The organism is Paraflavitalea pollutisoli, from assembly GCF_029360705.1.
Classification (GTDB): Bacteria; Bacteroidota; Bacteroidia; order Chitinophagales; family Chitinophagaceae; genus Paraflavitalea; species Paraflavitalea pollutisoli.
In genome coordinates this window covers 288,358-403,700 of record NZ_JARKMX010000002.1, presented here as the reverse complement: position 1 = coordinate 403,700, position 115,343 = coordinate 288,358, and the positions used below count along the sequence as shown (strand labels likewise).

The window sequence follows — 115,343 nt, the reverse complement described above, 5'->3', positions numbered from 1 at the left end:
TTTTTGTTGACCTGGAACGAATACCTGTGAAAATAACACAACAAGCAATTTTACAATATTATAGATGGAAGGGTATAAGGAGCACTTCGAAAGAAGGCTTACTTATACCCTTTTCTCATTAAGGTAAGGCTGAGCATAGTTTATATAATTTATAATCAGTCAGTTATGGATTATTTCTGTGACTGAGGTGGCGAAGCTCTGCTTTTTTGCTGAAAGTCAAAATATCCTGGAAATTGGGATTTACTGCACATCATACGGCTGTGATCGATGCTGGTTGCGTCATTGGCGAGGGTACCCAAATTTGGCATTTTTCTCATATTATGCCAGGTTGTGTGATCGGAAAAGGGTGCAAACTTGGTCAAAATGTGGTGGTTATGCCGGATGTGGTTTTGGGTAATAACGTAAAAGTGCAGAATAATGTTTCCCTCTATACGGGTGTTGTGTGTGAAGACGACGTGTTTCTTGGCCCTTCCATGGTTTTTACCAATGTGATCAATCCGAGAAGTGCGATCGTGCGCAAGCATGAGTATCGCCAGACGCTTGTAAAGCGAGGTGCTTCTATCGGCGCCAATGCTACTATTATATGCGGCAATACGATTGGTGAATACGCGTTAATAGGCGCTGGTAGCGTGGTTACAAAGGATGTAAAGCCTTATGCGCTGGTGGTTGGCAACCCTGCCCGCCAGGTGGGTTGGGTGGGTGAGTATGGGAACCAATTGGAATTTGATGAATCGGGAAAGGCTGTTTGCCAGGAAAGTAAGCAGGTCTATAGATTGGAGAACGAGCAGGTAAGCAAAGATGCCGATCAACGGTAATACGCGGAAATGGTACGCTGTGTACACGAAGCCCCGGTGGGAGAAGAAGGTGCATGCCTTGCTGGTGGAGAAGGGCATGGAGTGTTATTGCCCTTTGAATAAGGTGCATCGTAAATGGAGTGACCGGATCAAGATCGTGGAGGAGCCACTTTTCAAATCATATGTTTTTGTGCGGGTGAGTGAGGAGGAAAAGACGCCGGTGCGTACAGTGAATGGGGTGGTGAATTTTGTTTACTGGCAAGGTAAGCCGGCGATCATCAAAGACAAGGAGATCCTGGTGATCCGCAAGTTTCTAAATGAGTATGAGGATGTGGAGGTTCGACAGCTGGATATTGCACCCGATGATACCGTTGTGGTGAACCAGGGTGTGCTGATGGGCAAGAAGGGTACGGTAAAACGTGTTTTGCGCAAAAAAGTGGAAGTGCTGATCGAGAGTATAGGTTTTACACTTACCGCTTATATCGATAAGACGAAAGTTGCGGTGATCGAGAAATAGTAGATTTGATCATTATCATAAAATAATTTTCATGCAACGCCTTACTGGCTTTCTATTGGTTGTTTTCATTATTGTTTTGGGTTGTTCCTGTGGTAACGTAAAGAACCTGCAATATGTGCAGGGTGCTTTTGATACTGTGGCTTTGAGTAAGGTGCAGTTTGTAGAGCCGGTCATTCAGAAAGGTGATCTACTAAGTATTGCTTTGTTCAGTGACAATCCCGTGGCTACTTCGGCAGTGATCAGGCAGCAAGGCGCTACTCCGAGTGTCAGTACGGGTGACAATGGTCCAATTGGTTCCTCCTCATTAGGCAGTGCTACCACATTGCCTACGTACCTGGTTAGTCAAACCGGTGAGATCCAATTGTTCAAGCTGGGCACGATCAAAGTGGAAGGCTGGAGCAAGGACCAATTGGCTGATACCCTGGAGGCGATGTATGCAAAAGCGGACCTGCTGAAAAATCCTTATGTGGAAGTACGACTGATGAATTACAAGATCACGCTGATTGGCGAGGTGACGAGACCCGGTACTTACAGTATACCTACCGAAAAAGTGAACATTTTTGAAGCACTCGGCCTGGCTGGCGATATTACCGTATATGGCAAACGTAACAATGTGATGGTGGTACGTGAATCTAAGGGCAAACGTGAATTTCAGCAGCTGGATCTGAGCAAGCCGGAAGTCTTTGGCTCTCCCTATTACTACCTACAGCCGAACGATATGGTAATTGTAGACGTCGCCAAGAACAAGGGGGCTGTCAACGATCAGATTACCGTGCGTAATATTACGGTGGCGGCCAGCGTCTTGTCAACCATTGCTATCTTTATTAATATATTTAGCAGATAAGTCATATTTAGTATGTCAGAAGAAACTTTTGAGAAAAAACAGTCTAAGCTGCCCATCTCTCCCCGGGAGATCGTGTTCAAGTATATCCGGTACCTACCGTGGATATTGGTGTCCTTGCTATTGATGTTTACGTTGGCTTATATCAAGCTAAGGTATTCTCCGGCTGTGTATAATACTTCGGGAAAATTACTAGTTGCTACGCAATCTGCTGTAGGTGGTGGCGGGGAGAAGTTCGATGACATCTTTATGATGCAACGGGCAGACAAGATCAATGACGAGATGGAAATCATCCGGTCGCGTTATATGGCTGCTAGGGTGGTGCGCAGCCTGAACCTGCAAACGCAGGTATTTAATAAAGGGAAGATCCGGTCGACCATTGTGCATCCCCGGGATATGCCTTTTGTATTTGAAATCTTATCGATTGCTGATTCTACACAGGGTGCTGGTGTTCAGGTAACATTGGAAAACGATCACTATAAAATCAATGAGGATCCGCAAAAGCGTATCTATAACGAGCCTGTCAATGCCGGAGGTATGAAATTCCGTCTTACCCGAAACAACAGCAACCTCAAGATGTTTTCAAGCAATATTTTTGGCGTTTCGTGGTCTCCGCTGGAAGGTGTTGCTGCTGCTTTAACGGGAGGAATCAACGTGATCCGGGTGAATGATAATACCAGCGTATTGGCGCTTTCGTACAAAAGCGAGAACATAAAGCAAGGTATTGACATTGTCAATCAATACATGAAGGAGTATCAACAGGGAAGTCTTGAGGATAAGAAAGAGATTGCTGCGAAGACGCTGGAATTTATCGATGAGCAGCTTGATACTGTATTTCGCGAGTTGGGTGGGGTTGAGAGAAATCTTCAACGGTTTCGGGAGACCAATCAGATCTATGATGCGGAGGCTCAAACCAAGCTTTTCTTCGATCAGTTGTCTGAAAGTAACAAGCAAGTTGTCGAGCAGGAGTTGAGGTTGCGTGCGATGGATCATCTGATCAAGCACCTGTCGGATAAAGCCAATCAATATATGATGATCTCTTTCACAATGGGGATCGAGGAGCCTGCTTTGTTGCAGCAAGTGACGGGTTTTAACCGGCTTCAGCTTGAGCGTCAGACGGCGCTGCAAACAACACCCGCCAGTAATCCACGGATCATTGAAATGGATGCGGCCATCGAGCAATTGAGGCTGGATATGTTGCAAACCGTTCGCAACCTGCGGCAGACGCTCGATTTGTCGTTGAATCAGATGAACACACGGGGTAGGGAGTCGGACAGGTTAATTAGTCAACTGCCTTCCAAAGAAAAGCAGTTACGTGAGGTAACCCGACAGCAAGGTATTTTGCAGGAGTTATCGGCCTATTTGCTGCAGAAAAAACTCGAAACAGCCATTGCTTCGGCTTCTACTATTTCAAGCATCAAAGTGATGGAGCCTGCGATGGCGTCCGGTATTCCCGTCAGTCCCAACAGGAAGCTGACCTATATTATCGCATTTGTCATTGGGCTTGCTATACCAACGGCTATTATCCTGGTGCGTGACTATATGAATGACCGGGTGCGTAGTAAGCAGGAGATCGAACAAATCACCGATACCCCAATCCTTGGTGAAGTGGGGCATGCCGATCAGGCTACAGCATTGGTGGTGACCAGCAATAGTCGTAAGTTCCTGGCGGAGCAATTTCGTATCATTCGCTCAAACCTTCAATATATATTGCCCAAGGTAGAGAAGCCAATCATATTGGTTACTTCTTCCTTTAGTGGAGAAGGTAAATCTTTTGTAAGTACCAATCTTGGATCGGTACTGGCCTTGTCGGGTAAAAAGACAGCGATCCTTGAATTTGATATCCGTAAACCTAAGATCATGAAGGGGCTGGGTTTGCAGGAGCGTAAAGGGATTACCAACTATATAGTCAGTGACATCAAGTTGAGTGATATCGTTTATCCCGTTCCCGAGGTGCAGAATCTATTTGTGGTACCCTGTGGACCGGTGCCGCCGAACCCGTCTGAGATGTTGCTGAATGAGCGCATTAATGAGCTGTTTGCGGAATTGTTGCGGATGTTCGATACGGTGATCATTGATACCGCTCCGGTGGGATTGGTCAGCGATGCCATTACGTTGGGTAAGCATGCTCATGCGGCTGTTTATATCGTTCGCCATAATTATACGTTCAAGAAGCAGATCCAATTGATTGATGATATTCACCGGAATGAAAAGTTGCCGCATCTTTCTATCATCGTGAATGACATCAATAAGAGTGCGGGCTATGGTGGCTACTATGGCTACGGAGGCTACGGTTATGGCTATGGCTATGGCTATGGTAATAATAATGGTAATGGCGGCTATTTTGAAGGCGGGGATAAGAAGAAAAGGTGGTTTAATCGTTCCAAAAAATAGGCGGCGGGCAGTTGCGTTCATTAGTCAAATTTCTACTGGTTAAATTTGGGGTATTATATGCAGGATGAACTGATCATTGAGCCGGGTAAAGCAGAGAAAAATTACTGGGCCGATTTATGGCGTTTCCGGGAGCTTTTTTACATTCTTAGCTGGCGGGATATCAAGGTGCGTTATAAGCAAACGGTAGTGGGTGCTGCCTGGGGGCTGGTGAGGCCCTTGCTCACTATGCTGATATTTACTTTTGTGTTTGGGAAGGTGGCGAACTTGGAGGTGAAGGGTGGAGCCCCATATCCTATTATCGTGTTTGCAGGATTGCTTCCCTGGCAGTTTTTTTCGGCGGCCCTGACGGAGGCCAGTAATAGTTTGATCGGTAATACCAATCTGATCACCAAGATCTATTTCCCACGACTGATCATCCCTGCCAGTGCGATCATTGTGAGTCTGGTTGATTTTGCTATCTCTTTCGGACTGCTGTTGGCGGTCATGATATTTTACCAATACCTGCCTCCAATACAAATATTGATGTTGCCGGTGTTCATCGTACTGGCCTTTCTGGTTGCATTTGGTGCGGGTTTATATATTACGGCCTTGAATGTCAAGTACCGTGATTTCCGGTATATCATTCCTTTCATTGTTCAGTTTGGTCTGTATGTGACGCCAGTTGGTTATAGCAGTACGGTAATTGCTGAGAAGTATGGTGAGCAGGCGCGGTTTTGGTATTCGATGAACCCTGTTGTGGGTGTTATCGATGGATTCCGGTGGTGTATTACTGGTGAGCCCATTTATGTGCCGGGTCTGTTGCTTTCGATCGTTGTTTGTTTTATTTTTTTATGGTTAGGCATCTGGTACTTCCGTAAAACGGAAAAGTCGTTTGCTGATAATATTTAATATTCATGGCCGCTCCCGTAATAAGTGTTGAACAGGTATCTAAAAAGTTTCTGATTTCTCATGAGGCTCCCGAGCGTTACAAGTCGCTACGGGATGTCATTGCCAATAATGCTAAAAAATTGGTGGGCAAAAGCAATCGCAATGGTCATTTGTCCCGAGAGGAGTTCTTTGCGTTGCAGGACGTCAGCTTCGATATACACCAAGGAGACCGTGTTGGCATTATTGGCCGGAATGGGGCCGGAAAAAGCACCCTATTAAAGATATTGAGCCGGATCACGGAGCCTTCGCAAGGGCGTATCCGTATTCGTGGCCGGGTTGCCAGTTTGCTGGAAGTAGGTACTGGATTTCATCCTGAGCTCACGGGGCGTGAAAATATTTTTCTGAATGGAGCTATCCTTGGCATGAGCCGGGTTGAGATTCGCAAGAAGTTTGATGAGATTGTAGCTTTTGCTGAGGTGGAGAAGTTTCTTGATACGCCGGTAAAGCGTTACAGCAGTGGTATGTATGTGCGCCTTGCCTTTGCAGTGGCTGCCCACCTGGAGCCGGAGATATTGGTCGTAGATGAAGTGCTGGCGGTAGGTGATGCACAATTTCAGAAAAAGTGTCTTGGGAAGATGGAAGATGTGAGTAAGAATGAAGGGCGCACTGTGCTGTTTGTAAGCCACAATATGGGAGTGATAGCGCAGTTGTGTAATAAAGGTGTGATGCTTAGTAAAGGAAAGGTGGAGTATGAGGGAAATATTAAAAATGCAATCGACAAGTATATCTTCTCTGCTTTGGAGGCTGAGGTGTATCAGCCAAAGCCATCTAACAAATCAAACTATTTCTCTAAAATTTATACCACTTCTGAAAATGGAGAGATAGTTAGTGACTTTCCATTTGACGAACATATTGTATTGAATTTTGAGTTCAACCTGCAACAGCAGGTGAATGATCTTGTTGTTGGAATAGGTTTAAATGACAAGTATAACAACAGAGTTTTTACAGTTTTTCAAGATGTGTCCTACTTTTCTCAGGGAAATGGTAGCTTTCTTGGAAAGCTTACCTTGCCGAAACAGCTCATTGCTCCTAATATGTATAGCTGGGATTGTGCAATATGGGTTCCCGGATCAGATATCTATGATATGCCGAGAGGTATATGTCCGATTAAAATCCATGACAACGGCACCGACCTGGCGAGGTTTGAAGGGACAGATTACGGAAATATTATATTACAACCGACATGGTCAAGAGGTTAATTCAATATCTCGCATATCAGGTATATAGTGTTGGTAGGATAGAGTTTGAAAAAAGGGACTATCTAAAAATGCGGCAGTCGCTTTTGGGAAAAGTAATATTTACCGAATCGACAGATTTGAAGGAAGCCACAGTTCACTATAATCAGGAGGCTGAGAATAAAATTAAAATTGGCCGGGACACAATAATCAGAGGGGAGTTACTCGTATTTAGGCATGGTGGAGAGATTGGAATTGGGGACCATTGTATTGTTGGGCATGGTTCCCGAATCTGGTCATCGAAAAGTATAAATATTGGTGACCGTGTTTTGATTGCGCACAACGTGAATATTCATGATAATGTGTCGCATCCACTCGATTCTAAGGAACGTCATGAGGATTTTGTTCATATTGTAAAGCACGGCCTTCAGAATAATGTGAATTTGAAGGAACAAGAAATTGTCATTGAAGATGATGTTTGGATCGGGTTTAACGCCACTATTATGAAGGGCGTTACAATCGGGAAAGGTGCCATTATTGGTGCCAACACTGTTATTACAAAAGATATTCCTCCATATGCTGTCGTTGTCGGAAATCCGGCACGAATAATAAAACAAACTACTTAAAAAGTATTGGATGATCAGCCGAATAAAGAAGTTCCTTAAGAGAAATAGTGCTTATATCAACCGTATACCTGAGATTGAAAAGCATTTGAACTCGCATTTCAAAAGTCATAAGGTAAATCTGGGCCAGATTCAATCCCAATTGAATAATCAAAAAGAGAAGATAAATAATCTTGAAGAGGTTGAATTTCAAGTCTTTTCGCAATGGGGGGATGATGGGATCATTCAATATCTTGTAAATAAACTTGACATACCTAATAAAACATTTATTGAGTTTGGTGTGGAAGACTACCGCGAGTCAAATACTCGGTTTTTGTTGTATAATAATAGCTGGACTGGCTATGTTATCGACGGCGATCCCGCAAATGTTGACCAAATTGTAAAAGATCCTATCTCGTGGGCCTGTGAATTGTATGCTGAATGTTCTTTCATCACAAAGGAGAATATCAATGATCTGATCGGAAAGGTTGGTTTTGAAAAGGAAGTGGGTATTCTTAGCGTTGACATTGATGGCAATGATTATTGGGTCTGGAAGGAGATTGACGTTATTAATCCCGTGATCGTCATAGCCGAGTACAATAGTATTTTTGGAGTAAACACTTCCTGGACATTGCCTTATAACCCGTCTTTTGTTCGGACCAGAGATCATAAGATCATCTACTATGGAGCCTCTTTAAGGGCATTGTGTTCAATAGCAACTGAAAAGGGGTACACCTTTGTAGGATGCAATTCCAAAGGAAACAATGCTTATTTCATCAGGAACGATAAGATGAAACCTTGTATTTCTGCCAAGACACCTCAGGAGGGTTACGTGAGGTCAAAATTCAGAGAAGCCCAATTGAATGGAAGTTGGGTTACAGGCGCGGATAGAATTAAGATCATGGAGGGGCTTGATATTTATGATGTGGAAAGTGGGATAATTAAAAAGATTGATCCGTCTATTGTAAAATATGTCTGATACCCTAAATCCTCAGATTTGAGAATACTAGTATTAGGTTCTGAAGGTTTTATCGGAAAACATGTTATCCGCTTCTATCAACATTTGGGGTGGAATATCTGGGGCGCAGACTTGTTCGAAGCAGCTTCGGCAGATTATCCTTATGTAAAACTTTCCAGATTGTCGCCAGAACTCGATGATCTGCTGGAACAGCAATCATTCGATTACTGCATCAATGCTGCCGGTAGTGGTAATGTGTCTTACTCGGTCAGCCACCCGCTGATTGATTTCGAAGCCAACGCACTCGACGTGATCCGACTGCTGGATGCTATCCGGAAACTACAGCCTCAGTGCCGCTATGTACAAATGTCCAGCGCAGCTGTCTATGGTAATCCCACAGTACTGCCCATCCGGGAAGATGCCCCCTGTATTCCCGTTTCTCCTTACGGTCATCATAAATGGATTGCCGAGATCATCTGTCGCGAATACGCTACCATTTACAAACTGGGGATCGTCATTGTTCGCCCATTTTCTGTATATGGTCCCGGTCTTAAGAAGCAATTGTTCTGGGATCTTTACAGGCGCTATCTCGACAACCCAGCAGTACTGGATGTATGGGGCACCGGCCAGGAAAGCCGTGACTTCGTCTTTGTTGAAGACCTGGTAGCAGCTATTCACACTATCATTCTTAAGGATAATTTCAACTGTGGTGTGTACAATATTGCATCCGGTCATGAAACGACCATTGCGGAAGCTGTTTCAGGATTATTTGGCCATGTCAATAGTAATACGTCCATCCAGTTCAACAACAAAACCCGGGCGGGCGATCCGCTGAACTGGCGGGCAGATATCAGCCAGCTACTTTCGTTAGGCTACCAGCCTTCTTTTGATTTTGCTGCAGGAATTGAAAAACTCGCCCAGTGGTACAAAAGCCTGAATTAATCGCATTTGCTCAATATAGATTGGGTGGTGTCCAGAATTTCTACTTCAATATTCTAAGGCACCTGGATCCCGACCAATTCGATCTGTTGTGGATCTTCGACGATTCATCGAACAAAGACAATGCACGTCTGCCTCAGCCCTACGGCATTTGCCAGGAGATTGTGTTTGAAAGCGATCATCCCCGTTTCGAAACGGCTTATGATAAATTTAAAGGGTTGGCGAAGCATATCTCTAACCGGCCGGGATTGGTGCTGACCAACTTCTTTCTCGAACTGAGTACGTTGCACACCAATCCCCGTAGCAATAAGACGATCTATTTTATATGTCATGATGAACTTTACCTGAACCAGGCGAAGGAATATGGATTCCTGATCGATGTGTTCATTGCCCATAACCCGGTATTCTACCGGTCGTTGATCGAACTGTTTCCCGACCGTAAAGAAAACATCTTTTACTTACCTTATGGGGTGAGCCTTCCTTCATTTCAGCGAAAGCCGACTCCCGAAGGGCCTCTACGCTTGATCTATGCTGCACGCCATGTGAAAGAAAAAGGCGTGGATGATCTTCCGGAGATCATCGAATTGGTTGAAAAAGGATCAGCGGATGTTTATTGGACGATCCTCGGCGATGGTCCCTGTTCGGGTGAATTGAAAGAAAAACTTGCTTCCCGCAAGAATGTACGCTTCCTCAATCCGAAAGGAAATGATGAGGTACGCAATATTATGGCAGAGCAAGATGTTTTTATCCTGCCTTCTTACCTGGATGGTCTTCCGGTAGCCATGCTGGAAGCCATGAGTGTTGGCTGTGTGCCTGTATTGTATCAATTCAACAGCGGCATCGTTGAAATCATCGATCCCGGTACCGGGTTTGTGACTGCGTCTGGTGACAAAAAAGCTTTTGCTGCTGCCATTTTGCAACTTTCAAAGGATGCTACACTGCTGGAAACCATGAGTTTGGCATGTCGGCAAAAGGTAGCAAACGAATACCGGATCGAGGATTGCGTAAAACGATACGCTGAACTGTTTTCCCGGTATGCAGCATTGAAGCGTCCGACAGGGAAAAAATTTATTGCTTATGGCGGTTTGCTGGAGCATCCGATGGTGCCTTCTTTTATCCGTAAGCAGGTCAGAAAAATTAAGACAAGATTTAAATAGCGCTATTGCATGAAGATTCCGGGCCTGGGCCGGCTGGCTAAGTGGTATTCCAGAAAAATTGGTACCCATAATTTTTCGGGGTTTAAAAAAAATATTGACAAGCTGATCAAAGGAATTCCTGCGGATGCAGTTTCTCTGCCCGTCGATATCGTTTCCTTTTCAGGCTCTAAAACACTGATCGAGCAATGTTACTCTACCTTGTCGTTTTACTATAATGTAGGAAGGCCGCAGTCGTGGACCATATACTCCGATAAAAGCCACTCTCAACTGGAGATCGATTTTTTACAACAGATACCAGGCGTGCAGGTGAAAGCCTGGGATAGTTCTTTGGAGGTACGCATCGAGGCACTTTTTGAGTTTGGTAAATTTAGTATTTGGGGCAACAGGCTGCATGCCTATCTTAATCATCCCATCCAGCGTACAACTATCTTCACCGACTCGGACATGCTTTTTTTTCCTAGTTTTCGGAATTTTTTGCCAGTCATCGGGTCCGGTAGTTGGTTTATGCCAGATTCTTATCCGCACCTGGATGCCTATTATTTCAAGCAGTTTGGGGAAAGCCAAGGGCCATTTGTGAATGCTGGTTTTCTGATCTTCAATAAGCGCCCATCCTGGGAAGTGGCAGTTGATTATATCATTAACCGGCCAGACCGGACGAGTTGGGAACATTTTACCGAGCAGGCCGCAATTCACCATATGTTCAAAACCGATGGTCATTATCACCTCCTGGATGAAAACAGCTTTATTCTGAAGGGGTCGGATAGTTTTAAGTTCGGTACCGATTATAAGTCAGAAGACATTGCCGTAAGACATTATGTTTCGACAGTACGGCATAAGATGTGGCAGATGGACTGGAGAAAAACATTGACCGGGCTATGAGGATACTGCATTGCCTGGATCATTATATGCCCATGCACATGGCAGGGACGGAAATCTATGTGCACACACTTGCGCAGGGGCAACAGCAAGCTGGTCATGAAGTGGCCGTTCTGATCCCTCATTTCGAATTTTACCATCCGGGCGTTTTTAGGCACAGCTACGAATATGATGGAATTACCGTACACCAATACCAGGAGTACGGTGATCCCCGTAACCGGGCGTTGCAATCTGGAAAACGGGACGAAGCGAGCCTCAGGCCTTTTCGTGAAGTGCTGGAATCGGTGAAGCCGGATATTATCCATTTTCACGAATTCACACGTAGTATCGGACTAAGCGTACATCACCTGCGTGTGGCCAAATCGACCGGTGCCAAAGTTTTTTTCACGATGCACTTATCTGGCTATACCTGCAATACGAACAACCTGATCCGGGGCAAGGAACTTTGCAACGGAAAGATCCAGGAATATGGTTGCAGTGTGTGTAGCCTGAAGACTTTTTTCAACTTTCCCGGCGTACTGGCTACACCAATTGCAGGTGCAGGCATGTTGTTACGATCAATGGGATTGACGGGAAAAATGCCGGCTGGTAAACTAACTACCCTACTCTCCATGCCGGCTGCTATTGCGCGCATTAGCCGGGAGTTGATCGCCGTGTCGGCAGTGACCGATAAAATGATCACGCTCAGTGAATGGTATAAACAAATGCTGATTGAAAATGGCGTGCCGGCTGATAAAATAGCTGTCGTACCACAGGCGTTATCCATTACCGGAGCCGCCAGGCCAGCCACCAGGAATTTATTACCGGTAAAGCCGTTGCGCATTGTTTTTGTGGGCCGTGTACAACATCAAAAAGGTGTACATCTGCTTGTGGAGGCCATGAAAGCTTTTACAACCGACCAGGTGACACTCGATATATATGGCAAGGAGGAGGATACCGACTATTACCGTCAATGCAGGTCGCAAAGTCAGGATATGACATCAATTGCCTGGAAAGGGCCTATTGCCCGCGATCAGGTGTTGACCATGCTTGGCCAATACCATCTGCTATGCCTTCCTTCCGCGTTCTCCGAAATGTCGCCCCTGGTTGTGCAGGAGGCTTTTGCAGCCGGGATACCTGTATTGGCCAGCCGTGTATATGGGAATGCCGAGCAAGTGAAGCATGGATTCAACGGCTTGCTGTTCGATTTCAATTCGTCGGCCAGTTTGCGCCAACGGATCGCCCAGGTAGTCGGGCATCCCGAACAACTGGAACAACTTAGAAACAATATTATACCTCCCCGTACTTTTGATTGGGTAAGCGCCGCTTACCTGCAGTTGTACAACTAAGACTTTTCCTGCTGATGAAAGTGCTTATTATTATGGATCCAGGTATTCCTGTTCCGCCTAAAGAATACGGTGGTCATGAACGCCTGGTGTATATGTTTGCCATGGAATATCACCGCATGGGACATGAGGTGACGTTGCTGGTAGGCGAGGGATCACATTTTGAGCATGGTAAAGTGATCACCTTCGGAAAAATTGGCTATCCCAAGCCCAAGATCGAGGGTGTCAAAGATATCTTCCGATGCTGGCGTAAGTTGCTGCCCATTTATAAGCAATTTGACCTCATTCATAATTTTGGCCGGCTGGCTTATCTGCTGCCGATTCTCAACCATCCGGTTAAAAAGATCATGACCTATGGTCGGGAGATCAGCGGGGGCAATATCAAACGTATTACCCGGCTGCCTCATAAGAACCTGGTATTTACAGGTTGCAGTACAGACCTGATCAGCCGGGGAGGGATTGCCGGCAGATGGGAAACCGTTTACAATGCCATCGAATTCAATAAATATGGTTTGCAGGAACAGGTGTCTGACAATGCGCCTTTTATGTTCCTCGGCCGGCTGGAGCGGGTGAAAGGCATCCACCATGCTATTACTGTGGCCAAAAAAACAGGTAACCGGTTGTTGATTGCCGGTAATATTTCAGCTCTTCCTGAAGAAAAGGCTTACTATGAGCAGGAGATACTTCCGCATGTCGACGGTCAGCAAATAAGGTATCTCGGTGCGCTCAATGACGAGCAAAAGAACGAATACCTGGGCACTTGCAAAGCCCTGTTGTTTCCCATTGACTGGAATGAACCATTTGGTATGGTGATGGTGGAAGCGATGGCCTGCGGTACGCCGGTGGTTGCTTTCAGTAAAGGTTCTGTTCCTGAGGTGGTAGATGATGGAATCACCGGTTACAAGGTCAATACTGTCGAGGAGATGATCGACGTATTGCCCAAGTTGTCCCGTATCGACAGGAAACGTTGCCGGCAACAAGCAGCCGATCGCTTCGATGTTAATATTGTTGCCGCTCACTATTTAAACTTATTTTGATGATCAGCTCGATAAGATACCTCCTGCAATCACCCTACAACAAGCAGCACTTTGGATTTGCCATGTATCGTTTCTTCCTGTGGAAATTTATCCGTGCTTTCAAAGTGAAGGATTACCAGCTTTCTATCTGGAACGACAAAAAAGTGAAGATCCATTACGATTCCGTACAATCAATGTGGTTGATGTACAATTACTGGGTTGACTGGGAAGAATTTCATCTGATCAAGGACGTATTGAAACCGGATGACACGGTATTCGATATCGGCTCCAATATTGGGTTGTATACGCTATGGATCTCGAAGTACGTTAAAACGGGAAAGATCCATTCCTTCGAACCAGATACCAACAATCATAGCCGGTTTGAAAAGAACGTAGCACTCAATGGTGTTCAGAATGTGGTTGTGATCAATAAAGTTGGCGTATCAAATAATACGGGGACTATTTACCTGACCCAGGATCGGGATGTACAGAATCACGTAGTGTATGAGAAGACTGCCAACTCCGTAGAGATCAATACCATTACCCTCGATGAATACTGCAGTAAGAACAGGGTAGAGCACATCAAATACCTCAAGATCGATATCGAAGGATTTGAAATGCTGGCTTTCAAGGGGGCTGAAAAACTGCTGAAAGAAGGTAGGATTGACATTATTCAGCTGGAGATCAACAATGCGCTGGCCAACTCGGGCGTTACTGAGCAGGAGCTCATCACTTATCTGAAGTCGTTCGGCTACTACCTGGCCAGGTATGATATCGAGCAAAAGAAGCTGGAAAGGATTGAATTCACGCCGGAGCGTGAGAACTATTTTGCAGTACGGGAAGCCATGACGATTAAATAAGCTGTTATCAAAAAGAAGATCGTCATCGTTACTTCCGGCCAGCCATCGGCCAATCCCCGCGTGGTAAAAGAGGCGACAGCATTGAATGATGCTGGCTATGCCGTCACCGTGGTGTATGTGCCTTTATCGCCCTGGGCAGATGCTTTTGATAAGGAGCTATTTGCCAACAAGCCCAGCATCAACTGGGTCAGAGCGGCGAAACATCCAATAGAGCATCCCTTTCATTATAAATATATACGCCTTCGAAGAAAAGGCAACGAGTGGTGGTCGCGTTATATGCCTTTAGGGGATAGACACTATGAAAAGGTGTATGTATTGTATTCGCAGGAACTGGTAAAGGTTGCGCGAAGTATTCAAGCTGATCTTTATATCGGCCATAATCTGGGAGCTTTGCCAGCCGCTGTCCAGGCTGCCCGGAAGTGGAAGGCAAAAGTAGCTTTCGATGCTGAAGACTACCACCGTGGTGAGTCTGCCCCGGGATCCCTGCATTACAATATGGCGGTTGCTATAGAAGACAGCTATATCCCTGCCCTCGATTATCTTTCAGCTGCAAGCCCACTGATTGCCCAAAAATATCAATCCCACTATCCGGATAAAAAGACTATTGTTCTGAACAATGTATTCGGAAAGCAGTTTTTGCAGTCTCCTGCGACGGCTGATGGAGAGGCTGTAGGGCTTTTCTGGTTCTCTCAAACAGCAGGAACCAACCGTGGTCTGGAAACGGTAGTCGAGGCTTTAAACCTATTGCCGCAATTCAACTGGTCGCTGACCATCCTGGGGCAATGTTCGGATGGTTTCAGACAGCAACTACTGGGGCTTTCCTCCATGCCTGATAGAATTGTTTTTCATTCTCCGGTTGCTCTGGGGGAGATCTTCCCCATAGCAAGCTGTTTTGATATTGGGCTGGCTACCGAGGTTCCTTATTGCGAAAACAGACGGATCTGCCTGACCAATAAATTGTTTACTTATTTGTTAGCCGCGAATTGTATTGTGGCGTCGGATACCGAAGCTCAACAGCAATTTTTGCACACTTACGCTGGTGTGGGACTTCTATACAAACATGATCATATTCAGGATCTGGCCGATAAGCTGACACTGTTGATGCAAGACAAGCATTTATTACGTTCGTGCCGGCAGCGAGCCTATGAATTGGCTGACGGGCAGCTGAACTGGGAAGTAGAATCCATTAAACTTTTGGATACCGTCCGTTCTGTGCTTTTGTGACATGAAGAGAGTGTTGATCATATCGCCTCATTTCCCTCCGGTTAACAGCGCCGATATGCACCGGGTGCGGCAGAGCCTGCCATATTTTCGTGAGTTTGGTTGGGAGGCTGTTGTGATCACGGTCAAGGAGGAATTCGTCGAGGCGTATAGCTTGGATCCCTTGCTATTGAAGACTATTCCGGAGGATATTGTTGTACACCGGGTGAGTGCGTTTGAAGCACAAAAGACGAGAAAAGTTGGGTTGGGTAGTCTTTCCATGCGATCATTTTTTCAAATGAGAAAGAAGGGAGATGAATTGTTGAGCAGCCAGTCTTTCGATCTTGTTTTTTTTTCTACGACTGCATTTCATGTGATGGCCCTGGGCCCGCGTTGGAAACGCAAGTTCAAGGTGCCATTTATCCTGGATATTCAAGATCCCTGGAGGAGCGATTTTTACCTGGACAAACCCAAATCTGAGCGTCCTCCGAAGTTCCTGATTTCCTATAATATCGATAAGTTTTTAGAAAGGCGTACAGTTCCCTATGCCGATGGCATCATCAGTGTGTCGGAAGGATATTGTGATACTTTTATAGAACGGTATCCCGGCATGACCCGAGAGCAGATGGAAGTCATCACATTCGGAGCTTCCGATCATGATTTTCAGATTGCCCGGCAACACATCCATTATTCGGATAAAGTTTCATTACCGACTGATAAGATCAACATTGTTTATATCGGAAGGGGGGGGCATGATATGCAGTTTGCTTTGCATATCATTTTTGGCGCAATACAAAAAGGCCTGCAAGAAAATCCTGCATTGTTTGCCAAGCTTCATTGTTGGTTCATAGGTACCAGTTATGCACCTGCCGGCCAGGGCGCCAGGACTATTCTGCCTGTAGCACAGTCATTCGGTGTAGGTGAAATGGTGACCGAAATCCCTGACAGGATACCTTACTTTGAGACGCTTTACCTGCTGCAGCAAGCCAATTTGCTGCTCGTACCCGGATCTACAGATACTGCTTATACCGCCTCAAAAATTTATCCTTATTTATTAGCAGAAAAGCCGCTGTTGGCCGTTTTCTACCAGGGAAGTAGTGTCGTGAAAGTGCTGCATGATACGGGGGTAGGAGTTGCCGTGATATTTGATCACGAAAGCCGCGCCGCCTCCAGTTATGTGGATACTTGTTATGCTGCTTTGTGCAACTTAATACTGAGTCAGACAGTTCCATCAAAACCCGACCAGGCCGTCATGGACCAGTTTATGGCACGTACTAAAACCCGTCAGTTGGTGGATTTTTTTAATAGGATAACTAATTCGTAGATGTTCAATATCCAATATCCAGCTAATGCACCAGTTGCCCGAGAGATACGGTCGATTGAGCTATTACGGGGGCTGGCTTCCCTAATGGTGTGCGTATTTCACCTGAGCAACGGGAATACCGCTTTTTTGCCCGATAGCAGTCCGATCAAACGGATCGGCGAATTTGGGTGGGTAGGTGTAGAGATCTTTTTTGTGATATCGGGTTTTGTGATTCCCTACGCAATGTATACCAAACGGTACCAGATGAGTAGTTTCTGGACCTTCCTGAAGAAAAGGGTGATACGTATCGAACCACCCTATCTCGTTTCTATCGTTCTGGTACTTATTCTTGGATTTGTCAGTACGTTATCGCCTTACTACAAGGGTGCCCCTTTTGTCGTCGATTGGGCCAATGTATTTAGTCATCTTGGCTACCTGAATATTTTTACCGGTGAGGCCTGGCTGAACCCCGTATACTGGTCGCTGGCGATTGAATTTCAGTATTACCTGTTGATCGCTCTTGTTTTTGGTTTGATCATATCACCCAACGTTGCGGTCCGGGTCGCTTTCTTTACCGTATTTGCGGCGCTTTCCTTCCTGCCCGTTGGTCCCAATAAATTCATCTTTACTTATACGCCCTATTTTATTGCTGGCATTCTCCTGTTTCAATATTTCTGCCAGGTGATCGGCAGCCGGGAGTTTCTGGTGATGGTTATTCTAAATAGTCTATTGTTGCTGTACAGCCAGGGTATCGGTCTGACAATGGTCGTGTTGGCGACGCTGGCAGCTATCCAATACGTAAAGCAGGTGCCTCGTTTGCTGCGTAACCTGGGCCTCATCTCCTATTCGTTGTATCTTATCCATGTGCCCATTGGGGGCCGGATCATCAATATCAGTGCGACGCTCATCACCAATCCTTTGGTACGGGAATGTATGGTGTTCGTTGCGATCGTCATATCCTTACTCTTCAGTATAGGGTTTTACCGATTCGTTGAAAGAAGATTTAAACAGCTATCTGCCAGCATCAGCTATTACCAAACTGGTAAACAGTTGGAAGTAGTGAGCCCGGTTAAAGAAAGCCTGTGAGCAAGATGAGCCTGGCCATTCAGAAAATCGTCGCCTGGATAAAAATAGGTCCTATGAAAAGAACAGGTAGTACAAGCACATTGAAAGCAGCCCATTGAACTTTGATGAAAAGATTAGCCATCGTTAGTTCTCATCCTATCCAGTATAATGCACCCTGGTTCAGGCTCCTGGCGAACGAGCCTGGGATTGTATTGAAAGTTTTTTATACCTGGGAGCAGGCGGCTGCCGGATCAACAATGGATAAAGGTTTTGGGCGGATGATTACGTGGGATATACCGCTCCTGGAAGGATATGAACATGTTTTTGTGAAAAATGTGTCTGCCGATCCCGGCGTTCATCATTTCAAAGGTATCGTGAATCCCGGATTGATCAGCGAGATTGAATCCTGGGGCGCTGACCTGTTGCTGGTGATTGGCTGGAGCTTTCACAGTCACTTGCGTTGCCTCCGGCATTTTCACAAAAAAATTCCCGTTTTGTTCCGGGGCGACTCGACGCTGCTCGATGAGGTGCCAGGTGTCAAAATGTGGTTAAGGAGAATCTTTCTGACCTGGGTATACAGGCATGTGGATCATGCTTTGTACGTGGGCACCAATAATAAGGCTTACTTTAGAAAGCATGGCATGAAGGAAAAGCAACTACTACTTGCTCCCCATGCAATCGATAATACGCGTTTTGCCGGAGTAGGTAATGAATATGACGAAGCTGCAATAGTATGGCGAAAGGAGTTGAATATACCAGACGATGCCCTGGTATTGTTATTTGCCGGTAAGCTGGAGCGAAAGAAGAATCCATTTTTTTTACTAGATATAGCTGCGAAGGTCAATGACGAACGACTCTGGATTATTTTTGTAGGAAATGGCGAATGGGAAACTTCCTTAAAAGAGGCAGCCAATGGCCTACAGCGTGTGGTGTTCATTGATTTTCAGAATCAGCAGAAAATGCCCGTGGTATACAGGCTGGGAGACGTTTTTATATTACCCTCGGTTGGCCCCGGTGAAACTTGGGGCCTAGCGGGTAACGAAGCGATGGCTAGTCATTCCCCGGTCATGATGTCCGGTAAATGCGGTGGAGCAGTAGATCTGATCATTGAAGGGAAAAATGGAATGGTGTTCGAACAAGGTGACGTCGAAAAATGCAGCTTATTTATCAGTTCATTAATAAACGATCGAAAGCTGGTGCGACAAATGGGAAAAATGTCAGCTAATCATGTCGAAAATTTTTCGTTTACCAAAATTATCCACCCATTGATCCAACTTTCTGCTAAAAACTAGTACAACATGAGAGGCCTCGAACTTTTACATTTAGTAAAGTATTTTTTTAAGGTGGATGCTCCCAACACCCAGACATCCAAAAACGAACGGGCGGCTATCGAACGCTATGCCAAGGATGCCAATCTCGCTATTGAAATAGGCGTTTTCGAAGGAGTGAATACCGTGGTGATCGGTCAGCATATCAAGCCAGCGGGTAAGTTGTATGGCATCGATCCCTTCTTCAAGGGAAAACTTGGGGTGTGCTTTCATAAGTATGTAGCGAAGCTGAATTTGAAGCGTCATAAGGTCAACAAGAAGGTGGTGCTGATCGAAAAGCTCAGCGGTGACGCCATTTCAGATGTGCCAGCCAGCTGCGATTTTATTTTCATTGACGGTGATCACTCCTATGATGGGATCAAAAAAGATTGGGAGCAATATTCCCTCAAAGTACGGCCCGGGGGCATCATCGCGCTGCATGATACAACTGTTCCGGAATTTGATCCGGGTCGTGTAGCGCTCGGCTCGATTGCTTTTTTTAAGGATGTCATCGTTCACGACAAATCTTTTGAAAAGGTGGAGACCATCGATTCATTGAATATCATGAGACGAATAAGTTAACACGCATGCCGAGAAAGATCTTGTTTTTTGTTGGAGGTTCCTATGTGTCGGGTGTTGAGATTATTACCCTCCACCTTATCAGCGAGCTTAAAAAGAATGGCAATCAGGTACATTGTATCATAAGTGGGTGGAATGACGGCGTGTTCAAAGCTAAGTTGAAGGAGCTAGGCGTTGGTTATGATGAGGTAAAACTCGGATGGATCTATATTACCAGGCCCCAATGGACCTGGGACACAATACGGCACTATCCCTCTGCGGTAACCACTTGTCGAAAGGTAATGCGTGATTTCAATCCGGATGTTTGTCATTTCTGTTATTACGGTGTGATCGTTATGTTATATCCTTTTTTAAAGGAGAACTGTGTATTTGGTTTACACGACCCGGATCAGCCTACCTTTAAGAATAGATTTTTTTACGGAATTATTAAAAGGAAGGCGAGCATTCTTACAGGCGTATCGCGGTATATAGTTGGGTCATTAAAGAACCTGTCGATACCAGAAGAAAAGATCCGGCTTATTTATAACGGCGTGCCACCCAAGTCAAACCAGGCTCCTGCTGCCATTGGCAGCAAGCTTTCGTTTGGCATCATTGGGCAAGTGGTTCCGTGGAAGGGGCATGAAAACCTGATTGAAGCGGTTGGGTTGCTGGTTCGTGAAGGGCATTCCGGATTTGAAGTGTCGATCTTTGGGAATGATAAAAACGAATATTCCGTTAAGTTGCGTCAACTGATCGCCGAAAAAGGCCTTGATAGCTATTTTATCTGGAAAGGTTTCGAGGTAGACCAGGAGAAAATTTATAAGGCTGTAGATGTGGTGGTGGTACCCAGCCTATCACAGGAGCCCTGTTCGCTGTCGATCATTGAGTCGATGATGTCGGCCAAAGCGGTGATCGTTTCGGACCGGGGTGGCAATATAGAACTGGTGGAGCATGATCAAACAGGTCTTATATTTCCGGCTACCAATCCGGTGTCGTTAAAGCAACAGATGGAATTGTTGCTGCTTGATCGTGGGCAAATTACCCGGCTGGCCGCGGCTGCCTATCGTAAGGCTTCATCGGAGTTGACGGTGTCCAGAATGACGAAGGAGTACGAGTTGGTGTATGATGAAGTTATTAAAACCGTTTTGAATTGACTGGTAATCCGCTTTCTCCCAAGGTATTGACAGGCCCTACCGTTTTTTCGTTGCTAATATTGGCAGCGGCACTGGCTTTATTCACAAGAAATGGGCTATATACCGGTCTATGCGTGGCAACTATTGTTGCTATTTTGGCCATTTTATGGAAATCCAACAGGCCCGGAATTTTCATCTTTGCTTTCTTGTTCCAATGGCTGCAGGTGATTACCTACGTTTTTTGGGTGAATGGCTACAATAAGGATATTTCTGGATTTTCTGCCAATGGACCAATGGCTGTGCTGGCAGGTTGTGTCGGACTATTGTTCATGGCAGTGATCATACATTTTACGATCAACAATATACCCATACCTACGCTGGCTCAGCTAAGGGTCGAAGCTGAAAAGATCAACAGCAAGCGGTTGCTTGTCGTTTATATTGTCGCGACGGTTTTTCTTACTTCGATTCGTTTCTTCTTTGGTGATGCTGGCGGAGCCGACCAGGTGCTGGTGACTATTTCATCCTTGAAATGGGTCTTTTTCATGATGTATGGCTTTATGGTATGGCTTACAAAGAAGAATAGAGTGGTCTTTGTTGTCATCATCTTGTATGAGTTCGCCTCCTCTCTTACATCCTATTTCTCGAATTTCAAGGAGGTGCTGCTTTTTGCGATCATCATTTCGTTGACGTTCGTTAACAATATCAGACCCAAGCAATTGATTTACGGACTGCTGGCTGGTGCCTTGTTGATCTCTTTGCTGCTTACCTGGGCAGCTATCAAGAACGACTATCGCCAGTTTGTAAATAAAGGACGTAGGGAACAGGTAGTCGCCGTTGAGCGTTCCGAAGCAATCTCGAAAATGCAGAGTCAGGTCGCTGACCTGAGCTGGAAGCACTATAAGATGGCCATCGATCTCTCTTTATACCGCGTTCAATACCTGCATAACCTAAGTCTTTCTATGGATCGGGTGCCCTACCTTATACCGTATCAGAACGGCGCTGTGTGGGGCAAGAATATTTCCTTTGTTATTTCTCCCCGGATCATTTTTCCCGATAAAGGGATATACAATGCGTCGGAGAAAGCACGTATGTATTCCGGCCTTAAGTATACTGGCCTTAAAGAAGGCTCTTCCTTCAGTCTTGGTTATTTTGCCGATAGTTATGTCGATTTTGGTTACGTGGGCATGTATTTGCCGCTTGGTTTGTTGGCCCTTTTTGTTGGTTTGATCTACCGGACCTTTTACAGCATGAAGGCGTTAAATTTGCTTTTCCGCTTTGGTATTATCAATATCACCTTGTATAATTTCATTTCTTTCGAGGCCGATGGGTTATTCCTGTTTGGTCGTTTACTGACCAATTATATTGTCTATACTGTTTTGTGTCTAACGTTTTTCCCCCGCTTACAGCGTTGGATATATAAAAAGGCCTGATGAAAGTTTGTTTTGTTTTCCGGAAGCCTCAGGCTGGTTATTTCAGCATTGAAAAGATCTTTCAGCAAATCGCTGAATTGCTGGGTAAGACTGTGCAGACCGAACAGCAGTTTGTGCCCGGTTCGCGGGTCACACCAAGGGATATGATCCGTAACTGGCGGTTTGCACTTCAATTAGAAGCTGATGTGTATCACGTTACGGGCGATGTACATTATTTGGTGTTGGGTTTGCCCGGCAAAAAGACAATCCTGACCATTCATGATTGTGTTTTTCTTCATACAACGAGTGGCATCAAAAGAAGCGTTTTGAAATGGCTGTTTCTGGACTTACCGGTTCGGCATTGTCGCACCATTACCACCATTTCGGAGAAGTCACGGCAGGAGATCATTCGTTTTTCCGGCTGTTCACCGGAGAAAGTCGTAGTGATCCCGAATCCGGTTAGTGCAAATTTTATTCGGGCAGACAAGGTGTTTAATAGTGATCAACCTGCTATTTTATTCATTGGTTCAACGCCCAATAAGAATTTGATAAGAGTGATTGAAGCTTTAAAGGGTATTCATTGTCTGCTGACCATCATCGGAAAGGTTGATGCGGATAAGGCGGCACAATTAAAAGCAGCCGGTATTCCGTATAGATCTCTTACTGGTATTTCTGAGCAGGAGTTGGCCAACGAATATGCGGCTTGTGACCTGGTTTTGTTTCCATCTACCTATGAGGGATTTGGCCTGCCCATCATTGAGGCACAGCAGTCTGGCCGTGCTGTTATTACGAGTGCTATCAGTCCGATGAAAGAGGTGGCTGGAGACGGAGCTTGCCTGGTTGATCCATTCGATGTGACCGCAATCAGGCATGGCGTTCAGAAGGTCATTGACGATGCGGGCTATCGTAGAACATTGATCGAAAAAGGGCTAGGTAATGTTAAACAATATGAAATAAGTTCTGTGGCGGATAAATATTTGAGTGTATATCAGAACGTTGTACGATGAATGGTGTCTTATTTAATATGTTTTTAATTCCGGCTGCACAGTCATCCCTTCGATTTTGTGTAATATGCGCCCGATACCCATTCACTTTTTTTGTATTGCGCTACAAGTTCTCTTGTTTACTCTATAAGATAATCTTGAAAAGTGCCGGTGTATTCCTCCTAAATCCGATACCGACTTGGAATTCTAAAGTTAGAATGTCGTTATCTTATGAGCTTATTTCGTCGCATTATCTCAGGAACAAAGGTTTTCGCCGCAAGGAGAGGGAAATATGTTTTAATGTTTCTCAACGGATTTTTGCTGGCTTCCCTTTTTTATTTCTTTACTGAAAAGCAATACGAAAAGAAGGTATTCACTTCTCTCGCTCAATACGTTTATGCGCAAATGCCCGAAGGTTCTTCGTCGGCCATACAAGAAGATAGTTTACTGATCAATAGCGTTCATCTTATACATCGACTCGGTGTCGACCGCCTGGCTATCTTTGGCGATCGGCCTGTGAAAGGTGTTAAAGCCGAAATCATCCAGCCTGTGGGTGTAGATCTGATGACTGCGCAGGGAGCTTGTGGAAGTCACGCGTATATGCTGGCGAGGCTGCTACAGGAAATGAATGTGGATGTAAGGATCCCGCAGATGACGGTTGATGGTCAAAGTGCCGGTCATATCATCGTGGAGGCCAAAACATCACACGGTTGGGTAGTGCTTGATGGGTTAAGCAATGCTTACTTTAAAAAGCCGGATGGAATGCTGGCTGGTTTTGCAGATGTGCAGCAGAACTGGGCATCTTACCAGCAGCAGGTGTCAGCAGATTATAACATGGCTTACCGGTATGAAAGTGCGCGGTATACGAATTGGGACAAAATCCCTGTGATCATGCCCCTGATTAAAAATGTAATGTATTGGACGATGGGGCGTGAAGAAACAGATAGCTACTCTATCAGGAGCCTGGGATTAAATAAGTACGGTGTATTCTTTAACATAACGTTGTGCGCATACCTGCTGGTGATCCTTTTTTCTGTCAATGTTATCATTAAGCAGCGGCACAGGAGGCAGGATTCCACTGCCGCCATAAAGCCCGAAGAGCCAGTACATGCTTCGGTATCGGCATGATTAAATAACGTTTCCTCTCTTTTCGGTACTACTTAATCAATTTTATCGTTGTTAACGTTTACCCGGAACCCGGTTCCGAGCTACGTATTGCGGCTATATTCATTTAACCTTTTACGACTATGTGCGGCATAGCCGGTATACTTCATTTCAAACAACCAGCGGCCGACCGGTCGCTGATCAAAAAGATGACGGATGCGATGGCACATCGTGGTCCCGATGCTCATAATGATTTTGTGGAAGATGGGGTGATGCTGGGGCATCGACGACTTTCGATCATCGATCTTTCTACAGCTGCCAACCAGCCTTTTGCCGATCATTCAGGGCGTTACGTCATCGTATTCAACGGGGAGATATACAATTTCCTGGAGATCAGGCAACAGCTTACGGAGTATCCTTTTTCTACAAATGGCGATACGGAGGTCTTGTTGGCTGCGTACCTCAAATGGGGAGCTGACTGTCTTCCTTTGTTGAAGGGTATGTTTGCTTTTGCCATTTGGGATCGCAGGGACAAGGTATTGTTCGTTGCGCGTGACAGGATGGGCGTTAAGCCGTTATATTATTTTGTAAGCGATCACCATTTTCTTTTTGCGTCAGAGGTGAGGGGTGTACTTGCAAGTGGGTTGGTGCCCAATAGTATCAACAAAGCAGCAGTCAGGGAATTCCTGAGCTTTCAGTCGATTGGATTTCCCTTGTCGATCGTTGATCACATCGTTCAGCTGGATGCAGGCTCCTGTATTACGATTCAAGATAAAAGGATCACGGCGAAGAAATACTGGGATATAACCCAAACACCCGTCGCTGCTAACTATGGCGATCGTCAGGAAGTTTTGCAGCATATCCGTCGGTTAATGCGCAACTCAGTGGAACGGCGCCTGATAAGTGATGTGCCGATTGGCGCGTTCCTTTCTGGGGGTATCGACTCAAGTGCTGTGGTGGGCCTCATGGCGGAGATAAGCAGTTCCCGTCCCAATACGTTTACCATCGGTTTTCACGAGAAAGAATTTGATGAATCGGATTATGCTGAACAGATAGCCCGAAAATTCAATACAAACCATAGCCAGGTATTGCTTCATCCTTCTGTTTTCCTGGATGAACTTACCAATGCTCTTGATGCAATGGATATGCCCAGCGGCGATGGTGTCAATACTTACGTGGTATCTAAAGCCATTCGGCAGAATGGACTGACCGTAGCATTATCAGGTGTTGGTGGTGATGAATTGTTTGCTGGCTATCCCTTCTTTAAACAATACTTGCAGCTTAGGAAGCTGCGGTCTCTGTGGAATATAAGTGGCCCAGTGCGATCGGCAGCAGCTGGCATATTGAGGCTTAAGGCTTCCAGCAAAGCTGACAGGATGCAGCAATTGCTGAAAGCGCCTGACTGCTCTATTGCTTCTTTCTATCCTGAGTTTCGGCGCATCCTGTCGTCAGGGCTGATGTCCCGGCTCACCCATCTCGACTCGTCCACAACAGCCCTACAGCAAAATCTGTCGGAATTGAGGGGAAATTTTGAAAGATTTCCCGACCTGGGGCAGGTTTCCATTGCCGAATACCTTGGCTATACCCAACATACCTTATTGAAGGATACCGATCAGATGAGCATGGCAGTATCGCTGGAGGTTCGTGAGCCATTCTTTGATCATGATCTTATCTCATATGTGCTTGGCATACCCGATGAGCTGAAGTTTCCCCATACGCCCAAAAGCCTTCTGGTGGATGCTCTGCAGGGATTGCTGCCGCAGGAAACCGTGCATCGCCGTAAACAGGGCTTTTTGTTTCCCTGGGCCGTGTGGATGAAGAACGAGTTGTTTGAGTTCTGTGATCAGCGATTGAAACGTATCGGCGAACGCGATTTTATCAAAGGCAAAGAAATACTCGCCTACTGGAAAAGATTCCAGCAAGGCGACCCCAGCGTCCGGTGGATGGAGCTGTGGCTTTTTGTGGTGTTGGAGTACTGGATGGAGAAAAATAGCAGTAATTAATTGCCCTGTATGAACGATCTGCGTAGATCTATTTTGGTTTTTATCGATTGGTTCGATCCGGGGTATAAGGCTGGCGGACCGATACGATCAGCGGTGAATTTTGTCAAGCACATGCAGTCTGATTATGACGTGTATGTTTTTACGGCCGACCGTGACCTTGGCGCAACCGAGCCTTATGAAGGCATAAAGGCGAATGAATGGATCAATTATGATCAGCGGGTATCGGTTTTCTATTGTTCACCCGATCGGTTGAGCATGAACACGGTAAAAGGGGTACTCGACGAGGTAAACCCTTCTGTGATCTATCTCAACAGCATGTTCTCCAGGTTCTTTACCATCTATCCATTACTTGCAAGTCGTCAGAAAGGCTGGCCTGCCAGGGTTGTACTGGCCCCTCGTGGCATGCTCAGATCCAGTGCGCTGCAATTCAAATCGCTGAAAAAGAAGATCTACCTGTCATTATTCCGGGTGTTGGGCTTGAGCCGACATATCAGCTTTCAGGCTACTGACGACACCGAGTTTAAAGATATTAAAAAGACTTTTGGTCAAGAGACCGAAACGGTTTTGGCGCCCAACTGGCCCGGTTATATTCCTCCCTATCCAGGTAGTTTGCCCAAGCTGCCTGGTCAGCTGAATGTATTGTTTGTCGGCAGGTTGCATCCGATCAAAAACCTGGATGTGCTGCTCACCTGCCTGCAGCCCGTGCAGGGCAATATTGTATTGACGATCATAGGCAATGAGGAAGACAAGGGCTTTGCTACACGCTGCCGGGATATCGCTGAAGGTCTTTCAGCCGGTATCCGGGTCGATTTCCGGGGAGAGATACCCAACCATAAATTACCAGCAATCCTTGCAGAACACCATATTTTTGGCCTTCCTACGCAGGGAGAGAACTTCGGGCATGCAATTTTTGAGGCGTTGGCGGCCGGAAAGCCAGCCCTGATCAGTGATCAGACGCCCTGGCGCCAACTGTCGGCTGCCTATGCGGGTTGGGATCTTTCGCTGGCCCACCAACAACAATTTACCGCGGCTTTGCAACAGGCAACTGCATTTGGGCAGGAAGAATACGACAAGTGGTCGAAAGGTGCCTGGCTGTTTGTTCAGCAAAAAGTTAATATTCAGGAACTCAACATAATTTATCAAAAGCTATTTAATTAAAGATGTACATACTTGGCATTAATGCTTACCACGCCGATTCATCTGCTGCAATATTCAAGGACGGTGTAATGATCGCCGCAACCGAAGAGGAACGATTCCGGCGGGTAAAGCACTGGGCTGGTTTTCCTTCCATGGCGATCCAGTTTTGCCTGCAGGAAGCAGGTATCACGCTGCAGGAGGTTGATCATATTGCCATTGGACGTGATCCACGGGCCAAACTACGGAATAAGATCATGTTCCTGCTGAAGAACCCTGGTGGCGGATGGAACGCCGTATTGGACAGGTTGAAGAATGCACGTAAAGTGTCTTCGCTCGAGGATGAGTTCTACCAGTTGGATCCCGGTGTGGACAAAGCGGCTATCAAAGCCAAGATCCACCAGGTGGAGCACCACCGCAGTCACCTGGCGTCTGCCTTTTTCGCCTCCCCTTTTGAAGAAGCCGCTTTGCTGTCTATTGACGGATCGGGTGATTTTACCACGACCATGATCGGCCGTGGCAAAGGCAACAAGATCGAAGTGATCGACTCTGTTGATTTCCCGCATTCGGTAGGTATTTTCTATTCTGCCTTTACCCAATTGCTGGGTTTTCCTCACTATGGTGACGAATACAAAGTGATGGGCCTGGCTCCATATGGGGAAGCCAAATATGTAGATAAATTGCGGGATGTATTGGTAATTGACAAAAGCAATGGCCTGTTTACCCTCAACCTCAAGTACTTCCGTTCTGCCAAACAGGGTATCGTTACCTACGGGGAAGATCATATCCCGGTAGTGGCGTCGCTGTACACCCCCTTGATGGAAGAGAAGTTTGGAGCCGTCCGTAAGAAAGACGAGCCGCTTACTCAGTACCACAAGGACCTGGCTGCCTCTGTACAGCGATTTACCGAGGAGCTGATCTTTCACATCCTGGAGCATCTGAAGAAAACAACGGGACTGTCGAAGGTTTGTATTGCAGGTGGCGTTGCCCAGAATTCCGTGGCCAATGGGAAGATCACGCGTAACACAGGTTTTCAGGAAGTTTATATCCCTTCTGCCGGTCATGACGCTGGCATTTCTATGGGGGCTGCCCTGTATGTATACAACCAGGTGCTAAACCAGCCACGAAAGGCTCCTATCTGGACCGCTTATACTGGAAGCCGGTTTACCAACGAGGTGATTGAAGCCTACCTAAAGTCGAGAAATATTGAATATACCCGTTATTCGGATGAAGAACTGTACGAGAAAGTGGCCAATCGCCTGATCGATGCTGGTGTTGTGGGATGGTTCAACGGCCGGGCCGAGTTTGGCCCCCGGGCGCTGGGGGCCCGTTCCATTTTGGCTGATCCCAGAAGGCTGGATGCCAAAGAGTTGTTGAATTCAAAAATCAAGAGGCGGGAAAGCTTCCGGCCTTTTGCTCCTTCCATCCTGAAGGAATATGTATCCGAGTATTTTGAGGTAAACGACAATGTACCTTTTATGGAGAAGGTATTCCCCATCAAAGCTGAAAAACATGCATCCATCCCTGCCGTTACACACGTGGACGGTACCGGGCGCCTGCAAACCGTGGACAAGGAGCTAACTCCGCGTTATTATCAGTTGATCGAAACATTCCGGCAGAAAACAGGTGTACCTATATTATTAAATACCTCCTTCAACGAAAACGAGCCCATCGTGAATTCGCCCGAAAATGCATTGGAATGCTTTCTAAGGACAAATATGGACATGCTTGTTCTGGAAAATTGCGTGATCACCAGGAACGGGTAATCGCCTCAAATCCATGAAAATATCTATCATCACGGCTACCTTCAACAGTGCCGAAACGGTTCAGGATACCCTTAACAGCGTGGCGCAACAACAGGACGTTGCCATCGAGCATATTATTGTAGACGGGCTTTCACGCGATAATACACTCGATATTGTAAAATCGTTTCCCCACGTAACCAAAGTGGTCAGTGAAAAGGACAATGGCATTTATGACGCTATGAACAAAGGGATTGGGCTGGCCACCGGCGATGTAGTCGGAATTCTGAATTCTGATGACTTCTATGACAACCCGGCAGTTCTGGCGCAAGTAATGACGCTATTCAAAGATCCTTCTATAGATGTTGTATACGGTGATCTACAATATGTTAAAAAAAATGACGTTTACGTAGTCACCCGACATTGGCGAAGCGGCCGGTACAAACGGAAATACTTTTATTATGGGTGGATGCCACCGCATCCGACTTTCTTTGTGCGCCGCAAGATATACGACGAGGTAGGAATTTTCAACACCGATTTACGATCTGCTGCCGATTATGAAATGATGCTGCGCATTTTGGTTCGACATAATGCACGGGCAGGTTATATCCCCCGGGTATTGGTGAAGATGAGGGCAGGAGGAATGAGCAATGCCAGCTTAAAGAACAGGCTCAGGGCCAACCAGGAAGACAGGCGAGCCTGGGCGCTGAATGATCTGAAACCATTTTTTTTTACGATTTGGCTCAAGCCAATACGTAAAATATTTCAATTTATAACCAGATAAACACTATGGCCAAAGTTGCTTTAATTACCGGCGTTACCGGTCAGGATGGTGCTTACTTAACTGACCTGCTTTTGAAGAAAGGGTACATCGTACATGGCGTTAAGCGTAGAAGTTCGCTCTTCAATACCGAACGTATCGACCACCTGTACCAGGATCCCCATGAGAAAAATGTGCAACTGAAACTGCACTATGGCGATCTTACCGATTCGACCAACCTGATCAGGATCATTCAGGAAACTCAACCAGATGAGATCTACAACCTCGCTGCGATGAGCCATGTGGCCGTGAGCTTTGAAACGCCGGAGTACACCGCCAATGCTGACGGAATTGGTACGTTGCGTATCCTGGAGGCTGTTCGCCTGCTGGGATTGACAAAAAAAACCAAGATTTACCAGGCTTCTACTTCCGAACTGTATGGTAAAGTACAGGAGATCCCTCAATCGGAAAGAACGCCTTTCTATCCTCGCTCTCCTTATGCAGTCGCGAAAATGTATGCTTACTGGATCACAGTAAATTACCGCGAAGCTTATGATATGTATGCCGTAAACGGTATCCTCTTTAACCACGAATCACCCCTGCGTGGAGAAACATTCGTAACCCGGAAAATTACCCGTGGTGTAGCGAAGATCGCTCTTGGCCTCCAGGAAAAGATCTATCTGGGCAACCTCGATGCCAAGCGTGATTGGGGACATGCCAAGGATTATGTTGAGGCCATGTACCTGATACTCCAGCAGCCTAAGCCGGAAGACTATGTGATCGCAACCGGTGTAACTACACCTGTACGCGAGTTTGTTCGCATGGCTTTTGCCGAAGTAGGTGTTACAGTAGAGTTTAAAGGTAAAGATGAGAAAGAAGTGGGGGTAGTTACTGCCACCAGCAATCCTGACTACAAGGTCGCTATCGGTAAAGAAGTTGTGGCCGTTGACGCGCGCTACTATCGTCCAACAGAGGTCGATCTGCTGATCGGTGACCCGACCAAATCACAGACGCAATTGGGCTGGAAACCTAAATATGACCTGGCCGGCCTGGTTAAAGAAATGGTTGCCAATGATGTAGAGCTGTTCAAGAAAGAGGTGTTACTGAAAGGTGAAGGTTACTATGTACGCAACCAGTTTGAATAGTATTTGACCTAATTTTGTAAGTTATTTCAAGTAGTACAACCATGAATAAGTCTGATAAGATATATGTGGCAGGCCATAGAGGGATGGTGGGATCTGCCATTGTGCGGCGGTTGCAGGCAGAGGGATATAACAACCTGGTTTTGAGAACTTCCAAAGAATTGGACCTGCGCAACCAGCAGGCCGTAGAGGATTTCTTTGCAGCCGAAAAGCCAGACTATGTTATACTCGCAGCTGCCCGGGTGGGTGGTATTCAGGCCAACAACGTCTACCGTGCTGATTTCATCTACGAGAACCTGATGATACAGAACAATGTCATTCATGCTGCTTACCTGGAAAAGGTGAAGAAGCTGATGTTCCTCGGTTCATCTTGTATCTACCCTAAATTGGCACCCCAGCCCTTGAAGGAAGACTACCTGTTGACGGGGTTGCTGGAGCCCACCAATGAACCCTATGCAATTGCAAAAATTGCGGGGATCAAAATGTGTGACGCTTACCGCGCTCAGTATGGTTGTAACTTCATATCGGTAATGCCTACCAACCTATACGGCCCCAACGATAATTATGACCTCAATAATTCTCACGTACTGCCGGCATTGATCCGCAAGATCCACGAGGCCAAGCTGAAAAATGATCCCGCTGTGGTAATGTGGGGTACAGGTAGCCCTCGTCGAGAGTTTTTGCATGCAGATGACCTGGCTGATGCCTGTTTTTACCTGATGCAGCATTACAACGAAGAGGGCCTGGTCAACATCGGTACCGGCGAAGATGTGACGATCAAAGATCTGGCCCTGTTGATCAAAGATGTAGTGGGTTATCAAGGCGAGATCCAGCACGATCTGACAAAGCCCGACGGTACTCCGCGTAAACTGATGGATGTGTCAAAACTCCACAGTATGGGGTGGAAACACAAGATCGAATTACCGGAAGGAGTGGCAAAAGTGTATAAAGAATTCGCAAAGGCTGAAGCTGTGGCACAATAGCGACGGCACGGAAATTGACAATCAGTTAGCATGTTCTCTATTTTTAAAAAGAAGCATGTTGCTAAAGTTAACCTGAGTGTATTAGGTACGGACATGCATTCGCACCTGATACCAGGTATAGATGACGGTAGCCCGGATGAGGCAACTTCCCTGATGTTGATCAAGGGGCTGCAGCAATTGGGCTACCGTCAGTTTATTGCTACACCTCATATCATGTGGGATGTGCACAAGAATACTGCAACATCCATAGGAGCCGCACATAACAAGTTGGAGACTGCGATCCAACAGGAGGGGATTGCAGCGCCTGTCAAAGCCGCGGCAGAATACTATCTAGACGATCATTTTGATAGTTTGCTGCAACAGAATATTCCCTTATTACCGATCAAAGACAATCTGGTATTGGTTGAATTCTCCTTCATTGCCCCCCCCCGCAACCTCAAGGATATGCTCTTCGAGCTGCAGATCAAAGGGTATAAACCAATTCTCGCTCATCCGGAGCGGTACAATTATTTGGTATCGCAGAAAGAATGGTTCGATGAGTTGAAAGAAGCGGGCTGTTATTTTCAGCTGAATTTATTATCGCTGACCGGATATTATGGCAAAATAACCCATGAACTGGCACAGTACCTTGTCAAAAAGAAATACATAGACTTGTTGGGTACTGATTTGCACCATGAACGTCACCTGGAGGCGTTGACCACCTCAACCACGCTCATGAATAGCGTTAATACGATTCTCGACTCCGGTAAGATTATGAATACTTCTCTATAAAGCCGGATCGTTCTCCACTGTGTCATAAGTTTCCCAACTTCTTAACAACGAGACAGCCGCCTTGTGCGTGATCGCTTTAGCAGCAATCGCACAAGGCGGCTGTTTTTATTGTATTAGTTTGTTACAGGATTTCCTGTAGACTGTCCTTTGCTGCCTTTATGGTGGCATCAAGGTCTTCTTTTGTAAGCGCATTGTTCAGGAACCAGCTTTCAAATGCCGATGGTGGAAGGTATACCCCCCTGTTGAGCATGGCGTGGAAGAACTTGTTGAACAACTGGTTGTTGGCGGCCGCTGCTGAAGTAAAGTCTGTGACAGGGGTGGCACTGAAGTGCACACTGATCATAGATCCCAGTTGATTGATGACATAGGGTGTTCCCGTTGCCGCCAATACTTTGTCAAGTCCGTCTTTCAGGTACAGTGTTTTTTCTTCTATTTGTTGCAGCAGCTGTGGTTGCTCGTTGAGGACGGAAAGCAGGGTGTAACCGGCAATCATGGCGATCGGGTTACCACTCAGCGTGCCTGCCTGGTACACGCTTCCCAGCGGAGATACTACTTCCATATATTGGCGTTTACCTCCAAAAGCACCTACGGGCATACCTGCACCAATCACTTTGCCGTAGGTCACGAGGTCCGCGTCGATGCCCAGGCGTTCCTGTGCACCCCCTTTGGCAAGTCGGAAGCCTGTCATCACTTCATCGAAAATGAAGAGGATGCCTTCAGACGTACAGATCTTACGAAGGGCCTCAAGGAAACCGGGATTGGGCAAAATGCAGCCCATGTTACCGGCAACGGGTTCGATAATAATGGCAGCTATTTCACCCTTGTGTGCAGCAACGAGTTGCTCCACGGCGGCGAGGTCGTTGTAGGCGCAGGTGAGGGTATCATTGGCCACGCCGGCAGTAACGCCAGGCACCGTCTGTATATTAAAAGTCGCTACACCGCTGCCAGCTTTCACCAGGAAAGAATCAGCATGCCCATGGTAGCAACCTTCAAATTTGATGATCTTATTGCGACCGGTATAACCACGGGCTACGCGAATGGCACTCATACAAGCTTCCGTACCGCTGCTCACCATGCGTATCAGGTCAACATTGGGTACCATGCTTTTGATCAGTTCAGCCATTTTTATCTCCAGCTCGGTGGGTGCTCCGTACGATGTGGAATCCACGGCCTGCTCCTGTATGGCTTTGATCACGGGACCATAAGCATGTCCGAGGATCATGGGGCCCCAGGAAGCGATATAGTCGGTATATTGATTGCCATCGGCATCATACAGATATGCCCCTTTGGCTTTCGAAATAAACAAGGGGTTGCCTCCTACGCTCTTAAAGGCACGTACGGGAGAATTAACGCCTCCCGGAATCGATTGCTGGGCACGTTGAAACAGTGATTCGCTCTTTTGTATGTTCATATGTGTGAGATGAAGATCAGGTTTGAATTGAAGCAGCAGCTATTGTGCTTTTAAGAGATAAGCCGTACTGCATCTTTTGCGAAATAGGTAGCGATCAGGTCGGCTCCAGCGCGCTTAATGGCAGTCAAGGTTTCCAGGATAGCCTTGTCTTCATTGAGCCACCCCATTTTCGCGGCCGCTTTGATCATTGCATACTCACCGCTTATATTGTAAGCACTGACGGGAACATCTACATTATCCTTCACTTCCCGAATGATATCGAGGTAGGCGAGCGCTGGCTTTACCATTACGATGTCTGCCCCTTCTTCTATATCCATCAATGTTTCCCTGATGGCTTCCCTACGGTTGGCATAATCCATTTGGTAGGTCTTCTTGTCACCAAATCCAGGTGCAGAATCCAGAGCGTCGCGGAAGGGGCCGTAGAAGCTGGAGGCGTATTTGGCGCTGTAGCTCATAATGCCAGTTTTAGTGAAATTATTCCCTTCCAGCGCTGCACGGATAGCACCAATGCGGCCATCCATCATATCACTGGGCGCTACGAAATCGGCACCGGCTTCTGCATGGCTTACACTCATTTGAGCCAATACTTCCACGGTAGCGTCGTTTACAATCTCCGAACCTTCTACAATGCCATCGTGGCCGTAAGAAGAGAAGGGGTCGAGGGCTACATCGGTCATCACCAGCATGTCGGGCCATGCATCCTTGATAGCTCGGATGCTGCGCTGCATCAGTCCTTGAGGGTTCAACGCTTCTGTCCCTTTATTATCTTTCAGCTCATCCTTGCATTTAATAAAGAGTAGTACACTCTTCAATCCCATATTCCACAATTCCTTTACTTCTTTGACGGTATTATCCAGGCTCATGCGATAAATGCCAGGCATTGAAGGGATCTCCGTTTTTATACCTGATCCCTCGTCGATAAACAATGGCACAATGAAATTGCTGGGTGTCAGGATAGTTTCTGCTACCATTGCCCGGATAGCCGGAGATTGCCTGAGTATCCTGTTTCTTCTTTGCAAATACATACGGTATATTTTAGGCCTGCAGACCCAATGTAGTCTTCAGGCTGTTTAGATGCTTGGTATGATCTCTCAGTTAGCTGGTTCCTGTCATTATACCCAATCCTTTGGTTGCAGGCAGGCCTGCAACAGTTTGTCTTCTTCAGAACCGGGTACGGGTTGGTAGTTGTAATCAAAACGAACGGTAGGAGGCAGGCTCATCAGGATGCTTTCAATGCGCCCATTCGTCTTGAGACCAAAGATAGTACCCCGGTCGTGTACGAGGTTGAATTCTGTATACCGGCCACGACGTATTTCCTGCCAGTATTTGTTTTCAGGAGTGAAGGGCAGGTCTTTACGCTTTTCTACAATAGGTAGGTACGCGGTTAAGAAGGCATTCCCACAGGCCTTTCCAAAATTCATCCAGTAATCCTCATCCTGACCGGCTGCAGGGCGTTGGTAGTCATAAAAGATGCCCCCGATCCCGCGTCGCTCATGGTTGCGGTGTTTGTTGACGAAATAGTTGTCACATTCCTTCTTGAACTTTTGAAAGAAAGAACCGTCAAACCGGTCGCACACCTCCTTATAAGTGCCGTGAAAGTGCATCGCATCTTCTTCGAAAATATAGTAAGGAGTAAGGTCCGTGCCGCCACCAAACCAGCGATCGATCACCTCCTGTTTTTCATTGTACAATTCAAACATGCGGTAATTACAATGCACCGTGGGTACAAATGGGTTGTTGGGGTGCAGTACCAGCGAAAGACCACAGGCAAACCAGTTGTCTCCATTGATCTTCAATTGTGTACGCATAAGATCTGTGACTGGCCCGAATACCACAGAAGTATTCACTCCCCCCTTCTCAAACACATTTCCGCCGGAGATTACCCGGGTTCTTCCACCACCACCTTCTGCACGTTCCCATTTGTCTTCCTGAAAAGTTGCCTGTCCATCGATGGTTTCGAGGGCATTACAAATACGGTCTTGCAGATCATGGATATAGTTCATCCACTGTTCCTTAAGCGTTTGGAGGGCTATGGGTGTCGTGCTCATGATTGTAGGAATGCTATCAGTGGTTGAATGAAACGATCGAATGCTTCTATATGGGGCAGATGGCCTACATTGTCGAGTTCTACAAGTTGTGAGCCTTTGATCCGGTCGCGTGTTTGTTTACCAAGTGCCGGATAGTTGCCAAGCGTTTTGCGTACGTCTTCCGGTGCATTGGCTTTACCCAGCGCAGTGCGGTCACGCTGGCCAATGATCAGCAACGTTGGTGCTTTGATCTGGTCAAACTCATACACTACCGGTTGCGTAAAGATCATGTCGTACGTCAGTGCGGCATTCCAGGCTATCCGGCTGTATTCGGGACTCAACGTCCAGCCGGCCAGCAGGTTCACCCACTCGTCGTATTCCGGCTTCCATTGGCCACCATAGTAATTGTCGAGCTGGTATTTTTTGATGGCGTTATAATCTTGCTTCAGTTCATTGGCATACCAGGATTCGATCGGCTGGTAAGGAACCTTCAGTTTCCAATCTTCAAGGCCGATAGGGTTTTCAAGTATGAACTTGTCCAACAACTCTGGATACATCAAGGTGAAGCGCGTAGCCACCATACCACCCATGGAGTGGCCTAGTATCGAAACCTTTCCTATCTGCAGGGTATCCAATATGGCTTTGGTGTTGCGGGCCAGCAATTGGAAGGTATATTGAATGGATGTAGGCTTGGACGATTTTCCAAAGCCTATCTGGTCAGGAATGATTACGCGAAAGCCCTTATCCGAAAGTGCCTTTGCGGTGGTCTGCCAGTAGGCTCCGTTGAAATTTTTCCCGTGCAGTAACAACACTACTTTCCCATTACCATGGGCAGGTTTTACATCCATGTAAGCCATCTTAAGCGGCTGTTGCTGAATGCTGAGGGTGATGTACTGCACCGGAAATGGATAATCATAGTTTTCCAGGCACAGCCCTAGAGCTTTGGACGCTTGCGCAGTTACTGCACTCGCACTAACAGCGATCATGCTTACAGCCACCAGGATATGTCGAAGTAGTGATTTCATAACGGAGATTTTAATTAGCCTTTGTGTTGGTAATTCTTTACCGTATTGACAAAGGCCTTGGCGTGGTCTACCGGTACATTTGGTAAAATACCATGCCCCAGATTAGCGATATGACCTTTCGGCCCAAAGGCCTGCAGCATAGCTGTTACTTCCTGTTCGATAACCGGAATAGGCGACAACAATTTGGCCGGATCAAAATTACCTTGCAATACGATGTTGTCTCCTGCCATCTGGCGGGCGAGTTGTGGCTTGATGCACCAGTCGATACCAAGGCCATGGGCACCGGTAGCTGCCATGCCATCGAGCGAATGCCAGGCGCCTTTTGCGAAGATGATGGTCAATACTTCTTCTTTCAGGGCCGCTACGATCTGACGGATATAGCGCAGGGAAATATTTTCAAAATCAGCCGGGCTCAGCAGGCCACCCCAGCTGTCGAAGATCTGGATCATATCTACACCCGCTTTAACCTGTTGCTTCAGGTAGGCGATAGTCGTATCGGTGATCATTTGAAGCAAGCGGTGGGCTGTTTCAGGTTGTGTATAGCAAAATGCCTTGGCCTCATCGAAGGTTTTTGAACCTTTGCCTTGTACCATATAACAGAGAATGGTCCAGGGGGCACCGGCAAATCCGATTAACGGTACACGGCCATTGAGTTCTTTTTTAGTGAGACGCAGGGCGTCGAACACATAACCGAGCTTTTCTTCTACATCTGGAATATAGATACGGTTGAGGTCGCTGGCTTGTTTGATGGGATCGGGCAGAAAGGGACCTTTGCCCTCGAGCAGCTGCACTTCCAACCCCATAGCTTTAGGTACCACCAGGATATCGGAGAAGATGATCGCCGCGTCAACACCTACCTGGTCAATGGGCTGCAGGGTGATCTCCGTAGCCAGCTCGGGCGTTTCGCAACGCTCGAAGAAGGAATATTTTTCACGCAGCTTGATATAATCGGGCAGGTAACGACCAGCCTGACGCATCATCCAAACAGGGGTGCGTTCTGTTGGCTCACCACGCAGGGTGCGTAGTATAAGGTCATTCTGCAGGGGAGTGCCGCTAGTAGTCGTTGCTGTTTGCTGTGTGGATGATGTCATTGTTATTGAGTTGCTATTTGTATGAATCAATTTGTTGCAGGTAATCGGTTACGCTTTCGGCCATAGAGAGCTGAGTGGCCACTGCGCTGATGATGATCCTGTTGGTGATGTAGTTGCTCAAAATGCCGGCTGTCGTTGCGCCAATGGCAATACATACGGCTGCGGGTGGCAACGAGTTGACCGAGAAAAAGCTCTTCACGCCACTAGGACTAAAGAACAAAACGGCACTGAACGAATTCGTTTCTATGGGGGATGGGGTATCTGTTGTGTTGTATACGACGATCTCTTTTACACCAATACCGCCTGCCTTCAGTGCATCCGGTACTGTGTCGAGTCGTTGGTTACCACAAAAGAATACGACTTCTTTGAAGTCTCCGTAGGCAATGATCTTTGCTGCTAACTCAGTGGCATTGGGAGCCGTTGCAACAATATGCAGCGCGGAGAATACCTCGGTTACCTTGTCCTTGGTGGCACCGTCCAGGCAGAATATCTCCCAGTTGTCGGGAATATATACCGCATCGCCGCCACTCAGGTGTTTGCCGATGGCTTCCACAGCATGTTTGCTTGTAAAGACGATGGCCTGATCAGCTTTCACATTTAGTACCGGCCAGATCTCTTTGTATTTGCTGTAATTGACGATCGGTTGAACGTCGATGAAGGGTTGCTCTACCAAATGAATGCCATTCGCTTCCAGCTGATTCCGTATGCCCGGTTCCAGCTTCTTAGTGCTTAATATGGTGTGTTGGCTTGCCATGTGTTTATACTTTGGCGGCCGTCTGTTGAATACTGTTGGCGATCGGCTGTCCGCCATTGGCCAGCAATGTTTGTGCGAGCTCGTTGCCGGCACCAGTAGCTGCCGCACGGCTGATCACTTGATCGATGGACGCAATCTGCTGTCCATCTACAGACAAGATATTACCTTGAAAGTGTATCTGACCGTCCTTTATCTCCGCCAGTGCACTAATCGGGGTAGAACAACCTCCCAGCAATGCACGTAGAAAGTCACGCTCCATTTGGGTACAGATGGCAGTGTCTTCGTCATTAAATGCCTGGCAAATATCGAGTAAGTCTTTATCAGCTTCCCGGCAAACCACCATGATGGCGCCCTGTGCAGGTGCTGGTAACATCCAATCGAGTTCAATGGAGTTTTCGGGTCGAAGGGAGATACGTTCGAGGCCGGCAGCGGCAAATATGGCACCACTCCAGGTACTCTCGGCTACCTTGGTCATGCGGGTATTGACATTTCCGCGCAGGTTCTCGAGCTGGTGCTGTGGATAGCGATGTAACCATTGAGCTTTACGGCGAATGCTGCTGGTGGCAATCGTCAGCCGTGACCGGGTAAAGCTGGCGTTTTTTTCGGTTGGTAGCCAGGTGCCATTTTCAATGCCAAGGTCGGTGGAAAGGGAAGGCAGATCGCCTTTGTATACCAAAAGGTCTTTCCAACTGGCACGTTTCAGTGCGGCGGCTGGTACGATGCCTTTGGGCAGCTGTGTGGGCACATCCTTCATCGAGTGCACAGCGATATCGATGCGATTGCTGAGCAGGGCTATGTCGAGGCTACGCGTAAAAATCCCCTGTACGCCCATTTCGTAAAGAGGTGTCTGGAGATCGATGTCTCCTTCGCTTTTGATATAAACCAGTTCTGCCGGAATGCCCTGTGCGGCCAGCAGTTCTTTTACCTGCATAGCCTGCCACACGGCCAGTTGACTTTCCCTGGTTCCGATGCGGATTGCTTGTTTCATGCAACAAAATTAGTTAGAACCCGTGGCAATAAACTCGTTAATGGCTTCAATGTAATAACAGCCACGTTGGTTTTCGCGGCGCATCTTGGTAGCCATGCCATTGATCACACGCTGAATTTTCGCGTCAGCCTCTATCGTAGTGCAGGTTGTAGAAACGGGAGAAAGGCCTTTCAGGTAGAGGGGATAGGTTTGTATTTCCTGTAATTTGGTTTTTACAGCTTTCAGAACCGGTACATGCTTGCGCATTTCGAACCATTCCATGAATTCTGTCATGTGTTCGTCTATGATCAGCCTGACTTTAGGAACTTCCGCTTCACGTTTCTGCAAGGTCTCATCCTTCAGTTTCGACAGCTCGTCGACATTCACCAAATGTACATTGGGCAGCTCTTGTGCTGCTATCTCTACGTTATAGGGAATGGACAAGTCAATGATCAGTTTGTCTGACTTGCCTTCGAGGTGCGATTTCAATATAGTTGGCTGGGCCGCATTGGTCGCCACCAGAATGATATCTGATTGGTCGATGTGGTACGCCAGCTCTTCGATAGGGGCATACTGTAAGCCCAGTTCACCAGCCAGCTCCATCGCTTTTTCAGCGGTACGGTTGATGAGGGTAATATCGGTGGTTTCGAGGTAGTCGACCAGGTTTTTGCAGGTATTGCGCCCGATCTTACCAACTCCGACCAATAGAATCTTTTTGCCTTTCAGGTGGGCAAATTGTTTCCGGATATATTGTACAGCAGCGAAAGAAACCGAAACGGTGCCATCGCTGATGGCAGTGCGCGTCTTAACAGCCTTGGAAGATTGCAATACACTACCGACCATACGGTCGAGGTAGGTGCCCACATAATTGTGCTCCCGGGCAAATTTCACAGCCAGTTTTAACTGCCCTACAATCTCGTAATCTCCCAGGATCTGCGAGTCGAGACCAGCACCTACTGTGAAAAGATGCTCCATGGCGTCAACACCATTCTTGATATAGGCCATGCGTGCAAAATCTTCGGTATTACCCTCGGATTGTGTACAGAGCAAGCTGATCAGTTGACCGGCATGTTCAGCGAAACCATAAATTTCTGTGCGATTGCAAGTGGAGAGAATAAACAGCTCATGCAAACCATACGAAGGAGCGAGTGTGAGCAGGGTGGCATATTGGTCGTTGTTGATCGCAAATTGACCCCTGATCGCTGCATCAGTTTTCTTATAGTTGATCCCCGCTATAAAAAACTTAGATATGTCCTTGCTACTGTGTCCTTGCATGAGGTATATGGTTCAGAGAATTGACTGTGCAAAAATACCTTCGCAAGCGCCAACCACCTAATCTGTCTGTCATTCTACTGTCATTTTACCCGCTGATCTCTGTCACATATTGGGGTGATCCACATCAGCCTTTTGCAGAGGCGGTCGCGACGGAAACAGCCATGGTGAAGGGTTTGAAGACAGACAGGGATTGTCGTGAAACAGGCATGTTTGCTTAGAAAATGAACCATGCGAACAGTCGTTTGTCACATATTCGGGTGATGTCCCAATATTGTGTTACGCAAAAAATAATTGTTGGGGCTGGTTACTGAACTAAATTTGCGAACTATTTCAATCATATGAGCGCGACAAAGAGAGGCATAGTTTTGATGAATCTGGGTTCGCCCGATTCTACCGAAGTCAAGGACGTACGGAAGTACCTGGATGAATTTCTGATGGATGGGAGGGTGATCGACACCCCGTTATTGTGGCGGGCTTTGCTGGTAAAAGGAATTATCGTTCCCTTCCGCGCGCCGAAATCAGCGGCCGCTTACAAGTCCATCTGGACCAAAGACGGCTCCCCGCTGATCGTGATCAGCAAACAGTTACAGGAAGCCCTGCAGGCTGAGGTAGGCGAACCGGTGGCGCTGGCCATGCGGTACGGAACTCCTGCCCCCTGGACGGCCTTCGACGAGTTGCTGGCGAAGCAACCCGACCTCGATGAGGTGGTGCTGGTACCCTTGTATCCACATTATGCTATGTCTAGCTACGAAACGGCGGTTGAATATGCCAAGAAGGCGCATAAGAAAGGCAACTACAAATTTAAGCTCACCGTCGTGCCGCCTTTCTACGATGATGCAGATTACCTAGAAGCGCTGGCGGATAGTATCAAACCATATCTGCACCAGGAATACGACAAAATTATTTTCAGTTATCACGGTATTCCCGAACGCCATATTCTGAAAGGTGATCCTACCGGAACGCATTGTCTAAAGAATGCTGATTGTTGTTCGGTTGATTCCGAAGCGCATAAAACCTGCTACCGGCATCAGTGTATTGAAACAACCAATTTGATCGCAAAGGCATTGAATATTCCCGCCTCGAAAGTCGAGTTCTCTTTTCAGTCCCGCCTGGGGCGTGATGAGTGGTTGAAGCCTTATACGGCAGTGCGATTGGCTGAATGGCCCAGGGAAGGAGTGAAGAAGATCCTGCTGCTTTGTCCGGCTTTTGTAAGTGACTGTCTCGAGACGCTGGAAGAAATGGGAGAAGAAGGCCGCGAGATCTTCCTGCATGCGGGTGGAGAAGAGTTTACCCTGATCCCCTGTCTCAACGTACATCCCTTATGGATCAAGGCGGTGAAAGCGTTGGTAGACAAAACTGCCTAACGCATCCTCGAATCGATCAATAGCAATATGTTTCTATACATCAAAGCACTCCATATTATCTTTATCGTTACCTGGTTTGCAGGTATGTTTTATATGCCGCGACTGTTCATTTACAATACAGAAGCGGCTGATAAACCAGACATCGTAAAGTCAGCACTACGTGAACAATTTGCGGTGATGATGAAGCGCTTGTGGTACGGAATCACCTGGCCTTCGGCGGTATTGACATTGGTATTCGGACTTACCACCTGGCATTTGCTGGGGGTAACGCCGCAATGGCTGGTCATCAAGCTTGGTTTCGTAGTTGGCCTGTATATTTACTTCTTTTCCCTGCACAGGATTTTCAAACAACAAGTGCAGGGTGTTTTTAAATACTCCTCGCAACAGTTGCGGATTTGGAATGAGGTTGCTACCATCTTCCTGGTTGCCATTGTGATGCTGGTTGTCGTTAAGCAAAGTCTCAGCTTTCTTTGGGGCATTATTGGACTGCTGTTGTTTGTCGTGCTGCTGATGAGCGCAATCAGGATATACAAAGTATTGCGCAAAAAAAGGAATTAACCACTCATCAGGGTTATCACGCTGCCTGTAATTTGTAAGCGATTTGATGGCGCTATCAAATGCCCGGTGGGGTGCGTTTATACCTGTAGGAAGTCAAAAAGCCAGACCCAATCGCACTCTTGAAATAATTCACGCAGGGACATCTAATAAATTGCAAGGCAGATAATAAGGTATTGCAAGAAACGTAAGCTCGTGCCTCCAAGAATTAGGGTATAAACAGGCGGCCAATTGAAGCTGTTCCAATGGAAGAAACCACGTTTTTGGGATTAAGTGGCAGATACCCACCAATATATAGACAAAGAAAAGCAATAAGCTACTCCTGCTAAATACCAAGGCAACCAGGAAAGAAAAAAGGAGACTGATTTACAAGGGCTTGAAGATAAGCGTACAGGGAGGTATATAAATGAGAAAAACCTTTCCAACGCCATTAGAGTTTTAAAAGGAAAGGGGAGCAGGAATACTCCCCTTTTTAACCCCTAAACCCTAAACCGTAGAAAAGGTTTTTCATGTAAACTTTTATGAATATATATCAAATATCTAAATTACACGCAGTAAACTTACTTAGAATATGTTGCAAATTCCTTGCCGTATTTTCACTTGATCCGAACCACACATTCATTTGCATTTACCACGTCATCAGTAACGTTGAATATATTTCCATAAATTATGCCAAACGTGCCGAAACGTTAAAAACAATTAAGAATCTTTTGAATTGTTAAGCCATTTAATCTCATTTTAACGAATCTATATAACAGAGCATTATTTATGTTGCCTTATTGATGTTGTAGCATCAGAGTGTCTAACATTACTTCAAGAAATGTCAAACACAAGTACCCGTCTTACGTCAATTCATATTGTCCATTTTTTTTCCCATTCCACAAATAAGTGGGGCATTTTTAATCAACCTCACTACCCATTCGCATGATTGACATCCGTGCAACGCTTAACCGAAAATGTATAATACCACTAACAGGGTATATCTAAACATTGTATTCGGTCATTGCAGTGAGCGCCTATGGTTATTCTATCAGATGTCATCTATTACCTGCATGCTTACCTGCCTATCGCCTCCTACATAAAGATGATGCAGTCGATTGACTGCGATCGTAAAATTACTACCCACAAAAGTACATGTGTTGATGCCTGAGGGTATGGTTGGAACTTAATACAGGGGGCTTGTCCGCGACCGACACCGACCCACACCTGATATCGCCGTTATATATATTAATAGTACAGCCGAAGTTGAAGAAGTGTAACCAGGATATATCTGCTATATAGGCGACTTCATGCCATCTACATGGTAGATGCCTGGTAATGCCCATGGATATGATCTAAATATGACCCATAAAATAGCCGCTGATGGTAAGTTGTTTTTTCCTGACTAAGTTCACTGTGTAGGGCTGGTTGGGCCTCAATGGTTCCCCGGCTTCCGTAGACCAACAGCGGACCTATACCGAACCTATCGAAGACCTAAAGCACGGCACCAGCTCGGCAGTGGCTCGGCACCACCTCGGCAGTAGCTCGGCAGTGCGACCATGCGTCCGCGCGATAAAACTTGCGTGAAGGGATAATATATATTGATTGTCAACTCTTTGAGGTGCCCGTTGTACAGTTTTTGCTGTACAACGCGACCTGTTGGCGGTGATAAAATACACCCTACGTCAACTTCAGAAGCGTTTGTGTAATGTTTACTTTGTCAGGCAGAAACGGATACTCTCCTTCTATCCATTGAGCCCCCAATAGGACCTGGATAGCTACAGGGCTATATTTCCTCTGCCCAATTTCCCTAATTGATTGATAAACAACAGTATCTCGTAATATTTTATCTAATCGGGGTCTCTGCAACGGATCGCCGCCTATATAGCTATATTTCTGTAACTTTGCACACTTTTTAAATACAATTTTTTACCGGCTTAGGTTTTAATCATTATGTCGTCGAAATACAGAGAATTCTCGCACTTGAATTTACCTGCAATGGAGCAGGAAATACTGGCTTTATGGAATGAGCAAGAGGCTTTCGAAAAAAGTATGTCCGTTCGGGAAGGGGCTGCACACTTCGTTTTTTACGAAGGTCCGCCCAGTGCCAACGGTATGCCCGGCATTCACCACGTGATCAGCCGTACTTTGAAGGATCTTGTATGCCGTTATAAAACCATGCAGGGTTTCCAGGTAAAGCGCAAAGGCGGTTGGGATACGCATGGCCTACCCATCGAATTGGGTGTGGAGAAAGAACTGGGGATCACCAAAGAAGACATCGGTAAGAAAATTTCCGTAGAAGAATACAACCAGAAATGTCGCGAAGCGGTATTGCGCTACAAAGACAAATGGGACGATATCACCCGTAAAATGGGGTATTGGGTCGATCTGAAAGATCCCTATATCACATTCGACAACAAATATGTAGAAACCCTTTGGTACCTGCTGAGTCAGTTGTACAAAAAGGGCCTCCTCTACGAAAGTGTGAGCATTCAGCCCTACTCGCCCGCGGCAGGTACTGGTCTCAGTTCACACGAATTGAACCAACCCGGTACCTACAAAATGGTGAAGGACACATCAGCCGTGGCAATGTTCAAAGCTTTAAAGGATGCAAAAACTGCATTCCTGTTTGAAGCAGCCGGCAATCAATCATCTGCGACGGATAGTCCCGATGTATACTTCCTGGCTTGGACGACCACTCCCTGGACACTCCCATCCAACCTGGGTCTTACCATGGGGGGCAACATCAATTATGTTCTGGTAAAAACGTTCAATCCATATACGCACCTGCCGGTGAATGTAGTATTGGCAAAAGACCTGCTCGGCAAATACTTCAAACCCGAAGGTGAAACAGCTGATTTTGCAGCCTACAAGGAAGGCGACAAATTGTTGCCCTGGAAAATACTGACAGAATTCAAAGGTGCTAAGATTGAAGGTGCCCATTACGAACAATTACTGCCATTCGACGCCAATTCTCCCGACTCGATCAGCTATAGTCTGCCAGATGCGAAGCCCTTCCAGGTCATGGTGGGCGATTTTGTAACGACAGAAGACGGTACCGGTATCGTACATACTGCGCCCGACTTCGGTGCAGATGACTATCGCGTTGGTACAAAATACGGCATTGGTTATTTCACGTATGTCAATGAATACGGCAAACGCGAGAAGCTCGTATTGGTCGATAAGCAGGGTAAATTTGTAGCCGGATTGGGCGAATTCAGTAACCGCTTTGTCAAAAACTACAAAGACGATCCCGCTTATGTAGACGTGAACGTCGACATCAGTGTAAAGCTGAAGAAAGAGAACCGCGCCTTCAAGGTCGAGAAATATGAACACAACTACCCGCATTGCTGGCGCACCGACAAGCCGGTATTGTATTATCCGCTGGATGCCTGGTTCATCAAAACCACGGCGATCAAAGACCAGATGGTAGCGCTCAACAAGACCATCAACTGGAAACCAAAATCTACCGGCGAGGGACGCTTCGGCAACTGGCTCGAGAATATGGTAGACTGGAACCTCAGCCGTAGCCGTTTCTGGGGTACGCCGTTGCCCGTTTGGAAAACAGAAGATGGCCAGGAAGAAGTTTGCATCGGTACCATTGGCGAGCTCAATGAAGCCATCAGAAAAGCCAATGAGGTGCTGGGAGGCGATGTAAACAAGCACTACCTCCATGAAGGTATCCTCGATCTCCACAAGCCTTATGTGGACGAGATCGTCCTTGTTAGTCCATCGGGTAAACCAATGAAACGGGTGCCCGACCTGATCGACGTTTGGTTCGACAGCGGTGCTATGCCTTATGCGCAGTGGGGACTCGACTACGATAAGCTGGCTGCCGGAGATCCGCGTCCATTCAAAGCACCTTTTGACAAGAACTATCCGGCCGATTTTATCGCAGAAGGCGTTGACCAAACCCGTGGGTGGTTTTATACCCTTCACGCCATCTCTTCGCTGTTGTATGGCAGCGTTGCCTATAAAACAGTGGTTTCTAATGGATTGGTGCTCGATAAGAACGGCAATAAAATGAGCAAGCGCCTCGGTAACGTGGTAGATCCTTTCAAAACCATAGAGCAGTTTGGCGCCGATGCTACCCGTTGGTATTTGATTACCAATGCATCACCCTGGGATAATTTGAAATTTGACCTGGAGGGTATCAAAGAAGTACAGCGTAAGTTCTTCGGTACATTATATAATACATATCAGTTTTTTGCCCTGTATTCCAATGTGGACGGCTTTTCCTTTAAAGAGGCTTATGTACCACTGGAGCAGCGCCCGGAAATCGATCGCTGGATACTTTCTTCGCTCAACACCCTGATCAAAAAGGTAGAGGAGTACATGAACGACTACGAGCCTACCCAGGCTGGTCGTTTGATCGAAGAGTTTGTAGATGAGCATCTTAGCAATTGGTACGTACGTTTGTGCCGTCGCCGGTTCTGGAAGGGTGAGTACGAGCTGGACAAGATCTGTGCCTATCAAACCCTGTACGAATGCCTGGAGACCGTGGCCAAGTTGATGGCGCCCATTTCGCCGTTTTTTAGCGACATGTTGTTTAGGAATCTAAACGCCGTGACTGGCCGCAACCTTGAACAATCTATCCATCATGCCCTGTTCCCGAAGTCCAATGAAGCGGCCATCGATGTTGCTTTAGAAGAGAGAATGCAGCTGGCGCAGGACATTTCGTCACTCGTTTTATCACTTCGGAAGACCTCAAAATACAAGGTTCGCCAACCGTTGCAAAAGGTACTGATCCCCGTGTTCAACCCTTCCATGAAAGAGCAGATAGGCCGGGTAGAAGACCTGATCAAGAGCGAAGTAAACGTGAAAGAGATTCAATATCTCACAGAAGATCTTGGGTTTATTAAAAAGAAGATCAAGCCCAATTATATTGCCCTGGGTAAGAAGCTGGGGGGCAAAATGAAGGCCGTAGCTGCCGCTTTGGCCGGTTTTGCACAGGAAGACATCCAGGTGTTAGAAAAAGAAGGGTCTATTTCATTGTTTATTGATAACGAACCCTTAATATTACAGGTTAATGAAGTAGAGATCACCAGCGAGGATATCCCAGGCTGGATGGTCGCCAATAAGGACTCTCTGACTGTAGCACTGGATGTAACCGTAACCCCTGAGTTGATCAACGAGGGCAATGCCCGCGAACTCGTTAATCGTATCCAGAAAATCCGAAAAGACAACGGCTATGAATTGACCGACAGGATAGCAGTGCAGTTGACCGAAAACCCGGATCTCAAGCAATCTATAGCCCAGTTTAATAATTATATTTGCGCCGAAATTTTGGCAGATACGCTGGAATTGGTATCCGAATTGCCCAATGGCACCGAAATTGAGGTAAACGATATTTCACTAAAAGTGTTCGTTACAAAAAAAGCCTAACAGTATGGCAACCAAGAAGAAAGCAGCTAAGCCAGCTAAAAAGTCGATTGCTCCCAAGAAGGCTGCAGTGGCGGCAAAAAAGCCCGCTGCCAAATCTGCTGGTAAAGTCAGTAAGCCCGCACCGAAAGCAGCTCCCAAGCCTGCTGTCAAGCCGGCGGCGCCCAAATCGGCCAAGCCAAATGGCACAAAGGCTGTTGCTGAAAAGAAGCCTGTTGCCAAGGTTGCTGCTGTGGCTGCCAAGCCGGTGGCGAAAGCGCCTGCAAAGCCCGAACCCAAACCATTGGTGAAAAAACCTGTCCCTGAACCCGTTAAAGTGGAAAAGAAACCCGAGCCGCCGAAGGAAGAAGTAAAAAAGCCGGAGCCTGTTGCGCCGCCACCACCGCCCAAAAAGCCAGTAGTGCCCGCTAAACCGGTCAAGGTGGTAATACCCGAGATCAAAACTAAAACGGTTCGTAAATACGAGCCGGAGTTCACGAAATCCGTATTGGATCAACCAGAAAACATTCAAACAGGACCAACCATGCGTTACAGCGATGCCGAATTACAGGAATTCAGAGAACTGATTCAAAAGAAACTGGACCAGGCTAAGAAGGAACTTTCTTATCTGCAGGGCTTGATCACCCGTAAAGATGAAATGGGAGGAGACGAAAACGAAAATCGTTACATGACCATGGAAGATGGTTCCATGAGCATGGAGCGTGAACAACTTGCCCAGATGGCCAGCCGCCAGATCAATTATATTGATCACCTGGAGAAGGCGATGATGCGTATTGAGAATAAAACGTATGGTATTTGTCGGGTGACCGGAAAGCTCATCGACAAGGCCCGGTTGAGGGCGGTGCCACATGCTACGTTAAGCATCGAGGCCAAGCAGATGATGAACAAGTAATAGTAATTTAACACTATTAGCCTATAAAACAGGTTGCAGCAATGCGACCTTTTTTCGTTTTTATACGACATGATGTAATGAGAAAGGGAGCGATAGCCGTGATTACCCGCTGGCTTATTTTGACCTTGACACCTTGCGATATCTGTTGAAAGGTTGTACTTTCTCCCAATGGTATCCATGAAACCACTTTCCTCAAACTTGTTGGGCCGTTATGCCGTAATGGTCGCCTGTGTCATTCTTTTCGTAAGCCTCACAAATTACCTGCATTGGCAGTTTTACATTTTACGCGGATTCGCGGCGGCTGTCAGCTTTCTTTTCCCCGATGAGATATTCAGGCGCCTTCGGATGCTCATCTTCCACAACCTTCCCGGTTCGATACGCGCATTGGGGCTCTTCCCGATATTTTCTGTACTGCTGTCGGTGTTGTTGATGGTGGGCGCGAAGCGATTGCGGCAGCAGCATAAGATATGGTTATTGACTGGCTGCTACTACGTTTTAATATTGTCAACCATATCCGCCATTCCCGACCTCGCTAATGCTTACCGGTATACATTGGAGCAATACACGCAATACCAGTCGCAATCCCTTACCAAAACGGGTATTTTGGGCCTGATCGATGCCTTTGCGTACACGGAAAAGCCGTTTTTGCCAGGGTATATCCTGAAAGGATTGATACTGATTGGTTATGCAGGCTGGAGTGCCTGGCAAATTATGCTGCTCAATAAGCTGCGAAAGAACCAGTAGCGCTCGGCGGTAGCACTCTAAAGAATACCAATACTTGAATGGGGGAGAATCGTTCAGTTTGGGATGCCTGCAAAATGCTACCTCCTACCTTCCAGCCAGCTGCGGAAATCGTTTACACGTTCCCGGCTAATGATCACGTCAGCGCCCGCATCCGGTAGAAGTTGTAAGATGAGCCGGCTATTATAATAGGTGAGTATCTTTTTGATCGCGTCGATGTGCACTATGAATTGCCGGTTGATGCGGAAAAAATGATGACGGTCCAGCAATTTCTCGATCTGGTCCAGTGAGTAGTCTAGTGGAAGCTTCTGCCCTTGCGTGGTGGTGGCATAGGTAACTCCCTTCACGAATTGTAACCAGGCAATATCCTTGGCCTTTACATAGATCAACTGGTTGTTGAGGCGCCCAATAAACCGGGTACTGTCGCGCTTCAGAAACTCTTCCGCAATAGAGGCGATGTCGATAGCAGGCCGGTCAACGGGTTTGAACTGCTGAAACTTGTCCAGCGCCTGTTGCAGCTCCTTCAGATCGATGGGCTTCATGAGGTAGTCGATGCTGTTGACCTTGAATGCCTGCAACGCGAAATTGTCGTAGGCAGTGGTAAAGATAATAGGGGTCTTCACATTCGTTTGCCGGAAGATCTCGAAACAATTGCCATCCGATAGTTGAATATCCATCAACATGAGGTCTACACCAGGCGACTGTTCCATCCAGCGAATCCCTTCGGCCACAGAATCGATCACGGCCACCACCTCCATAGGCTCACGGCACTTCTTCAGCAGTTGCATCAGCCGTTCCGAATTATGAACTTCGTCTTCAAAGATGGCTACTTTCATGTTGGTATATGATTGGGATCTTTACGGTAAAGGTTTCATGCGACTGTGTCACTTCGATGCTCTGTCCGCTCGATAATTCATACCGCTTCCGGATGTTTTCCAGTCCGATGCCGGAAGGCGATTCGGAGCGCAGCTTGAAGCGGATAGGGTTGGTGATCCATAAATAACCACCTTCGCTGATGATGGTAATATCAAGCGGCTCACTGGCAGAAAAACGGTTGTGTTTGATGGCGTTCTCGATCAGCATTTGTAAGGTGGCAGGTGGTATCATGCCTTTGGTGCGAGCCTGCTCGTTGATACGGGCATGGAAGCGAATCCCTTGCTGGTGGCGGATGCCGATCAGGAACAAATACGATTCCAGAAAGTCGAGCTCTGTCTGAATGGTCACCAGGTTCTCAAATTTCTTGTCCAGTATATAACGGTATATCTTGGCCAACTGCGTAATATAATCCGCCGACAGGTCGGCGCTTTTGTAGACCAGGTTGGTCAGCACACTTAGCGAGTTGAAGAAGAAATGAGGATCTATCTGGTTGCGAAGGGCGTCGTATTTGGCCTGGATATTCTCGCGCATCAACCGCTCCGTTTGAACCTGGTACTCCTTCCACCCCTTGTAATAAAAGATGATACCATTGAAGGCGAGGATCATCATGTAAAACAGAAAAGTACCCGCCAGCATATTGTAGCTGAGCCGCGCGAAGCTTTCCCAGGCCTCGTTGCGGTGAAAGAATATACGATCACTGATGCCGTATACGAACCCAAAGGCCAGTGCAGCAACAATGCCAAAGGCAATGAGCATACCGGTCAGGATCAGTATACGGCCTGTGGCCCGGATATGATTGATGCGCTTTTCGATCCAGCGGGTAAGCCGCACAGCACCTTCCCACACAAGCAGCCCTAGTAGAATATAATACAGGCTGAATACCTGCGAACGAAAATTGAAGTTACCGATGTCGTGTATGAAAGACAGGTCGAAGGATTTGAAGATGACACTGAATACATACAGGATGGCAATACGAAACAGGTACCGGAACAGCCGGCTGTTGAATAGTTGTTCCCTGCGTTGATAATCGGTGTTATTGCTCATGTACGCGATTGCTCAATAAATGTAGTGATTTGCCCGAAACCAGTTCAATGCCTTTGATAAGGCGATCTCCATGGGAGTATAATTTACCCGTAAATCGATCCCCGCTTTTTCTCCCGAATAGTAATTGCCCATGCACAACAGGTAGGCGGCCGACCAGGTGAGTTTACCCGGTTTACCAGTCAGGATACCTTTCAGGGAGCCCATCAATCCAGCAGTTTTCAACACCCAGGCCGGAATCCTGAACATGAATGGGCGTTGCTCGGCCAGGCGGTTGAGTAGCTGAAAGAATTCCTTGTACGTATGGTTGTGACCAGCCAGCAGGTAACAATTGCCGGGCTCACCCAAGTGAATGGCATTGATGATGCCCTGGCACACATCGTCCACATATACGAAGTTCTTGCCGCCGGGCGGATACAACAATAACCGCTTGCGGAGGCCATGCAGCAACAATTTGCCCGAACTGGGTTTGTAGTCGCGGGGGCCGATGATGAAAGTAGGGTTGATGATAATAGCCGGTAAGGCCCTTGCCTGTACCTGCTCCTGCACATATTGCTGAGCGAGGTACTTGGAATTGATATAGCCCGAGTCGGCTTGAAAGAGTGAAAAGCCATTGAGCTCTGTTCCGGGTTGATGTCTGGTGCCGGGGCCAATGGTATTCGCGGTGCTCACATGGATCAGTTTCTCTATCTGATGTTCCAGGCAGGCTGCCACGATATGCCGGGTACCTTTAAAATTGACCCGTTCGTAGTCTTCGAATCCAATACCCCATTGATCGGTGATGGAAGCTGCATGTACCACATATTGGCAGCCTGACACGGCTGCGCTTACCTGCTCTGCATGGTCGATCCGGCCATAGATAACCTGAGCTGGCATACCGGCGAGACCGCGAAGATCGGCGCCAGGTCTTACAAACAGGTGTACCTGGTAGCCCAAACGGTAAAGGTGCCAGGCCAGATTGGTGCCAAGGAGCCCATTGGCGCCGGTGATCAGTATTTTTTTCATGGCTATATGTTAGGCGGCCTGATATTGTATTTCTTTTTTTACGGCACGTGATACGATCCTGAGTTTCCAGTTGAGCGGCATCAGCTTCATCAGCAGATGGTTGATCCTGTTCATGGCTCCAGGTATGATGACGGGCGCACCCGATAATGTTTTCTTCAGCGCAACCCGCGCAATGGTAGCGGTGGGCAATAGCCCCATTTTCCCTTTTAGGCCCTGCCGAATAACGCGTAGCGCCGTGTTGGAGTTGGTAAGAATAGGGCCGGGATACACCACGCTGATGGTGAGTCCGGTACCCTGTAGTTCTTCGCGCAGTCCGTGCGAGAAAGAAGAAATAAAGGCTTTGGAGGCCGGATACACCGTCTTGTAAGCGATCGGGGTAAAGGCCGCCATACTGGAAATATTCATGATATAACTGCGCTCGTGTTTCAACAGGTGCGGGATCAGTTGATGGGTGATCATCACGGTACTGCGTATGTTGAGCTGCAGGATCTGGTCGATCTTTTCAGGTGATGTATCCTGTATAGCAGCGGTGCCGCCTGTTCCGGCATTGTTGATCAGGAAATTGATACGGTAGTGGCTGGTAATATGGGCCAGGTGTTGCTGTAACAGTACCGGGTCGGTAAGGTCAAACTCAAAAACCTGCACATCGATGCCAAATAGCTTCGTCAGATTGTGGGCAAGAATATCTGTAAGGCCGCCAGGCAGGGCTATGAGTATCAGGTGTTTGCCTTCACGGGCACAGTGGATGGCGAACTCCCGGCCGAGGCCGGCACTGGCGCCTGTGATCAATGTGTAAGTCAGGTGTCGCATAATAGTGTCCATTAAATGACTACAAAAATGCGCTGGCCTGGCCGGTAGGTCATGGATCGTTCCTTGAGTTGTAGGATTACAGGGCTGAGTTGTGGGGGAAGCACAATGAGCAGAATCACCCCGCCATAGAGCCGTAAGAGGGGAGGTAAATAAATAAAAAACGGAGGCACAAGGCCTCCGTTTTCAATGATATTGCAGGTAGTTTAAAATGCTCTGCGGCCACCCGCTCCTTCGGTATTCAGGAACTGCGCCGGCATGGGTTTGCCCAGCAGGTTTTTGTACCAGAATGCATAGGCTTCGTTGCGGTTGTGCAGTGCCTTTTTCGCGTTGTTGCCACCGATGCCATGCCTTTCGCCGGGATACACCATGAATTCGAAGTTTTTGCCATTGTTCTGCATCACATCGATCAGCGTAAGGCTGTTTTGCATATGCACGTTGTCATCGGAAGTGCCATGTACAATGCGCAGCAATCCTTTATACTGGGGAACATAGGTCATGGCTGCTGTATTCTTATATCCTTCCGGATTTTCCTGGGGACTATCCATGAAACGCTCAGTATAATGCGAGTCATAGAAATGCCAATCGGTAACGGAAGCATTGGCTACCCCGTAGTTGAATACACTGGCGCCATACGTAAGGGCCATACAGGTCATATAGCCGCCAAAGCTGCCGCCGGTCATAGCAATCTTGTTCGAATCAACCCAGGATTGCTGACGTAGCCATTTACCACAGCTCATATAGTCCTCGATCTCCCATTTGCCGAGTTGGCGATGGATATAGTTAAGACCTTTCTTGCCGAAGTGTCCGCTGCTGCGGTTGTCGAATGCCACCTGGATAAGGCCTTCCTGCGCCCACCACTGGGTGGCGCCGCCAACGGGCTTCCAACGGTCATATACAGTGCCGGCATTGGGACCACCATAGATGCTCACCAATACAGGGTATTTCTTATTGGGATCAAAGTTGGTAGGGTAAGTAATGGTAACAGGCAGATCGAATACGCCGTCACCGGATTTCACCCGCACCAGCTCCGTTTTGGGGATCTCGTAAGCATCAAAATCGGCACCCTTGCTATCGCCCAGTGTACGGATCACCTTGCCTTTTGCATCTACCAAAGCCATGGTGCTGGGGGTAGATACATTGGAGTAAGTCGTGATAAAGTATTTACCGGTAGGCGACAGGTTAACCTGGTCGTGCGAGAAATCGCCGAAGCTGAGGCGTGTCAGGTTCTTGCCATCTAGCCCCACTTTATAAAAATCGAAACGGGCAGAGTTTTCCTTGCGTGCGCGGTAATAAACAGTCTTTGTCTTTTCGTCTACCCGCACAATAGATGTACCCCAATTGGTACCGGTAGTGATCTGGTTGAGTTGTTTGCCCGCCTTGTCGTGGTAGTACAGGTTTTCCCAACCATCCTTATCGCTTTTCAGGATAAAGCCTTTGCCAGCGGAAAGGAATTCGAAGCGGCTGTATTCGTCCAGGTCGATCCAGGTCTTTTGTTCTTCTTTGTAAATTTCACTTTTGCTACCATTGGCCAGGTCGATGTTGTAAACGATCAGTTTGTCCTGGCCACGGTTCATCCATTGTGCCCAGAATTGCCCATCGGGTGTCCATAAGGGAGGACCAAAATACTGGTCGTCCTGCGCATTGAAATCAGCCCATACGGTATTCCCAGTTTCGACGGTAGCTATACCAATCTTTACTTCCGGATTCTTTTCGCCGGATTTGGGGTAATGGGTGTTTTCGAGGTAGCCATCCTGGCCATCCAGTACATAGATGGGGAATACAGGAACCTTGCTATCGTCAAAGCGCATATAGCTTAGGTGTTTGCTATCAGGACTCCACCAGAAAGCTTTGTAGCGGCTGGCACGGCCCAGGATCTCTTCAAAATATACCCAGGAAGCATAACCGTTGAGGATGGATTCGGAACCGTCTTTGGAAAATTGTGTTACCTTTTTGCTGGCCAGTTCCATCACGTACAGGTTATTGTCCTTACGGGTGTAAGCGACAAACTTCCCGTCGGGGGATGCCGTGATATTACGGGCGTCGGCAATGCCGATCGAAGGAGTAGGTTGCTGACGTGCTTCGTTGGGAACGGCACCCGTATAAGGGGTGGTTTTACCTGATTTAACGTCTACCGAAACAAAGGCAGGATTGCCATCGGCACCTTTCTGCATCTCGATATAGTGTTCATCGTCGATCCAGCCACGGATAGAAGGCAATGGCTTGGACGTGTTGGGGGCAGCATTCTTAAACAGCTGGTCATAGGTAAATGAATTCTTTTGTGCTGTCGCTGAGTAAGTTCCAGCCAGTAACAGGAGACCGGCAGAACCGAATAGCAATATTTTTCTCATGTAATGAAAATGTTGAAGCGGTGAATGTACGAAAATGACCCAATTGAAGAGGTCTAACGCTATTTTTTTGATAAGTGGCGGAGTCTATTTCACCTCCTGCATTTCGACCAGTTTGCGGTACAAGCCTTGCTGCTCAAGTAGCTGGTCATGCGTACCTCGTTGTACGATCTTGCCTTTTTGTAATACGATGATCTCATCCGCGTGGCGAATGGTGCTGAGGCGGTGGGCGATCACGATGCTGGTACGGTTGGCCATCATTTTGTTGATAGCATCCTGCACCAGGCGTTCGCTTTCGGTATCGAGCGAAGAAGTGGCTTCGTCGAGAATGAGGATCGGTGGGTTCTTGAGTACGGCGCGGGCAATGGTCACACGTTGGCGCTCGCCGCCGCTGAGTTTGCTGCCCCGGTCGCCGATATTAGTCTGATAGTTTTCTTCTTTCTGCATGATGAAGTCGTGGGCATTAGCGATGCGTGCTGCCTGTTCAATTTCATCGATGGAGGCTACCGGATTGCCAAGGGAGATATTGTTGGCGATTGTATCGTTGAAGAGGATGGGCTCTTGCGTTACGATGCCCATCTGATCGCGTAAAGACAGCAGGGAGTATTCCTTGATGTTGATGCCATCGATGAGCAGCTCTCCACCGCTAACGTCATGGAAGCGGGGTACCAAATCGGCCAGTGTTGACTTACCTGCACCGGAGGAGCCAACGAGTGCTACCGTTTTTCCTTTCGATATGGTAAGGTTGATGTCATCCAGGATGGTAACGTCGTCGTATTTGAAAGTGACATTGCGAAACTCGATCTTATCATTGAAGCCGGTAAGTGTTTTCGGGTTGGCGACTTCGTCCACAACTATGGGGGCCGACAGTACTTCTTCAATCCGCTGAATAGCCGCACTACCACGTTGCGCATTGTAGAAGGCGGTAGAGAGCGATTTGGCCGGGTTGATGATCTGCGTGAACAGCAGGATATAAGTGATAAATCCACTTGCGTTGAGTCCAAGGCTTTGTTCATTGCCATCCAGTACCATGCTACCGCCAAACCACAAAATAGAACACAATGCCACAACTCCTAAAAATTCAGACATGGGTGATGCCAGATCGCGGCGGAAGTTCATCTTGTTTCGGATATGATTGAGCTCATGGTTGTTGTTGATGAACTTGTTTTGCAGGATTTTCTCGGCATTGAAGGCTTTGATCACACGCAGGCCGGTAAGGGTTTCATCCAGAATGGACATCAGTACACCCAATTTCTCTTGCGATTGTCCGGATTGCTTTTTAAGCGAACGGCTTAGGCGGCCAATGACGAAGCCCATAATGGGCAACAATACAAATACAAATAAGGTTAATAGCGGGCTAAGAAAGACGAGACAGAAAAGGATGATCAGTATGGTGAGCGGCTCACGGATAAGACCTTCCAACGTACTCATCACACTCCATTCTACTTCATTGGCGTCGTTGCTCATACGGCTGATGATGTCGCCTTTGCGCTGCTCTGTGAAATAGCCAATAGGCAGCTCCAGTATCTTTACGTACAGGTCACTACGCAGCCGGGTCATTACGTAATTGCGCATGGGAGCAAGTACGCGGAATGACAGGTAGGTAAATAAATTCTTAAAAAAGATAGATACCAATACAAGAATACAGATAAAAACCAGGGCGTATACCTTATTGTGTTCTTCAATGAGCGATTGCAAAATATACTGAACATGCTGTAAAACGCTGGTGGCTGAAAACTCAACACCTTCCGGGCGGGCAATTCTTTCGGGGTTTTTGTCAAACAGCAATTTCAGAAAGGGGCTGAGCATACCCAGCGAAACGATCGAGAAAACAATCGAGAGCAGATTGAATACGAAATAAAGGCCAATTTGTCCCTTTCTATCCTTCAGGTACTTTAAAATCGTCGAAAAACGCTTCATGTATGTTAAAATGGTTCAAATATTAGGCATCCATTCCTGCATCCCACCAGTCTTCCCGACCGTATATTAGGGCAAATCGTAGCCTGAAATGGTGATAAACAGCGCAAAGTAACTAATTTTACCACGATTAAATCGTTAATGATATGCAAGAAGGGAAGCGTCAAAAGCAAGTGGCCGGCCTGTTAAACGAAGAATTGAACGGGATATTTCAGCGGCTGGGCCTCACCATGGTCAACGGCGGTATGGTATCGATCGTGTCCGTAAAAATGACGCCCGATCTGCTGGAGTGCCGTATTTACCTGAGCCTCTTCCAGGTAGGCGACGCCAAGGCAGCCCTGGCGAAGATCGAGGAGCGGGCCTGGGAGATCAAGAAAGAACTGACCACCAAAGTAGGCAAGCAACTTCGTCGTATGCCCGAACTCAGGTTTTACATAGATGATACCCTCGATCATGTGTTCAAAATGGAAGACGTGTTCAAAAAGATCAACGAGGAGAAAAAGGGTGAAGAAGGTGCCGGATAAACCTGGAACCGCCTGATCTACCCCCAACCATTATTCCTCCTAAATGCTATCTCCGACATGAATTTCCTGTTTGCCTGGCGCTACTTTAAAGCAAAGAAGTCTACCAATGCGATCAATATCATCTCCTGGATCAGTATGGTGGCGATTATGTGTATCACGTTTGCCTTTATCGTCGTGCTGAGTGTATTCAATGGGTTCGAAGGACTCGTAAAATCACTGTACTCCTCCTTCTATCCGAATATTCTGATCTCCCCCCAGCAGGGTAGCAAATCGATCACGCTCACTCCTGAGCAATTGAAACAGATTGGTGGCATCAAGGATGTTGTCGGATATGCCCGGGTGATCGAAGAAAAGACCCTGCTGCTCAACGACGATATTCAGTATCCCGTGGTGCTGAAGGGCGTCGATGAGGGGTATGCAAAAGTGACTGGCGTATCGGAAAACATGGTCCGCGGCGAATACAATATCGGCACGGGCGACCGGCCATTCATTGTGCTGGGGAATGGCGTAGAGGGAGGTTTGGGAGTCGCATCTGACAGAAACCTGTACCCGTTGCTGGCCTATATTTTCAGAGGCGGAGAGTCGACCAGTGCTACCGATCTCTACCAGTCGGTAGCGGCAGAGAATATTAATACAGCTGGTGCATTTCTCATCCAGGCAGATATCGACAATAAGTACGCGATCACCAACATCGACTTCATGCGGCGTATGCTGTCGCTACAGCCCAATCAATATAGCCAGGTAGAAGTGGCACTCACCGACGAAGACAAGGCCGATGCTGCCGCCAAACAGATCCGGCAATTGCTCGGTAAAGACTATGTCGTAGCGACGCGGTACGAACAAAATAAAAGCCTGTATAGCGTAATGACCCTCGAGAAATGGGCGATCTATGGCATCCTGACCCTCATGCTCATCGTAGCAGCTTTTACCATGATCGGCGGACTGACGATGCTGGTATTGGAAAAGCAAAAGGATATCCAGGTACTGAAAGCCATGGGCGCCAACCGGGGGCTCATTCAAAAGATATTTCTCAGTGAAGGACTCCTACTGGCCGGACTGGGAGCGGTTACGGGCATATTGTTGGCCGTTGGCTTTTGCTGGGCCCAGGTGCAGTTTCACCTGATACCCCTGGAAGGAGGCACCTTCCTGATCAACTATTATCCGGTTCAACTGGTGCCTGGTGATTTCCTGTTGACCATCTGTACCGTCATGCTGATCGCTTTCCTGGCCTCCTGGTTCCCTTCGCGTAAAGCAGCCTTCCAGCCGATCGAACTGAAGAGCTAACCGGGAATGGTCCATCCGACATCGATAAATCTTCAACTATGCAGCCTGTCGAAATTCGCTTTGCCACCCTCGATGACCTGGAAGCCATCCGGGCTTTGTACCACGCCGTAACCCTAAAGGGGAGTGGCATTGCCCGCAAAACGGCTGAGGTAACTGATAGCTACGTGCGATCTTTCATCAAGAAAAGCACGGATCATGGTATCCTCCTGGTAGCCCAGGAGTCCGTAAATGGGTTGCTCGTGGCGGAGATACATGCAGCTCGTATGGAGCCAGCCGTATTCGGCCATGTGTTGACTGAACTGACGGTGGTCGTACATCCCGCTTTTCAGCAAGAAGGCATTGGTCGCCATCTTTTTCAGGCCTTTTTGCAGGAAGTAGAGACCCGACATCCCGGTATTTTGCGGGTTGAGCTGGTGGCCAAGGAAAGCAACGATCGCGCCATTCGCTTTTACGAGCAGCTGGGATTTATCCGGGAAGGGAGATTGGAGCGTAGGATAGCGAGCGATAGCGGCGGCTTCGAGGCAGATATACCCATGGCATGGTTTAACCCCGGATTTCGGGAGTAAGGATCCGCTGGAATCAAAAAAATTGGCTATGGTGTCTCAAAAAGTTGAGACGTCGATAAATAGAAAAGCCGGAACGAGTGACCACTCATTCCGGCTTTTTGTATGATTTTGTCGATCGATTAATAGTCGCCGAGTGTTTCGGGCAATTGTGCCAGCGCTTTGGCCAGTTGCTCGTCGTTAGGGGCGATACCATGCCACTCGTGTGAACCTTGCATGAAATCAACACCAGCGCCCATGGCAGTGGTCATCAGGATAACGATGGGTTTTCCTTTGCCTACGAATGTCTTCGCTTTTTCAAGCGTAGCCGCAACTTCGTCGGGATCGTTGCCTTTTTCCAGGCGGATGATCTCCCAGCCGAAAGCTTCGAACTTGGCGCCAAGGTCCAGCAGGTTCATAACTTTCTTGGTTGGTCCATCGATCTGCTGTCCATTCCAATCCACAGTAGAAATGAGATTGTCCACCTTGTGGTGAGCAGCAAACATGATGGCTTCCCAGTTTTGGCCTTCGTCCAGCTCTCCATCTCCGTGTAAAGAGTACACGACAGTGTTCTCTCCATTCAGCTTTTTGGTAAGGGCTGCACCAATGGCAACGCTCATTCCCTGACCCAGCGAGCCGCTGGCCATACGGATACCAGGCAGGTGCTCATGCGTGGCGGGGTGGCCCTGCAGCCTGGAATTCAGCTTACGGAAAGTAGCCAGTTCTTTGATATCAAAATAACCTGCGCGGGCCAGGGTAGAGTAGTATACGGGAGAGATATGTCCGTTGGATAAAACGAAAACGTCTTCGTTCGTAGCATCCATGTTGAACTGCGGATTGTGCTTCATTACTTTAAAGTACAGGGCAGTAAAGTAATCTGTACATCCTAGTGAACCACCTGGGTGGCCGCTGGCTGCGCCATGAACCATCCGAACTATATCACGCCTGATCTGAGAGGCAATGTCTTTTAATGGGGGCATAAGCTAACTTTAAATGTGGAAGCAAAACTACATGAATTTGCTTTTGACCCATAAACAGGGCTAATTTTTTTATTGTTTTTGGCAACTAAACGTTACGATTAACAATAAAGTACTTATTAGAGAAGTTGTTATTTGGGAAATAGGCCGTAGTTTTGCTGCCGGCACCAAATTTGCCCCAACGGCCCTGATTAGCAGCACGTAGATAAATTTGGTCACCAAAACCAGGCTAATGTTTGATGTATTACTATCAATAGCTATTTCTTTTACTATTACATTTTTGGCCATCCCGGTTATTATAACTGTAGCGGAAAGAAAGAAGCTGTTTGATTTACCGAACGAAAGAAAGATCCATCAGAATCCAATTCCATCCCTGGGTGGGTTGGGGATATTTGCAGGCTTTGTAATGGCCTGTTTGATCGCTATTCAATTTCACACATCTCCCGAATTTCAATATTTCCTCGCAGCCAGTTTCGTGATCTTCTTCCTGGGACTCAAGGATGATATCCTCGTTATATCGCCCATCAAGAAGTTCATCGGGCAGGTATTGGCAGCATTCCTGATCATCTACAAGGGTAACGTCCAGATCAGGAGCATGCACGGGTTTATGGGGATCCATGAACTGCCGGAATCGTTCAGCTTGTTGCTGACCTATTTCACCGTGATCGTGATCATCAATTCCTTCAACCTCATCGATGGTATCGACGGGTTGGCAGGTAGCCTCGGTTTAATGGCTTCGACTGTTTTTGGTTTCTATTTCCTGCAGATCAATATGCCGGCTTATTCCATCCTGGCCTTCGCACTGGCGGGTAGCCTGGCAGCATTCCTGATATTTAACTTTCACCCTGCCAAGATCTTTATGGGGGATACGGGGTCGCTCATGATCGGGTTGATCAATTCGATATTGGTCGTCAAGTTCATCGAGGTCGCCAACGCAGTTAGCGTACCATACCCCATCGCTGCTTCTCCCGCCATTGGATTCGCCATCCTAATGATTCCTTTGCTGGATACATTACGGGTATTTGCCATCCGTATCGTAAGCCGCCGATCGCCTTTCAGCCCGGACCGTAACCATGTGCACCACCTGTTGCTCGATAAAGGACTTTCACACCGAACCATTACACTGACGCTGGTAACCATCAATTTGCTGGCGATCGTCGTGTCTTATGCGCTGCGGGATGCCGGTTGCACCTGGATCATCCTGGCCATTCTGTTGATTTTCTTCAGTGGCATTGCGGCATTGTATTATACCCGCCCACGTCCGCGCCTGTTTGTAGCAAGAACTGTCAAGCCGGATAATAGCAATAATTCACGCATCGTTCCGCTGACCAAGGATACCATCCTGGAGCAGAAAAACTAGCCAATTTCATCCCTTTTGAAGTAAATAACATGATTTTCAGTGATGAAGACACTGGACAGATGTTCTGAATGTGTGTAGATAGATCGTATTCTGGTGGGTAAATTCTGTATTCTTCCTACATTTGCAGCGCATCAACAATCAATAAATTATGTCAGACGAGTTAAATATTATTGAAGCACATGCGCAGGAAGCCATGGACAAAGCCATCAGTCACCTGGAATCAGAACTGGTAAAGGTGCGTGCGGGTAAAGCCACCCCCACCATTATTGATGGTATTGTAGTCGATTATTATGGAACTCCCACCCCAATCAACCAGGTAGGTAATATCACCGTTGCCGATGCCCGCACCCTGAGCATTCAGCCCTGGGAGCGCAATATGCTGCAACCCATCGAGCGCGCCATCATCAATTCAAATATTGGGATCAACCCACAAAACGACGGCATAGTCATCAGGTTGTTCATGCCTCCCTTAACAGAGGAGCGGCGCCGCGACCTGGTAAAGCGCGCCCAGAATGAAGGCGAGCAATCCAAGGTGGCCATCAGGAACATTCGCCGGGATGCTATGGAGCAGATCAAGAAACTCCAGAAAGATGGCCTGAGCGAAGATGCGGCCAAAGATGCTGAAAAAGATATGCAGACGCTAACTGATAAGTTTATCGCACTGGTCGACAAGCACCTGGCTGCGAAAGAAAAAGACATCATGACCGTATAGTCCCTGGCATCCGGTTTGAATATAGTAGCCACTTCCCCGCGAAGTGGCTTTTTTTTGCAGGCAAACCCCGGGCATCTATAGCTTTGCCGGACGCGTAAAATAGAATACCTTAATTGTATCAAACCATTGACTATGGGCAGGATCAAACTCGCAGACATTTCCACAAGAGCACCGAAAGAATTTGACAAGGAAGCGACCAAGCTTAAAACGCAAGGTGTCCTGCAAGAGCTCGATGAACTGCAAAACCTGCTGTATGCGGAGTCGAAACATGCGATTCTGGTGATCCTGCAAGGGCCCGATGCCAGTGGAAAGGACGGTGTAGTGCGCAATGTGTTTACGTCGATGAATCCACAGGGCGTTACGGTAAAGTCATTCAAAACACCAACGGCAGCCGAGTTGAGCCATGATTTCTTGTGGAGGGTGCACGAGTCGGCGCCGGCCAGAGGGATGATCCAGGTGTTCAATCGGTCGCAGTATGAAGATATCCTTATTACACGGGTACACAAATGGATCGACGACGATATGGCGAAGAAGCGGATGAAAGCCATCAATGATTTTGAGCAATTGCTGGAAGAACACAACAATACCAGGATCCTGAAATTTTACCTGCATGTGTCTGCCGAAGAGCAACAGGAACGACTACAGGAAAGGATCCAGGACCGCACGAAGCAATGGAAATACAACGAAAGTGATTTTAAGGAAGCAAAATTGCTGAAGGAATACCGCGAGGCCTATGAAGATTGCTTCGAATATTGTAATGATGTACCGTGGACGATCGTACCAGCCGATCAGAATTGGTACAAAGAATACCTGATTTCATCGACGTTATTAAATACGCTGAAAAAGCTGGACATGCAATATCCCGGTTTGAAGAAATCCAACCCTGCATTTTAAGTTGATCGCTTAATATTCAAGCTGGCATTGTTGCTATTTGATGCGACTTCCCAAAGTTGAGAAACCTCCTGAGTAGAGTTACTGGATGCTTGCACAACAAGCTGGCCTGTTTTTTATAATATGTGCCGGCTGTTGGTATTTATTGATTGGATTACTTAAACAATATTGTCCCATATTATTATAGATCAATAGAGCCGACGGAATTATTTCGTAATGGGTAAATGATTGCCATTGCCATGTCTTATGTATTATTTAATTTACTATAGATTTTATCCTTCACTTTAAAACGTATCAATATGGGCATGATGAAAGAATTCAAGGAGTTTGCCATGAAAGGCAATGTCGTAGACCTGGCTGTCGGTGTAATTATTGGAGCTGCTTTTGGAAAGATCGTCAGTTCATTGGTTGAAGATGTGATTACTCCCCTTATCCTCAAACCCGCTTTGGAAGCCGCTCACTTAAGTAAGCTGGACGATTTTGTAGTATTCGGTACCGTTAAGATCGGTCTGTTTATATCTGCGATTCTCAATTTCCTGATCGTGGCCTTTGCTTTGTTCCTCCTGATCAAATTTATGAACCGGGTGAAAAGGAAAGAAGAAGCCGCCCCCGCAGCTCCCCCAGCTCCAACTCCAACCGAGAAATTACTAGTCGAGATTCGCGACGAACTCAAGAAAAAAGGATAGTCTTTTCATTGCAGCTTACTGATCAGGTAAGCGGTCTTTACCATAATCAAATCATACTTTATGAGAAAGTTCATTTTACTCATACTCCTGGCCATGCCCTGTATCGTATCACACGCACAGGACGCTAGCGTAAAAGACATGAAAGCACAGTCTGAAAAAAAGCTCGCACAGGATACTTCCCATAAATCAGGTTGGAAGAAAGGTGGAATGTTTTCCCTGAACGTAGGGCAGGGCGGTAGTAAGAACTGGGCAGCAGGTGCCGAAAAGTTCTCCTTCACCACAGCTGCCTACCTCAGCGTATATGCCAACTACAAGAAAGGCAAATTCTATTGGGACAATAACCTTGATCTCGGATACGCCATGGTAAACACAACCTCACAAGGCGTTCGCAAAACCGATGACAAGATAGACTTGTATAGCAAGGCTGGCCATCAGCTCAACAAAACCCTAAGTGTGGCCGGTGTAGTCAACTTCCGAAGTCAGTTCTCGGATGGTTTTGATTACGACTATCGTAGCAAAGGGTACAAACGCAGGATATCCGGCCTGTTTGCCCCCGCTTACCTCGTCATCGCACCCGGTTTTGACTGGCATCCGACCAGCTATTTCAGCGTGTTCTTTTCCCCTATCTCTACTCGTTTCGTATTCGTGACCAATGACCCCAAAAGTTACTATTACCCCAACGGCGATCCCGGACCGGATGGTGGCGGCTTCGAAGCGCCCCTGTCTACCTTTTACGGAGTAGATCCGGCCCGGAAGGTAAAGTGCGAAGCAGGCGCCTATGCCTCCGTCAATTTTGAAAAAGAGATCTTCAAAAACGTGACCTACAAAAGCCGCCTGGACCTGTATTCCAACTACCTGAAAACATATCGGTTTACGCCCACTGGTCCCGATCAATTGGACATCGAGGAAATTGGCTCCAAACCACAAAACATCGACGTATTCTGGACCAACGCCATCGTCATGAAAGTGAATAAATTTCTGAGTGTTACTTATAACCTGGATCTTATATATGACGATGATGTGCGCCAGTTTGGTCCCGACAATAAGTCTCCCGGAACACAGATCAGGTCACTGCTGGCTGTGGGTTTTTCTGCCAAATTCTAACCGGGGATTTGCTTACATTTGTCCGCTCGGCCCAGCCGCCAGCGGTGAACAATAAACTCCCCGCAGGAGTGGGTCCGATAGCAACAGGTTGATGATCTGTGCTTTCGGACTTTCTTTTTAGGTCCCGGGTTATCTAACAATAAACAAGCACGCGTGAATCAATCCAGTTACCAGATCAAGTTGCCGCAGTTTGAAGGCCCGTTTGACCTCCTGTTATTCTTCATCGAACGGGATGAGCTGGATATTTATAATATTCCCATCACGAAGATCATCAAAGACTTCATGGAGTATATCCACAGCGGGGAAAGACTGAACATCGAGTTATCGAGCGAGTTCATCCTGTTCGTTTCCACCCTCATGCGTATCAAGGCCAAAATGCTGCTGCCACGTAAAGAGTTGGATGCCCAGGGTAACGAAATCGATCCCCGTCAGGAACTGGTTGATAAGATCCTGGAATACAAGCGCTTCAAAGAGGCATCAGTTAAGATGGCCGAAATGGAGTCCATTCGGATGATGATGGTAAGACGGGGTAACCTCCAGAAAGACCTGTCCACCATCGGAGAAGAATCTGGCGAGGGTACAGAGATCCAGACGATCACGCTCTTCAAACTGATGAAGACCTTCGAAAAGGTCATGAAGAAACTGGAAGCGCGTACCCGTACCAAACCCGTCCATACCGTGGTGCAATACAACTACACCATGGATAACAGCCGGGAGTACGTATTGACCCAGGTGAAGAAGGAGAAAGTAATGTCGTTTGATAAAGTCTTCAATATCTGCGAAGACCGCATACATGCCATCTTCCTTTTCCTCTCCATGCTCGAATTGGTGCAGATGCGCTATATGTCGCTGATGGTAGGAGAAGGCCGCAATAATTTCATTCTCGAATTCAACGAACACCGCGAAGAAGATCCTGTATTCGATGCGCGAACCCTGGGAATGGAGCCTCCTAAGGCAGAAATACCGCTGGAAGGCCTGTTTGCTCCAGGTACCAGTGTGCACGATTCTGCCGATAATGACCTGTTCAACCAGGACGAAGACGACAACCTGTTTAACCAGGCCTCCAAAAATGAGATGGATAGCGAGAAGGAGGGTGATGAGCCGGAGGAAGGCAGCGAAGAGCACGAGTCCAAGGCACAGGAAGACCTCGATACCGACCTGGGCGACGATCAGGCCGAGGAGACCGATGCAGCGGATAATCCTGAAAAAGAATAAAGCACCCACCACTATTTTTGGAGCATAAACCACGTATCGGTCCCCTACCGCTACGGCGGCGCATCCATGCCGCTCCCATAGCGCTCCCGTACCGCTCCCGTATTAAAGGCGCATTTTCATAAGTGTTTTACTTGATATAGTCATGGTTGACAACCTGTTATCAACAACTCCAGGTTCCCAACCCTTAATGCGTTTTACGTGCCTGACTAATCGGCGTAAAACTTGTCTACCGCCTGTCTATAAGGCGTATAAATGCCGTATTTACTGCCAGATGGCAAAGGGTATGATAATTGACGTTTAAACGCTAATCTATTTTTTTACGGGTTCTTAAATGTAAAGGAGTTGTTTTATGACTACCAGAACAGTAGCGCAGATCACAGATTCGACCAATACCTCCGTCGGTCCTTTTAAGATCAGGGATGTATTGCCTACCCGTACCCTAAAACAGGTAGATCCTTTTCTGTTGATTCACCACGTGAAACCAAATGTAGTTACACCAGGCGCAGAGCTGAGAATACCTCCGCATCCGCATGCTGGTTTTGAAGTAGTGACCTACCTGCTGGACGGAGAGTTTTTTCACCGCGACAGCAAAGGGCACGACCAGGTGGCCCATGGCGGCGATATCAATTGGATGACGTCCGGCAACGGGGTGGTACACTCCGAAGGCCCTACGGATGCCTTTTTGCGAAAAGGCGGAACAGTGCAGTTGATACAACTGTGGATCAACCTGCCAGCCGATAAGAAAACCCTGGATGCCTCATTCCGCCACTATGCTTCGGCAACCCTGCCTGTGCAGGAGGCCGATGGTGTATGGGTCAAAACGTTGATAGGCTCCTACAATGGACAAACTTCCCCCATCAGCACCCATACACCCATGTTTCTGCACCATATTAAAGTAAAAGCTGGTAAGCTATTTTCGCTTCCCGTTGACCCCTCGCATACCGCCGCCGTCTATGTGCTGGATGGAAAATTGAGGTTGCTGGGGCAGGAAGTAAAAGCTGGTCAACTGACCGATTTTCATATCGATGGCGACCAGCTGGTGTTATCAGCAGTCGAGGATGTAAGCTTTATCGTATTTGGCGGTGAGCCCATCAAGGAAAAGGTCGTTCAATATGGTCCTTTCGTGATGAACAGTTTCGAAGAAATACAGAAAGCTATTCGCAAATACGAAATCGGGAAAATGGGTGTATTGAGTTATTAAGACCTGACCTATTCAAAGATCCATAATAGTACTGGCCGTGACGATCCGTCGATCGTTGCGGCCAGTTTTTGTAAGAAATAGGGAGCCACCGTAGGGCATCCTTCACTGCGGCAGATGGGATACGGATCTACTTCGCTGGCGGGCACGCAGTCATGCGAATGCAATACCACAAACCGTTTGAAGGCGTTGCTGTTGGTTTGGTCGAGCCCGTGTAGCTTATAGGCCAATCCGAATTTTCCCTGGTAAGCACTACCGATCTTATATTTACCGAGAGAGGTACAACCGCAGCCTACTTCGTTGCCAAACCGGTTTCCTTTGCTACAACTGCCTTCTGTTACCAATCCCGCATCGAGAAGGGAGTCCTTGACGAGATTATATACAAATATCCGGTTGCTGCCGGAGGGTATACTCATATCGATGAGAAAGCAAACAGTGGTATTGTATTTCTTCAGGGCTGCAAATTGCCTGGCTTGCCGGGCACGGGAGGATAGTTTAACCAATAAGCCCGCATCGCTATTCAGTGCAGCCAGCCGACCTGGCGTGTTGGCTGGTGGAGACTTCATCTTATAGTAATACCAGCCGCCGGCTATCAGTAGTAGTAAGAGGAGAAAGGCAATAGAGCGTACAACAATCCGTTTCATGAAGAAGGGGTTATGGCATCTGTTCAGATGCCATAACAACGCGTCTCCATAAAATAGTTGTAAGAATAACTTGTTAAAGATTGCAAAAACCTATTGCAGCAGGGCGCCTACAGTGATCTTGTCCTTCATCAGTTCCCGGGCTGCCTGGGCGATGCCGATGGCATCATAACCACATTCGCGGTGAAGTTCTTTCGGAGTACCATGCTCAACCAGTCGATCGGGTATACCCAGCATCTTCACGGTAGCACGGTAGTTATGTTGAGCCATAAACTCCAGGATCGCGCTGCCAAATCCACCAACGATGGTGCCATCTTCCACAGTGATCACCTTATCATACTTGCTGAATACTTCGTGCAGCATTTCTTCATCCAAAGGCTTGACGAAGCGCATATCATAATGCGCAGGGTTCAATCCCTCAGTTTTCAATTCCCGGATAGCCATCGTAGCGAAATTGCCAGGGTGCCCAAGGGTAAGGATAGCAATGTCGCTACCGTCTTTCAGTTTACGACCCTTGCCAATGGTAACTTCCTCGAAAGTTGTTTTCCATTCCGGCATCACGCCTTCCCCTCTGGGATAGCGAATCACAAAGGGATATTTATTGCTGTCCAACTGCGCAGTATACATCAGGTTACGCAGTTCGGCTTCATTCATGGGGGCGCTGATCACCATATTGGGGATACAACGGAAGTAAGGGATGTCATAGGCGCCATGGTGCGTGGGGCCATCTTCGCCTACCAAACCAGCACGGTCGAGACAGAGAATGACAGGTAGTTTTTGAATAGCTATATCGTGCACAACCTGGTCATACGCACGCTGCATGAAGGAAGAATAGATATTGCAAAACACTTTGAGGCCCTGCGTAGCCATACCTGCACTGAGGGTCGCGGCATGTTGTTCACAAATACCTACATCGATAGCCCGGTCGGGCATCTTTTCCATCATGAACTTGAGAGAAGAGCCAGAAGGCATGGCTGGGGTAACCCCGAATACCTTATTGTTCATCTCTGCCAGCTCAATGATCGTATGTCCAAAAACATCCTGGTATTTGGGTGGTTGTTTGGTCTCGTAAGTCTTCTTATAGATCTCCCCGGTGATCTTGTCAAACAGGCCGGGTGCATGCCACTTGGTTTGATCTTTTTCTGCCAGTGAATAACCTTTACCCTTCACGGTGATAATGTGCAGGATCTTCGGACCAGGGATTTTCTTGAGGTCCTGCAGGGTATCAACCAGTTTGGTAATGTTATGGCCATCGATCGGTCCAAAATACCGGAGCTTCAACGCTTCGAAGAGATTGCTGTTTTTGTTGACAAACCCTTTCACGCTGTGTTCCAGTTTACTCGCCATATCGCGGGTAAAATTCTTGCCAACGGGCAGTTTGCCCAAAGCCTTCCAGATATCGTCCTTTAGGCGGTTATAGGTAGGCGAAGTGGAAATATCGGTCAGGTATTCACGCAGCGCACCAACATTGGGGTCGATGCTCATGTTGTTATCGTTGAGGATAATGAGCATGTCGGCGTCAGTTACACCAGCATGGTTCATGGCTTCGAAAGCCATACCTGCCGTCATAGAGCCGTCGCCGATGACAGCCACCGACTTACGGTTTTCACCCTTATGGCGGGCAGCCATGGCCATCCCCAAAGCGGCCGATATGGAAGTAGAAGAGTGCCCCACGCCAAAAGTATCATACTCACTTTCCGAACGCTTGGGAAAACCACTCAACCCATTATACTTACGGTTGGTGCTGAATTGGTCGCGGCGGCCCGTCAGGATCTTGTGACCGTACGCCTGGTGACCCACGTCCCATACCAATTGGTCATAGGGAGTGTTATACGCATAATGAAGAGCAACAGATAGTTCGACCACGCCAAGGCTGGCGGCAAAATGCCCACCATGCACACTGACCACGTCGATGATATATTGGCGCAACTCGTCGCACAGCTGATGAAGCTGCTCGCGGGTGAGCTGCTTCATGTCCGCAGGAGAGTTGATCGTTTTTAGCAAGGGGCCGGGCGCAATTTCCATTTGGAAAAATTTAAGGACAAAAATACTATTTTATCGCCTGAATTTCAGGGTTTGCGGCTTTCCTCAAAGGATGTAGTGTTTTCCCGCATCCGGCCACCAGCCAGCCCATGCGCAATATCGCGGCAAAATTGATGCAGTGGATTGATTTTTAACAGAATGACGTACATTAGGAGAACAAAGGAGGGTGACCAGACTGCCGATAGCCTTGCTATTTTGCCATATATCCTATTTAAAGCAGGAGGGCTATTCAAATGTATAGTTTTGCTAAGACCCAAATTCAGAGATGGCGAAAAGAAATTCATATTACTGGCTATGCCAGTTAGGTGGTTGGGGCCTGGTAGGTCTTTCCATGTTGTTTTATGCGATTACATTTAAGGAAGAGATCTCTCAAACCTACCTGTATCGAATCCTGATCTATATCACGTCAGGTATCGTCAGTACCCATATACTACGCGAGTTCCTGAAACGCACCAACTGGCTCCTGCTCCCGATCGAGAAAATGGTGACCAGGCTGGGAGCTGCGGTGGTAGTAACCAGTATCCTGTACGGTCTGTTGGTGTTAGGGGCCTATGAACTGTTCCATTTCGAGAATAAGAATAAACTGGATTTCTCCACCCGCCTTTTTGCCAACGTACTTAACATTGGCATATTCATGATCCCCTGGATCCTCTTATACTACTTCTACCACTATATCGAAAAAAGCCGTCGCCAGCAGGTAGATACCCTCAAGCTGGAGTCGCTGGTAAAAGAACTGGAACTAAAGACCATCAAGTCGCACATTAATCCCCACTTCATATTCAACGCCCTCAACAGCATCCGGGCCCTGATCGACGAAAACCCCAACCGGGCCAGAAATGCCATAACGGAACTCAGTAACATCCTGCGCAGCAGCATGCAAGCCGAGAAGTTGGAAACCGTACCTTTTGAGAAGGAACTGAACATTGTAAAAGACTACCTGGCCCTGGAGTATATCAGGTTTGAAGATCGTTTGCGGATAGAGTACCAGATAGATGAGGACACCCTCGATCAACCGGTACCGCCCATGATGCTGCAAACCCTGGTGGAAAATGCCATCAAACACGGCATTGGCAAGCAGGTGAGTGGCGGCATTGTAAAAGTGGTGTCAGACTTCAAGAATGATTTCCATGAACTTATAGTATTGAATTCGGGCTCCCTCAACGGGCATATGAATGGCGATGGTTTTGGTTTGTCAAGTACCCGTAACCGGCTGCAGTTATTATTTGGCGGAAAAGCTAACTTTGAAATTAAACAGGTAGATACCGGGCTGGTAGAAGCCAGGATCCAGATCCCTGTTGAATTAAAATAATGGACGTATGATCAAAGCGATTATAATCGACGACGAAAGGCTCGCCCGGAATGAACTGAAGAAACTGCTGATGGAATTTCCAGAGATTGAAGTGGTAGCCGAAGCGGCCAATGCCGGGGAAGGCATTGAGAAGATAGACAGCATCAACCCCGACCTCGTTTTCCTGGATATTCAGATGCCCGGTAAAACTGGTTTCGATATGCTTTCCGAGCTGGACAGAACGCCCAATGTGATCTTCACCACCGCTTACGACGAATACGCCTTGAAAGCTTTTGAGGTAAACGCACTGGATTACCTGCTCAAGCCGGTAGAACCCAAACGACTGGCGGATGCCATCCAAAAGCTGCACATGCAGGACGAAAGAGGAGATGTAAGCCCTTTACCCGTTAATGTCAACCGGTCCATTCTCAGTGAAAATGACCAGGTATTCGTAAAAGATGGCGAGCGTTGCTGGTTTGTAAAACTGTCGGAGATCCGCCTGTTCGAGAGCGTCGGTAACTACGCCAAAGTATATTTTGGCCCCAACAAGCCGTTGATCCTGAAGTCACTCAATGCCCTGGAAGAACGGCTCGATGAGAAAACATTTTTCCGCGCCAACCGAAAGCATATTGTCAATCTTCGCCTCATCGATAAGATCGAGCCCTATTTCAATGGTGGACTGTTACTGGAATTGAAAGGGGGCGAGAAGATCGAAGTCAGCCGTCGACAAACGGTTAAGTTCAAAGAAATGATGAGTTTATAAAGCCTGATAACCCTTTTTAGAGCACATGATGAAAAACTACGTATTAGCTATTGCCGCCCTGACTGCCGGCACAACCGCCTTTTCTCAGTCAATCAACAAGATCATAAACGAAAAGACTGTATCGCGGGTGGAGAAAGTCCTATCTGCTGATGATATGCAGGGTAGGGCACCATTTACACCCGGTATAGAGAAGGCTGCTGCCTTTATAGCCAGCGAGTTCCAAAAAGCCGGCCTGAAACCTGGTAGCGCTGATTCCTATTTGCAGAAGTTCGATATGCTGCGCACCAAACCAATATCGGCCAAGGGTACCTTGAATGGAAAACCCCTGACCGAGCAGGAGATTGTAGCCATTACCGCCAGCCCTGCACTGAATATTACACAAGATTCCAAATACCAGGTAATTACAGTACCGAAAGATAGTTTGTATGCAGTATACGGCCGTGTTACCAAAACAACCGGCAATTATCTCCTGGCCGTAGACACCAGCAACCGTCGTTTATTTACGGCATTGAAGCGTCGTTCTACCTCTTTTGCACCCACCGCCAACGTAGTGGGGGTACTTACCCAGGAAACGCCTGCCAGCTACAGCATTGAATTTGCGCAGGAAATAACCACGATGCCATTGAGCAACGTAGTAGGAATTCTGCCAGGCAAAAGCAAACCCAACGAGTATGTGATCTTCTCTGGTCACTACGATCACCTGGGGATAGCCAAGCAGCCCAATGCAGCCGGGGACTCTATCTACAATGGCGCCAATGACGACGCAGCAGGAACGACTGCGGTGATCATGTTGGCTCATTATTTTGCCAAACAAAAGAACAACGAAAGGACCATCGTATTCGCTACTTTCACCGCAGAAGAATCGGGTGGATTTGGCGCACAATATTTCTCCCGCCAGTTTGAAGCTGCACAGGTAATGGCGATGTTCAACATCGAGATGATCGGTACAGACAGCAAATGGGGCGATAACTCAGCCTATATCACCGGATACGAGAAAACGGATATGGGCAAGATCCTGGAGAAGAACCTGGAAGGTTCCAAATTCAAGTTTTATCCCGACCCTTACCCCGAGCAGCAATTGTTCTACCGGTCAGACAATGCAACCTTGGCTCGTTTAGGAGTACCTGCCCATACGATCTCTACGTCGAAAATGGACAGCGAGAAATTCTACCATACGCTCGACGACGAATTCGAGACACTGAACATGAAGAATATGACGGAGATCATCAAGGCGATCGCCATCAGTTCTACTTCCATCGTGGCCGGTAAAGACACGCCTTCAAGAGTTGATACCAGTGCGCTGAGATAATCAGTAAACGATCTATAATACGAAGGGCGACCCACGGGTCGCCCTTCGTATTATAGGCAGGGATGGTTTACTTCTTCAACAATCCATCGATCTTTTTCAGCAGCTTGCTCTTGTCACTGGGACGAAGTGCGTTACCATCGGCTACATTACCTTGCTTGTCTACAAGTACATAACGGGGAATACCCGAAATATTGAATTTTTCCGCCAACATCTTGGCCTCGTTTTCACCGGCATAAAAATGCTCCCCGGTAAAACCCTTCTCCTGAATGGTATTTTCCCAGGAAGCTTTAGAACAGCTAAGTCCGATGAACAGAAATACAACGTCTTTACCTTTCAACGCTTGTTGTAATTTTTTGGATGCAGGCATTTCGCGCATACACGGACCGCACCAGGGTGCCCAGAAATCGATGTACACCACCTTTCCTTTAAAAGGCTTCATGAGCTCGTCGAAGAACTTGTCGCTGTTTGCCACATTTACTCGTTGTACGTTATTAATTTGGCCGCCTGGTGGGGTAATTATAATAGACTTTTCAACAAATGCACACTTTGCAATAGTAGCCAGAGGAGGCCTGTTTTGGGCAAGGCATAATGTGGCCATGAATACAATTGATAAAGACATCAGACTGTTTTTCATATACTTGGTTAACTCGATGGTGATTCTGTGACTAAAATAAACCATTAGCTTTTTATCTGCAAGTGCTGCACCAGTATGGCATTGGCCCAAATTGCTGAAAATCAATGTCGCTGACCTATATTATAAAAAGCTGTATATTTATCGATCAATTAAAGTTAATCTGGTCGCATTTTTGAAGAGACTAACTTTATTTTACTAACCATTTAAAGTTTGTATTATGGCAGATGTACAGTTAACTGCATACAATGTTAAGACCAAGGAGAAAGGAGTTCCCATTCAGGATGCAGTCATTACTAAAACCGCCAAAGGAGCTTATATGGCACAAGGCCATGATGGTAACGGTAACAAGCTAACTACCCTGTTGGGACAAGAGAAAGCGCTTGCCGCCATCGCAGCCGGAGTTGCTAAACAAGGCTGGGAATAAAACTATTGAGGCACACCGGCAGGTGTGCTGGTAGCATAAAAGCTTATAGGTTTATTTGCCTTTAGCCGTCGTACCTGGCGGCTGAACACTGAAACACGGTCGGATCATTATGGTCAGACCGTGTTTCTTTTAATAGGGTTCGATAAATATAATTTTACACTAATCTAAGGGGCCACGGTTCACTGCTATATGAGGAGGGCATTGCTAATCACTATTCCCATGCTGCTAAGCTGCGCTATGGCGGCAGGACAATCGCTTGACCCTTATCTCAATGGGGTAGCTTTTGCTGAAAATTGCTTTTGCTACACGCTCACCAACGATCAGCCTACCCAGGCAGGCTCTGTCTGGAATAAGACCCAGATCGATCTTCGCCAATCTTTTGATTTCAAATTCAATGTCAACCTCGGTTCCAAAGACGGCACTGGCGCCGACGGAATAGCTTTTGTTTTGCAGAACATCAGTCTGAGCATCGGTACCACCGGTGAAGGCATGGGGTTTGGCGGTGTCGTCCCTTCGATCGGCATACCTATCGATACCTGGCAAAATGGTAATCAAAACGACCCTTCCTACGATCATATTTCCATCAACCGCGACGGGGATGTAAATCATACTTCCGCCAATAACCTCGCTGGCCCCGTGTCGGCCATCGATGGCATCGACAATATTGAAGATGGCCAGTTTCACGTATTGCGGGTTACCTGGAATGCAACCACCCAGAAGCTCACAGCACAGATCGATGGCGTCGAAAGAGTCGCTGCCACTATCGACATGGTAGGTCAGGTGTTTGGTAATAACCCCATGGTGTACTGGGGCTTTACTGCCGCTACCGGCGGCTCCTCCAACCGGCAACGGTTCTGCACCTCGCTCAATGCGGGCTTTGGACTCGATGCCAACCAACTAACCTGCTTTCCGGCTACCATCGCCTTCCGCGACAAGTCCCTGTCATTTGGCAGCATCGTGAAGTGGTACTGGGATTTTGGTGATGGTACGATCGATTCGGTGCAGTCACCGGCACCACATACCTATGCTGCCCCTGGTATTTACCGGGTAAAACTGAATATCCTCGGCAACAATGGCTGTGTGTCCGATACCTTCGTGACCAATCTCACCATTGGCTCCAAACCTACGGCCGCATTTGAACCGCCACCACCACCCTACTGCAATGAATCGGTGGTGCCATTTAAAGACCTTTCACAGGTGCAATACGGCACCATCGATACCTGGGAGTGGCAATTAGACAACAATCCGGTAGCCGTACAGCCTAAACCCGATTTTGGATCGGGATTGACCTATGGAGCGCATACCGTGAAGTTGCAGGTACGTACGAAAGAAGGCTGTGTGTCTGATCCGGTCACCCAAAGTATCACCATGAATCCATCGCCGGTTATTGATATGGCAGTAGGGGATACCTGTTTCCGTACGCCGGCACAATTTGCCAGTAACAACCTGACACCGCAGATCCCGATCCGGCAATGGTATTGGCAGACGGGCGATGGAGCCCGTGATAGTTCGGCTACTACAGCCTACCTGTATAAGAAAGGAGGGGTGTACAATGTGCAGGTATTTGCGCAGGCAGAGAACGGGTGTTACTCCGATACCCTTAAAATGCCCATCAATATTTTCGAGACCAAAGCCTTTGCCGGAAACGATACGGCCGTTATTATGGATCACCCCTTACCACTCCACGGGTCAGGTGGTGTGTTGTATCAATGGTCGCCGGCCACGGGACTGAGTGACCCGAATATTGCAGACCCGGTGGCGATGATCAGGTCGGCTACTTACTATGTATTAAAGGCCTATACGCCGATGGGGTGCGCCACGACCGATACCATAAAGATCGAAGCTTATAAAGGACCGGCGATATACGTACCCAACGTCTTTTCTCCCAATGGGGATAACAACAACGACCGGTTTCGCGTAAAAGCAGTTGGTATAAGTGACTTTAGCTACCTGCGCATCTACAACCGGTATGGACAACTGGTATTCAATTCAACAAGTATGAAAGACGGATGGGATGGCACTTTTCATGGACAAGCCCAGCCGGTGGGAACTTATGTGTGGATGGTACAGGGAAAAGACATCGCCGGCCAGTTGCACGTACAACGTGGCACGGTGAACCTGATCCGGTAAAGTATTGAAAAGAGGTAAGCACATAGTAGAAAGGCATATCCTTCGACCAATGGTCTGTCTGTTCGTTTAATAGCCTCAGGCTTTTTTGCCCAGAATAAAGTCAAATCCAAAAGTAAAGCTGTTGAACAGGCCAAGCGACACGCTGTGTGATTTTGACGTAACGCTAGTCCCGTTTTTATTCTTGCTGTATTGGTAATTTACCCCGCCAAAGTCGGCATTAAGGAGCAAGCCGGGCAATGCCTGATAATAAACGCCTGGAACAACGGTCGCCGTGATGTTGAAGGAGTTAATTTTTGATTTTCCATTGATGTCCTGACTTTTTTGTCTGACGGTGCCCACGCCTGCGGCGGGCTCGATATACCAGCCAACTTTGCTTACGATAGGCATAAAATGTCGCCAATAGATAGATGCACCTGCTCCTAAGTTGTTTTGTTTGTAATCGGTTCCGGGAGATTTAGAATTCCAGTAATTAAAATTCAAACGTGCGCCTAATACGCTGTTGCGGCCGATGCCAAAACCAATGCGCGGAGCAATATTGGCATTGGTACTGTTTGACCCTGCAGAACCTGTGCTACTGTACCCATTGTAGCCTGTTCCGGCTGATGCGCCGAGCAGAATGTCGCCCTTTGTGACCTGGGCTGTTAGGGCAGAAGAAGCGGCAATGGCAATCACTGTAAAGAGTAATTGTTTTTTCATAAAATTGTTTTTGGTAAAGCAAATATGGACCATGCCTTCCATCCATGAAAAAGCCATTGCCTTCTTTCACACAGATTTATGTTAAGCATTTCTGAAGGCCTGGCGCAATTATGGCCTTACAAAACACTCAGCATCTTGCAAAAGTGAGTAGTTAAAATAGAAAAAAGAGGAAGTCTCAAAAATAAAATCAGGCCCTGAGAAACGCGTAAACGACCACAAGTCTCTGACAGGGACCCGAATAGAAAGAGGGTGTATCGTACTTTTGATACACCCTCCTGATACTAACTATAAAGAAAGTAATTAATTGATCGATCCGTATCCAAGGTAGCTGTGCAATACTTCCGGTAAAGCGATGCCCGTTTCTACCTGATTGTTTTCGAGCAGGCAGGCCAGGATACGGGGAAGGGCCAGCGAACTGCCGTTGAGTGAATGGGCGAGATGGTTTTTACCATTACCGTCTTTGAAGCGAACCTTCAGGCGGTTGGTTTGGTATGCTTCGAAGTTGGATACGGAACTTACTTCCAGCCATTTTTCCTGGGCAGCGCTGTATACCTCAAAGTCGTAGGTCTGTGCAGAAGTGAAGCTCATATCGCCACCGCAAAGGTTCAGGATGCGGTATTGCAAATTGAGAGATTGAAGCAGCTGCTCAACATGGCTCACCATTTCTTCCAGTACTTCATAGCTCTTGTCGGGATGCACGATCTGAACCAGCTCCACCTTGTCAAACTGGTGCAAGCGATTGAGGCCACGAACGTCTTTACCATAGCTACCAGCTTCCCGGCGGAAACAAGGCGTATAGGCCGTCATTCTGATAGGTAACTCGGCTTCCTTCAGCAATTCGTCGCGGTAAATATTGGTGACCGGTACTTCGGCTGTGGGGATGAGGTAGAAATTGTCTTCCGTTACAAAATACATCTGACCTTCCTTGTCGGGCAGTTGCCCGGTACCAAAAGCTGAGGCCTCGTTCACCATCAACGGTGGCATGTACTCGGTATAGCCGGCCGCGGTATTGTAGTCCAGGAAATATTGGATCAGGGCACGTTGTAATTTAGCGCCTTTGCCGATATACACCGGAAAGCCGCTGCCCGTGATCTTATTCCCCAGTTCGAAATTGATCAGGTTGAATTTTTTAGCCAGGTCCCAGTGGGGCACGGCGCCGGGATGAAGCGTAGGCTGTTGACCACCTTCCCGCACGATCACATTGTCTTCCGGTGTTCTGCCTTTGGGTACATTGACAGAAGGTAGGTTGGGCAGCTTGATGATGGTATCCTGTAATTGCTTTTCTACCTGGGCCAGGCGATCGGCAATGGGTTGTTGGGCTGCCTTCAGCGTCGCCACTTCCTGGCGCTTGGCTTCCGCCTCTTCTTTTTGGCCTTTGGCCATCAATTGACCTATTTCCTTCGAGGTACTATTCAGTTTGGATTGCGTGTTTTCGGATTCTGTTTGCAGCTTTTTACGTTCGTCATCCAGGGAGATGATCTCATCTACGATCTGGAGATCTTTAAAATGCTTAACTGTCAGTCTTTCTTTGACCAGCTCGGTATGCTGGCGAATAAATGCTACCTGTAACATCGCAATTCAAATTTGTGGCAAATATAACTGCTCGCCGATGATTTATCCTGCGTGCGGGAGATTTATCCTGCTGTCATTCATTCAGCTGCGAGTGGCTGCTTATATACATCGGCATTGCGGATCTGCATGAAGCGCTCTGGATTCGGTAGGGGCTTGAAACCAAATTGAGCGTATAGCCCATGGGCATCGAGGGTGCCCAATTCGATGCGGCGCAGGCCCTGAAGCTGTGGATGCTGCAGTATGGTGCCTACCAGCCATTTGCCCAATCCCTTTCCCCGTTGGCTTTCATCGATGAATACGTCGGCCAGGTAAGCGTAAGTGGCCGAGTCGGTGATCACCCGGGCAAAACCAACCTGTTGGTCCTGGAGATATACGCCAAAACTGAGTGAGCCTTCAATAGATCGGCGAACCACATCCACCGGGATACCTGCTGCCCAGTAAGACCTGGTAAGGAACTGATGGATGTAGCTAATATCTAATGACTCTTTACTGGTAGAAATGGTATACCCTTCTTTCGATGCAAGGATCATGGTTTTTAGCTAAAAATAGCCATTAACAGCTGGCAAATGAGGTAGTTATTGTACAAGCTGGCCTACAGTAGGGCTAACCGGTCCTGAAAGCTGGTTGGAATTGCGGGAGTACTTCCGGATAGAACAGCATTGTTTGAAAATGCCCAGGCTTGAGAGCAGGGCCGGTGAGTCCCAGTGGGAAAAGGAGGCCCGTTCATGCAAAGAACCGGCTTTTGCGCACCCCTGGCTTGATTGGCAGATGGTCATGCAGGAAGCTTGCAGCGTAGTGGTAATGCTTATCTTTGCGGCATGCAAATACAGGATGACCTGCAGACCCGCTGGTGGACATTGGAAGCCAGTCTGGTGGAGCGATTTGGAAAGAAACCCGATCTGGAAACCGTGTTGTTCCTGATTGGTATCCAGGAGTTTGGGGATATTAAGCCCAAATTTACAAAGGAACAGAAACAGGATCTGATGCATATAGCCGTCTGTCATTTATTATCCCAAAGCGGATATTATGAACTGGCAGCAGTCGATGAAGACGGATGGCCACATTTCAGTCAGCTGAAACCCCTGCCCGAGCACAATATGATAGAGCAGGAGAATTTTCTAAAAGACCATATATTACTATATTTTCAACAAAACGGCTTTCAATAACCGACTAGCTGCCTGACGGCTATTCCTGCAATCAATTCGCTCCATGTATAAAGTAATATTCCCGGCATTGACGCTGGTCATGTCTGTTGCCTGTAATCCACGTCTGGGCAATGGACTACGCAAAAAAGACCTTCGGAAAGATGTGGAAATGGTAACCGATAAAGGTACCATGATCATACGGTTGAGCGACAGTACGCCCCTCCACCGGGATAATTTTCTAAAATTGGTCAAAGAAGGATTTTACGACAGCATTATCTTCCACCGCGTGATCCGAAACTTCATGGTGCAGGCGGGCGACCCTAATACCAAGCACCCGAAGCCAGGTGAGACTTATGGCGATGGTGGACCAGAATATACCGTCCCGGCCGAGTTCAGGACCAGCATGTTCCATAAAAAAGGAGTTGTAGCGGCTGCCCGTTCAGGCGATGACACCAATCCCCAAAAGGCCAGCAGTGGAGCACAATTCTATGTGGTACAGGGCAAGATATTTACGGACGCCGGTCTCGATTCTGTGGAACGCTTCAGGCTCAAGGGGCGCAAGTTGCCACCGGCTCACCGCGAAGTATACAAAACCCTGGGTGGCTCACCGCACCTCGATCAGAACTACACTATTTTTGGCGAAGTCATCAAGGGGCTACCGGTAGTGGATAGTATTGCCACAGTACCCACAACCGGCCGGGATGGGGGTGATCGTCCGTTACAGGATGTGCGCATCATTAAAGCCAGGCTGGTAAAGAGAAAGTAATCGGACTTTTCCCTAATATTGCAGGCAAAATTCAACAGCATGAACATTCCGGCGAATCTCCGCTATACGAAAGACCACGAATGGGTGTTACTGGAAGGCACTACAGCAACAATCGGTATTACAGACTTCGCACAGCGTGAGCTGGGTGATATCGTGTATGTAGATGTTCCGACGGTGGGAAAACCCCTCCAGGCAGAAGATGTATTTGGTACTGTAGAAGCGGTAAAGACGGTGTCTGACCTGTTTCTGCCAGTGGCAGGTACCATCACCGAGCTGAACAGTGACCTGGAAAGCGAGCCCGAACTGGTTAACAGCGACCCCTATGGCGACGGCTGGATGGTCAAACTGACCGTTAGCAATCCTGCCGATGTTGCTGGTTTGCTGGACGCTGAAGCCTACGGAAAATTAATTCAGGGTTGATAAATCCAAGGATACTAGAATCTCGTTTATAGAAGAGTGGTTCACGCCACTCTTTTGTTTTTAGTTACATTGAGCTACGCTTTGGGTACAACACATTGAACACCATTCCTACATATTCAGAACAGGAACTGGTATCCCTGCTTCGTAACAGGGATAATAAGGCTTTTGGTTATCTCTACGATCACTATTCGGGCGCATTATTTGGTATCATTTTGCAGATTCTGAACGATTCCGAGCTTGCCAGCGACGTTTTACAGGACGTATTCGTCAATATCTGGCGGAAAATAGACAGTTACGACTCTACCAAGGGCCGGCTGTTTACCTGGATGCTGAACATCGCCCGAAATGCTTCAATCGACACCATTCGGTCCAAGAACTACCAGAACGAAAAGAAAAACCAGACTATGGATTGCCAGGGAGATGGCGCACAGGTGGCGTTGATCACCCAGGTGAATGTAGATAATATAGGATTCAGGAAACTCCTGAATTTATTGAGGGAGGACCAGCGCTCCCTGATAGAACTGGCCTATTTCAAAGGTTACACACATGAGGAAATTGCGGACATGGAGAACATACCGCTAGGCACTGTAAAAACACGTATCAGAAGTGCATTGATTCAACTAAGGGGATTATTAAAGTGAATATCAAAGATTACATATCAAGTGGCATAGTACAGGAGTACGTATTGGGATTGACCAATGCTGCCGAGTGCCGGGAGTTTGAGGAGCTCCTGGTGCAACACTCCGAGTTGCGTGCCGCATGCAGGAAATTCGAGGAAGAACTCGAACGGAATGCACGCAACAATGCGGTAGTACCACCGCGACAGGTTAAGGACGGATTTTTAGAAGCTATTCAAAACCCTTCTATAAGTCAATCTAAAGTCAACAACATGCAACAAGAAAATGCACCTGTTCAACGCGGCGGTAGTCAAAGATTTATGGCTGCAGCTACGGTAGTACTGTTAGTCGCCTGTGGCTGGTTTGCCTATCGCTCTTACAACCAATCCGCCGAATTGAAAGAGTCCCAGGCCACCAGCAAAGACCTGCAGATCCGCCTCGATTCTGCCGAAAACACCCTCAACAAGATCATCGATGAGCAAAAGCTGATCAAAGATCCGAACGTTACGGTGGTCAATATGGTCGGCTCACAGGCCGCGCCCAAATCATCGGCCAATGTATTCTGGGATACAGCTTCCGCTTCTGTATTCCTCATGGTCAAGAACATGCCACGCTTGCCTTCAGAGCAGCAATATCAGCTATGGGCATTGATCGATGGCCAGCCACAAAGCCTTGGCGTATTCGACTCACTCCAAAACAATGTTGTATTGAAGATGAGTAATACCAAGAAAGCCGATGCATTTGCCATCACCATCGAGAAAAAGGGTGGTAATCCTTCACCCACCCTGGAGAAAATGCAGTCCTCCGGACGAACAAAAGCTCCCTTGTAAATTCATCTTGTTAGAAAACATTTCAAAGGTTTTGCTGCAGTTGATGCGACTCGGCAAAACCTTTGTTTTTATGCATGGATTTGAACTATCTTTCGGTCAGTATGCGCGCATTATTAAGAAGACTTTGCACCAGGAAATATCTTCCCGTTATCTGGACCCTGATCACCATTGTATTATTATGTTTGCCAGGATCTTCCATACCAGGTGACGGTATCCAGTTTTTCGAAATACCCCATTTCGATAAAGTCGTTCACGTTATACTTTTCGGTGGAATTGTTTTTTTCTGGGGAGCCCATTACGCCAACAAAAAACCGCAAACAGGCAATTGGACCAGGCTGGTCATAATCCTCACTTTTTTGAGTAGTGCCCTCGGAATTGTCCTGGAATATGTACAATTATACTTTATTCCCCAACGAAGCTTTGATCCCGGTGATATTCTCGCCGACACAGGAGGTGCCCTGGTAGCGGCTGCCTGGCTCTTGTATTTGTATCCCAGAAGTTTATTTAGGAATTGAACTACAGTTAGTTGCAAAAAAAATGGCCCTTGTAGAAACAAGGGCCGTAACCAAAACTAACTGCTTATGAGAAAATTGACTGCTTTATGTAAGTCTTTTATAATAATCTTCAACTATTGTAACGCAAATCCGGTGCCATTAGTATGATCCCCGCCGTTAAAGAAGGTTTAAAACGAAACCGCGACTTGCTTAAAATATTGTCTGTGAAAGAGCGTGTCGTTTGACATCACAAAGGAACGACCCCTGCGTTTATTTTCCACTCCCTTTACAGATTTTTTCAAAATGTTAACATTCAGATGCGCTAAAATCAACATTCTATAGGTTATTTTAACTACCTGACGTACACGCTTCTATTAAAAGAATATTAAACTTAATCGATATGGGTGCTTAGCGGCCGAATAATCCCTTGACAGAGTCCATCAAACCGCCGCCGCCCTGACCACCGGAGAACATGGCCATCGCATCCTGCAGGTCTACATCACCGTCACCATCCTTGTCAAGGCCTCCCTGGGTAACCTTCCCCAGCAATCCCTGAATATTGACGCCTTGTGATTTACCACCTGATAACTGATTGAAAATACCTTGCAGATCAAAACTGCTGTCGGCCGGATCATTGGTCTTGCTGACCAGCTTTTGCAATACCTGGGGGATCAGGTTGCCCGCAATACCGCCAGCCGCCTGTTGATCCAATCCAAACCGGCTCATCAACTGCTGGATCACATTGCCCGACAGGTTCTGTACCACCGGGTTGTTACCCGAAGGAGCTTCCTGACCGCCAAATAACTTCAGCACATCTTTGAGCCCGCCAGAAGCCAACATGCCTTGCAGCCCACCAGCGATAGATTCACTGGTAGCAGCGATTGCTTCTTCATTGCGCTCATTAGGAACCGTAGGATTGTTGATAATAGCATCGCCTGCCTGTTCGCGTACCAGGTTGATTAGATTGTCTAACATAAACGTTGTATTTAGATGATTAAGCCAATAACGTTATGCTGGGGCAGGGGGTGCAGCTTGGCAAGAGCAGAACCTTAGTTCTGCTTGGCCATCTTTTCTGCATTTTCTGCAAACTGCAGTGCGTCGATGAACTCCTGAACGTTTCCGTTCATGACATCATCCAGGTTATACACCGTCAACCCAATGCGGTGATCGGTAACACGCCCCTGGGGATAGTTGTAGGTGCGGATCTTGGCACTCCGGTCGCCCGTACTAACCAGGCTCTTCCGGTGACGGGATATTTCATCTTCCTGCTTGCGCACCTGCTCTTCGTACAACTTGGTACGCAGCATCTGCATCGCTTTTTCCCGGTTACCCAGCTGGGTACGCTCGGTTTGGCAGGTAACCACGGTACCTGAAGGTAAGTGGGTGAGGATTACTTTAGTTTCTACCTTGTTTACGTTCTGACCTCCGGCACCACCGCTTCGGGCAGTTTCCATTTTCACGTCGGCATCCCTTACTTCTACGTCTACTTCTTCCGCTTCGGGCATCACCGCCACAGTGGCCGCTGAAGTGTGTACCCGGCCAGATGCTTCTGTATCGGGTACCCGCTGTACCCGGTGTACACCACTCTCAAATTTGAGGGTCCCATATACGTCGTCGCCAACAACTTCCAGCTGTACTTCTTTGTATCCACCCGCTGTACCCTCGGTTTCGCTCAGCACAGCTGTTTTCCAGCCTTTGCGTTCGCAATAGCGCAGGTACATACGTAAGAGGTCGCCGGCAAACAGGGCGGCTTCATCACCACCCGTTCCACCCCGGATCTCCAGGATGACGTTCTTCTGGTCCTGCGGGTCTTTTGGTATCAGTAATTGACGTATTTCAGCTTCCAGCCTATCTTTCTTTTCTTCCAGCCCGGGCAGTTCTTCCTTCGCCAGCTCACGCAGCTCTTCGTCATTGCCCCGCATAGCTTCCCGGTAGCTTTCCAGGTCGTTCAACACTTCCTTATATTGATTATGGGCCAATACGATCTTTTCAAGGCCACGGTATTCCTTGCTCAGTTCGGTAAACTTCCTGTTATCGCTTACAATAGCAGGGTTGGTCAATGATACACCCAGATCCTCAAAACGGGCCTTGATCGCTTCCAGTTTGTCTAACATGTTTGCTGTATTTTTACGAATCCTGAAAGGCGGTTGGCGTCAGCCAACAATTACCTGTTCAGAAGGTTGTTTTCCTGGTTATAAAGGCTTGCAAAGTTAATCGTTTCAAAGTTCACATGGGGTACAGAAAATTCAGCGCACCACAAATATTTACCGGCAGCGAGCTGCGGGAAGCATTGGTTCTGATCACTGATGCAGATGGCCGGGTCGAGGCACTGGTTGACCGGCAGGAAGCCGGCGACGATGTGCAATATTGGGACGGGATATTGACACCCGGATTCGTCAATGCCCATTGCCACCTCGAGCTCAGTCATATGAAAGACGTGATCCCCGCAGGCAGCGGGATGATCGATTTCCTCTTAGGGGTCATGGGACAACGTGCAGTGCAGGAAGAGCTTGTTTTGCAAGCCATTGAGGCAGCTGAGACCGCCATGCGGCAGCAAGGCATCGTGGCGGTAGGAGATATTTGCAACACCGCCTTTACCCTTCCCCAAAAGCAGGCCGGTCGCCTGTATTACCAGAATTTTATCGAAGCCACCGGTTTCCTGGATGCCACCGCCGCCGCGCGATTTGCCGCGGCAGAAACGGTCTACCACCAGTTCCGGGCAGCTGCGCCAGCCGTCACCAATCGCTGGGGGGCCAATAGCTCCATCGTGCCTCATGCACCCTATTCAGTGTCACCCACCTTGTTTGGCCTTATCGCCATCAGTCAGCCGCATGGCCTGCTCACCCTGCACAACCAGGAAAGTGAGGCGGAAGAACAATTTATGCAAACCGGCCAGGGAGGCTTTAACCGTTTGTACGAAACGCTCGGGCTGGATATTGCTTTCTACCAGCCTCAGGGCAAAACGAGCCTGCAAACCACCTTACCCCGGTTTCTTCCCAACCAGACCGTGTTGCTGGTGCACAACATAACCACCAGTGAAGCCGATCTGCAATTCCTGGAAGAAGGTCGCCAAGCCGGCAGCCTTCCCGAAGTGCATTTTTGCCTTTGTCCCAATGCTAACCTATATATCGGCAATGGCCTGCCCGACGTGCACCTGCTGCTGCAGCACGGGGTCAACCTGGTCATCGGCACCGATAGCCTGGCCAGCAACCACGCCCTGGACATGGCTGCTGAGATCAACACCCTGCGTCAGCATTTTCCCCAGATACCATTACAAACCTTGCTGCAATGGGGCACGCTGAATGGCGCTATCGCACTGGGCATTGAAGACCGGTTTGGGAGTTTTGAGCCGGGCAAACAGCCAGGCGTGGTGATAGTGAGTGAAGACCTGTCCGTGGCCAGGCGTGTCGGTTGATGATCGCGCAGCACTTAGTGTATTGTGTCCCAGGAATGTCAATTCATCGAGGCTACCTGCGCTCGGCCAGAGTTACCCCAATACTTCCTGCAGCACCGGTAAGGTCTTCATTGTGCCGAAGTCGGCCACATGCAAAGCATAGAAGGTTTGATAAGCTTGCATCAAAGTGCGCCGCGTTTCCTGGTTGAGTCGGATCTCCTTCAGTTCATGTGGCTGCATCACCCGCAGTAATTGAGAGGTAATATAACTGTACTGTCCCTGTAAAAAATAAGGGTGTATAGGATGCTCGTGCACAAACTCCCCCTCCTGCAGGTCGAGGTAGGGATGTTCTTCCGAATAATCATCGCTGAACCGGAAACCAAGAAATGTAGTAAGGTGCAGAGCAAAGAACAAACCGAAATTGGCAGTGACATAATCTTCTGCACTATCCAGGTGCATGAAGGTATCCTCGATAAAATGAAACAGGTCACTGTTGGCCTCCGGCTGCTTCAGGGTTTTCTGCAGCAATTCGATCATGTAGAGCGCAACCGAGTTCTTGATCACATTGAAGAACAGGTGCTGGTAGATATACGACCAGCGGTATTCTTTGAGCCTTTGCAGGTTCTTCAGGTCATTGTGGTATACCACCAGGTCGAGTATGGCCGCCGGTTGAAACAGGTTGGCCTTGCCGGGACCTTTCTTGGTGGACGTTCGCACACCATTTACCAGGTAAGACTGCACACCAAACAGCTCCGTATAGATGGTCACGATGATGCTCGTGTCACCATACTTCACCGTTTTCAAAACAATTCCTTTGGTGGACTGGATCATTTTTGTACAAATATGATTTTGGCAACTGCCTTTTCCTGTTTGTTGTCGTCGCTGATCAATACCAGGTACACGCCGGTTGAAATAGATTTACCCCGGTAATCCTTTCCGTTCCAGACTGCCTGGCCACCCTGGGCCCGCGTTTGGTAAACCAGGCGCCCATCCAGTTCGGCAATCTTCACAATGGCATTGTTCACAACTCCACGGATGGCGATGGTGCCGGTATACCCCGGCGGCACAGGATTGGGAAAAACGAGTACGCTGCTATTGGTACTGCCGCCTTCGGTGGCAGTAGACCGGTACGAACAAATCCCCTTATCAGTAGCGAAGAACACTTCACCGGTTTGACCGTCGATGGCAATCTGCAAAATGTCATTGCTCAGCAGCGGGCTATTCTCTGCGGTGAAGCGCGCAATGGTGGTTGAACCATCCGGACTGATCAGCCAAACGCCGTTTTTGGTGCCGATCCATTTGCGGTCGGCGCCATCTATCGCTATACTTTGCACCTGCTCGCCACTAAACAGATAGCCGGCAAAATTGTCCTGCTGCACTACCGGGAGTATCGCTTCGCATCCGTTTGCAGTAAATACTTCTCCCGGACATTGTACAATACCAATACCTCGGCTGGTGCCAATCCAGATAAAGCCATTTTTGTCGCTTGCCACCGATAGTACCTGGTTGTCGGGCAGGTTGCCATTGCCACGGCCATTGCGGTACCACTTCCACCGGTCGTCGCCGGCATTATCGACCGACTGACCATGGTTGAAACAAAGCAGCCCATTGCCGTTGGGAGCGATGATCCATTTCTGATCATAGTCGTCTACGATCAGCGGCCCCACCGCATTTTCGGGTATCGCATAAGGTACGAAAAAAGATTGCCAGCTACCGTCCTTTTTTCGCATTACCAGGGGCTTCCGTGCACCGTAATTCGCGATCCACAATTGCTGCTCCCGGTCAAATGCCAGACCGCCTACGCGGTAACTGCCGGGGTATCCGTCAGCCGGCTGCAAACCGGTATTTTGTTTGAACACGTTAATGCGGCCATCGGTTTGCCGTTGCAGCAAGCCGCCGCCGAATGAACCAGCCCAAACACTTTCATCGATGGGGGCGATGGTCAGCGATACCAGGTCTGGCAGGCTGTCCAAAGCGGGCAGGGTAGTGTAGTTGACATTGGTCCAGCTGTCATTGGCCAGGTTGTACAAACCATTTGTATTGCCCTGTGGCAACCAATTGGGTGATACGCTGCCTGCAGCAGCCCATAGGGAGTGATTCAATACCTGCAGTGGGCCCGTGGCGATGCCCCGGGGAGAATTGGGCACGAAAGACTCAAATTGATTGGCCGCATAACGGGTCAGGCCGGCCAGGCTGTCGGCGATCCAGTAGTAGCCATCTGCTTCGATGGTTTGTCGTGGAGCCCTGGTATAGCGGGCATCGCGGATCGTTTCGAGCACCATGCCCTGGGGGGAAAGAACAGTCACCCGTCCCTCCACGGCCGACTGTTCACTCACCAATAGTTTGGCGCCTGCGGGGTCGATATGCTGAATGGTTTGGTCGCTGCTGTAAAATAACTGCCATTGGTCGTTCTGCAGTACATACAAGGAATTGTTGTGTAGCACAACGAGGTTGTTTTGAAAGAGGGCGGCTGCGTCGACCGGTCCGGCAGGAAGTCCATTGTTGCCGGAAACCAAGGTCCAGTTACGAAAATCGGCCAGGTTGCTGTTGTTGATTCGCCCCCTTTTGAGGCCTTCCTGGGTAGCGGCATAGAGAAAATTAGCATCGGCACTCAGGCTGGTGATGGCCACCTGTTGACCATTTTGCCCGATCACGTAGGTGTCCTTGACTTCTTTTTTGGTGAGGTCGATGGCGATGATGCCCAGCCCGGTGGCCAGGTAAGCGAGGCCGTTGCGGATTAAAATCTGATGAATAATCTTGTCGCCGACGATCGGTGATTGACGGATCGCGTCGATAGAAAACAGGCCGTCAGCATCGAGCAGGTCGACCCGGCTGTTGGTATAGCCAATCACCACCATGGTGGCATTTGCGACAAAGGCGGTGATCCCGGTTGCGGAGAGCCCGTTGGTTTTGCTGAACCGATCAACGGAATGATCGTCTGTACCAAGGGAAAACAGGCTAAAGGGAGTCGCGCACCAAACCTTGTCGTCGGTGCCGGCTACAGCGATGGCGGAGTGATAGGGGAGGTGATCCCGCCACTGTCCGATAGGGGCTATTTGCCCCCGTAAAACGCAGGGCAGGAGCAGCAGCAACAGGTATGAAAAAAGGGCTCTGAAAGGCATATTGCATTCAAAGTTAATTGAATGGCCGCACAGATTTAAGACGGGAAAACTTCTGTAATCCCTGCAAAGTATGTTTCTTTGCCTCGCCCGCCCTGGTGGGGCTCGATGGCCGATGATGGCCGGCGAGCAGGCCACAATACCAGTCATGCATCGAATGGTCCTGCATGGTTGACCATATCCCGGTGCCTGAAATATACTGTAGGCTGGGTTTTGCTCGTTATTATTCTTCATTAAATTGTTGATCGCTCATGTGGGGAACCCTCGCTCGATTTATTCTTCGATTCCGCTGGTCGCTGTTGGTCGTGCTCCTTGGTATTACTGCTTTTATGGCCTGGCATGCCAGCAAGGTGCAATTGAGTTACGAATTTACCCGCGCCATCCCCACCGATAACCCCAAGTACCTCACCTACCAGGCCTTCCGCCAGCAATTTGGCGAAGATGGCAATATGGTGATGGTGGGTGTGCAAACCGATAAGCTGTTTACGGAAGCCGTTTTCAATGATTATGTCCAGCTGGCGGCCGACCTGAAAAAAGTGCAGCACGTAGAAAGCGTGCTGAGTGTACCAGCCGCCACCAACCTGCGCCGCGATTCTGCCGGCGAAAAGCTGGATGCCGTTCCGGTATTCCCGCCCGGTAAATTATCACAGGCTACCCTCGACAGCGCTGCCGCCGTATTCCACAGCCTGCCTTTTTACCAGGGCCTGTTGTACAATCCCACCACCCACACGTACCTCATGGCCATTGGGGTCAACAAGGAAGTACTCAACTCCAAAAAGAGAAATGATGTGGTCGCCGACATCGTCGCCGTAGGCGAGGCTTTTGGTAAAAAACATTCCATCGACATGCACTACAGTGGCTTGCCGCTGATCCGCACCAATATAGCTACCAAGGTTGCCCGGGAAATGCAATGGTTCCTGCTGGGCTCTGTGATCTTGTCGGCTGTTCTGCTGTTGGTCTCTTTCCGCAGCTTTAGCGCCATGAGTATGTCGCTGGCGGTGGTGATCATTGGTGTATTGTGGAGCCTCGGTACCATGGTGCTGATGGGCTACAAGATCACCATCCTCAACGCCCTCATTCCACCGCTGGTGGTCGTGATCGGCATTCCCAATTGTATTTATTTCCTCAACAAATTCCATACAGCCTGGAGCGATACTGACCCTTCCCTGGAGCTGAAGGCCAGGAAGCAAAAGGCGCTGACAGAAATGATCAGCCGTATGGGTATCGTTACCCTGTTCTGTAACATTGCTGCAGCTATTGGCTTTGGTGTATTTGCGCTCACCAAAAGTGCGGTATTGAAAGAGTTTGGCTTCGTAGCAGGCATCAATATCATGGCGCTTTTCTTCATTTCGGTGATCCTGATCCCAGTAGCCCTGAGTTTTCTGCCTGCCCCCAAACCCCGCCACACCAAATACCTCGACAATAAATGGATGCTGTCTGCACTGGATCGTCTCGAGATCTGGTCGGTGGGGCATCGTAAAACGATCTATGGCGTAACGGCCCTGATTATGGTCGTGGCGGTTGTCGGCATCTTCCGCCTCAAGTCGGTGGGCTTCATGGTCGATGACCTGCCCAAGACGGATAAGATCTATACCGACCTCAAGTTTTTCGAAAAGAACTTTAAAGGCATCATGCCGCTCGAGATCGTAGTCGACACCAAACGCAAGAATGGACTGCGGGCCAATATGCTGCAGACACTCGCCAAGATCGACACCCTTTCCACTTATATCAAAGAACAGCCCGAAATGGCACGCCCCCTTTCGATTGTAGAAGGCTTGAAGTTTGCCCGCCAGGCATACTACGATGGGGATAGTGTGCAATACGGACTGCCCACCAGCTTCGACGTCGGTTTTCTGGCGCAATACCTCAGTGCCAAACCGGAAGACAGCACCGCCAAACAGAGTACATTCAATAAAGTCGTTCGATCTTATATGGACAGCACCCGCCAGCGTACCCGGGTCACGGTCAACATGGCCGATGTGGGTAGCAAACGCCTGCCGGAGCTGATCAGCAATATCCAGGCGAAAAGCGATCAGCTGTTCGATACCACCCGTTATAAGGTCGAGTACACAGGCACCACGGTCACCTTCCTCGAAGGCAGTGCCTTTATCATCAATGGACTTAAAGAAAGTATTGCCTGGGCTTTTCTGTTGATCGCCTTGTGCATGCTCTACCTGTTCCGTTCGGTGAAGATCCTGTTGTGCTCACTCGTGCCCAACGTTATTCCGCTGGTGATCACCGCGGGCGTGATGGGATGGACTGGTGTGGCCATTAAACCCTCCACCGTACTGGTTTTCTCGGTAGCCCTGGGTATCGCCGTTGATATCACGATCCGATTCCTGGTCAATTACAAGCAGGAGCTTTATAAAATCGAAAAGCCTGCCCAGGAAATAGTGATCGACACCATTCATAAAACTGGTATCAGTATCATTTATACGTCACTCGTGTTGATCGCAGGTTTCGTGATCTTTTGTTTCAGTGGTTTCGGTGGTACACAGGCCCTGGGTTGGCTCACGTCGCTCACCCTGGTACTGGCAACCCTTACCAATCTTATTTTCCTGCCCACCCTGTTGATGAGTTTTGTGAAAAAAGGGCGGAAATAGTAACGATTGCTTGCCGGTTTGCGAGGCGCTGAGTGGGAATAATAGGTATAAAGGCCTCCCGGGTTTCGGGTATATATCGCAATGGTCCACAATTTTAATGGGCAAATGGCGGTAGATACAGGCTGAATGATATCTTTATTATAGGAATGCCTGCGGGCAGACAAACCCAAATCAAAACCATATAGTATGAAAAGTAGCATGCCATCCTGTCCATCTGTCACCAAATTCCTCATGGAGGTACATTCATTTCTTAAGATTTACAACAAGCAGGGTTGTTGAAATCGGTAATACCGGATAACCCGTCTATACCCCCCCTTGGCTGAAAGGATATTTTCCGGGGAGCTGACCATTCAGATTACATGCGAAAATCACACCGTCAAAGGCTGCAATGCAGCAGATGATAGGTTCTGCTTGTCCCTTTTTAAGGAAGTATTGTTTGCACATCTCATTATACAAATCAAAAACTCAACGTTCATGAGGAAAATTCTATGCTCGTTGCTTGCCGTACTGCTGCTATTGATCCAGCTGGGCGTGCAGGCACAGGAAAGAACGATTTCTGGTAAAGTTTCGGATGCGACCGGCATGCCACTGCCTGGTGCATCAGTAACTGTGAAGGGGTCAACGCTTGGCACTTCTACCGGCTCGGATGGCTCTTTCTCCCTTCGCGTACCTGCGAATGCAAAAACACTCACTATTTCTGCTGTGGGCTTCACCAGCCAGGACCTCACCATCGGTAGCAGGTCGGTTTTTGATATCGCATTGGCTGTTGAAGGAAAAGGCCTCGATGAAGTGATCATTACCGGTTACGGACAGCAAAAGCGGTCGCAGTATGCCGGTGCCGCTTCCAAAGTTGAGGCGAAAGCCATCAACCAGGTGCCCAATGGTAGTATTGATCAGATCCTGCAGGGCCGTGCTGCCGGTATGTATGTAACAGCTGGTTCGGGCCAGCCCGGTGCTTCTGCCAACGTAGTCATTCGTGGGGTGGGCACCATCGGCGGTTCCAGCACGCCTCTTTATATCATGGATGGTATTCCTGTACAGGCTGCTACTTTTTCCGCCCTCACGCCCTCCGATATTGCATCGGTCGATGTCCTGAAAGATGCCGTCGCCACCGCCCTCTACGGTAGCCGCGGTTCCAACGGGGTGATCGTGATCACCACCAAGCGGGGAAAGATCGGCAATAAAATTACCTACGGCGCCAAGGCACAGGTAGGTTTCTCCGATCGCACGAGGCCTAAATTCGAAATGATGAACTCCAAACAACGCCTGCAGTATGAAGCAGAAGTGGGCGCTGAAAATGACATCACCATCGGACCAGGCTGGTACCTCAACCGCAACAACCCCGCCAATGCCGGGTTGCCTCCTTCCACCCTCCAACGCTACGATCAGATACTCGATAGCCTGGGCAATACCAATGCCGATTGGGAAGACATCTTCTTCCGCCGTGGGCGCACCCAGGAGTATGAGGTAAACGCTTCCGGGGGAAGTGACAAAGTAGCCTTTTATTCATCACTCAACTATTTCAAGCAGGACGGTATTTCCATCCGCTCTTCCCTCGAAAGGTTCTCCCTGCGTAACAACGTAGACATAAAAGGCGACCGGCTGACCATAGGCATCAACAGTACCCTGAACTATGCTACCAGCAGCGGTATCGAATCAGAAAATACAACGGCTGTAAGTAATCCGTTCGCTTCCGTGTACTATGCACTGCCCTATGAATTGCCTTATAAGGACGGCGTATTGATGCATCCCGGTAATGCATCCGGTCCCGATGGTGGTAATCCCCTGGTGGCTGCAGATCCCGATAAACCTTACCTGGTGTACGACCAGCGTGAAGGTTCTACCGCCCTCGAAAGGATGCTGGCCACTACCCGAAGGACCAATGAGATCAAGGCCGTGCTGGGTGCCAATATCCGCTACCGGATAACCGATGAACTGGCGCTCGTAAGTACACTCGGCCTCGATTTTCGGGAAACATTGACGCAGCGATTCATCGATCCCAGCTCCTATACCGGTACGTTGGTACCAGGTGCACAAGGCTCCATGTCGGAAGGAACCGGCCGGTTCATGCGCCTCTTTGGCAACGCCGGGTTCAATTTCAATAAAACCATTGCCGGCTTACACGCAGTAGATGCAAGTGTGCTGGTAGAAAATACCAAGGCAACCGCCAGAAGTTTCAACTATGTAGGTTATGGTATCAATCCGCTGCTGCCCAATACACCTGCGGGTGTTACACCAGGTAGTGCTGATGGATTTATTCCAACGGTAGGTGGAGGGCGCGATGCCAACGTACTGCAATCATTGATCGCCATCGCACGGTATACTTATGATGGCAAATACACCTTCAATGGTAGTTTCCGGGTCGACCGTTCCTCCATGGTACCCAAAGACAACCGCTCTATCTCCTATTTTGCAGTGGGCGCTACCTGGAATATGCTGAAAGAAAGCTTCCTCCAGAATGCTGACTTCCTGAGTGAATTGCAACTGCGGGCCAGCTACGGTACATCGGCCAGCCCATTCAACAGCTCATTCGGGTACCTGTCGCTGTACGGCGCCACGGTCTATAATGGGGTACCTGGTAATGGGCTCGCCCAACTTGGTAACCCTAATTATGACTGGGAATATGCCAATACCACCAATATCGGTATCGACTTCGGTTTCCTCAATTCCCGCATCCGTGGTACCATCGAGTTGTATAATAAGGCTACCAAAAACCTGTTCGTGTCGCAGAAACTGTCGGCCTGGTCTGGTGACGCCAGTCTGGATATCAATGCCGGTAAGATGCGTAACCGCGGTGTAGAATTGACCATTACCGGTGATGTGGTGGCCAATAACTTTATTCGTTGGAGCGTAGGTGGTAATATCGGCATCAACCAAAACCGTATAACCAGCCTGGGGCAGGTCAACGAGTTTGAACTGGGTACCTCCATCATTCGCGTAGGACTGCCCTTCGGTGCCCACTATATTCCCAAATGGGCCGGTGTGGATGCCGCTACCGGTAACCCGCTTTACTACAACAAAGACGGCTCCATCACCAGTTCGTACAACAGCACCACCCAAAGTGTGGCTGAATTCGGCAGCTGGCTACCCAAGTACAACGGCGGTTTCAACACCCGTGTAGACTATAAGAACTTTTATGTGGAAGCCTTCTTCAGCTTCGTAGGAGGTAACAAACGGTTCAATAACGAGGATTTCTTCAACGAAACTTCCTCTTTTGCGACCAGCAACCAATCGACCAGGTTACTGGAACGTTGGAGAAAACCGGGCGACGTAACCAATATTCAGAAGTTTGGTACCTCCCGCAGCTTCTCGTCCAAAGATATCCAGGATGCGTCGTTTGTGCGTTTCAGAAACCTGAATGCAGGCTACACCATCCCGAAGAAATGGTTGCAGGAAATGCGCATATTCTCCGCGGCTACTATTTATGTAATGGGGCAGAACTTGTATACGTTCACCAACTGGCGTGGATTCGATCCGGAGGATAACAACAATATCTCGACGTTCGAGTACCCAGCGCAACGCTCATTTGTAGCCGGCCTGAATCTTACATTCTAAAGGACACTTTAATTAAAGCATCATGAAATTGAGTAAATATATATGGGGGCTGGCGTTGGTTGTACTGACTGCCTCCTGCGAAAAGCAACTTGATATCACACCTCCCGACGGTATCGAAGAGGATAATGCGATGACCAATGTTCCCGACCTGGAGAAAGCGATGATCGGTGCCTATGCCCAGATCAACGGGAGCTACGACAATGATATTTATGCGAACGCTTTGTATTCCGATGAAGCTACCCTGCCGCTGGAAAACAATACCGGTCGCGGTGTGATCGCCTACCGCTGGCAAACGGATCCCGGTATTGGTGAGGTAACGGCCACCTGGTTTTCTTATGCCTTTGGTGTAGACCGGGCCAACCGGATCATCGCAGCAGCGGATAAACTGAAAGGGAAAACAGCCGCAGAAGAAACCCAACGTCTGCGCGTAAAAGGAGAAGCCATTGGCATGCGCGCTTTTTGCGAATTGCAGGTGTTGATCAACTTTGCCGAGAACCTGCAACCAGGCTCCAAAGGTGTTCCTTACATCTATGAGGCGAAGATCCAGAAGCCCAAGCGCGAAACAGTAAGTACCGTACTGACCAACGTACAAAAGGATATCATCGATGCGATAGCGCTGATACCCGCCGGTTTTGGCGATCGCAACCGCATCACCTTACTGGCGCTCTATGCCATGCAGGCCCGCGCATCGCTGTACCAAAAGAACTGGGACCTCGCGATCAGCGCAGCCACCACAGTGATCAATGCCTTGCCGCTCGCTACCCGGGCCCAGTATCCTTCCATCTGGACCGACGAAATAAATACCGAAGTAGTATGGAAGCACAAACGCACAGAAGGGCAATCGCGACTTGGAGACGTTTTCTATGATCGCGCGCAAAACAAGATCATGTATGGTGTAGCGAATGAACTGGCCTCCCTATACGCTGCCGAAGACGTACGGTACGAAAGCACCGTGTTAGACTTGGGCGGTGGCCGCTTAGCCGTAGGCAAATACTGGGGTGGCGATGCCAATGAGCCAGGCCGTGCCGACGTCAAGGTATTCCGCACTGCAGAGATGTACCTGATCCGTGCAGAGGCTTATGCTGAAAAAGAGCAGTTGATATCAGGATCCGCCGATCTCAATAACCTGCGTGCCCGCCGTATCGACGGATATACGAATGAAAGTTTCGGTACCAAAAGCAGCCTTATCGATGCCATCATGATGGAACGGTACAAAGAGCTGGCATTTGAAGGGCAACGAATGAATGACCTGCGCAGAAAGCTATGGCCGGTGACCCGCAATCCGGAAGATGCGACGAACGCGCTTGGAGCTGTATTGCTCAATCCAACGGACAAGACCTACTACTGGCCTATTCCGGCAGATGAGATACTGGCCAACGAAAACATGGAACAGAACCCCACCTACAAATAGTGGTAATACTTCATAAACACTCAAAATAGTTTTATGATCAAACATATTAGAAAAAGCATCCTTGGTCTGCTGGTAATAGCGCTGGTGATGGGATGTAAAAAAGAGAAAACTGCGGTCCCGCCCTCCTTTATCCATTTCGATTTCGCGAATGCGGGAAGCTACTTTATTACGCAGGATGGTAAATCAAGCTATAAGATCGTCGTTGGCCTCACTACACCCGCCGATATAGACCGGACCGTCAATATCTCGGTGAGTTCGCCAAGCGGCGCAGTAGAAGGGCAGCAATATACGCTTAGCAAAAAGACGATCACTATTCCGGCTGGTCAAACAATTGACAGCATCATCGTAAAAGGTCTTTATGCCGGGTTCTCCGGCGGAAGACAGGATACGCTGGTGTTTGGCATTACCGGTGGTAATGCCTCTCCGCTGGAGGAAGCAAAGAGTTATACGCTGGCTTTGCAGCAGTATTGCGAGGTAGACATCGACAATTTTGCCGGTCTGTACACAGGTCAGGATTACCAGGATGGCGCTACTGTAGGTGGAGCTTATGATATATACTTCACGCCGGTCGCTACTACAGGCGCCACTTCGGGTACGTTAAGTGTAGACGGCTTGTGGGAAGTGCCGATCCCTGTGAATGTGAATATTGATTGGAAAGATCCGTCTAACTTTACTACGGAGGTGCCGGTGCAGCCCTGGTTTATGCATAGCACCTATGGCCAGATCACGATCAGGCCTGCCGGTAAAGGAACGTTCTCCAGTTGTAGCAATACATTTGAGATTCGCTTCGAAGTAACTGCTCCGGGTGGTACATTCGGCCAGTATGTGTCGATCATACATCGATAACAATGATCTCCGGATATAAAACAAATCAGGCCATCCCGTGCGGGATGGCCTGATTTGTTTATAGTATTAATGCGATTTTACTGCAATACTTCACGTAGCTTTTCTTCCAACGCCTGACCTCTTAATCCCTGGGCAATCACCTTGCCCTGCGGGTCGATCAATACATTGAATGGAATGCCATTGAAACCAAAGGTGCTGACGGCCTTGCTTTGCCAGAAAGCCAGATCGCTTAGATGTGTCCAGGTCAACTGGTCATTCTTAACAGCATCCAGCCATTTGCCCCGGTCTTTATCAAGCGAAACACCCACGATGGTGAAGTTCTTGTCTTTGAATTGCTGGTAAGCATATACCACATTGGGGTTTTCAGCCCGGCAGGGACCACACCAGCTGGCCCAAAAATCTACCAGCACATATTTCCCTTTAAAGGAGGACAGCGCTACATCTTTACCCTTTTCATTGGGCAATACCAGCTCTGGTGCTTGCTTACCCACCCAGTTGCCGGAAGCCGAACGTTCTTCCTGCTGCGCTTTGATCGATTCATAACGTTTCTTCAGATCGGTCAGGTTGCTGTCATTGGGAAACTTCTGGGTCACTTGTGTCAGGGTTGCTTCAAAATCGCTGATCGGCAATGTTTGCGCCGCTCTGCCAAGGGCGAAAGTGATGAGCGTAGGCTGATTGGCGGTAGTGAGGAAGTTCTTAAGGTAATTGTTCAAACCGTCCATGGCCTGGTTCTTTTTATTGGTGGCAGCCATTACGCTGCTATCGCTCGCCTGGATCTGCTTGAGGCTGTCCAGCGCCTGCATCTGTTTTTCAACGGCTGCACGTTGCTCGCTGTAATCGAAAATGAAATCTTTCAGCTGCTCGCTGGCGACGGAACCTTTTACTTCGTAGAATTGGCTCTTATTACTAAAGTCAACCTTGAGGTCGATGGACTTGCTGTCGTTGATCAGTGGCAGGATAGGACCTTCGCCGATCACGATATTGTACAACCCGCCTTCACTCAGTGCGGCTCCTTTCAGGTGAAAGGTCTTTTGTGTGGCCGGGATAGTAATGGTATCGAGTAAGATAGGGCCGGCTTCGCCGCCAAACGGAATTTCATACAGCCCGATCTTGATCTTTCCCTGGTTGATCACACCAGGAAAGCCCGATTCGATCAGTTCAGTGTGTTCAAGGGTGCCTGTCACTTCCAATACGTGCTTGTCCTTATCGCCACAGGCGACCAGCAACAACAACACGACACCGGAAAGCAGGTTCAACAGTTTATTCATACAGTATTACGATTGTAGTTTTTTTAATAGAATATCATTGGTCAGTTTGGGATCGGCTTTGCCTTTGGAGATCTTTTTAACCTCACCTACGAAAAGGCCCATGAGTCCTTTTTTGCCTTTCTGGTATTCGGCCACCTTCTCCGGCATTTTGTTCAGTACTTCTTCGATCCAGGCTGCCACATTACTTTCGTTGGAATCCTGCAGCAGGTTGAGCGCTTTGGCCAGTTCCAGCGGAGCCTTTCCTGGTTCCTTCAGCAAGGCTGGTAAAACCCGGGTGGAAGCGATGGAGAAGTTCAGCTGATTGCTATCGACCAATGCGATCAATGCCGCAAGAGTGGCTGGTGCTATCGGAAACAACTCGATGGAAGCATTGTTCTCATTCTGCCAGGATTTGATGGGGCCCAGCATCCAGTTGGCGACCGCTTTGTAGTTGGCCGTATGTTGGATCACTGCTTCGAAGAAGTCGGATGTTTCGCGCTCATCGCACAACACGCGTGCATCGTATTCGGGCAGGTTGAGTTCGGTCGTATAGCGCGCCACGCGCGCTTCGGGTAAGGCGGGAATATCTTTTTTGATGGCTTCCAGCATCGAGTCCGATACGCGGAAAGGCGTAAGATCGGGATCGGCAAAATAGCGGTAGTCATTGGCATCTTCCTTGGTACGCAGCGCGAAAGTGGTACCATTGCCGGCATCGAAACTGCGGGTTTGCTGTATGATGGGTTCGCCTTTTTCGATCAGGTCTACGAGTCGTTGTGCTTCAAACTCGATCGCTCTTTTAACGTTGCGGATCGAGTTGAGGTTCTTCACCTCTACTTTGGTACCCAGTTTGGGATCGCCTTTTTTGCGCACGGAGATATTGGCATCGCAACGCATGCTGCCCTCTTCCAGGTTGCCGTCGCAGATGCACAGGTAGCGCACCAGTTTTCTGAGTTCGGTGAGATAAGCATAGGCTTCATCACCACTGCGAAGGTCTGGTTCGGTGACGATCTCTACCAGGGGCACGCCCGCACGGTTATAGTCGACACAGGTATTGCGCGGGTCGGCATCGTGAATGCTTTTGCCGGCATCTTCTTCCATGTGGATCCTGTTCAGCAACACGTCTTTTTCTCCGGCCGCGGTGCGTATCTTGACACGTCCGCCGATGCATACCGGGGTCGTATGTTGCGATAATTGATAGCCTTTGGGAAGGTCGGGATAGAAATAATTCTTGCGGGCAAAATAGTTGTTTCGGCTGATCTCGCTATCGCAGGCAATGCCCAGGCGGATAGCATATTCAACTGCTTTCTTATTGAGTTTGGGCAAGGTGCCCGGATGGGCGAGGGTAATGGGGCTGATATGGGTATTCGGTTCACCCCCAAAAGCCGCACTGTCACCGCAAAATAACTTGCTCTCCGTCAATAGCTGTGCATGGACTTCCAGTCCAACAACAACTTCATATGTGGAATCTTTCAGATCAGCCATAAAATTCAAGGTCTACTAAGCCAGCAAAAATACCTCATTACAGGCGTATTTCCCAGTTTGCTCTGCCCGGCATAGGATGAACGGTGACCGTTAACGGTTTCTTACTGTGCAGGTTGTGCCTCGTTGGTTCGGCGTTGTGGGGGCGGGGGCTGAAACCGGGGCCGCCATGGAGCAACAATTCCAGTAATCAGCGGGTTGACCAGGCTATCCTGGCAGGCGCCCGAATGACCTGGTATTGCCGCCACCGCCCCTACACACCGGTCTTAGCGCCGGGCGGCGGCGCTTTCAGGGGCCTGTGTAGGTCCTCTTTAAAACCTCCCATCCTGGGGTCATCCCAGGGTCATCCTAGGGTTATCCTAGGGTCATCCTTGGGTTTTAACCCTGGGATGACCCAAACAAGACCCTATGTTGACCCTACCAGGGTAGGAGGAAGAGAGGTGCTATCCTATACCTACCAACAGCCTCGCCGATTGGCCGGCAATAGCCCGTTGGGACCAAGGCAGCAGCGTAGATACGCTGTATCCTCTATAACTGCATACATTCTCAATGCTTGAGGAGTGAATGCGGCGAGTAGGGGCCTTAGAGTAGTTTAAATTGTTGAATATCAATGCCTGAAAATAAAAAAGCCCTCCACCAGGGAGGGCTGCCTTTCTACTATCAGGAAATTATTTACAGATTGGCGGTCTTCAGTTTCTTGGGCGTTTTCAGCTCCAGGCTTTGGGTTTTACCATCCCGGGTAAGCTTCACGGTCACAGAGGGTTTTTCACGCGATTCGCGGGCGGCGGTTGACAGTTCGTCGGCGCTGTTCACAGTTTTGCCATCGAATTCGGTGATGATGTCATCTTCCTTGATACCTGCTTTTTCGGCGATCGACTCATCATCGACCTCCAGCACTTTTACGCCCTTGCCATCTTCCGTATCCTGGGCACGGATGCCGAGGCGGGGACGACCCATCGAAAATACGCGCGGGCCGCTACCATTATCGTCAAAGTTGAAATCGAAATTGCGGAGACCCTGCAAGCCTTGCAGACCTTCCAAGTTGGGGGCAAACATATTATTGTCACCTCCAAAACTCATGGCGCTGCTGCGTTTGCCGAGGGTAACGGTAGCTTTTTGTTCTTTGCCATCACGCTTGAAAACTACAGTTACCTTGTCTTCGGGCTTATGTTTCTTAACGGCTTTCGTTACCTCGTCGTGCGTGAATACTGCATCATCACCTATTTTGGTGATCACGTCGCCTTTTTTGAGACCCGCTTTTTCAGCGGCACTGCCCTTAGTTACTTCTTCAACAATAGCGCCTTGTTTGCTGTCTTCCGTGGCTACGCCCAGGAAAGGCGCGTTGGTGAGTTCGTTGAAGTTGGGGGCATCCCCGCTAAAGTTCCAGCCCCCACCATTGCTGCGGAAAGGGGAAACCTGTACACCAGCAACACCCGGACGGCCCCTGCGTACAGAGAGATTTTCGTCCTCAAAATCATCCAGGGGCTTGCCGTTGATGGTCACATTGCCATCCTTGATCTCGACAACGACTTTGCCGTCTTTGTCGGATTTCTTACGAATGATGATCTCATCGTATTGTTTGATCTTGCTCTTGTTTTTGTCGCTACCGTCCTGGGCAGCAACAGGCTGGTTCAGCATCAGTGTCAATGCGGCCAGTCCGGCCAGTGGTAAGGAATATCTGCGCATGCGATAAAAAGATTTATAAGTTTAACTACGTTGACTTTCGTACATCAAATATAGGGAAATATTGCAAATACGAAAAATTTCGGAAATGCTGGGCGGGCTTTAACAGGGAATTGGGAAAATAGGCTGCTGGGGGTGATGAATGTAGGGAAGATGGGTAGCGGGGTAGCGCAGCGGCGCGCATAGATCGAGACCGTGAATATCGGGGCTATACGAGGCAAGGGGCGCGATGCGGCTCGGTTTGGTAGGAGAGAATAGGTCGGTGTTGTTTAATTGTTTGTTGGCGTACACCAACAAAAAAGCGGATGGCAACGCCATCCGCTTTACTTATCTTATATACTGCCTGCTTACAGCAGCGATTTGATCTTTTCAATCACGGGTTTCAGCCCGGCTGCATCCTGTCCACCTGCCGTAGCCAGTGTCTTTTGACCGCCGCCGCCACCTTTGATCAGGGGAGCCACATGCTCCTTGATCAGCTTGCCGGCATCGAGGCCTTTCGCTGCTACCACCGTTTCTGAAATACCGATGGCCACGAAAGGTTTACCGCCGATATTGGCACACAACACTGCTACATAATCGCGCAGGTTGGTCTTCAGGTCATGGCATACCTTCTTGAGCGCGTCGGCATTGCCCACCTCGATGATATCACCGATGAAGTTGACACCATTCACGATCTCATCTTTCTGCAACAGTTCGTTGCGCACGCCCACCAGTATCCTGTTTTCCAGGTGCTCCAGTTTCTTCTTCAGGTCATTGTTGTCGGCAGACAAGGTTTCGACTGCTTTCACGACATCTTGCGGATTCTTGAGCGACTCGCGCACCACCCGCAGCTGCTCTAGCTGTCCGTTTACAAAGCTCTCGGCTGCACTACCGCACACCGCTTCTATACGACGCACACCAGCGGCTACCGCAGTTTCCAGTTTGATCTTGAACAGGCCCAGCTCACCGGTAGCGCCCACATGGGTACCACCACACAATTCGATGGAGAACTCGGGATCGATGATCACCACACGTACCACATCGCCATATTTTTCGCCAAACAGCGCCATAGCGCCCAGTTGCATGGCTTCTTCCTTCGGCATTTCTTTAATGAGCACCGGCACATTCTCGCGGATCTTTTCATTCACGATCGCTTCTACCTTGCTCAGCTCTTCTTCGGTGATCTTGGCAAAATGCGAAACGTCGAAACGAAGGTTTTCATCATTCACCAGCGAACCCTTCTGGGCCACGTGGGTACCCAACACCTGGCGCAGCGCTGCGTGCAGCAGGTGCGTGGCCGAGTGGTGCACCATGATCTTGCGGCGACGTTCGGGATTCACGCTTGCATCCACCGGTGCCGTGATGTTCACCGGCAGTTTATCGGTAAAGTGAATGATCAGTTCGTTTTCTCTTTTGGTATCGGTGACGGCCACGATCTCCCCATCGAAGTACAGCTGACCGGTATCACCTACCTGGCCACCGCTTTCGGAATAGAAAGGCGTGGTCTCCAGTACCAGCTGGAACGATTCCTTACCCTTGGCCTTGACCTTACGGTACTTTACGACCTTGGTCAGGATATTGAGTTGCTTGTAGCCAATGAACTTCTGGCCCTTGCTCTCGTAAATATTTACCCAGTCTTCGGTATCGAGTGCGGTAGCAGCGCGGCTTCTATCTTTCTGCTGCTTCATTTCCTTTTCAAATCCGGCTTCATCTACCGTCAGCTGTTGTTCGCCAGCGATCAGCCTGGTCAGGTCGACGGGGAAACCATACGTGTCGTACAGCTCGAATGCCGCCGTACCATTGATGGTTTTATTCGTTGCCTGAGCCACCAGTTCGTCCATTTTGCGCAACCCCTTTTCCAGCGTACGCAGGAACGCGTCTTCTTCTTCCTTCACCACCTTGGTCACGAAATCGACCTGCTGCTGCAGTTCGGAGAATACGGTCTTAAACTGCTCCGCCAGTACAGGCACCAGTTGGAACAACAGGGGCTGTTTGTAGTCGAGGTAGCTATAATAATAACGAACGGCGCGGCGCAGGATGCGGCGGATCACATAGCCGGCTCCCGTATTGGAAGGCAGCTGTCCATCGGCAATGGTAAAGCTGATGGCACGGATATGATCGGCAATCACGCGGAAGGCGATCGCTTCTTTTGAATCGGAGTAATCGTATTTCTTACCGGCAATCTTTTCGGTAGCCGCGATGGTACCGGTGAATACATCGGTATCGTAATTACTTTGTTTGCCCTGGATCACACGCACCAGCCGCTCGAAGCCCATGCCCGTATCGACGTGTTTCGCGGGGAGGGTTTCCAGGGTGCCATCTTTCAGGCGGTTGTATTGTATAAATACATTGTTCCAGATCTCGATCACCTGCGGGTGGTCGGCATTGACGAGCGAAGCGCCGGCTACCGCAGCACGCTCTTCATCCGTACGGCAGTCCACGTGGATCTCCGTACAGGGACCACAGGGCCCGGTATCGCCCATTTCCCAGAAATTGTCTTTCTTATTGCCCATCAGGATGCGGTCTTCCGCCACCCATTTCTTCCACTCTACAATGGCTTCTTCATCGCGCGACAACTTTTCCTTCTCATCCCCTTCAAACACGGTCACGTACAGGCGGTCTTTGGAGAGCTTAAACACCTCGGTCAGCAGCTCCCAGCTCCAGGCAATGGCCTCTGCCTTGAAATAACCGGCGGCCGCGTTGGCCGGATCGCCAAAGCTCCAGTTGCCCAGCATCTCAAACATAGTGTGGTGGTAGGTATCTACCCCCACTTCTTCCAGGTCGTTGTGCTTACCGCTTACCCGCAGGCACTTTTGGGTATCTGCTACCCGGTTGTGGGGCGCCTTCCTATTACCTAAAAAATAATCCTTAAACTGGTTCATACCCGCGTTGGTAAACAGCAGGGTAGGGTCGTTCTTCACCACGATCGGCGCGGAAGGAACGATAGTATGGCCTTTCGATTGGAAAAAATCCAGAAAATGCTGCCTGATCTCGGCACTGTTCATCGTTGTCATAATTATTCGGAACAATCTTTGTTAAAGTCGTCTGCCTTGTATGGGTTGCGCGGGCTGCTAAAACGCCGCCCCGCGTAAGATTACCGCCACCTTGATGTTGCCCTGGTCACACTAAATCCCAAAGCCGGAACGTTAGAGCTTCCATTACCTAATCGGCAAAAGATCAACATTTTCGTGTAGGTTTGTAACCTTGGTTAAGAAAACGTGGTGCAAAGGTAATTGAATTAAGACTGTTTTAATGATGGAAACAAGCCCTTTAGTCCGGGCCGTGCTTCATGAAAAAGATTAAGTATTTCTATAACACAAATACCCTCCGCTATGAAAAGCTGGAGACGCCGCTCCGGGTAAAACTGTTGCGGGTACTCGGCTTTATATCGGCTGCGATCGTTACGGCGATCATCATCGTCTCTATAGCTTACCGCTACTTCCCCTCAGCTAGAGAAAGAGAGTTGGTTGCCGACAACGTCGAGCTGCAGCAGCAATTTGAAGTGCTGGAAGAGCGCACCAAAAAGATCACGCAGCGCATGACCGAGCTGGAAAAGCGCGATAACGAGGTGTACCGCACCATTTTCGAAGCGGACCCCATCCCGGATAGCGTTCGCGCCAAAGAAATTGCCCAGCAAAAGGAAACCCAGCTGGTCATGAAGATGGCCAACTACCAACTCGAGAATTCGATTGTAGAGACGATTAATAACCTCACCAACCGGATCAGTTCCCAGGAAAGGTCATATAATGAAATTGCTGAATTCGTGAAGAATAAGGAGCAGATGCTGGTGTCGACCCCCGCCATCCAACCTGTCAGTAACTCCGACCTGAAACGGGTAGCCTCCGGTTTTGGTTACCGCATCGACCCCGTGTATAAAACGGTCAAGCTGCACAACGGTCTCGATTTTGCCGCCCCCCAGGGCACCCCCATCTACGCCACCGCCAACGGCACCGTCAGGGTGGCCGCCAACACCGGTACGGGCTATGGTAACCACGTGGTTATCAACCATGGATACGGATACGAAACCCTTTATGGGCACATGTTCCGCATCAAGGTAAAAGCCGGTCAAAAGGTATTGCGCGGGGAGATCATCGGATGGGTGGGTAGCACTGGTAAGTCGACCGGACCCCACTGCCACTACGAAGTCCACAAAAATGGTCGCCACCTCGACCCGGTCTACTTCTTCTATAATGATCTGACGCCCGAGCAATACGACCGACTGCTCAAGATGGCCGCGTCCAGCAACCAGAGCTTCGACTAGCATCCGCGCATTTGACACCCTGTCTGACTCTTTGTCTTACAACGGAGTATGACGGAATTATGACTAATGAGATGTTAAACCTTTTGGGAACTTTGGCGTTGTAACTGTAATTTTGCACACGAACATGTTACAAGCACCTGATATATTATCTTTTGCCTATAAGCAACCCCTGATGCAGGGACAACTGGATGTGATGTATGAAAAGGAACAACAGATACCTGGTTCCGTTCAATATGTCATCAGTCGTTACCGTAAACATGCACAGTGGGGTATCGATGATGCAGGTATGATGGTATATCATTATAAGAAGAATGATCCGGCCAAGAATTATATCGAGCTGCGGTTCTGCATTTCCGGTAATGTGTATTGCCGGGAAAAAGCTACCGAGTGCGATCAGTGCCGGGTAGGTTCCTCCCGCAACTGTAGCGAAAGAGTGGAGAGCGTTGATGTGCTCAGTTTCCGTTTCTCGCCCGTACATCTCTCCCAATTTGTAAGTTCACGCCGCCAGGAAGATGAACTGATCGCTACCGATAACATCCTGCAGTTTACCCATCCTTCTTCCTTCACCAAGATCCTGTCGCTCTGCGGCCGCACCCGTATGGTGCTGGAAGCGCTGCTGAATCACTCCTACACCGGCAGCCTGGAGAATATCTATATCAATGCACAGGTGCAAATGCTCCTGTTGTACAGCTTGGAATGTATGCTCGGCGATGAGAAAAGTCCCGAGAAAGCGATCGAGACCTTCCAGTGCAAGTTCCTGGCCAACGACGCCGATCGCGAAAAGATCGTACGTGCCCGGGAAATTCTGTTGCAACACATTGGTGAGCCCATCACCATCAAAGAACTCAGTCGCAAAGTGGCGATCAACGAGTGTTACCTCAAGAAAGGCTTTAAAGAACTGTTTGGCACTACGGTGTTCGACTTCTACCAAAGCCAGCGTATGGAGCACGCCCGTTACCTGCTGTACGAAAAAGGCCTGAGTGTAACAGAAGTCTCCATGATGCTGGGTTACTCCTCCATTTCACACTTCTCTACTGCCTTTAAGAAACACACGGGTCTGAAGCCTTGTGAACTGTTGCTGCACGCGTAGTATAGTTTTCCACATCGCGCAAGTCTGATTTCCCGTTTCAGTAAACACCCCATCCCGGGCGGCTATTACATTTGCTGCACTTTCCTTAGCAACAACCAGGTTTCACGGCGTTTCGCCGTGGATTAAACGCTATTACTTTTATGACTGTAAGAAATTACGGCAGCACCTCTATGATGGTGTGTGCACTGACATTGCTATGTCTGTACACGTCAGCCCAACAAACCACACCCGATACCATTTCCTGGCGTCCAATGCAGGATGTTGTGGTGACAGGGCAGTATTCCCCTCAATCGGTTAAGAATTCCGTTTACCGGGTAAGGACTATCAACCGCGAGCGCATCGCGATGCGTGGCGCCACCGATGTTGCCGGTGTGCTCAACACAGAACTGGGCGTTCGTTTCCAAATGGATTATACCCTCGGCGAAAGCGATACCAAGATCATGGGCCTCGGCGGCCAGCGGGTGAAGATCCTCCTGGATGGCGTACCCCTGGTGGACCGCGACGCGACCAAGCAAAGCCTGAGCCAGATCGACATCAACTCCATCGAAAGGATCGAGCTGGTAGAAGGGCCTATGAGTGTAATATATGGTACCGATGCGCTGGCCGGGGTGATCAACATCATCACCAAAAAGAACAAAGGCAAAGATGGTTTCAGCATCAATGCCCGGGTACAGGAAGAAACGACCGGCAGTAAATACAGTCCCTTTGCCAAGGCAGGCATCCACAACGAAAACCTCAGTTTGGCTTACCAGCACAAAGGCCTCAATTTTTCGGTATATGGTACACGCAATGACTTTGGCGGCTGGAATGATACAGCTGCCTATCCCGCGAAGGTGTGGAAACCTAAAAAACAATGGATGACCGGTGGTTCCGTCGGCTATCGCTTTAAGAACCTGCAGGCCTGGTACCGCCTCGATTACCTCAATGAAGAGTTGTATGATGCAGGCCCCATGTTTACCACGAGCTACGCAGGCCTCGATAAATATTATCTCACCGACCGCTACACCCACCAGGCACAGGCCGACTGGGCTGTCAACGGAAAGCTGAACATCAACGCTGCTGTTTCTTACCAGGATTATCAACGCGCTACCGAAACCTATTCGATCGATTATCGCGCCGGAACCAAGACGGCCGCGCAGGGTGAGGGCTACTGGGACGTGTCGAAGTTCAATACCTTCTTCGCCCGCACCACGGCACAATGGCGTATATCGCCGGCGGTCAGTGTACAACCCGGCGTAGAGTTCAAAAGTGATCATACCAGCGGTGAACGGGTGAGTGGTACACCTACCATCAACGACTTCTCAATATTTGCCTCTGCCGAGTTGAAACCAACGGATAAGATACTCATCAAGCCGGGTGTTCGGTTCTCCAACAACTCGGTATACGACGCGCCACCGGTTATCCCTTCACTGAATACGAAATTCATCCTGAGTGAATCACTCGATCTGCGCCTGTCGTATGCGCGTGGTTTCCGGGCACCCATCCTGCGCGAGCTCTACTTCAACTTTCATGATGCCAGTCACAGCATCGAAGGCAATCCCAACCTGAAGGCAGAGTACTCCAACAGCTTTATCGGTTCCGTCACCTGGCAGCCGGTGAAAGCCAGCGGTGTACACCTGACGTCGACGCTGTCCGGATTTTACAATGACTACCACGACTTCATCGATATCTATTTCGATTCCGCACGCAACGTCAATACCTACTTCAACCAATCCCGGTATAAAACGATAGGCGGAACCTGGGAGAATACGTTACAGTGGAAAAATCTTACCGCCACCCTGGGTCTTTCTTATTTAGCTTATAACAATATCTACGCTGCCGATCCCGGCCTTAAGGGAAATCATTCCGAATATACCTGGTCTCCTGAGATCAACAGCAATATCACCTATCGCATTCCGGCCTGGGGTACACAGCTGGGTTTATTCTATAAGTTCAACGGTTCGCTCCCTACTTATATACTCAATGTCGATAAAGAGATCACTCTTTCTAAAAGGGATGCTTACCACTGGGCCGACCTGACCGTTACGCAGCAGGTATATAAATTCCTGTCGGTACAGGCTGGCGCCAAAAACCTGTTTAACGTGAAAAGAGTGCCGAATGGTGCTACCGGCGGAGCACACAGTACCAGCGGGCCTGCCCTCGCGGGATACGGTCTATCCTTCTTTGCCGGTGTCAATTTCCAATTGTCCAGAAACTAAAGCTCATATACTACTAAATCACCCAAGAATGTCTACTAAAATGAAAGTGAATCATCTCTTATTGTGCGCAGGCTTCTCCCTGGCCCTGGCATCCTGTGATAAAGACGATAATAAGATTGTGGTTCCTCCACCCTCTGAAGGCACCACTATTACCCTGAACGGCGGCGCCGGTGGTGCCAATGCCGAGAACTCCGTATTCGTTGACTTCAGCACTGATAAGCAAGACTCTGCCAAACGCAATGGCTGGGACCTGGCCTTTAGCAGTGGCACCGATTTCCGCGTGTTGATCAACAACACCACAGCTGCTACTGCGAAGCAGATCAATAAAACCAGCCTGGCCGATGTAGTGGCTGCTGACACGGTTGGATTTGCGGGTTCACTGGCCCTCGGTCAGGGCGCAGGTACCTTTGGCATCATCGATGATGTGGATGGCGACCTGTCCAAGGCAGTGATCGCTGCCATATCCGCTACTGAATCTGAAAACAAGATCTACATCCTGAAGCCTTCCAATGGCATGGTATCTGGTGTGCGCGACTGGTACAAGATCCGCATCATCCGCAACGGCAGCAACTACAGACTGCAATATGCGAAGCTGTCGGAGACTGCACCCAACACCATCGATGTCAACAAAGATGCTGCGCTGAACTTCAAATACGTATCGCTGGAAGCGAATGCAGCGGTAACGGTAGAGCCTGCCAAGGCCAACTGGGATATCGAATGGACTGTTGCAACCTACAAGGCCAGCCCTACTATTCCTTATCCCTACTCCGACTACGTATACATCAACTACCTGGCGGGTGTTACAGCTGCTGAAGTGCTGACCACTACCGTGAGCTATGATGCCTACGCGGAAGCGAATATTGCCGCTACTACTTTTACGTCAAACAAAGTGGCGATCGGTGGTAACTGGCGCAGCACGCAAGCACCTATCGGTGTGAAAACCGACCGTTTCTATGTGGTGAAAGATGGTGCCGGTAACGTATACAAGCTGCGTTTCATCAGCTTCCATCCTTCTGATGGCGGTGTACGCGGATTCCCGAAGATCGAATACAAGCTCGTTAAGAAAGCCTAACCATAAAGATCCCGGCCTGGCGGCGCGCCTGTTGTGCGCCGCCAGGTATAGGATCAGGACGCATACAGATTAGAGATCTACGAAACTGAACGCATGGTAAAGAATAGTTTATTACTCGGCCTGCTCCTCTTGCTGGCCTCCGTAGCCCCCGCACAACAACGCATCGTGTCACTCAGCGGTGCCATCAGTGAAATGCTTTGTGCACTTTCGCTGGAGCCGCAGATTGCCGGCGTTGATATTACCAGTAATTATCCCGTCTCTCTCCTACAAAAGCCAAAGGTTGGCCACAACCGCACCATCTCTGCGGAAGGCGTATTGGCACTTCGTCCTACACTCGTATTGGGCATCCAGGGTGAAATGAAACCGGAGGTGGTAGCGCAGATCACTGCCGCCAAAGTCAAAGTACAATTGTTTGCCCCTGCTTATGATGCCGACGGCACCCGCCGTCTGCTGCAGGAAGTAAGCACGGCCACCGGCACCACGGCCAAAGCCGCAGCCTTGCGGGCTACGTTCGACAAGCAGATCACTGCCTTGAAGATCAAACCCCTCAACAAAAAAGTATTGTTCATTTATGCGCGTGGTACCGGCTCTATGACGGTATCGGGCACCGGTACGGCACTCGATCATATGATCACGCTGGCCGGTGCGAAGAACGCCATCACTGAATTTTCTCAATTCAAACCCCTGTCGGCGGAATCGCTGGTGGCGGCGAATCCCGATGTCATCCTGATGTTTGACAGTGGCCTGCAAAGCGTTGGTGGCCCCGAAGGGCTGGCAGGCGTACAAGGTATCGCAGTTACCAATGCCGGCCGCAATAAAAAGATCGTATCGATGGATGGCCAGTTCCTGAGTGGTTTTGGATTGCGATTGCCAGCTGCCATCGATGAACTCTATAAAAAATTACAATGAAGCCACGGTGGCTCACCATATCGTTGATCGTGCTGCTGGTGGTAACCGTGATACTCGCCTGTGGTATTGGTGCTATGTCCATTGCACCTGCCCAGGTCGTTGCCATCCTGCTCGGCAAAGCCGGTATTCAACTGCCGGTGGCGTACGATGAAGGTATGGCCAATGTGTTGTTGCAGATCCGCCTGCCGCGGGTGGTCATGGCCGTACTCATCGGCTCGGGCCTGGCGGTGGCCGGCGCCGCGCTGCAGGGCTTGTTCCGCAACCCCATGGCCGATCCCAGTTTGATCGGTATCTCCTGGGGTGCTTCCCTCTCGGCCGTCGTGGTGATCGTGTTGTTGTCATCACAACCCATACTGCGGATCGATTCTGTCATTCCCCGTTACTACCTGCTCAACGCCATGACGTTTGCGGGCGCCTGCTTAACTTCTATGCTGGTGTTCAGGTTGTCGAAGATCGGCGGGCGGTCATCGATCATTACCCTGCTGCTGGCAGGTATCGCCATCGGTACCCTTTGCCGGGCACTGACGGATCTCGTAACGTATGTGGCCAATGATGAAGAATTGCGTACCGCGACGTTCTGGACCATGGGTAGCCTGGGTGGCGCCAGCTGGACCAGTGTACTGGCCCTGCTCCCGTTTATCTTTATCCCTCTGGCGCTGTTGCCGATACTGGGCAAGTCGCTGAATGTATATGCGCTGGGCGAAAATGAAGCCGCCTATCTCGGCATCAACGTAAAAAGATTAAAGACGCTGGTGATCGTGCTGACTACCTTGTCGGTGGGCGCTTCTGTGGCGGTGGCCGGCATCATTGGTTTTGTAGGCCTTATTGTGCCCCATATGTTGCGCAGTATCGCAGGCAACGACCACCGCATCTTATTGCCACACTGTGCGTTGCTGGGTGCCGCCCTGCTGACCTTGGCCGATGTGGTATCGAGAACGCTGATCGCTCCTGCCGAACTGCCCATTGGTATCGTTACCGCTATTTTAGGTACACCCGTATTCATTGCCTTGCTGCTCAAACAGAAAAAACAACTACGTCACCTCGCCTCATGATTACCGCACAAAACATATCCTTCCGGGTGGGGCAGAAAACGATTCTGCACAAACTGTCTTTTGCGCTTCGGCCAGGTACGCTCAGCGTGGTGCTCGGCCAGAATGGTGCCGGCAAGTCGACATTGCTGAAGATCCTGTCGGGCGAGCAAAAGCCTTCGGAAGGATTGGTCCTGCTGGGGCAGGATGATTTGCACAAGGTCTCAACAGCAGCCCTGGCGCACCGGCGGGCAGTACTGTCACAACAATATCCGACAGCATTGCCCTTTGCTGCCGAAGAGATCGTGATGATGGGCAGGTACCCGCATTTCAACAATAAGCCAGCCGCTATAGACCATACCATTGTACACGAATGCCTGGATGAGATGCAGGTGGGGGCTTTTGCCCGCCGATCGTATCAAACCCTGTCGGGTGGCGAGCAGCAACGCGTGCAAATGGCCCGTGTACTGGCACAGCTGCGCGACAAAGGCGTGCAGGAAAGCAAGCTGTTGTTGCTTGACGAGCCTACGGCCAGTATGGATTGCCTGCACCAGCAATTGTGTTTGCGCAAGGCCAAAGAACTGGCCGGGTCCGGTTATTGTGTGTTGGTTATTCTCCACGACCTCAACCTGGCGGCCCAGTTTGCCGATTTCATCCTGTTGATGAAGCACGGCAAGATCATCGCTACCGGTACGCCGCGCGAAGTACTGCGACCTGGCCCCATTGCCGAAGCCTATGATATGGAAGTAAACGTGCTGGATTACGATGA

General features: G+C 48.5%; 96 protein-coding genes and 2 pseudogenes (1 of these 98 running past the window's edge). 69 read left to right on the top strand and 29 right to left on the bottom strand.

Features of this window, described 5'->3' with window-relative positions; translation table 11 throughout:
* Window positions 1-260 precede the first annotated feature (260 nt).
* The 31 genes and pseudogenes from P2W70_RS06360 to P2W70_RS06215 all read left to right on the top strand — a co-directional run bounded on the left by P2W70_RS06360 (window position 261) and on the right by P2W70_RS06215 (window position 32,978).
* Complete coding sequence (locus tag P2W70_RS06360; protein ID WP_276480602.1) at window positions 261-815, top strand: acyltransferase; 555 nt, start codon at window positions 261-263, stop codon at window positions 813-815.
* A gap of 19 nt (window positions 816-834) precedes the next feature.
* A complete protein-coding gene (locus P2W70_RS06355) occupies window positions 835-1,311 on the top strand; it encodes a UpxY family transcription antiterminator (RefSeq protein WP_276480601.1) in 477 nt (158 codons plus the stop codon).
* 31 nt (window positions 1,312-1,342) lie between these two features.
* Entirely contained in the window at window positions 1,343-2,155 is an 813-nt protein-coding gene (locus P2W70_RS06350; RefSeq protein WP_276480600.1) for a polysaccharide biosynthesis/export family protein, read from the top strand.
* Between the two features lie 12 nt (window positions 2,156-2,167).
* Complete coding sequence (locus P2W70_RS06345; RefSeq protein ID WP_276480599.1) at window positions 2,168-4,546, top strand: GumC family protein; 2,379 nt, start codon at window positions 2,168-2,170, stop codon at window positions 4,544-4,546.
* 57 nt (window positions 4,547-4,603) lie between these two features.
* A complete protein-coding gene (locus tag P2W70_RS06340) occupies window positions 4,604-5,434 on the top strand; it encodes an ABC transporter permease (protein ID WP_276480598.1) in 831 nt (276 codons plus the stop codon).
* A 5-nt stretch (window positions 5,435-5,439) separates the two neighbouring features.
* A complete protein-coding gene (locus tag P2W70_RS06335; RefSeq protein ID WP_276480597.1) occupies window positions 5,440-6,672 on the top strand; it encodes an ABC transporter ATP-binding protein in 1,233 nt (410 codons plus the stop codon).
* Window positions 6,657-6,983: pseudogene (locus P2W70_RS34425) on the top strand (hypothetical protein); the annotation flags it as partial. The gene P2W70_RS06335 and the pseudogene P2W70_RS34425, both read left to right, overlap by 16 nt.
* A gap of 132 nt (window positions 6,984-7,115) precedes the next feature.
* A pseudogene (locus P2W70_RS34420) lies at window positions 7,116-7,265 on the top strand (DapH/DapD/GlmU-related protein); the annotation flags it as partial.
* 19 nt (window positions 7,266-7,284) lie between these two features.
* A complete protein-coding gene (locus P2W70_RS06325) occupies window positions 7,285-8,229 on the top strand; it encodes a hypothetical protein (protein WP_276480595.1) in 945 nt (314 codons plus the stop codon).
* 18 nt (window positions 8,230-8,247) lie between these two features.
* Complete coding sequence (locus P2W70_RS06320; RefSeq protein WP_276480594.1) at window positions 8,248-9,150, top strand: NAD-dependent epimerase/dehydratase family protein; 903 nt, start codon at window positions 8,248-8,250, stop codon at window positions 9,148-9,150.
* On the top strand, window positions 9,129-10,304 hold the full coding sequence (locus tag P2W70_RS06315; protein ID WP_276480593.1) for a glycosyltransferase family 4 protein: 1,176 nt from the start codon (window positions 9,129-9,131) through the stop codon (window positions 10,302-10,304). Before P2W70_RS06320 ends, P2W70_RS06315 begins: the two co-directional genes overlap by 22 nt.
* 9 nt (window positions 10,305-10,313) lie before the next feature.
* The gene (locus tag P2W70_RS06310; RefSeq protein ID WP_276480592.1) at window positions 10,314-11,183 is read left to right on the top strand and encodes a hypothetical protein; all 870 of its coding nucleotides are present in this window, start codon (window positions 10,314-10,316) and stop codon (window positions 11,181-11,183) included.
* Window positions 11,180-12,508, top strand: coding sequence for a glycosyltransferase (locus tag P2W70_RS06305; protein ID WP_276480591.1), 1,329 nt, complete (start codon window positions 11,180-11,182; stop codon window positions 12,506-12,508). Before P2W70_RS06310 ends, P2W70_RS06305 begins: the two co-directional genes overlap by 4 nt.
* 14 nt (window positions 12,509-12,522) lie before the next feature.
* Window positions 12,523-13,542 (top strand): glycosyltransferase, encoded by a 1,020-nt coding sequence (locus P2W70_RS06300; protein ID WP_276480590.1) that lies wholly within the window; start codon window positions 12,523-12,525, stop codon window positions 13,540-13,542.
* A complete protein-coding gene (locus P2W70_RS06295) occupies window positions 13,542-14,381 on the top strand; it encodes an FkbM family methyltransferase (protein ID WP_276480589.1) in 840 nt (279 codons plus the stop codon). Before P2W70_RS06300 ends, P2W70_RS06295 begins: the two co-directional genes overlap by 1 nt.
* 60 nt (window positions 14,382-14,441) lie before the next feature.
* Entirely contained in the window at window positions 14,442-15,605 is a 1,164-nt protein-coding gene (locus tag P2W70_RS06290) for a glycosyltransferase family protein (protein WP_276480588.1), read from the top strand.
* A 1-nt stretch (window position 15,606) separates the two neighbouring features.
* Window positions 15,607-16,905 carry a glycosyltransferase family protein gene (locus P2W70_RS06285; protein WP_276480587.1) on the top strand — a complete coding sequence of 433 codons (1,299 nt, stop codon included), beginning with the start codon at window positions 15,607-15,609 and terminating at the stop codon, window positions 16,903-16,905.
* Complete coding sequence (locus tag P2W70_RS06280; RefSeq protein WP_276480586.1) at window positions 16,906-17,970, top strand: acyltransferase family protein; 1,065 nt, start codon at window positions 16,906-16,908, stop codon at window positions 17,968-17,970. It abuts the gene before it with no gap.
* 104 nt (window positions 17,971-18,074) lie between these two features.
* Window positions 18,075-19,241 carry a glycosyltransferase family 4 protein gene (locus P2W70_RS06275; RefSeq protein ID WP_276480585.1) on the top strand — a complete coding sequence of 389 codons (1,167 nt, stop codon included), beginning with the start codon at window positions 18,075-18,077 and terminating at the stop codon, window positions 19,239-19,241.
* Window positions 19,242-19,247: 6 nt separating this feature from the next.
* Complete coding sequence (locus P2W70_RS06270) at window positions 19,248-19,838, top strand: class I SAM-dependent methyltransferase (protein WP_276480584.1); 591 nt, start codon at window positions 19,248-19,250, stop codon at window positions 19,836-19,838.
* A gap of 5 nt (window positions 19,839-19,843) precedes the next feature.
* Window positions 19,844-20,968 (top strand): glycosyltransferase, encoded by a 1,125-nt coding sequence (locus tag P2W70_RS06265; protein ID WP_276480583.1) that lies wholly within the window; start codon window positions 19,844-19,846, stop codon window positions 20,966-20,968.
* Window positions 20,969-21,171: 203 nt separating this feature from the next.
* Window positions 21,172-22,377: a hypothetical protein gene (locus tag P2W70_RS06260; protein ID WP_276480582.1), complete on the top strand. Its 1,206-nt coding sequence runs from the start codon at window positions 21,172-21,174 to the stop codon at window positions 22,375-22,377.
* The gene (locus P2W70_RS06255) at window positions 22,377-23,363 is read left to right on the top strand and encodes a glycosyltransferase family 4 protein (RefSeq protein ID WP_276480581.1); all 987 of its coding nucleotides are present in this window, start codon (window positions 22,377-22,379) and stop codon (window positions 23,361-23,363) included. The genes P2W70_RS06260 and P2W70_RS06255 overlap by 1 nt, the downstream gene beginning before the upstream one ends.
* A 207-nt stretch (window positions 23,364-23,570) precedes the next feature.
* Window positions 23,571-24,467, top strand: a complete 897-nt coding sequence (locus P2W70_RS06250) for a hypothetical protein (RefSeq protein WP_276480580.1) — start codon at window positions 23,571-23,573, stop codon at window positions 24,465-24,467.
* Window positions 24,468-24,586: 119 nt separating this feature from the next.
* Window positions 24,587-26,446 (top strand): asparagine synthase (glutamine-hydrolyzing), encoded by a 1,860-nt coding sequence (gene asnB / locus P2W70_RS06245; protein ID WP_276480579.1) that lies wholly within the window; start codon window positions 24,587-24,589, stop codon window positions 26,444-26,446.
* A gap of 9 nt (window positions 26,447-26,455) precedes the next feature.
* Window positions 26,456-27,604, top strand: coding sequence for a glycosyltransferase (locus P2W70_RS06240; protein ID WP_276480578.1), 1,149 nt, complete (start codon window positions 26,456-26,458; stop codon window positions 27,602-27,604).
* 2 nt (window positions 27,605-27,606) lie between these two features.
* Window positions 27,607-29,346, top strand: coding sequence for a carbamoyltransferase family protein (locus P2W70_RS06235; RefSeq protein WP_276480577.1), 1,740 nt, complete (start codon window positions 27,607-27,609; stop codon window positions 29,344-29,346).
* Between the two features lie 13 nt (window positions 29,347-29,359).
* Entirely contained in the window at window positions 29,360-30,106 is a 747-nt protein-coding gene (locus tag P2W70_RS06230) for a glycosyltransferase family 2 protein (protein ID WP_276480576.1), read from the top strand.
* 5 nt (window positions 30,107-30,111) lie between these two features.
* Window positions 30,112-31,227 carry a GDP-mannose 4,6-dehydratase gene (gmd, locus tag P2W70_RS06225; RefSeq protein ID WP_276480575.1) on the top strand — a complete coding sequence of 372 codons (1,116 nt, stop codon included), beginning with the start codon at window positions 30,112-30,114 and terminating at the stop codon, window positions 31,225-31,227.
* Window positions 31,228-31,268: 41 nt separating this feature from the next.
* Window positions 31,269-32,207, top strand: a complete 939-nt coding sequence (fcl, locus tag P2W70_RS06220) for a GDP-L-fucose synthase (protein WP_276480574.1) — start codon at window positions 31,269-31,271, stop codon at window positions 32,205-32,207.
* A 30-nt stretch (window positions 32,208-32,237) separates the two neighbouring features.
* On the top strand, window positions 32,238-32,978 hold the full coding sequence (locus tag P2W70_RS06215) for a tyrosine-protein phosphatase (RefSeq protein ID WP_276480573.1): 741 nt from the start codon (window positions 32,238-32,240) through the stop codon (window positions 32,976-32,978).
* 121 nt (window positions 32,979-33,099) lie between these two features.
* On the opposite strand, the gene hemL is transcribed toward P2W70_RS06215, so the two are convergent.
* The 8 genes from hemL to hemA all read right to left on the bottom strand — a co-directional run bounded on the left by hemL (window position 33,100) and on the right by hemA (window position 41,528).
* Window positions 33,100-34,389, bottom strand: a complete 1,290-nt coding sequence (hemL, locus tag P2W70_RS06210) for a glutamate-1-semialdehyde 2,1-aminomutase (RefSeq protein ID WP_276480572.1) — start codon at window positions 34,387-34,389, stop codon at window positions 33,100-33,102.
* 50 nt (window positions 34,390-34,439) lie between these two features.
* On the bottom strand, window positions 34,440-35,414 hold the full coding sequence (gene hemB, locus P2W70_RS06205; protein ID WP_276480571.1) for a porphobilinogen synthase: 975 nt from the start codon (window positions 35,412-35,414) through the stop codon (window positions 34,440-34,442).
* A gap of 87 nt (window positions 35,415-35,501) precedes the next feature.
* The gene (gene hemF, locus P2W70_RS06200) at window positions 35,502-36,437 is read right to left on the bottom strand and encodes an oxygen-dependent coproporphyrinogen oxidase (RefSeq protein WP_276480570.1); all 936 of its coding nucleotides are present in this window, start codon (window positions 36,435-36,437) and stop codon (window positions 35,502-35,504) included.
* Window positions 36,434-37,441 carry an alpha/beta fold hydrolase gene (locus tag P2W70_RS06195; protein ID WP_276480569.1) on the bottom strand — a complete coding sequence of 336 codons (1,008 nt, stop codon included), beginning with the start codon at window positions 37,439-37,441 and terminating at the stop codon, window positions 36,434-36,436. Before P2W70_RS06195 ends, hemF begins: the two co-directional genes overlap by 4 nt.
* A gap of 14 nt (window positions 37,442-37,455) precedes the next feature.
* Window positions 37,456-38,532, bottom strand: a complete 1,077-nt coding sequence (hemE, locus tag P2W70_RS06190; protein WP_276480568.1) for a uroporphyrinogen decarboxylase — start codon at window positions 38,530-38,532, stop codon at window positions 37,456-37,458.
* Between the two features lie 13 nt (window positions 38,533-38,545).
* Window positions 38,546-39,286: a uroporphyrinogen-III synthase gene (locus P2W70_RS06185; protein ID WP_276480567.1), complete on the bottom strand. Its 741-nt coding sequence runs from the start codon at window positions 39,284-39,286 to the stop codon at window positions 38,546-38,548.
* Between the two features lie 4 nt (window positions 39,287-39,290).
* Window positions 39,291-40,274: a hydroxymethylbilane synthase gene (gene hemC, locus P2W70_RS06180; RefSeq protein ID WP_276480566.1), complete on the bottom strand. Its 984-nt coding sequence runs from the start codon at window positions 40,272-40,274 to the stop codon at window positions 39,291-39,293.
* A gap of 9 nt (window positions 40,275-40,283) precedes the next feature.
* On the bottom strand, window positions 40,284-41,528 hold the full coding sequence (gene hemA, locus P2W70_RS06175) for a glutamyl-tRNA reductase (RefSeq protein ID WP_276480565.1): 1,245 nt from the start codon (window positions 41,526-41,528) through the stop codon (window positions 40,284-40,286).
* A 338-nt stretch (window positions 41,529-41,866) separates the two neighbouring features.
* Here hemA and hemH point away from each other — a divergent pair, with 338 nt between their 5' ends.
* From hemH to P2W70_RS06150, 5 genes are all read left to right on the top strand, one after another.
* A complete protein-coding gene (gene hemH, locus P2W70_RS06170) occupies window positions 41,867-42,892 on the top strand; it encodes a ferrochelatase (protein WP_276480564.1) in 1,026 nt (341 codons plus the stop codon).
* 27 nt (window positions 42,893-42,919) lie between these two features.
* A complete protein-coding gene (locus P2W70_RS06165) occupies window positions 42,920-43,450 on the top strand; it encodes a CopD family protein (protein WP_276480563.1) in 531 nt (176 codons plus the stop codon).
* A 1,959-nt stretch (window positions 43,451-45,409) separates the two neighbouring features.
* The gene (ileS, locus tag P2W70_RS06160) at window positions 45,410-48,811 is read left to right on the top strand and encodes an isoleucine--tRNA ligase (protein ID WP_276480562.1); all 3,402 of its coding nucleotides are present in this window, start codon (window positions 45,410-45,412) and stop codon (window positions 48,809-48,811) included.
* 4 nt (window positions 48,812-48,815) lie between these two features.
* Window positions 48,816-49,700 (top strand): TraR/DksA family transcriptional regulator, encoded by an 885-nt coding sequence (locus P2W70_RS06155; RefSeq protein ID WP_276480561.1) that lies wholly within the window; start codon window positions 48,816-48,818, stop codon window positions 49,698-49,700.
* 177 nt (window positions 49,701-49,877) lie between these two features.
* Complete coding sequence (locus P2W70_RS06150) at window positions 49,878-50,444, top strand: hypothetical protein (protein ID WP_276480560.1); 567 nt, start codon at window positions 49,878-49,880, stop codon at window positions 50,442-50,444.
* A 77-nt stretch (window positions 50,445-50,521) separates the two neighbouring features.
* On the opposite strand, the gene P2W70_RS06145 is transcribed toward P2W70_RS06150, so the two are convergent.
* The 6 genes from P2W70_RS06145 to P2W70_RS06120 form a co-directional block, all read right to left on the bottom strand.
* Complete coding sequence (locus tag P2W70_RS06145) at window positions 50,522-51,277, bottom strand: LytR/AlgR family response regulator transcription factor (RefSeq protein WP_276480559.1); 756 nt, start codon at window positions 51,275-51,277, stop codon at window positions 50,522-50,524.
* Window positions 51,258-52,361 carry a sensor histidine kinase gene (locus tag P2W70_RS06140; RefSeq protein ID WP_276480558.1) on the bottom strand — a complete coding sequence of 368 codons (1,104 nt, stop codon included), beginning with the start codon at window positions 52,359-52,361 and terminating at the stop codon, window positions 51,258-51,260. The genes P2W70_RS06145 and P2W70_RS06140 overlap by 20 nt, the downstream gene beginning before the upstream one ends.
* Before the next feature lie 12 nt (window positions 52,362-52,373).
* Window positions 52,374-53,363 (bottom strand): NAD-dependent epimerase/dehydratase family protein, encoded by a 990-nt coding sequence (locus P2W70_RS06135; RefSeq protein ID WP_276480557.1) that lies wholly within the window; start codon window positions 53,361-53,363, stop codon window positions 52,374-52,376.
* Window positions 53,364-53,372: 9 nt separating this feature from the next.
* Window positions 53,373-54,173, bottom strand: coding sequence for an SDR family NAD(P)-dependent oxidoreductase (locus P2W70_RS06130; RefSeq protein WP_276480556.1), 801 nt, complete (start codon window positions 54,171-54,173; stop codon window positions 53,373-53,375).
* 203 nt (window positions 54,174-54,376) lie between these two features.
* Complete coding sequence (locus tag P2W70_RS06125) at window positions 54,377-56,521, bottom strand: S9 family peptidase (protein WP_276480555.1); 2,145 nt, start codon at window positions 56,519-56,521, stop codon at window positions 54,377-54,379.
* An 84-nt stretch (window positions 56,522-56,605) separates the two neighbouring features.
* Entirely contained in the window at window positions 56,606-58,438 is a 1,833-nt protein-coding gene (locus P2W70_RS06120) for an ABC transporter ATP-binding protein (protein ID WP_276480554.1), read from the bottom strand.
* Between the two features lie 143 nt (window positions 58,439-58,581).
* Here P2W70_RS06120 and P2W70_RS06115 point away from each other — a divergent pair, with 143 nt between their 5' ends.
* Genes P2W70_RS06115 through P2W70_RS06105 form a run of 3 tightly spaced genes read left to right on the top strand, consistent with a single transcriptional unit; the run spans window position 58,582 to window position 60,809 of the window.
* A complete protein-coding gene (locus tag P2W70_RS06115; RefSeq protein ID WP_276480553.1) occupies window positions 58,582-58,959 on the top strand; it encodes a ribosome-binding factor A in 378 nt (125 codons plus the stop codon).
* Window positions 58,960-59,016: 57 nt separating this feature from the next.
* Window positions 59,017-60,243: an FtsX-like permease family protein gene (locus P2W70_RS06110; RefSeq protein WP_276480552.1), complete on the top strand. Its 1,227-nt coding sequence runs from the start codon at window positions 59,017-59,019 to the stop codon at window positions 60,241-60,243.
* Window positions 60,244-60,281: 38 nt separating this feature from the next.
* Window positions 60,282-60,809: a GNAT family N-acetyltransferase gene (locus P2W70_RS06105; RefSeq protein WP_276480551.1), complete on the top strand. Its 528-nt coding sequence runs from the start codon at window positions 60,282-60,284 to the stop codon at window positions 60,807-60,809.
* A 119-nt stretch (window positions 60,810-60,928) separates the two neighbouring features.
* Here P2W70_RS06105 and P2W70_RS06100 read toward each other — a convergent pair whose 3' ends face one another.
* A complete protein-coding gene (locus P2W70_RS06100; protein ID WP_276480550.1) occupies window positions 60,929-61,765 on the bottom strand; it encodes a transketolase in 837 nt (278 codons plus the stop codon).
* A gap of 403 nt (window positions 61,766-62,168) precedes the next feature.
* Between P2W70_RS06100 and P2W70_RS06095 the strand changes: the two genes are divergently transcribed.
* The 7 genes from P2W70_RS06095 to P2W70_RS06065 all read left to right on the top strand — a co-directional run bounded on the left by P2W70_RS06095 (window position 62,169) and on the right by P2W70_RS06065 (window position 68,931).
* Complete coding sequence (locus tag P2W70_RS06095; RefSeq protein ID WP_276480549.1) at window positions 62,169-63,122, top strand: MraY family glycosyltransferase; 954 nt, start codon at window positions 62,169-62,171, stop codon at window positions 63,120-63,122.
* 148 nt (window positions 63,123-63,270) lie between these two features.
* On the top strand, window positions 63,271-63,834 hold the full coding sequence (gene frr, locus P2W70_RS06090; protein ID WP_276480548.1) for a ribosome recycling factor: 564 nt from the start codon (window positions 63,271-63,273) through the stop codon (window positions 63,832-63,834).
* 132 nt (window positions 63,835-63,966) lie between these two features.
* Window positions 63,967-64,728, top strand: a complete 762-nt coding sequence (locus P2W70_RS06085; RefSeq protein WP_276480547.1) for a PPK2 family polyphosphate kinase — start codon at window positions 63,967-63,969, stop codon at window positions 64,726-64,728.
* A 302-nt stretch (window positions 64,729-65,030) separates the two neighbouring features.
* A complete protein-coding gene (gene mscL, locus P2W70_RS06080; protein ID WP_338119812.1) occupies window positions 65,031-65,411 on the top strand; it encodes a large conductance mechanosensitive channel protein MscL in 381 nt (126 codons plus the stop codon).
* 60 nt (window positions 65,412-65,471) lie between these two features.
* Complete coding sequence (locus tag P2W70_RS06075; RefSeq protein ID WP_276480545.1) at window positions 65,472-66,515, top strand: DUF3078 domain-containing protein; 1,044 nt, start codon at window positions 65,472-65,474, stop codon at window positions 66,513-66,515.
* Between the two features lie 153 nt (window positions 66,516-66,668).
* Window positions 66,669-67,730 carry a segregation and condensation protein A gene (locus P2W70_RS06070; protein ID WP_276480544.1) on the top strand — a complete coding sequence of 354 codons (1,062 nt, stop codon included), beginning with the start codon at window positions 66,669-66,671 and terminating at the stop codon, window positions 67,728-67,730.
* 349 nt (window positions 67,731-68,079) lie between these two features.
* Entirely contained in the window at window positions 68,080-68,931 is an 852-nt protein-coding gene (locus P2W70_RS06065; protein ID WP_276480543.1) for a pirin family protein, read from the top strand.
* Between the two features lie 8 nt (window positions 68,932-68,939).
* On the opposite strand, the gene P2W70_RS06060 is transcribed toward P2W70_RS06065, so the two are convergent.
* Together P2W70_RS06060 and dxs are read right to left on the bottom strand one after the other, a co-directional pair.
* A complete protein-coding gene (locus P2W70_RS06060; protein WP_276480542.1) occupies window positions 68,940-69,572 on the bottom strand; it encodes a murein L,D-transpeptidase catalytic domain-containing protein in 633 nt (210 codons plus the stop codon).
* 90 nt (window positions 69,573-69,662) lie between these two features.
* Window positions 69,663-71,594, bottom strand: coding sequence for a 1-deoxy-D-xylulose-5-phosphate synthase (gene dxs / locus P2W70_RS06055; RefSeq protein ID WP_276480541.1), 1,932 nt, complete (start codon window positions 71,592-71,594; stop codon window positions 69,663-69,665).
* A gap of 283 nt (window positions 71,595-71,877) precedes the next feature.
* Between dxs and P2W70_RS06050 the strand changes: the two genes are divergently transcribed.
* Genes P2W70_RS06050 through P2W70_RS06040 form a run of 3 tightly spaced genes read left to right on the top strand, consistent with a single transcriptional unit; the run spans window position 71,878 to window position 74,972 of the window.
* Complete coding sequence (locus P2W70_RS06050) at window positions 71,878-72,921, top strand: sensor histidine kinase (protein ID WP_276480540.1); 1,044 nt, start codon at window positions 71,878-71,880, stop codon at window positions 72,919-72,921.
* 7 nt (window positions 72,922-72,928) lie between these two features.
* Window positions 72,929-73,663: a LytR/AlgR family response regulator transcription factor gene (locus P2W70_RS06045; RefSeq protein ID WP_276480539.1), complete on the top strand. Its 735-nt coding sequence runs from the start codon at window positions 72,929-72,931 to the stop codon at window positions 73,661-73,663.
* Between the two features lie 25 nt (window positions 73,664-73,688).
* On the top strand, window positions 73,689-74,972 hold the full coding sequence (locus tag P2W70_RS06040) for a M28 family peptidase (RefSeq protein WP_276480538.1): 1,284 nt from the start codon (window positions 73,689-73,691) through the stop codon (window positions 74,970-74,972).
* Between the two features lie 67 nt (window positions 74,973-75,039).
* Here P2W70_RS06040 and P2W70_RS06035 read toward each other — a convergent pair whose 3' ends face one another.
* On the bottom strand, window positions 75,040-75,444 hold the full coding sequence (locus P2W70_RS06035; protein WP_276480537.1) for a TlpA family protein disulfide reductase: 405 nt from the start codon (window positions 75,442-75,444) through the stop codon (window positions 75,040-75,042).
* 379 nt (window positions 75,445-75,823) lie between these two features.
* On the opposite strand from P2W70_RS06035, the gene P2W70_RS06030 reads away from it, so the two are divergent.
* The gene (locus P2W70_RS06030; protein WP_276480536.1) at window positions 75,824-76,030 is read left to right on the top strand and encodes a hypothetical protein; all 207 of its coding nucleotides are present in this window, start codon (window positions 75,824-75,826) and stop codon (window positions 76,028-76,030) included.
* Between the two features lie 219 nt (window positions 76,031-76,249).
* Complete coding sequence (locus P2W70_RS06025; protein WP_276480535.1) at window positions 76,250-78,160, top strand: lectin-like domain-containing protein; 1,911 nt, start codon at window positions 76,250-76,252, stop codon at window positions 78,158-78,160.
* A gap of 75 nt (window positions 78,161-78,235) precedes the next feature.
* Here P2W70_RS06025 and P2W70_RS06020 read toward each other — a convergent pair whose 3' ends face one another.
* The 3 genes from P2W70_RS06020 to P2W70_RS06010 all read right to left on the bottom strand — a co-directional run bounded on the left by P2W70_RS06020 (window position 78,236) and on the right by P2W70_RS06010 (window position 80,958).
* Window positions 78,236-78,856, bottom strand: coding sequence for an outer membrane beta-barrel protein (locus P2W70_RS06020; protein WP_276480534.1), 621 nt, complete (start codon window positions 78,854-78,856; stop codon window positions 78,236-78,238).
* A 300-nt stretch (window positions 78,857-79,156) separates the two neighbouring features.
* Entirely contained in the window at window positions 79,157-80,428 is a 1,272-nt protein-coding gene (serS, locus tag P2W70_RS06015) for a serine--tRNA ligase (protein WP_276480533.1), read from the bottom strand.
* Between the two features lie 77 nt (window positions 80,429-80,505).
* A complete protein-coding gene (locus tag P2W70_RS06010) occupies window positions 80,506-80,958 on the bottom strand; it encodes a GNAT family N-acetyltransferase (protein WP_276480532.1) in 453 nt (150 codons plus the stop codon).
* Window positions 80,959-81,246: 288 nt separating this feature from the next.
* Between P2W70_RS06010 and P2W70_RS06005 the strand changes: the two genes are divergently transcribed.
* The 6 genes from P2W70_RS06005 (at window position 81,247) to P2W70_RS34415 (ending at window position 84,721) form a co-directional block, all read left to right on the top strand.
* A complete protein-coding gene (locus P2W70_RS06005; RefSeq protein WP_276480531.1) occupies window positions 81,247-81,594 on the top strand; it encodes a hypothetical protein in 348 nt (115 codons plus the stop codon).
* 43 nt (window positions 81,595-81,637) lie between these two features.
* Window positions 81,638-82,339: a peptidylprolyl isomerase gene (locus tag P2W70_RS06000; RefSeq protein ID WP_276480530.1), complete on the top strand. Its 702-nt coding sequence runs from the start codon at window positions 81,638-81,640 to the stop codon at window positions 82,337-82,339.
* Window positions 82,340-82,378: 39 nt separating this feature from the next.
* Window positions 82,379-82,759, top strand: coding sequence for a glycine cleavage system protein GcvH (gcvH, locus tag P2W70_RS05995; protein ID WP_276480529.1), 381 nt, complete (start codon window positions 82,379-82,381; stop codon window positions 82,757-82,759).
* A 95-nt stretch (window positions 82,760-82,854) separates the two neighbouring features.
* Window positions 82,855-83,400 carry an RNA polymerase sigma factor gene (locus P2W70_RS05990; RefSeq protein ID WP_276480528.1) on the top strand — a complete coding sequence of 182 codons (546 nt, stop codon included), beginning with the start codon at window positions 82,855-82,857 and terminating at the stop codon, window positions 83,398-83,400.
* Window positions 83,397-84,206 carry an anti-sigma factor gene (locus P2W70_RS05985; RefSeq protein WP_276480527.1) on the top strand — a complete coding sequence of 270 codons (810 nt, stop codon included), beginning with the start codon at window positions 83,397-83,399 and terminating at the stop codon, window positions 84,204-84,206. Before P2W70_RS05990 ends, P2W70_RS05985 begins: the two co-directional genes overlap by 4 nt.
* Before the next feature lie 74 nt (window positions 84,207-84,280).
* Complete coding sequence (locus P2W70_RS34415; protein ID WP_420832385.1) at window positions 84,281-84,721, top strand: VanZ family protein; 441 nt, start codon at window positions 84,281-84,283, stop codon at window positions 84,719-84,721.
* Between the two features lie 387 nt (window positions 84,722-85,108).
* On the opposite strand, the gene P2W70_RS05980 is transcribed toward P2W70_RS34415, so the two are convergent.
* Together P2W70_RS05980 and prfA are read right to left on the bottom strand one after the other, a co-directional pair.
* Entirely contained in the window at window positions 85,109-85,675 is a 567-nt protein-coding gene (locus P2W70_RS05980; RefSeq protein ID WP_276480526.1) for a hypothetical protein, read from the bottom strand.
* Window positions 85,676-85,749: 74 nt separating this feature from the next.
* Complete coding sequence (gene prfA, locus P2W70_RS05975; RefSeq protein ID WP_276480525.1) at window positions 85,750-86,814, bottom strand: peptide chain release factor 1; 1,065 nt, start codon at window positions 86,812-86,814, stop codon at window positions 85,750-85,752.
* Window positions 86,815-86,930: 116 nt separating this feature from the next.
* On the opposite strand from prfA, the gene P2W70_RS05970 reads away from it, so the two are divergent.
* Window positions 86,931-88,115, top strand: a complete 1,185-nt coding sequence (locus tag P2W70_RS05970) for an amidohydrolase family protein (protein WP_276480524.1) — start codon at window positions 86,931-86,933, stop codon at window positions 88,113-88,115.
* Between the two features lie 72 nt (window positions 88,116-88,187).
* Here the strand turns inward: P2W70_RS05970 and recO are convergent, their stop codons facing one another.
* Both recO and porZ read right to left on the bottom strand, forming a co-directional pair.
* A complete protein-coding gene (gene recO / locus P2W70_RS05965; protein ID WP_276480523.1) occupies window positions 88,188-88,925 on the bottom strand; it encodes a DNA repair protein RecO in 738 nt (245 codons plus the stop codon).
* Complete coding sequence (porZ, locus tag P2W70_RS05960) at window positions 88,922-91,216, bottom strand: type IX secretion system anionic LPS delivery protein PorZ (RefSeq protein ID WP_276480522.1); 2,295 nt, start codon at window positions 91,214-91,216, stop codon at window positions 88,922-88,924. The genes recO and porZ overlap by 4 nt, the downstream gene beginning before the upstream one ends.
* Before the next feature lie 248 nt (window positions 91,217-91,464).
* On the opposite strand from porZ, the gene P2W70_RS05955 reads away from it, so the two are divergent.
* The 4 genes from P2W70_RS05955 (at window position 91,465) to P2W70_RS05940 (ending at window position 99,628) form a co-directional block, all read left to right on the top strand.
* Window positions 91,465-93,816 (top strand): efflux RND transporter permease subunit, encoded by a 2,352-nt coding sequence (locus tag P2W70_RS05955; protein WP_276480521.1) that lies wholly within the window; start codon window positions 91,465-91,467, stop codon window positions 93,814-93,816.
* A 474-nt stretch (window positions 93,817-94,290) separates the two neighbouring features.
* Window positions 94,291-97,371, top strand: a complete 3,081-nt coding sequence (locus P2W70_RS05950) for a SusC/RagA family TonB-linked outer membrane protein (RefSeq protein WP_276480520.1) — start codon at window positions 94,291-94,293, stop codon at window positions 97,369-97,371.
* A 22-nt stretch (window positions 97,372-97,393) separates the two neighbouring features.
* Window positions 97,394-98,782, top strand: coding sequence for a RagB/SusD family nutrient uptake outer membrane protein (locus tag P2W70_RS05945; RefSeq protein ID WP_276480519.1), 1,389 nt, complete (start codon window positions 97,394-97,396; stop codon window positions 98,780-98,782).
* Between the two features lie 33 nt (window positions 98,783-98,815).
* Complete coding sequence (locus P2W70_RS05940; RefSeq protein WP_276480518.1) at window positions 98,816-99,628, top strand: hypothetical protein; 813 nt, start codon at window positions 98,816-98,818, stop codon at window positions 99,626-99,628.
* A 77-nt stretch (window positions 99,629-99,705) separates the two neighbouring features.
* Here the strand turns inward: P2W70_RS05940 and P2W70_RS05935 are convergent, their stop codons facing one another.
* From P2W70_RS05935 to alaS, 4 genes are all read right to left on the bottom strand, one after another.
* Window positions 99,706-100,896 (bottom strand): TlpA family protein disulfide reductase, encoded by a 1,191-nt coding sequence (locus P2W70_RS05935; RefSeq protein ID WP_276480517.1) that lies wholly within the window; start codon window positions 100,894-100,896, stop codon window positions 99,706-99,708.
* A 6-nt stretch (window positions 100,897-100,902) separates the two neighbouring features.
* Window positions 100,903-102,357: an Asp-tRNA(Asn)/Glu-tRNA(Gln) amidotransferase subunit GatB gene (gene gatB, locus P2W70_RS05930; protein ID WP_276480516.1), complete on the bottom strand. Its 1,455-nt coding sequence runs from the start codon at window positions 102,355-102,357 to the stop codon at window positions 100,903-100,905.
* A gap of 669 nt (window positions 102,358-103,026) precedes the next feature.
* Window positions 103,027-104,040, bottom strand: a complete 1,014-nt coding sequence (locus tag P2W70_RS05925; protein WP_276480515.1) for a PDZ domain-containing protein — start codon at window positions 104,038-104,040, stop codon at window positions 103,027-103,029.
* Window positions 104,041-104,384: 344 nt separating this feature from the next.
* On the bottom strand, window positions 104,385-107,030 hold the full coding sequence (gene alaS / locus P2W70_RS05920) for an alanine--tRNA ligase (protein WP_276480514.1): 2,646 nt from the start codon (window positions 107,028-107,030) through the stop codon (window positions 104,385-104,387).
* A gap of 275 nt (window positions 107,031-107,305) precedes the next feature.
* Between alaS and P2W70_RS05915 the strand changes: the two genes are divergently transcribed.
* From P2W70_RS05915 to P2W70_RS05885, 7 genes are all read left to right on the top strand, one after another.
* Entirely contained in the window at window positions 107,306-108,277 is a 972-nt protein-coding gene (locus P2W70_RS05915) for a M23 family metallopeptidase (protein ID WP_276480513.1), read from the top strand.
* A 124-nt stretch (window positions 108,278-108,401) separates the two neighbouring features.
* Window positions 108,402-109,367: a helix-turn-helix domain-containing protein gene (locus tag P2W70_RS05910; protein WP_276480512.1), complete on the top strand. Its 966-nt coding sequence runs from the start codon at window positions 108,402-108,404 to the stop codon at window positions 109,365-109,367.
* A 140-nt stretch (window positions 109,368-109,507) separates the two neighbouring features.
* Window positions 109,508-111,565, top strand: a complete 2,058-nt coding sequence (locus tag P2W70_RS05905) for a TonB-dependent receptor plug domain-containing protein (protein WP_276480511.1) — start codon at window positions 109,508-109,510, stop codon at window positions 111,563-111,565.
* Window positions 111,566-111,593: 28 nt separating this feature from the next.
* Entirely contained in the window at window positions 111,594-112,637 is a 1,044-nt protein-coding gene (locus tag P2W70_RS05900; protein ID WP_276480510.1) for an HmuY family protein, read from the top strand.
* Window positions 112,638-112,730: 93 nt separating this feature from the next.
* Entirely contained in the window at window positions 112,731-113,546 is an 816-nt protein-coding gene (locus P2W70_RS05895; protein WP_276480509.1) for a heme/hemin ABC transporter substrate-binding protein, read from the top strand.
* A complete protein-coding gene (locus P2W70_RS05890) occupies window positions 113,543-114,598 on the top strand; it encodes a FecCD family ABC transporter permease (protein WP_276480508.1) in 1,056 nt (351 codons plus the stop codon). Before P2W70_RS05895 ends, P2W70_RS05890 begins: the two co-directional genes overlap by 4 nt.
* On the top strand, window positions 114,595-115,343 hold the 5' portion of the coding sequence (locus P2W70_RS05885) for a heme ABC transporter ATP-binding protein (protein WP_276480507.1). 70 nt of this gene lie beyond the right edge of the window; only the first 749 of its 819 coding nucleotides appear in the window; its start codon is at window positions 114,595-114,597; its stop codon lies off the right edge, out of view. Before P2W70_RS05890 ends, P2W70_RS05885 begins: the two co-directional genes overlap by 4 nt.

Excerpts from the sequence above, each read along its gene's own strand:
- porZ (WP_276480522.1), bottom strand. The coding sequence starts at position 91,216 with ATGCCTTTCAGAGCCCTTTTTTCATACCTGTTGCTGCTGCTCCTGCCC.
- P2W70_RS06110 (WP_276480552.1), top strand. The coding sequence starts at position 59,017 with ATGAATTTCCTGTTTGCCTGGCGCTACTTTAAAGCAAAGAAGTCTACC.
- P2W70_RS05945 (WP_276480519.1), top strand. The coding sequence starts at position 97,394 with ATGAAATTGAGTAAATATATATGGGGGCTGGCGTTGGTTGTACTGACT.
- P2W70_RS06275 (WP_276480585.1), top strand. The coding sequence starts at position 18,075 with ATGAAAAGATTAGCCATCGTTAGTTCTCATCCTATCCAGTATAATGCA.
- P2W70_RS06230 (WP_276480576.1), top strand. The coding sequence starts at position 29,360 with ATGAAAATATCTATCATCACGGCTACCTTCAACAGTGCCGAAACGGTT.
- P2W70_RS06115 (WP_276480553.1), top strand. The coding sequence starts at position 58,582 with ATGCAAGAAGGGAAGCGTCAAAAGCAAGTGGCCGGCCTGTTAAACGAA.
- P2W70_RS05910 (WP_276480512.1), top strand. The coding sequence starts at position 108,402 with ATGTTACAAGCACCTGATATATTATCTTTTGCCTATAAGCAACCCCTG.
- alaS (WP_276480514.1), bottom strand. The coding sequence starts at position 107,030 with ATGACAACGATGAACAGTGCCGAGATCAGGCAGCATTTTCTGGATTTT.
- P2W70_RS06025 (WP_276480535.1), top strand. The coding sequence starts at position 76,250 with ATGCTGCTAAGCTGCGCTATGGCGGCAGGACAATCGCTTGACCCTTAT.
- P2W70_RS34415 (WP_420832385.1), top strand. The coding sequence starts at position 84,281 with ATGGATTTGAACTATCTTTCGGTCAGTATGCGCGCATTATTAAGAAGA.
- dxs (WP_276480541.1), bottom strand. The coding sequence starts at position 71,594 with ATGGAAATTGCGCCCGGCCCCTTGCTAAAAACGATCAACTCTCCTGCG.
- P2W70_RS05890 (WP_276480508.1), top strand. The coding sequence starts at position 113,543 with ATGAAGCCACGGTGGCTCACCATATCGTTGATCGTGCTGCTGGTGGTA.
- P2W70_RS06105 (WP_276480551.1), top strand. The coding sequence starts at position 60,282 with ATGCAGCCTGTCGAAATTCGCTTTGCCACCCTCGATGACCTGGAAGCC.
- P2W70_RS06140 (WP_276480558.1), bottom strand. The coding sequence starts at position 52,361 with ATGAGCAATAACACCGATTATCAACGCAGGGAACAACTATTCAACAGC.
- P2W70_RS06280 (WP_276480586.1), top strand. The coding sequence starts at position 16,906 with ATGTTCAATATCCAATATCCAGCTAATGCACCAGTTGCCCGAGAGATA.
- P2W70_RS06295 (WP_276480589.1), top strand. The coding sequence starts at position 13,542 with ATGATCAGCTCGATAAGATACCTCCTGCAATCACCCTACAACAAGCAG.
- P2W70_RS06130 (WP_276480556.1), bottom strand. The coding sequence starts at position 54,173 with ATGCGACACCTGACTTACACATTGATCACAGGCGCCAGTGCCGGCCTC.
- P2W70_RS06000 (WP_276480530.1), top strand. The coding sequence starts at position 81,638 with ATGTATAAAGTAATATTCCCGGCATTGACGCTGGTCATGTCTGTTGCC.
- P2W70_RS06310 (WP_276480592.1), top strand. The coding sequence starts at position 10,314 with ATGAAGATTCCGGGCCTGGGCCGGCTGGCTAAGTGGTATTCCAGAAAA.
- hemF (WP_276480570.1), bottom strand. The coding sequence starts at position 36,437 with ATGAGCACGACACCCATAGCCCTCCAAACGCTTAAGGAACAGTGGATG.
- P2W70_RS06020 (WP_276480534.1), bottom strand. The coding sequence starts at position 78,856 with ATGAAAAAACAATTACTCTTTACAGTGATTGCCATTGCCGCTTCTTCT.
- P2W70_RS06135 (WP_276480557.1), bottom strand. The coding sequence starts at position 53,363 with ATGAAAAAAATACTGATCACCGGCGCCAATGGGCTCCTTGGCACCAAT.
- P2W70_RS06345 (WP_276480599.1), top strand. The coding sequence starts at position 2,168 with ATGTCAGAAGAAACTTTTGAGAAAAAACAGTCTAAGCTGCCCATCTCT.
- P2W70_RS06050 (WP_276480540.1), top strand. The coding sequence starts at position 71,878 with ATGGCGAAAAGAAATTCATATTACTGGCTATGCCAGTTAGGTGGTTGG.
- P2W70_RS06085 (WP_276480547.1), top strand. The coding sequence starts at position 63,967 with ATGGGCAGGATCAAACTCGCAGACATTTCCACAAGAGCACCGAAAGAA.
- P2W70_RS05925 (WP_276480515.1), bottom strand. The coding sequence starts at position 104,040 with ATGCGCAGATATTCCTTACCACTGGCCGGACTGGCCGCATTGACACTG.
- P2W70_RS06165 (WP_276480563.1), top strand. The coding sequence starts at position 42,920 with ATGTTTCTATACATCAAAGCACTCCATATTATCTTTATCGTTACCTGG.
- P2W70_RS06195 (WP_276480569.1), bottom strand. The coding sequence starts at position 37,441 with ATGAAATCACTACTTCGACATATCCTGGTGGCTGTAAGCATGATCGCT.
- P2W70_RS06240 (WP_276480578.1), top strand. The coding sequence starts at position 26,456 with ATGAACGATCTGCGTAGATCTATTTTGGTTTTTATCGATTGGTTCGAT.
- hemA (WP_276480565.1), bottom strand. The coding sequence starts at position 41,528 with ATGCAAGGACACAGTAGCAAGGACATATCTAAGTTTTTTATAGCGGGG.
- P2W70_RS06075 (WP_276480545.1), top strand. The coding sequence starts at position 65,472 with ATGAGAAAGTTCATTTTACTCATACTCCTGGCCATGCCCTGTATCGTA.
- P2W70_RS06010 (WP_276480532.1), bottom strand. The coding sequence starts at position 80,958 with ATGATCCTTGCATCGAAAGAAGGGTATACCATTTCTACCAGTAAAGAG.
- gatB (WP_276480516.1), bottom strand. The coding sequence starts at position 102,357 with ATGGCTGATCTGAAAGATTCCACATATGAAGTTGTTGTTGGACTGGAA.
- P2W70_RS06150 (WP_276480560.1), top strand. The coding sequence starts at position 49,878 with ATGAAACCACTTTCCTCAAACTTGTTGGGCCGTTATGCCGTAATGGTC.
- frr (WP_276480548.1), top strand. The coding sequence starts at position 63,271 with ATGTCAGACGAGTTAAATATTATTGAAGCACATGCGCAGGAAGCCATG.
- hemL (WP_276480572.1), bottom strand. The coding sequence starts at position 34,389 with ATGAACATACAAAAGAGCGAATCACTGTTTCAACGTGCCCAGCAATCG.
- fcl (WP_276480574.1), top strand. The coding sequence starts at position 31,269 with ATGAATAAGTCTGATAAGATATATGTGGCAGGCCATAGAGGGATGGTG.
- P2W70_RS06005 (WP_276480531.1), top strand. The coding sequence starts at position 81,247 with ATGCAAATACAGGATGACCTGCAGACCCGCTGGTGGACATTGGAAGCC.
- P2W70_RS06350 (WP_276480600.1), top strand. The coding sequence starts at position 1,343 with ATGCAACGCCTTACTGGCTTTCTATTGGTTGTTTTCATTATTGTTTTG.
- gmd (WP_276480575.1), top strand. The coding sequence starts at position 30,112 with ATGGCCAAAGTTGCTTTAATTACCGGCGTTACCGGTCAGGATGGTGCT.
- P2W70_RS05895 (WP_276480509.1), top strand. The coding sequence starts at position 112,731 with ATGGTAAAGAATAGTTTATTACTCGGCCTGCTCCTCTTGCTGGCCTCC.
- hemE (WP_276480568.1), bottom strand. The coding sequence starts at position 38,532 with ATGACATCATCCACACAGCAAACAGCAACGACTACTAGCGGCACTCCC.
- P2W70_RS06335 (WP_276480597.1), top strand. The coding sequence starts at position 5,440 with ATGGCCGCTCCCGTAATAAGTGTTGAACAGGTATCTAAAAAGTTTCTG.
- P2W70_RS06145 (WP_276480559.1), bottom strand. The coding sequence starts at position 51,277 with ATGAAAGTAGCCATCTTTGAAGACGAAGTTCATAATTCGGAACGGCTG.
- P2W70_RS06255 (WP_276480581.1), top strand. The coding sequence starts at position 22,377 with ATGAAAGTTTGTTTTGTTTTCCGGAAGCCTCAGGCTGGTTATTTCAGC.
- prfA (WP_276480525.1), bottom strand. The coding sequence starts at position 86,814 with ATGTTAGACAAACTGGAAGCGATCAAGGCCCGTTTTGAGGATCTGGGT.
- hemC (WP_276480566.1), bottom strand. The coding sequence starts at position 40,274 with ATGAAACAAGCAATCCGCATCGGAACCAGGGAAAGTCAACTGGCCGTG.
- P2W70_RS06030 (WP_276480536.1), top strand. The coding sequence starts at position 75,824 with ATGGCAGATGTACAGTTAACTGCATACAATGTTAAGACCAAGGAGAAA.
- P2W70_RS05950 (WP_276480520.1), top strand. The coding sequence starts at position 94,291 with ATGAGGAAAATTCTATGCTCGTTGCTTGCCGTACTGCTGCTATTGATC.
- P2W70_RS06100 (WP_276480550.1), bottom strand. The coding sequence starts at position 61,765 with ATGCCCCCATTAAAAGACATTGCCTCTCAGATCAGGCGTGATATAGTT.
- asnB (WP_276480579.1), top strand. The coding sequence starts at position 24,587 with ATGTGCGGCATAGCCGGTATACTTCATTTCAAACAACCAGCGGCCGAC.
- P2W70_RS05940 (WP_276480518.1), top strand. The coding sequence starts at position 98,816 with ATGATCAAACATATTAGAAAAAGCATCCTTGGTCTGCTGGTAATAGCG.
- P2W70_RS06235 (WP_276480577.1), top strand. The coding sequence starts at position 27,607 with ATGTACATACTTGGCATTAATGCTTACCACGCCGATTCATCTGCTGCA.
- P2W70_RS06040 (WP_276480538.1), top strand. The coding sequence starts at position 73,689 with ATGATGAAAAACTACGTATTAGCTATTGCCGCCCTGACTGCCGGCACA.
- P2W70_RS06305 (WP_276480591.1), top strand. The coding sequence starts at position 11,180 with ATGAGGATACTGCATTGCCTGGATCATTATATGCCCATGCACATGGCA.
- recO (WP_276480523.1), bottom strand. The coding sequence starts at position 88,925 with ATGATCCAGTCCACCAAAGGAATTGTTTTGAAAACGGTGAAGTATGGT.
- P2W70_RS05915 (WP_276480513.1), top strand. The coding sequence starts at position 107,306 with ATGAAAAAGATTAAGTATTTCTATAACACAAATACCCTCCGCTATGAA.
- P2W70_RS06270 (WP_276480584.1), top strand. The coding sequence starts at position 19,248 with ATGAGAGGCCTCGAACTTTTACATTTAGTAAAGTATTTTTTTAAGGTG.
- P2W70_RS06185 (WP_276480567.1), bottom strand. The coding sequence starts at position 39,286 with ATGGCAAGCCAACACACCATATTAAGCACTAAGAAGCTGGAACCGGGC.
- P2W70_RS06340 (WP_276480598.1), top strand. The coding sequence starts at position 4,604 with ATGCAGGATGAACTGATCATTGAGCCGGGTAAAGCAGAGAAAAATTAC.
- serS (WP_276480533.1), bottom strand. The coding sequence starts at position 80,428 with ATGTTACAGGTAGCATTTATTCGCCAGCATACCGAGCTGGTCAAAGAA.
- P2W70_RS06045 (WP_276480539.1), top strand. The coding sequence starts at position 72,929 with ATGATCAAAGCGATTATAATCGACGACGAAAGGCTCGCCCGGAATGAA.
- P2W70_RS06155 (WP_276480561.1), top strand. The coding sequence starts at position 48,816 with ATGGCAACCAAGAAGAAAGCAGCTAAGCCAGCTAAAAAGTCGATTGCT.
- P2W70_RS06125 (WP_276480555.1), bottom strand. The coding sequence starts at position 56,521 with ATGAGAAAAATATTGCTATTCGGTTCTGCCGGTCTCCTGTTACTGGCT.
- hemB (WP_276480571.1), bottom strand. The coding sequence starts at position 35,414 with ATGTATTTGCAAAGAAGAAACAGGATACTCAGGCAATCTCCGGCTATC.
- P2W70_RS06300 (WP_276480590.1), top strand. The coding sequence starts at position 12,523 with ATGAAAGTGCTTATTATTATGGATCCAGGTATTCCTGTTCCGCCTAAA.
- P2W70_RS05900 (WP_276480510.1), top strand. The coding sequence starts at position 111,594 with ATGTCTACTAAAATGAAAGTGAATCATCTCTTATTGTGCGCAGGCTTC.
- mscL (WP_338119812.1), top strand. The coding sequence starts at position 65,031 with ATGATGAAAGAATTCAAGGAGTTTGCCATGAAAGGCAATGTCGTAGAC.
- P2W70_RS06215 (WP_276480573.1), top strand. The coding sequence starts at position 32,238 with ATGTTCTCTATTTTTAAAAAGAAGCATGTTGCTAAAGTTAACCTGAGT.
- P2W70_RS05955 (WP_276480521.1), top strand. The coding sequence starts at position 91,465 with ATGTGGGGAACCCTCGCTCGATTTATTCTTCGATTCCGCTGGTCGCTG.
- P2W70_RS06250 (WP_276480580.1), top strand. The coding sequence starts at position 23,571 with ATGAGCTTATTTCGTCGCATTATCTCAGGAACAAAGGTTTTCGCCGCA.
- P2W70_RS06060 (WP_276480542.1), bottom strand. The coding sequence starts at position 69,572 with ATGAAACGGATTGTTGTACGCTCTATTGCCTTTCTCCTCTTACTACTA.
- P2W70_RS05980 (WP_276480526.1), bottom strand. The coding sequence starts at position 85,675 with ATGTTAGACAATCTAATCAACCTGGTACGCGAACAGGCAGGCGATGCT.
- P2W70_RS06265 (WP_276480583.1), top strand. The coding sequence starts at position 19,844 with ATGCCGAGAAAGATCTTGTTTTTTGTTGGAGGTTCCTATGTGTCGGGT.
- P2W70_RS06065 (WP_276480543.1), top strand. The coding sequence starts at position 68,080 with ATGACTACCAGAACAGTAGCGCAGATCACAGATTCGACCAATACCTCC.
- P2W70_RS05905 (WP_276480511.1), top strand. The coding sequence starts at position 109,508 with ATGACTGTAAGAAATTACGGCAGCACCTCTATGATGGTGTGTGCACTG.
- P2W70_RS06325 (WP_276480595.1), top strand. The coding sequence starts at position 7,285 with ATGATCAGCCGAATAAAGAAGTTCCTTAAGAGAAATAGTGCTTATATC.
- P2W70_RS06120 (WP_276480554.1), bottom strand. The coding sequence starts at position 58,438 with ATGAAGCGTTTTTCGACGATTTTAAAGTACCTGAAGGATAGAAAGGGA.
- P2W70_RS06095 (WP_276480549.1), top strand. The coding sequence starts at position 62,169 with ATGGCCTGTTTGATCGCTATTCAATTTCACACATCTCCCGAATTTCAA.
- P2W70_RS06285 (WP_276480587.1), top strand. The coding sequence starts at position 15,607 with ATGAAGAGAGTGTTGATCATATCGCCTCATTTCCCTCCGGTTAACAGC.
- gcvH (WP_276480529.1), top strand. The coding sequence starts at position 82,379 with ATGAACATTCCGGCGAATCTCCGCTATACGAAAGACCACGAATGGGTG.
- P2W70_RS05935 (WP_276480517.1), bottom strand. The coding sequence starts at position 100,896 with ATGAATAAACTGTTGAACCTGCTTTCCGGTGTCGTGTTGTTGTTGCTG.
- P2W70_RS05970 (WP_276480524.1), top strand. The coding sequence starts at position 86,931 with ATGGGGTACAGAAAATTCAGCGCACCACAAATATTTACCGGCAGCGAG.
- hemH (WP_276480564.1), top strand. The coding sequence starts at position 41,867 with ATGAGCGCGACAAAGAGAGGCATAGTTTTGATGAATCTGGGTTCGCCC.